This is a genomic window from Hyalangium sp. (assembly GCF_045802625.1).
GTDB lineage: Bacteria > Myxococcota > Myxococcia > Myxococcales > Myxococcaceae > Hyalangium.
Genome location: NZ_JBJMQP010000071.1, coordinates 1 through 81,321 on the forward strand (window position 1 = coordinate 1; position 81,321 = coordinate 81,321).

The window sequence follows — 81,321 nt, forward strand, 5'->3', positions numbered from 1 at the left end:
ACGCTCCCTGTCCCGCCTGTCGTGTACGCGCATCGTCATCGCGCACCGGCTGAGCACGGTGGTCGGGGCGGACCTCATCCTCACGCTGAAGGAGGGCCGGGTCGTCGAGGCCGGAACGCACGAGCAGCTCCTGGCCCGTCAGGGCGTCTACGCCCAGTTGGTAGCCGCCCAGCTTCGGTGAGCCCCACCGTTCATCGGTCAACAGAGAACCCGAGGAGCCGTGGGCTCGGCGCCCGGTTTGCCCGGCGAGCAAACCCATTTGTATAGTGCCGCCCTCACCCCCAGTGTAGTCCCCCCCCCAATGGAGGTTCTCATGAAGAAGCTGCAGCTCAAGAAGGAGACTCTCAAGGTTCTCGCCGACGAGAAGCTGGATCAGGTTCGCGGTGGAGCTGTCGTGAGCCCGGTTCCCGTTCCGGCCTGCTGTGGCTACAGCCGCACCGCCATTGACAGCTGCAACGCGTCCGCCAGCTGCCCTCCCGTAGCGGCCCAGTAGTCGTCGTCGCACCGGGAGTGCCTCTGCCGGGAGTCCTCGAGTCTCCCGGCAGTTCCTCGCGCCGCTCAAGAGGCCCGAGGCTGCACGCTCCACAGCCGCACCTGATGGTCGTAGCCCGCTGAGGCCAGCAGGCTCCCATCCGAGTTGAAGGCCACGGACTCCACACACTCCTCATGGTCTGGCAGGCAGCAGCGCTCGCGCCCCGAGGGCAGCTCCCACAGCCGCACCGTCTGGTCATACCCCGCCGTGGCGAGAAGCTCCCCCGCGGGGTGGAAGGCGAGCGAGAAGACCTCGCGGGTATGCCCCTGCAGCACCTGGAGCTCCGCGCCCGAGGCCACCTCCCACAACCGCACCGTCTTATCGGCGCTGCCCGAGCCCAGCCACCGCCCATCCGGACTGAAAGCGACCGGGAAGACCCAGTGGGCATGGCCCGTCAGCACGCGCCCGGCAGCTCCCGAGTCCCCCTCCCAGAGGCGGATGGACTTGTCGAAGCCGCCCGAGGCGAGCCAGGCCCCGTCCGGGCTGAAGGCCACGCAGCGGACCGTGCCGGCATGGCCACGCAGCACCTGGACACACTCCCCCGAGTCCACCCGCCACAGCCGCGCCGTGTGGTCCGCACTCCCTGTGGCCAGGAGCCTGCCGCTCGGGTGGAAGGCGACGGACACCACCGCCTCCGTGTGGCCTCGCAGGCCGTGGACGAGCCGGCCCGAGGGCACCTCACGGAGCTGGACCGTCCCGTCCGCGCTGGCCGAGGCCAGCAGCGCGCCCTCCGGCGAGAAGGCCACGCACACCACGGGCTCTGAATGATCAGCCCAGGTGGCCACGGGCTCACCCGAGTCCACCCGCCACAGCCGCACCGTCCGATCCTCTCCCGAGGAGGCCAACACCGAGCCTCGCGCTTGAAAGGCCACGGACAGGACGCCTTGCGTATGCCCGGACAGGACGCGCTCCGCACGCAGGGGAGCGGCCTCGGGGGAGGCTCCAGGGGAGGGCTTCATGTCACGCTCCTGGGGACTGAGGAGGCGGCCTCGCGAGCCCGCCGCGAGCGGTAATGGCGGGCCAGGAACTCGTAGAGGATCAGCTCGTCGGTGGGCTGGGCCGCTCGGAGCAGCCGGCGGAGGTGTTGCTGGACCCACGAGGGGAGCAGCTCGGCGAGCGTGCCGGTGAGGCGGCCTTGCTGCTCCAGCGCCCGAAGCTCGGCAGCGGCCGAGACGAACTGCCGCGAGCGCTGCCGCAAGCGCTCCAGGGCCGCGGAGAGCGGTGCGTCTGCCCCGGGCCCTTCGCCCAACAGCGCCTCGAGGACGGGGGCGCGCTGCCGGTACAGGCGGCTGAGCGCGGGAGCTCGGCGGTCGGCTTGCAGCGCCCGGGACAAGCGGTCACGGAGGTTCGCGACGAGCGCCTCCCTCTGCCGCACCTCCACCCCGAAGTCCGTCAGCAACAGGTCCACCCCCAGCAGGCCCGCCCACCACCGCAGCTCCAAGCCCTCCTCTCCCGGGAGCAGCTCCAGGAGATCGGCGACGGCCTCACTGTCCGCCTGGAACACCTGCTCGGCCACACGAGCCGCCTCCGCTCCCCCCAGGGCCCGCTCGTCGCGCTCATAGGGGTGCAGCGACAGCCCGGAGAGCCGGCCCGCGGCGATCTCGCGCGCCACCGCTTCCCGGAGCGCGGGCACCGTCTCGCGCAGCAGCCGCTGAGGAGCCCCGTGCAGGAACACGCGCAGGTGCCAGTCCAGCCGGCCCTCCCGCGAGAAGAACCAGCGATCCGCCGCGCCCGAGCGCAGCGCCTCCCTCACCACGGGGAGCACCCCCGTGCGCACCAGCTCATCTCCCCAGCGGGCGCCTCCGTACAGCCGCGCCTGGAGCCACTCCTCGCCCGGCAGGCTCTGGCGGAAGGCCACGGCGCGGGAGCGGGCGGCGTGCTCCCGCGCCTGCCCTTCCACGGGCACCTCCCGGACGAAGGGCACCACCACCTCGTGGCCGAAGTGCCCCTCGGGGCCCGAGACACAGAGGGACTCAGGCCCCAGGAACAGCTCTCGCACGACCACCTGCTCGCGGGCTCTCACCCGCTGGGCGAAGCTCTCCACGCTCAACGCATGGTCGAGATCCACCGGTAGCGCCAGCTCCGCGCTGCCCACCTCGGAGAGCACGATGAACCGCGGCAACCGCCGCTGGCGCCGCAGCCGCTGCACGGCCACGAACCGCTCCGCGCTCGTGCGGCCCCCGAGCGTCGCGAGCTCCTCGCGCTGGAGGCGCCAGGTGGCCGGCAGCAGCACGGCACGGCCGGAGACCAGCCGCGGCAGGAAGCGCGCGTCGGAGAAGGGCATCAGGTTCGGGAAGAGCCAGGGAAAGGAACCCTCCGCCTGGTATTCGCAGAGGAAGCGGTACACGGCCTGGCTGTCTCGCTTGAAGTTGTCCGCGTGGGCCAGCCGCGGGCACACCTCGACGCCCAGGCGGCGCGAGCGCAGGACGCACCGGCCCCCCCGTACCGAGAGCAACAGATCCTCCACGGGGAGCTGCCGCTCGGCAGGGGCCCCCGAGCGCCCGAGGAAGGGCAGCTCGTGCTCGCGCAGCCTGGAGTGGTGGACGATGTCCGAGGTGCGCAGCGGGCCCTTGGGCGCATGCACGATGTCGACGAAGAGCGCGCCGGGCCGCAGCGCCTCCTCGGCGCGCAGGTGCCGCTCCACGTGCTGGCGCAGCGAGTCGTCCAGGTGGCAGAAGCGCGTGAGCTGGCGCACGCCCGGAGGCCCCGCCGTGATGGCCAGGTGGACCTGGAACTCCCCTCGGGAGAGCGCCTCCTCCGAGGGCGCGACGAGGGTGGCCATGGCGGACCAGGCGTCCGGAAGGGGGCGGAGCGCCTGGGTGTCCCAGCCGCGCAGCTCCTCCAAGTCGAGCGAGACCTCCATGGCCCCGCTCTCCCAGGCCGCCTGCAGCTTGCGCAGGAGCAGATCCTGGGTGGCGCCCCAATACACGAGCCGGTCCGGCTTCGCGGCTCGCAGGGGGACGCCCTCGAGCCAGGGCGCCGCCGCGCTGCCGGCGGGAGGCATCCGGTCGAAGCCCACCTCGTTGAGCGCCTCCACGAGGGGCACTTCGCGGCTGCCGTAACGCGCTTCAAAGGCCTGCCGGAACTCCGTCCAGAGCTTGTCCGGCCCGGGCGTCTGGAGCCGGTGCAGCACCTCCACACCGCGGAGGATCTCGGCGATGACGGGCTCCCCCAGCGTCAGCTCCGGGGCGGGCTTGTACAGGTCCACGCTGAACAGCCCCGCGAGTCCGGGCGTGTGCGGCAGTTGCTGGGCGATGTCCCGGTAGCGCGAGGGCGGCTGGCCGAGCCCCTCCGCATCGAGCGCGGCCAGGGCCTGCTGCGCCCGCGCCAGTGGCTCGGCGAGGGCCGGCTGCCCATGCTCGCGGAGTGTGGCCACGAGCGCTTCGAGGGGCTCGGGCCCGGTCAGCGGAGGCGCCAGCGCCGGGACGAGGAGCTGCGCATCCACCAGCTCCTCGACGTAGGCGCGGGCCTCCTCGAGCGAGACCTCCTCCCCCACGAGCGCCGCCGCCAGCTCCCCGAGGCGGGCCCCCGAGGCCGCGCGCTCCAGGGTGAGGCGCAGGTAGTCCGTCTCCTCCACCGACGCCGAGCGCCAGGGCTGCTCCGGGCCAGCGGGAGCCTCGGAGTAGAAGATGCGCCCCCCGCTCCGGAAGAGGCTGGAGTTGGGGTGGTAGAGCAGCACCTGCCGAAGGGCGGGCTCGCGCGCCAGGGTGCCGGTGAGCGCGTCCAGGTAGGCCCTCCCGAGCCGGGTGTGGCGGCGGTGGCCCTCCGGCGCGCCCAGCCGCAGCCGAGTCCGTGGCCCGAGGCTCCCCGTGGAGACGCCCGCGAAGAGCCCCATTGGGGTGGCACGGCCGGCCATGCGGGCGACATAGCGCACCAGGCTCCGTTCGATGCGCTGGCCCCGAGGGCTGAGCGGCGACTGGCGCCACACCTCCAGGGACGCCTCGAGCTCGGGAGCGCCGAGGAACAACGCCTCCCGGACCTCGGGGCGCGCCACCAGCGCCCCCAGGCGCTCACGCACCAGCGCCCCATCCCTCGCCAGCGCCGCCTCGAGCCGCTCCGGCTGCTCCCACACGGCTGGGGCCTCGAGGCCCTCGCCCCAGGCCCAGAGAGTCTCCGCGGGGAGCAGCGGCGTGCGCAGCGCGAAGAATCCCGAGTGCGACCATCGCTCCTGACGGTTCCGCCGGTCCATGCCCATGGCTCCCAGAGAGAAGAGTGGGCATGGTACTCGGCGGGCGAGCGAGAGGCGACGCGGCTGGCGGAGCGGATGCTCCGAGACTCCGCCTACGCCGTGGCGCCTGCTCCCGCGTTGAGCCACTGCTCGTAGGCGCGGAAGTCGTAGTCGCGGCCGAGGAAGTCCTTCACCAGCAGCACCGCGTCCTTCGAGCCGCCCGGCTCCAGCACGGCGCGGCGGTAGGCCTGCGCGGGCTCGGGGTTGAGCAGCCCCTTGTCCTGGAACACCGTGAACAGATCCTTCGCGATGACCAGCGACCACATATAGGTGTAGTAGATGGCCGAGTACCCATCCAGGTGTCCGAAGGACAGGTGGAAGTACGTGCCCTCCACGTAGGGGAAGGGCGTGTACTTGCTCTGGAGCTCGCGCACCACGGCCAGCGGCTCCAGGCTCTTCGGATCGCGCCGGTACAGCTCCAGGCTGAGCGCCGCGTAGAACATCTGCTGGCGCACCCAGACGCCCTTGCCGAACTCGTCCGCGCGCTTCATGCGCTCGATGACGTCCGCGGGCAGCGGCTCGTTGCTCTGGTAGTGCCTGGCGAAGGTCTGCAGCGAGCCCACGTCCCGCGCCCACTCCTCCAGCATCTGCGAGGGCGCCTCGACGAAGTCCCACTCGGTGCGCACGCCGGACAGCCCCGCCCAGGGCGTGTGCCCGCCGAAGAGGTGGTGCAGCAGGTGGCCGAACTCGTGGAAGAAGGTCTCCACGTCATGGTGCTGCATGAGCGCGGGCTCGGCGCCGGGCTTGGGGAAGTTGCACATCAGCACCGCCTCGGGCAGCCGGCGCTCTTTCTTGCCGGTGGCCAGGGTGAACTGGGCCGCGTGCTTGTACTTGTCCGCGCGTGGGTGCATGTCCAGGTAGAAGCGCCCCACCGGCGTCGAGCCCTGGAGCACGTCATACGCCTCCACGTCCGGGTGCCACACGGGCGCGTCCGGCACGCGGCGGTAGCTCACGCCGAAGATGCGCGAGGTGATGTCCAGCACGCCCTGCTTCACCCGCGTGTATTCGAAGTACGGGCGCACCGCCTGCGAGTCGAAGCTGTACTGCTCGGCCTTCACGCGGTCCTCCAGGTACGCCTGGTCCCACGGATCAACGCGCGTGGCGCTCGGGGTGTCCTTGCGCTTGCGCTCCAGCAGCACCTGGTAGTCGTGGCGGCTGCGCTCGGTGGAGGCGGAGGCGATCTTCTCGATGAAGTCCGCGGCGTTGCGCTCGCTGCGGATCATCTTGTCTTCGGTGGCGTAGGCGGCCCAGTTGGCGTAGCCGAGCAGCGTGGCCAGCTCGTGGCGGCGCTCCAGGAGCCGCTTGAGGATCTCGACATTGCTGGGGAAGGCGCGCATGCGGTTGGTGCGCCAGAGCTTCTCCCGCGCCGAGGCCTCCTTCGCGTACGTCATGAAGGGGACGAGATCCGGATAGTCCGTGGTGATGCGCACCTTGCCGTCCGGACCGGGGGGGTGAGCGCGCACGTAGTCCGCGGGCAGGCCGTCGAGCGCGGAGGGCGGCAGCTCCACGGTGCGCACATCCTGGCGGATGTTGCGATCAAACTCCTGGCCAATGCGGACCAGCTCCTCCTGAAGCTCCTTCACCCGGGCGCGAGAGGCCTCGTCGCGGTCCACGCCCGCGCGCCGGAAGTCGCGCAGCAGCTTCTCCACCCACTTCCGGGTCGGCGCGTCCTCGCCGGAGACCTCCAATGAGGCGATGACGTCATACACGCCTCGGTCGAGGGAGATCTCCGTGGCGAGCTTCTCCAGCTCCTGCTCGGAGGACTCTGCGGCCTGGCGCATGGCCTCGTCCGGGTGGCTGTGGCGAGCGACGCTGGCGCGGGCGCTGGCATCCGAGAGGACGGCGGTGGCCTCGTCGTAGATCTCAAGGGCCTCCCGAGGCTTGCGAGGAGCAGGCAGGGACTTGAGGCGCTCGATGCCGGAGCGCGCGGTGGTCAGAGCGGCTTCACTGGCGCGGCGGAAGTCATCCGGCGGGCAGGTGACGAGGCGTGCGGCATCGGGAGTGGCAGGCACGGAGGTGGCTCCTGGGAGATGGTCGCGCCGAAAGCTAGTGCGAGACGCGCTCAGGAGCAGCAGGTTCCGGGCCCGGTTGGCAGCCACTGAACGCCCAGTGAGGGCCGGTTCCCACCCTGCTTCAGCCTCGTGAGCCTCACGGTTGTGGATGAAGACCCGTTGCCTTCTGGAGAAGCGCGCGGAGCAGAGGGGAAGGATTGACGAACTGGACGCCCACGCCAGGACGCATGTCCCAGACGCGTGCTTGGGCCGGGTCCACATGCCGCACCACCTCGCCCACACACTCCACGGACTGGCCCTCCAGGAGCAGGGAGAACTCGAGCCGAGTGAAGAGGCGGGGGAAGGGCTCCTCGCAACACATGAAGAGGCCGCCGCGGCTCAGATCCGTGCACTGCACCTCCACCGTGTCCGCGCCGTTGCGGCGGCGCACGCGCGCCACCCAGCCTGTCGTGGGCGCGGGCGCGGGGACCATGGGCGGGGCCCGGCGGGGCCGCAGCGCGAAAGTCTGGGCGGACACCGGCGTGCTGCGGGGCGGGGAGGGCGCAGGATCCGGTGCGCTCAGGCCCAGCGCCCGAGGAGCCATGGGCACCTTCAGGAGGGCTCGCTTGAACTCGAGCGCCGTCGCGAAGCGCTCCTCGGGCCTCCAGGCCATGGTCCGGAGCAGGACCCTGGAGAGGGCCTTGGGGACGCGTGGGTTGAGCTCGTGCGGAGGCACGGGGCTCACCCAGCGCCCCGCGAGGGCGCGCTCCGCCAGTTGTTCCCGGCGGAAGGGCAGCTGGCCCGTGAGCAGCCGGTAGCCCGTCACTCCCAGGGAGAAGAGGTCCGCCCGTCCGTCCACGGCCTTTCCCATCCACTGTTCTGGAGCCATATAGGCCGGGGTGCCCAGCACCATTCCCACCGCCGTCTGGTGGGCGTCCAGGAGCATCCCGCGGGCCTTGGCCACGCCAAAGTCCAGCACCTTCAGCTGCGGGGCCTCTCCCTCGCGCTGCACCACCAGCAGGTTGTCCGGCTTGAGATCACGGTGCACCACCCCGGCGCGGTGCGCGGCGTCCAGCGCCTCACACGCCTGGGCCAGCAGGGGGATGAGGAACGAGGGCTCCATGGGCCGTCGAAACTGGGAGAGGGAGCGGCCCTCCAGATACTCCATGACGAGGTAATGAAGCCCTCCAGGCGCCTCGCAGATGTCGAAGATGCGCACGAGGTTGGGGTGTCTGATCAGGTTGACCGTGCGCGCCTCGGCGTGGAAGCGCGCGCGCACGCTCTCGTCCCGGGACAGGTGGGGGTGCAGCACCTTCAGCGCCACGCGGGCCTGGATGACGGTCTGCTCGGCCAGGTACACCGTGCCCATGCCACCGGCGCCCAGCCGGCGCACCAGCCGGTAGTTCCCGAGCGTCTGCCCCACCATGTCCGGCGGAGGAGCGAGCTCGGGAAGAGGCCGGGCGTCGTGGTGCTCCGTGAGCGGGTCTTCCTCCAAGGGCTCCCAGAACACGTTGCTGCACAGCGCGTCCTCGTCATGTTCGGAGAGACAGAGTTCGCAGAGCATGGGCGCCAGACAGGTCCTGACGAGAGGACGCTCCAGCACCATGGCTTGTGAAAGGCCCGCCCGGCGCATCTGTCATTCACGCGAGCAGCCCGGTCACCGTCCTTCTCCTGAAGGCCTGCGGCACGTGAGCTACGGCGCCTCTGGGAGGCTGGCGCTGTTCTGAGGCCCGCGGACCGTGCGGATCACGAAGTCATCCGCGTTCCAGTCCGAGTCGATGCCATTGCCATGCATGACATCCACTCCGCCCTCCATCGTTCCAGCCGTGGACTGGAGGGCCGCCTTGCGCTCCAGGCTGCCGGCGGCACCCGCCACGGGAGCGGCGTCTCCCTCGGGAGCCAGCGCCGAGCCCCAGCCCAGGTTGTCCACCGCGGAGGAATCCACGATGCCTGGGCCCATCGCTCCCTGACCAATCCGGACGTTGCCTCCGGTGGAGGGGATGGGCTGGGCGTACTGGAGATCCGGCGCCACGCTCCCCACGTAGCCCGTGTGGGCGGGTACTGGATGTTGCAGAATTGCAGCGTCGAGGCCGCGTTCAGTCCGCACGTCTCGTTGGGTTGCCCCGGAGTGCCCGAGTCTCCTCCGAGCAGCCTCACGTTGTCGCTCGAGTCGCACCAGTACCAGGAGTGCTTGTTGGCCTGGGTGTCCGCCACCGTGGCCGACAGGTTCATGGAGCGTCCCAGGGTCTGCGGGAAGCTGCTCGACCAGGTGAAGTCCTCGATCAGCGCTCCTGACGGTGCGCGCAGGCGGAGGTGCCCCGCCGGGTTCAGCTCGAAGTTGCTCCCCAGGGCGTAGTCGACCGGAACGCCTCCATTGGCGTCGAACTCGCCGACCTGTGCGATGACGAACCATCCGCCCGGAGGGATGAGCACCGCCCCTCCCGGGTACGGCGAAGTCACGGGGAAGCTGTGGAAGTCGACTCCCTGCTCGTTCTCGAGCTGAACACCCGTGAGGTTCAGGAGCTTCTGCGTGGGGTTGTGCAGCTCGACATACGGGGTCGTGTTCGAGGACGGGTTGTGCATCAGCTCGGTGACGAGCAGCTCGCCCGGCTCGGGTGGGGAGGCGGTGCCACAGGTCGCCGCGAAGCAGACCCCGTCTGTGCCGGGACACGTCGATCTCGACTCCGTGTCCCGGCACGAGGGCAGCTCGTCCACGAGCACGCACGCGGAGGTGAAGGTGACGCGCGTGACACCATCCGCCGCGCAGGTGGGCTGCGGCACCTCGCAGCTCACTCCGGCGCAGGGATTGTAGGTCGAGAACGGCAGCGCCTGGAGGCCACTCACGTTGCCCGCCTGATCCCACACCCGGAGGGCGAAGAAGTACGAAGTGGCGATCTCGAGCCCGGTCACGGTGAAGGACTCCACGCTTCCGGGAGCGTTCGGCGTTCCAGTGGCCGCCACCGTTGCCGCGTCGAAGTCGGCCTGCCCGGTGATGGGGCGAGTCGAATAGCGAAGCTCATAGCGGGCCGCCGTGCCCAGGCTTCCGTCATCGCCTACGTCGGTCCACGCCAGGGAGATGCTGTGGGCATCCTGGCCCGTGCTCGTGAGTGCCACCACCGCCGGGGGTATGTCATCGATGACGTTGAAGCCAGCGCTGTCCGCCGGAGCGAGAGCGCCCGCGGTCGCCGTGAGCTGGAAGCCACTGCCCTCCTGATCCAGGGAGAGCTCCGAGAAGGTGGCGATCCCATCGACTGGACTGACGGACACGGCCCCGCTGAGCACAGAGGCGGGGTTGCCGCCCTTGAGCAAAATCGCCACGGGAGGACTGGAGACAGGAGCCCGGTTGCCGAACGCATCCACCAGCTCCACCCGCACGGAGGGGAGCGCGGTCCGCACCCGGCCATTCGTCGGCTGCGTGCTGAACCGAGCCTGGGCCGGAGGAGCAGCGGCGATCTGTAGACTCAGCGTGGCGCTCAGCGAAGCAACAGCCGTATCCGCCACGGTGATCTGCTGGGAGCTCGCAGCGGTCCTCAGCACCACGTCGAAGGAGTGGCGGCCCTCATCCGCCGGGGTGAAGGTGTAGTCCGCGGGCAGGGTGGCCTGCGGGTCCATCGAGGTGAAGTGCACGGTGCCCCGATAGTGGGTCGCCACGTTGCCGAGGGAGTCGCGGATCGTCACCCCGGCGTTCATCACACTCCCCGCCGTCGCCGAGGTGGGCAGTGCCAGCACGAGCACCCTCGGTGGGGCGGGAGCCACCTCGAAGGTGGGGCTGATCGCATCGGCCAGGCCGCTCGACGTGGCCTTCAGCGTGTAGCCAACCCCGGCCTGCCGCAGCACCACCCCAGGGAACCGCGCCACTCCCTGGACAGCCTGGACGGTGAGCGTGCCCTCCAGCGCGGAGACGGGCCCCGGGCCGAGCTGGAGCGAAACTTCATTCGACGCGCTGGCGACGGTGCGCCCGAGTTCGTCCTGAATGGCCACCTCGATCTCGGGCGACAGGGCCTCGCCAGCCGTCGCGGAGAGGCTCGTCGCCAGAAAGGTCAGCTTCACCGCCGGCGGCTGAGAGGAAGGAGGCGGCTTCGGTCCTCCTCCCCCACCACACCCCACGAGCAGCCCGAACCACAGCGCACTCAGCCCGAGCAGCCGGGAGAGTGAGAACGAAGGACGTAACATGAACAACTCCGGAGGGCGCACGGCGCTCCACGGCGGGAGCCCACTGCGCAAAGCCCGGACTGGTTCTACCAGACCCCAGATACCCGGAGGAGCCACCCCCGTGCCCCCATTGAGCTGGCTGGCGATCGTCCACTGGCCCGGGCGATTACCGGAGCCCAGGGGGTGCGCGCCGCTCAGCGCGCGGGTTTGTCGATGCTCGTGCTGGTGTCGCGCACGTTGGTGTTGGCCGCGGCGGACACGTCGCAGGCCCAGGCCCCGGTTGCGGCCTCGTAGCAGGAGAACGCGAGAGCGGAACGAAGAGCGAAGCGCATGCGGATTCTCCGGGTGAGGGGCGCCGGTTGGCTATAGGGAGGCGTTGGGAACTTTCTGGCCGCTCGCGTCCGTGAGTGGCTTTACCTTCAGCTCCCAATCGCTTGCATGATCACCCCCGAGCCCAGGAGCGACCAACCGCCATCGCACACCATCACCGAGCCGGTGATGTAGGACGCCGCGTCCGAGGCGAGGAAGAGCGCCAGGTTGGAGATGTCCGCCTTGGCCCCCATGCGCTGCAGCGGCAGGTGCTGGACGATCTTCTCTCTCGCGTCGTCCGAGGGCGCCAGCCGCTTCATGCCCTCGGTGTCGTCGATGGGGCCTGGGGAGATGGAGTTGATGCGGACCCCTGCCCCACCCCACTCGATGGCCAGCACGCGCGTGAGCATGTCCACGCCGGCCTTCGCCGCGCACACGTGCGCTTGCATCGCCGTGGGCAGGTAGGCCTGCGGCGCGGAGATGTTGATCACGGCGGCGCCCGGCTTGCGCAGGTGCTCGAAGCCCGCCCGGCACGCGTTGAAGGTACCCAGCACGTCAATGTCCAGCACCGCCTTGAAGCCATTGGAGGACATGCCCAGCGCGGGCGCCGGGAAGTTGCCCGCCGCGCCGCACACCAGGATGTCGATCTCTCCGTACGCCTCGCGCGCCGCCTGGAAGGCCTTCTCCACGGAGGCGTAGTCGCGCACGTCCGCGGGCACGCCCATGGCGGTGCCGTGGGCCTGAAGTCCCTTCACCGCGCCCTCGAGCTTCTCCACGTTGCGGCCGTTGATGACGACCTTGGCGCCGGCCTTCACGAAGCGCTCGGCGATGCCGAGGTTGATGCCGCTGCTGCCGCCGGTGACGAAGGCCACCTTGCCGGCGAGCAGCCCGTCCTTGAACACTCCATCAGCCATGACTCATCTCCCCTGGAAGCGCGGAGACCGCCGCTCCATGAAGGCCGAGAACGCCTCGGTCAGATCGTGAGACTGCAAGAAGGCCGAGTTCCACACGGCCACGTAGCGCAGCCCGTCCTCGATGGACTTGTCCGCGCAGTACTCCATCACCTGCTTGGCGCCCTGGACCACGAGCGGTGGGTTCTCGGCGATCTTCCGAGCCGTGGCTCGCGCCGCGGCGAGCAGCGCCTCGGGGGACTCGAACACCTCGTTGACGAGCCCCATCCGCAGCGCCCGCTCCGAGTCGAAATCACCGGCCGTGTAGGCCAGCTCGCGGGTGTGGCCCTCGCCGATGATGCGCGGCAGCCGCTGGAGCGCTCCCAGGTCCGCGACGATGCCGACCCGCGCCTCGCGGAGGCTGAACTTCGCCTCGCGCGAGCAGTACCGGAAGTCACACGCGGCGATGAGATCGATGCCGCCGCCGATGCACCAGCCCTGCACCGCCGCGAGCACGGGCTTGCGGCAGCGGGCGAGCCCCTCGGTGGCGCTCTGCATCCGCTGGATGAGCTGGAGCAGCTTCGTGCGCTCGAAGGCGGCGTTGTTGTCGCCGGTGATGAGCGGCCCGAGCGTCTCCAGCATCGCCGCGATGTCCAGGCCGTAGGTGAAGTGCGTGCCCTCGCCGCGCAGCAGGAGCACACGCACGGACTCGTCGGCGTCGAGCTCCCGGAGGACGTCCGGCATCTCGCGCCAGAAGTCAGGCCCCAGGGCGTTGCCCTTGCTGGGACCCATGAGAACGATCTCGGCGACGCCGTCCGCCTTCTCGATGCGCAGTGACTGGTAAGCCGCGGTCATGCGGTGCCCTCCCTTGCGGGCGGCACCTTACCCCAGCTCGACCACCTTCATGCCGAAGAGCTTGTCCACCGCGAGCAGCAGCTCGTCGCTCACCTGCACCTTGAGCGCTGTGCCGCCGATGAGCGCCTCGGCCTCACCGGGGAACAGCACGCTCACCGCCACCGGCGTGGCGCCCGTGTACTGCTTGGCGATCGCCGCCAGCTTCGACATCCGCTCATCGGTGACCAGATCCGCTGGCACGCGCAGCTCCAGCCGCTTCGTGCGCTTCTCGCGCACCGCCTTCAGGCTCTGGATGTCCTCGACGATGAGCTCGGCCACGGGCGCGTCCTCGTCCCGCTGGCTGATCTGCACCGTGCCCGACACCAGGATGGGGTCATCCCCCTTGAGCAGCGTCTCCCAGTGCTCGTAGCCCGGCTTGGGGCCCGCCTTGGTCCACTTGCCGTCCTTGCCCATCACCGAGCGCGTGCCGTCCTTGCCCGGGAAGCACACCAGCTCGATGGAGCCGGACAAGTCCTCCAGCGTCACCCACGCCATGCGCTTGCCCGTCTTCGTGGGCCGCTCGCGCATCGCCGCGACGATGCCGCCCACCGAGATCTTCTCGTCGCGCCGGGCGCGCTGCACCGACGTCACCGGCCGGGCGTAGCGCTTCAGCTCCTTCTCGTACTGGTGCAGCGGGTGGCCGGACACGTAGAAGCCAATGGCCTCCTTCTCGAAGGCCAGCCGCTCCTTCTCCGGCCACTCCTCCACCGGCGCGAACTCGTCCTTGAGCGCGGCGCTGGCGCCTCCCGAGGCCGGCCCCGCCAGCATCCCGAACAGCGAGCTCTGCCCAGCCGCCTTGTCCTTCTGGCTGGACGAGCCGCGGTTCATCGCCTTCTCGATGGTCTCGAAGAGCTGGCGCCGCGGGCGCTTCTCGAAGTCGAACGCGCCGGCCTTCACCAGCGCCTCCAGCACCTTGCGGTTCACGCGCCGGCTGTCCACGCGCTCGCAGAAGTCGAACAGGCCCTTGAAGGAACCCTCCTTGCGCGCCTCGACGATGGCCTCGATGGCGCCCTCGCCCACGCCCTTGATGGCGCCCAGGCCGAAGCGGATCTTCCCGTCCACCGCGCCGAAGGCCATGTCCGACTGGTTCACGTCCGGCGGCAGCACCTGGGTGCCCGACTCGCGGGCCTCGCCGATGTGCCGCACCACCTTGTCAGTGTTGTCCTTCTCGCTGGTGAGAAGGGCGGCCATGAACTCGACTTTGTAGTGCGCCTTGAGCCACGCCGTGTGGATGGTGACCAGGCCGTAGGCGGCCGAGTGGCTCTTGTTGAAGCCGTACTCGGCGAACTTCTCCATCAGATCGAAGATCTCGCCGGCCACCTTCAGATCGACGTTGTTCTTCTTGCAGCCCTCGAGGAAGCCGGCGCGCTCGGCCTGCATGACCTCGGCCTTCTTCTTGCCCATGGCGCGGCGCAGCAGGTCCGCGCGGCCCAGGGTGTAACCCCCGAGCACTTGCGAGATCTGCATCACCTGCTCCTGGTACACGATGACGCCGTAGGTGTCCTTGAGCACCGGCTCCAGCAAGGGGTGCGGGTACACCACCGGCTCGCGGCCGTGCTTGCGGTTGATGAAGACGTCCACCATGCCCGAGTCCAGCGGACCCGGCCGGTAGAGCGCGCCCGCGGCGATGACGTCCTCGAAGCACGACGGCTTGAGCTTCATCACCATTTCGGTGAAGCCGCTGGACTCCATCTGGAAGACGCCGGCCGTGTCGCCGTTGGCCATCAGCTCCCACATCTTGTCGTCGACCAGGGGGATGTCCTGCCGCTCGAGGGGCTTGTCCTTGAACTTGTCGCGATGGTTGCGGTTGATCAGATCCAACGCGTTCTGGATCACCGTGAGCGTCTTGAGCCCGAGGAAGTCGAACTTCACCAGGCCGGCGGCCTCGACCTCGTCCTTGGCGAACTGGGTGATGAGCGTCTTCTCACCGGGCGGCTGGTAGACGGGGACGAACTCCCACAGCGGCTTGTCGGCGATGACGACACCGGCGGCGTGCATGCCAGGCTGGCGGTGCAGGCCCTCCAGCGCGAGGGCGATCTCCAGCACGTCCTTGGTGGTGACGGGCTTGCCCTCGACTTCGCCGATGTTCGTGGGCTTCTCGATCATCTCCTTGAGGCGGGGCTCGGTGTCGATGGCCTCCTTGAGGGTGATGTTGAGCACCTCGGGGACCAGCTTGGCGATGCGGTCTCCCTCGCTGAAGGGCAGGCCGAACACGCGGCACACGTCTCGCAGCACGCTCTTGGCCTTCAAGCTGCCGAAGGTGATGATCTGCCCGACGTTGTTCTCGCCGTACTTGTGCGAGACGTACTTGATGACCTCGTCCCGGCGGTCCTGGCAGAAGTCGATATCGAAGTCCGGCATCGACACGCGCTCGGGGTTGAGGAAACGCTCGAAGAGCAGGTTGTACGGGATGGGATCGAGGTCCGTAATGCGCAGCGCGTACGCCACGAGCGAGCCCGCGCCCGAGCCACGTCCCGGCCCCACCGGGATGTTGGCCTTCTTGGCCCAGTTGATGAAGTCCTGAACGATGAGGAAGTAGCCGCTGAACCCCATCTTCTGGATGACGCCAATCTCCAGGGTGAGGCGGGCGCGGTAGATGTCCGGGTCGAACTTGGCGCCAGCCTTGTGCAGCTCCTTGAAGCGCTCGTGGAGCCCCTCGAAGGCCAGCTCCGCCATGTAGCTGTCCGGGGTGTGGCTGTCGGGCACCTTGAAGGTGGGCAGCATGGGCTTGCCCAGCTTGAGCTCCAGGTTGCACTGCTCGGCGATGCGCTGGGTGTTGTGGACGGCCTCGGGGATGTCCTTGAAGAACTCCAGCATCTCCTGGGGGCTGGTGACGTAGAGCTTGTCCGTGGAGTGCTTCATGCGCTTGCCGTCCGCCAGCGTCTTGCCGCTGGCGATGCACATGAGCAGCTCGTGCGCCCGCGCGTCCTCGCGCTTGATGTAGTGGGCGTCCGCGGTGGCGCACAGGGGGATGTCCAAGTCCCGGCTGAGCGTCTTGAGGTTCTCGTTGGCCTTTTCCTGCTCAGGCATGCCGTTGGACTGGACCTCGAGGAAGAAGTGGCCGGGCTCGAAGATGTTCTTGTACTCGAGCGCCGCCTTGCGGGCGTGATCCATGTCCCCGCGGAAGCAGGCGCTGGTGACTTCACCGCCCAGGCACGCGGTGAGCGCGAACAGGCCCTTGCTGTGCTCGGCCAGCAGCTTCTTGTCGATGCGCGGGTGGTAGTAGAAGCCGTCCATGTACGCGCGGGAGGCCAGGACGCGGAGGTTGGCGTAGCCCTCGGCGTTCTGGGCGACGAGGATGAGGTGGTGGGCCACCTTCTCGGTCCGGTCCTCGCGGCCCTTGGTGCCGGCGACGTAGGCCTCCATGCCGATGATGGGCTTGATGCCGGCGTCCTTCGCCTTCTTGTAGAAGTCGATGGTGGCGAACATGTTGCCGTGATCGGTCACGGCCACGCTCGACATCCCCTTCTCCTTCACCGTCTTGATGAGGTCCTTCATCCGGATGGCGCCATCCAGGAGGGAGTACAGGGTATGCAGGTGGAGATGGGTAAAGGACATGGCGGAGTAGTAAGCGAGAGACCGAGCGAACAATAGGGGCGCGAAACGCGGCCCGCCAGTGATGCCTGACAGGTAGGCTTCCAGGCCAGCAAATCGGCCTCGGGCACGTTTCATGCCACGCCCGGGTTGGAAGGGGAAGCGCTTACTTCCTGGGTTGGGCGCCGCTCTGTGAAGTTCCCTCCTCCGGTAGGTAACACCCATGCCCCCGCTTCCCCACCCTCGCTCGGCCGCTCCCGGGTGCTCGGCTGCGGGGCAGGCGCGGGCTCTGCGCTTCATACTTCTTCACGCGGGAGAAAAACCCCCTCAACGCGCCCCGGGCATCTTCTGCACCGTCGCCACGAAGGCGAAGCCCACTTTGCGGGCCCCAGGGCCCTACCGGGAGAACACGCCATGAAGAAGATCGCCATTGCCGCCTCCGCCGTCCTCGCCGTCGTCCTGCTCAGCGGCTTCCGAGGAGGCGGCTGGGGTGGGCACCGGGACCCCGAGCGCATCAAGCAGTTCATCACCTGGAAGGTGGACGACAAGCTGGAGGACCTCAACGCCACGGACGCGCAGAAGCAGACGGTGCACGCGGTGAAGGACCGGCTCTTCGAGCAGGGCAAGCAGCTGGCCGAGGAGCACCAGGCCACGCGCCAGGAGGTCCTCACCCAGCTCGAGTCGGACACCCCGGACGCGCAGAGGCTGCACTCGCTGGTGGACGCCCGCATCGACGCGGTGCGCGCCTTCGCCCACCAGGTGGTGGACGCCGCACTGGAGGTGCACCGCGCCCTCACTCCGGAGCAGCGCAAGCAGCTGGCCACCGAGTACCGCGAGAAGATGGACGTCCACTGAGTGTCGTCCGCCAACGGCTCGCCTCCTTCGGGGAAGGGCGAGCCGTGCCGCACTGAACGGCGCGGGGGAGAGAAGGTGGCCGCGAGAGGCTCCGGCACTATGTTCAGTGCGTGGAATACACGGATTACGCTCGCCGCCTGCTGTCGCATGCCCCCCTCGCGGATGTGGCCGAGTACGGCCGGGTGACGGAGGCGGGGAAGGAATACCCGCTCTTCCGGCTCACGGTGCCTGGCTCGCGCTGGCTGGTCATCACCTCGGGGTTCCATGGAGAGGAGCCCGCGGGCCCGCTGACGCTGGCGGAGAGCTTCGCGGAGATCGTCGCCTACGCGCGAGCCCGGGACGTGGGGCTGCGCGTCTATCCGTGCATCAACCCCTCGGGCTTCGAGGTGGGCACGCGCTACAACCGCAGCGGGGAGAAGCCGAACAATGACTTCCTCCGCTACGAGGTGGCGCCGGGCCAGTGGAAGGGCGAGCTGGCGCGGGGCGAGTCCTTCCTGCGCTGGGTCCTCTACGACGGCGGGCCCAAGGAGACGCGGGCGGTGCGAGCGGACATCGATCGCTTCGCGCCTCCGGCCGCGGCGCTGGACATCCACCAGGACAACTACCTGGGGATGGCCGCCACGTACGCGTACACGTTTGGGGACTCGGCGGCGTACCGGCCGCTGATGGAGGCGGCCGCCGCGCACGTGACGGTCATCCGCCAGCAGAAGGTGGACGAGTACAACCACACGGACGCGGATGGGCTCATCGTGTCCCATGATGGGAGCGTCACGGACTACTTCACGCGCAAGGGAGTGCCCTACACCGCCGCGCTGGAGACGACCACACGGACTCCGCTAGCCTCCTGCCACGCAGTGAACCTGATCTGGATCCGCGGCTTCATCGACTTGGCCGCGCGTGGAGGAACGTGATGGAGCGCCGCCTGTGCGCTCGTCCTCATACGGGCCAGTCGACTTCGACCTGATCCAGCGGCGTGAACTCGACATTGCGGACCTTCGCCCGCTCGAACGCTGTCTTCACCTCTTCCACCACGAACTTCCACCCGACGAACTCCGCCGGCATGAAGAGGTCGGAGCCATCCCACGAAGCTGGATCAAAGAGCAGCCCCTTGCGCACCGGGAAGACGCCAGCCGGGTAGATCCGAGGCACCTCGACGCTTCGAGTGTAGTCGATGTTTCCGCACCGGCCCGTGAAGGCCAGCCCGCTGTAGCCCGGAATCACCTGGCCCTGCTTGTCTCGCACGGAGACATCGTAGAGAGACCAGCCAGTGAACCCGTGCGACCGCATGAGTTGCACGACAGAATCCGCGATGATGACCGGCGTTCCCATCGTCGTACGAATCACTTCCACTGGCTTGGCGCGCCCCATTACCCAGTCGACTGTGACTGGGTGGGACGGCCGCATTTCAGCGCGCGTCACGCCAAAAACTTCGTCGGTATTCAGGTTGATGTCGCCTCTGAACGCCCTGCTGCTCCCCGGCTCCTCGAGGAGGAAGATCCTGTCGAAACCGGGGAAGTCCCTAGTAGTTGACTTGGAACCCATACTCGCCCGCCAGGTCTCTTCCATACTGAAGCGCCTGCTCAAAAGTAGGTTTGCCGTCGAAGAACTTCACCCATTTCCTGGTGTATGCGGCTGCGTTCTTGAGGTGACTGGACTGATCCCACCATGCGCCGAACCTTGGATCGTGGATGTTGATCCCCAGTTCCTGAAATCTCTTTGCGAGTTGCTGAGGGAACACGTGATGAGCGTGCGCCTCCTTGGGCATGCGGCCCGTCAGGCGCGCAAGGTTCTCCCGGAAGTTGCCCTCCGTGAAGGACTTGAAACCGCCGCGCGCCTCCTTCTCGGCACCGGTGTCCTGCCCACCCTCACCCGAAGATTTTCCCGGCGCCATGAGGACATAGATGGCACCGACGCCTGTTCCCAGCGCGACGGCCGTGGTGCCCACCGGCACCACCACATTCTCGACGGCCAGTGTTCCCTCAGCGGAGAGTGACAGCACCGACAGTCTCGCTCCCGCCGTACCGACTCTCGCCGCCGTACCGGCCGCGCTGCCGTAGAGCATGAGCAGGTGCGTGGACAACCGGGCCGCCTCGCGGATTTGCTCCTGCAACGGAAGCGCGGAGTAGCGCGCGAAGTAGTCAGGCGAGGACGCAATGAGGGCCGCCACGGCGGACGGCAGTTGCTGCAGCCCCTGAATGCTTCTCACGGGAGAGGTGAAGAACTGCGCCAGCGCCAGCCCCAGCTCGCCCAGCGCATCCTGCGCCCCATCGAGCGCCGCGTTGAGCGCATCGTGCTCCAGGCCCAGCTCTCCCAGCAGGGGCCCCGACGTGCGCAGAGAGTCGTCCACGGGATAGAAGACACCGCCCTTGTCCCGATAGAAGGCCCCTACCTCGAAGGTGCCCGCCATGAGCCGGCCCTCTCGCAGCTCGACGCGGCCCATGCGCTGGAGGGGCTTTCCCGTGAGGGCGCCAACCAGGTAGCCATCCGGCCGCATCACCACCAGGAGGTGAAAGGGACGGATGCGCTGGAGCAGCTCGGCATAAGGCACGTCCTCATCCCGAGTGAGCACCTCGCGCAACAGGAAGAAGAGGGTGCGGCGTGGGCCGAAGCTTTGGAGGGTTGTCGGCGTACGCGTCAGCGCCTTCCACAGCTCTCTTGCGTCATCGGTTTCCAGCGCCTCTCCCGCCTCGTGCCAGGAGGACTCCTCCAGGGCCACCGATTGCTGCAGGACTTGGAAATCATCCCGCTTCCCCAAGAAGCCCGAGCCACCCTCACCCTGAGCGAATTCGGGAGGGAGCGCTTCATCTCGGAACGTGGAGTGTCGCCCTGCTGCACCGCTGGTGGCGCAGCCGGTCATCCACGTCAGCGCGAGCAGCGCGAGCAGCGCGAACCAGGAGCGCATTGCCTCCTGAGGTGGAATCCTTCCGAATGGATCGTGCCGTGCCCGAATGCCGAACCCTCCTGGGTTCCGACACTACCACCAGCAGGTATCCGTCCGGGGGAAGCGGAGGAAGATCGCCGCTCTGGAGACACCCCGAGGACTCCGCTAGGGTCCCGCCACGCAGTGAACCTGATCTGGATCCGCGGCTTCATCGATCTGGCCGCGCGTGGAGGAACGTGATGGAGCGCCGCCCCCTGGGAAGCACTGGCCTGCAGGTCTCCGCGCTGGGGTTTGGAGCCGGGCCGATCGGGGATGCGGCGCTGTCCGAGGATGAAGCCGCGAAGCTGCTGCATGGGGCACTGGACGCGGGGATCAACCTGCTCGACACGGCGCCCAGCTATGGGCTGTCCGAGGAGCGGATCGGCCGGCACCTGCAGGGGCGGCGCGGGGAGTTCGTGCTGTCGACGAAGTGCGGCTACGGCGTGCCAGGGGTGGAGGACTGGACGGGGCCGTGCATCACCCAGGGCATCGAGCTGGCGCTGCGGCGGATGCGCACGGAGGTGATCGACGTGATGCACTTCCACTCGTGCTCCATAGGCGTGCTGGAGCGGCCGGGCGTGGTGGATGCGCTCACCCGAGCCGTGGAGCAGGGCAAGATCCGAGTGGCCGCGTACTCCGGGGACAACCACGCGCTGGAGCATGCGCTGAACATGGGCCGGTTCAGGTCGATACAGGTATCCGTGAACCTGTTCGACCAGCGTGCCATCGACTGGGGCGTGGCGCGGGCACGGGAGCGCGGAGTGGGAGTCATCGCCAAGCGCCCGCTGGGGAATGCGCCGTGGAGGTTCTCGGAGCGCCCGGGGGCCCAGGACGTGGCGCTCTACTGGGACCGGATGCGCCAGATGGCGTTGGATCCGCACGGCCTGGAAGGGAGCGAGTTCGCGCTGCGCTTCGCTGCCTTCGTTCCTGGCGTGGCGAGCTGCATCGTGGGCACCACGCGATTGGAGAACCTCCTGAGCAACGTGCGCGCCCTGGAGCACGGTCCCCTGGCACCGGAACTCGTCACACAAGTTCGAGACGCATTCCGGCGCAATGACCACGGATGGGATGGGCAGATCTGAGCCTGCTCACCCTGGAGCCATGCCTTCAGGATGAGAGGCTTCAGCGGTTGGCGGCCACCACGCGCGACCACATGGTCAGCAGGTTGCGAACCACCGGACCCTCCGGAATCTCCGCCACTGGCGGCACGTCCACCTGGATCCCGTGCTCCGCCAGCCGCGTGAACGGGTTGGACGCATCCCCCGTCTTGATGGGCACCGCCGGATCCGCCGGCCGGAAGCCAAACCCCAGCGCCCGCTCCTGCACTGGACGGCTCCGCAGGTACGCCAGCCACTGCCGCGCCGCGTCCCGCTGGTTCGGCGTCACCCACGAGGCCTGCAACACCGCCGCCGGGTGATCGCTCCAGAGCGTCAACGGCGGGTAGTACACCTTCAGGTTCCCCCACCGCCCCTGCGCGTTCGCGATCTGCGAGATCGCCAGGTTCTCGTACACCACCGCGATGTCGTACTTCGATGGCCCGAACCGGACCATGTCCGTCATGAACGTGCCCGTGGATGTCTCGAACTTCGTCACGCCCTTCTCCAGCTGCTTGATCCACTCCTGGTACTTCGGATCCAGCAGATCCCCCACCGTCAGGCCCGAGCGCTTGTTGTAGTACTCGAACGTCGCCAGCAGCATCGCCTGCAACCCCGAGTTCGAGCGCGTCGGATCCGTGTGCCCCAGCTTCACGAAGCCCCAGTCCGCCTTGCCTCCAATCGCCGGCCAGCCCTGATCACTCGCCACCGCCTTGTGGATCGTCTTCCAGGACACCCCCTTGCCCTCGCCCGCCTTCAACAGCACGTTCGCCCGGTCCTCCCACACCACGAACACCAGCGGCGTGATCACCAACGGCTGCGGCGCATCCTCCCCGTCCTTCGCGAACAGCGGCCCGCGCGACGGCTCCGTCGCCCAGTCCGACTCCAGCATCTTCAGCACCGCCGAGTCCGCCGGGCTCCACACCGTCGGCTTCTCCCGGCCATCCAGGATCCCCTGCGCCGAGTCCAGCGAGCCCCGGCCCACCAGGTTCACCTTGATGGAGGGGTGCTCCTGCTGGAAGCTGGCCGCCGCGGACTCCACCCACTCCTTCTTCTCCGTGCTGTAGAGGAAGGTGATCTCCGTCACCTCCGTGGGCGCGGCCGGCTTGCTCGGTCCGCCGCTGCCCTGCCCGCTGCTCCCCGTGTCTCCGGAGCCGTTGCCGCGCTGGGACAGGTAGAACACCCCGCCTACCGCCGCGAGGAAGCCGATGATGCTCAGGACCCTGGGACTCATGTGGTGACTCGTACCTCAAGGGAGGACGACCAACGCGAGCAACCCGACGACATGGGACTTGCGCATCGCTATATTCCTCCTCCTGCGGCCTCCGGGTAACGACTGTGCAACGCCCCTTCCCCGTGCCTCAAGAGGTTGACCCCATAACTCACCTGCTTCTTGCATCCCTGTCACAGCACTGTCACGAAGCAGTCCCCTTGGAGATCCAATCACCATGAGAGCACTCCGAATCCTGCTGTTGGGCCTGTGCGCCGCCCTGGCCGCCTGTGCGGCGAAGAAGCCACCTCCTCCCCAGCGCTTCACCCTGGGTGACAGCCACGTGGAGTACCGCGACTACAGCCTGGTGAAGGGCTCGCTGTGCGCCGCGGATCCGCGCAAGCTCGCGCCCGAGCTGCAGAAGATCAACGAGCTGCTGGAGCAGTTCATCGCCAGGGCGGACGAGGCGGCCAAGCCGGACGCGAACGCCGAGCAGGTGCAGGCGCTGCGCGAGGGCTCCAAGTCCCTGGGCCCCGTGGTGCAGGTGCACGGCAAGAACCTGGCGGGGCTGAGCGCGTGCGGCTTCAAGAAGCAGGCGCCCTTCCCGGAGCTCATCAAGAAGGGCGGCGAGGTGGTGACGCAGGCCAAGGCGAAGCTGGCCGAGGCCCCCACCGTCCTGGCCGACGCGGATCAGCGGCTGGCCGAGAAGAAGTGGCGCGAGGAGTCCACCACGCGCGAGGCGGCCGCCAAGCAGACGTTCTGCACGGCGAAGACGCAGGTGGGCAGCGGGGACCTGTACTTCGCGCGCCAGGAGCCCCACGGCAAGACGCAGTGGATGTTCTGCGACGGCATCATCGTGGAGCAGGCCTCGGGCGGCGAGCCCACGGTCATCATCCCCGAGTCCATCAGCAAGAAGGATCGCAAGCGCATCCAGGACAAGCGCTACCTGGAGGCGGCCAAGGGCCTCCCCGCCGAGGAGATCGACAAGCCCGGCGCGGAGAAGAAGCCCGAGTCCAAGGAGTAGCCCGGGCCCGGGCCTCCTCGTCTGCACGGGGAGGCCCAGGGCGCGGAGGACGGCTGGCACCTACTGCATATAGGTGACCACGACGTGGTTGCCGGTGACCATCAGCCGGCGCGGCGCCGAGCCGCTGCCCGCGATGGTCATGTCGAAGTTCAGCGGCGAGCGCAGGGCCCGCTTGTTCATCTCATCCTTCAGCGTGTCCTCGGCGCTGGGGTCGCGCTTGGAGACGAGCCGGGCCGAGGTGGCCTGCGCCTTGGCGTGCAGGATGTTGCCCTCCAGCGTGAGCTGCACCTCCAGGTCGGCCAACACTCCATTGGCGATGGCGTTCTGGAAGTCCTGCACCTGCTTCTTGGCGAACGACGGCACGCTGCCGGTGTAGCGCACGTTCACGCCTCGCAGGAACGCCTGGCACAGCACCCGGTTGCGGGAGATGAACCGGAAGCCCGAGAGCTTCTCGAGGACGATCTCCCCCTCCAGCTTGCTGTTGAACTCCCGCCCGGGCATCCGGTACGGCAACGTCTGGCTGGCGAGCTGCTCCAGCATCGCGGGCGTGAAATACATGGAGAACGCCGGCCCGCTCTGCCCGGGAGAGGCGAGCTCCGCCTGGTACGCGGAGGAGGCCTGGACGGTCTGATCCGCCGCCTGGATGGCCATGTTGAGGTTCCGCTGCTCCTCCTCCAGCCGCTGCACGCGCAAGCGCGGGTCCGCGGAGCAACCTCCCAGCAGCGCGGACACTCCCAGCGCCGCGAGCGCAAGCCTCGAGCTCGAACGGATGCTCACGGCGACGTCACCCGGCAGTTGCCCTGCACTACACGCCAGTTGCCCGCGGCGCGGGGCGGAGAGAAGGTGGCCGTCATCTTGTAGCTCTGGTGGGCCAGGCCCAGCTTGCCGTGGACCTCACCCGAGCGAGGCAGTCCCTTCGGCGGGGCCTTGGCGGGCATCACCCCGGCGCACCCAAGGTTCTGCAGCCCGGCCGCGTTCTCCGCCCGCGTGGCCGAGGCGAAGGCCTGCTCCACCTGCGCATTCTTCTGGCTGAGCTCCGCCTGGAGCGCGCGGTTGTGCTCCTCCAGCTCGTCCGCGCGAGCATCGGGCGAGCTGCCTCCTCGTGTCGCCGCACTTCCCGATGAGCAACCCGAGGCCAGCAGCAGCAGCGCCACGGGCAGACACCACTTCGAGGGTCCGTTCATGCCCGCGAAGCTAGCATGTGAGTCATGCCCCCATCCGCGCGACACGCTGCGCGAGGTGCGCATCTCCTCCCGTCTCGATGGCGCGCAGGTGGGTCTGCAGCGCCCCGCCCGAGCCCTGCAGGTGCGCCTCCAGGTGCGGCTTGAGTGCATTCCAGCGCCGCTGCCACCCCACCTCGGAGCCGCCTCGCAAGTCGGTGCGCTCGGAGAGCAGCAGCCCCACGCGCAGCGCGAGCTCTGGGTTGGACAGCGCCTCCGCCTCGCGGACCACCGCCGCGGGGCCTCCTGCCGCCGGAGCCCCGGCCGGAGCACGCTTCCACTGCTGCGTGGTCCGGACAAACGCCGCCACATCCAGCTCGGCCAGCAGCGCCATCGCGAGCCGGAGCGGGAGCCGCCCCTTGCCCGCGGGAGCCACCACGCGCCCCATGAGTGACTCGAACGCGGGCCCCAGCGTGGCGTGGGTGGCCGGATCGATTCCGCCCAGAGCACGCAGCGCTCGCCGGGCGCGCCGCACGAGGTGGTTCACCTGCCAGCTCCGCTTGCCCAGCCGGGCCTCCAGCGCCGAGAGCGCCTGGGCCGCCGCCGCCACCTGCTCCGCCGTCGGCTTGGCCGGACGCAGCCTCGGGGGCAGCTCGGGCTTGGGAGGAGGCTCCTTCTCCTTGCGCGGGGCGGCGGGCTCGGGAGCCGCCTCGCCACCCTCGGTCACCTCGCGGTAGCCCTCGCGCAGCTTCTCCGCGACCTTCTTGTCGTACTCGCGGCGCGCGCTCTCCTCATCCGGGAAGCCCTTCTCCTTGCGCTGCCCCGCGGTCCCAATCCGCCCGTAGGTCACGATGAAGGTGCTGCCCTGCAGCTCCGGGTTCCAGAACTTGGAGCTGGTGCCCTCGACGAACTCGAACCTGCGCATGCCATGGACCTCCGGCGTGGGAGCCCCCAGGCTACTACGGACGGCGGCCCGGGCTCAGGGCTTCGCCTGCTCCATCTCACGCAGCCCCGCCTCCCGTGTCATTCGCCCCTGGTAGCCCAGCTCCCGGCGAGCCTTCGCGTCGCTCACGGTGACCTCCTGGCCCACGAGGAGTACCTCCGCTCGGGTCACCGGCGGGCTGCCCGGAAGCGAGAGGAAGTTCCAGAGCACCTCGGACACCGAGGCCAGGCCCATCGCCAGCCCGAAGGGGATGGTCCCCCTGCCCGGCGTCACGCCCTGGGTCTTCAGCATCGCGGTGATGAAGTCGCGGAAGTCGGCCGGCTCGCCATCCGTGAGGAAGTACGCCTGGCCGCCGACGCCCTTCTCCGCCGCGAGCAGGAGCCCTTCCACGCAGTTGGCGACATGGCAGGTGGACGTCTTGTAGTGGCCGCCGTTGAACCAGCGGAACTTCCCCGACTTCACCGCCTGGATGATGTTGGGGAGCAGAGCGTTGTCGCCCTTGCCCCAGACGAAGCGGGGGCGCATGGCGATGGTGGTGAACTCGGGCGAGTTGACCGAGAGGACGAGCCGCTCCGCGGCGTTCTTCGTCGCGGGGTAATTGCCGATGGGCTTCTCCGGAAGAGGCCGCGTCTCGTCCACGTTGACCAGCGGCGAGCCGTCCACGAGCACCGCCTCGGTGCTGACATGGATCAGGCGTTTAACCCCCGCCCCCCGCGCCGCCTCCAGCACGTTCTCCGTGCCGCGCACGTTGGCCTCGAAGAAGGCCTCGCGGGGGCCCCAGCTCTTCACGTACGCCGCCGAGTGGAAGACGATCTCGCAGCCCTCCATGCCGCGCTTGAGCACCTCCACGTCCGAGAGATCTCCCGGGACCGGCTCGGCGCCCGCCAGACGCACCTCGTTCTGGGCGGCCTCGGAGCGCCCCAGGGCTCGCACCGTGTGTCCCTGCTCACGCAGGGCCGCGATGAGATGCTTGCCCACGAATCCAGAACCACCCGTGACGAATGCGCGCATGCTCTTGCTCCTGGCAGAGTGCCCACGCCTACTACCGTTCACGCGCCTCCGCCAGCATGCGGCGGGGCTCGCGCGTCAGAACATGTCTGGGGTGGGCCGAACTCCGGTCTGCCCGTCTCCATGTCGGCCTCCCGCTCGCGCCAGGCACGGGCGCCCAGGGGCAAGATACGCGGAGCCCGAATCCCGAGCACGCGCTACCGGCACGCAGGCGCTACCATCGCTCGCATGATCCGCCCCGCTACGTCCGCAGACGTCCCCGCCATCATCCACCTCATCCGAGCGCTGTCCGATTACGAGAAGCTCTCGCACCAGGTCGTCGTCGACGAGGCGCGGCTGCGCGAGCACCTGTTCGGCGCCCGGCCCTACGCCGAGGTGCTGCTCGCCGAGGAGCCGGGGCGAGTGGTGGGCTACGCGCTCTACTTCCACACCTACTCGACGTTCCTGGGCAGCCCGAGCCTGTACCTGGAGGACCTCTTCGTCCTGCCCGAGCACCGCGGGCGGGGACACGGCAAGGCGCTGCTTGCGCGGCTGGCTCGGATCGCCGTCGAGCGCGACTGCGGGCGCTTCGAGTGGATGGTGCTCGACTGGAACACGCCGGCCATCCAGTTCTACGAGTCCCTGGGGGCACTGGTGGCTCCCGAGTGGCAGTTGTGCCGGATGACAGGTGACGCGCTGCTGCGGTTCGCCGCGACCGCCACTTGAGTCCTGGAGGAAGCCTGATGATCGCCAGCGTCGATGTGGACTACCGGCCAGACGCCACCGTGGCGGCGTGCGTCGTCTTCCGGGACTGGGGCGACGAGGCCGAGGCGGCGCACTTCATCGACCGGGGGCCTCCGGCCGAGCCCTATGTCCCTGGCGAGTTCTACCGCCGGGAACTGCCCGGCCTGCTGCGCGTGCTGGCGCAGGTGCCCGACCCGCTAACGACGGTGATCATCGACGGCTACGTGTGGCTCGCGGGAGAGGATCGGCCTGGGCTGGGCGCCCACCTGTACGAAGCGCTCGAGCGGCGAGTGCCCGTCATCGGCGTGGCCAAGACGGCCTTCCACGCCAGCCGGCTCGCGGTGCCGGTGCTGCGTGGGCAGAGCCAGCGCCCCCTGCTCGTGACTGCCGTGGGAGTGGACGTCCAGGCCGCGGCGGCCTGCATCCAGCGCATGCACGGGCCGTCGCGGCTGCCCACCTTGCTCAAGCGCGTGGACCGGCTGTGCCGCGAATCCTGAGGCACCAGCCCCCTATGTTCGCCTGCTCGATGACACGTGGGGTGCGGCTCGGGGAGGCACCCTCGCGCCACCCCCAGCGAATTTCTTAAGATGATGACAGGTGGGGTGCCTGACCACCGGGGAGACGTCTCGCAACCATGACCCTGAATGAGTTCTTCGACGCGGCCTACCAGTGGGGCGAGCTGCACGCGCAGCTCATCCTCCTGCTGGCCGTGGGCATCCCCGTCGTAGGCACGCTGGCGGCCTTCATCGGCAGGGGAGGCAAGACGGACGAGGACGGACGCTTCATCGCGAGCGCGGTGATGGGGTTCTCCATGTTCGTGGTGGTGCTGGAGATCATGGCCCTCTTCGTGGGGGTCTTCGTCCGGGACGCCAGCCTCCTCGACGCCAACGCGGCGCTGGTGTTCGCGCCCATCATCTGCCTCATCGGCTCCGTGCTGGGCCTGCGCCTGGTGTTCCCCCTGGCCGAGATCGGCGTCATCCGCACACTGCTGGACATGGCCGGGTTCTTCGTCTCCTGCCTCTTCGTCATGTGGTTCATGGCGAAGTTCCATGGCTGGAGCATCATGATCTTCGGCTCGCTCTTCACCTTCATCCTGCTCGCGGTGATGGGGTTCTTCTTCATGCGCTGGCAGTACCGCAAGGCGTTTGGGCTGAACCGGCGCACACCCCACCCAGCCCGTGTCCGCTCTCATTACGACTCCGAGTAGCTCGCGCTTAATTTAAGGAGCCCCCTGGGGTGAACCTCTCCTGCCAGTCCTGTGGGGCCCAGCTCGTGGTGGCGGACACGCTGCGCACCGCGACGTGCCCGTACTGCGCGGCGCCCTCCGTGGTGGAGCGCCCGCCGACTCCCGACCGGCCACCGCCTACCTTCGCGCTCGGCTTCGTGCAGACGCCGCAGAAGGCCCGGGAGCTGGCGCGGGAGAACCTGCTCCGCCGCAGCTTCTGGGCGCCCTCCAGCGTCCGCAACGCCTCGGTCGAGGAGCTGCGGGGCATCTACGTGCCGGCCTGGCTCTACAGCGCGCTGGCCGAGTCCGACTTCAGCGCCACCATCGGCGAGGACTACACGGAGACGGAGACGTACACGACGACGGAGAACGGGAAGACGGTCACCAAGACGCGGCAGGTGACTCGGACCGAGTGGCGCCCGCTGCGAGGCCGCCACGCGGAGTACATCCCAGATGTGCTCGTCACCGCCTCCTCGGGCCTGCCCAATGACGAGCTGGAGCACATCGAGCCGTTCGATCTCCGAGCCCTGCGGCGCTACGACGACGCGCTCGTGGCCGGGTGGATCAGCGAGGAGCCCTCGCTGCCCCCGCAGCAGTGCCAGGAGCAGGCCCGTGCGGAGGTGGTGGAGCACCTGCGCCAGCGGCTCGCGTCCTTCATGCCGGGGGACTCGCATCGGGACTTGCAGTACTCGACCCGGTTCCATCAGGAGTCCCTGGTGGTGTGCCTGCTGCCCGTCTGGGTGCTGGCCCTGCGGCATGATCCGAAGTCGCCGCCGCTGCGCTTCCTGGTGAACGGGCAGACGGGGAAGGTGCACGGCCGGGTGCCGGTGTCCTGGGTGAAGGTGCTGATCGCCGTGGTGCTGGGCCTGCTGGTGCTGGGCGGCTTGTACCTCCTGCTGTCATCGCACGGGAAGGGGCTGCGATGACCTCCGTCGAGGCGCAGTGCCAACGCTGCCACAGCCGGTTGGAGGCCGAGGACCTCCGCTGCCCCGTCTGCGCGCTGCCCACGCCGAGGGTCGCCCGCACCGTGGATCGCGAGCGCGCCCGCCTGATCCGCTGCAGCCACTGTGGGGCGGCCATGGCGTACTCGGTGGAGGCGCAGGCACCCAAGTGCGCCTACTGCGCGTCGGAGATGCGCCTGGAGACGCAGGAGGATCCGATCGATCAGGCGGACCGGTTCGTCCCCTTCGAGGTGGGGCCTGATCAGGCGCACGAGGCGCTGGCGGCGTTCCTGGGCACGGGAGGCTTCTTCCGGCCCAAGGATCTGGCGAGCCGCTCGGCGCTGGACTCGATGCGGCCCCTGTGGTGGCCTGGCTGGAACCTCAACGCGACGGTCCAGGCCACCTGGACGGCCGATACCAATGTGGGGGCGCATCGGAGCAACTGGGCGCCGCACTCGGGAGAGACTCAGCTCGTCCTCGACAGCATCCTCGTCTCCGCGTCGAGAGGCCTGACGCTCAAGGAGACAGAGAAGCTCTCTTCGCATTACGAGCTCTCCAAGGCAAAGCCCGAGCCCGACGGCCCTCCCAAGGCGCAGGTGGAGCTCTTCGACGTGACGCGCTCGGGGGCGCGGCGGCAGATCCTCGCCGCGGTGGAGAACATGGCCCGCGAGCACATCGCGAAGGCGGATCTCCCGGGCAGCCGCCATCGCAACCTGCGCGTGGCGGTGGTGCTCTCGGGGCTGGACACCTCGCACTACGCGCTGCCGGCCTACGTGCTCGCGTACCGCTTCAAGAAGAAGCTGTACCGCGTGGTGGTGCACGGGCAGGACGCGCGCTGCGTCCTCGGTGAGAAGCCCCTCTCCTGGGCGAAGGTGGCGGTGACCGTGCTCCTGGTCCTGGCGGTCCTCGTGCTCGTGGCGCTGGTGCTCAGGAACTCTTGAGCAGGCACGCTCAGGGTCACCCGTGCCGCTCGTCCCGGGTGGCGATGATGTGCCGATAGGGGATGACGCGGATGAGCTCGTCCACGGTGGTCAGGCCCGCGGCGATCTTCTCCAGCGCGTCGTCGACCATGGTCTTGAAGAAGTGCTCGCGGGCGTATTTACGGATCTGCGCGTTGTGGGCCCCCGAGGCGATGAGATCCTGCAGCTCCGCATCCAGCACGAGCAGCTCGAAGAGACCGACGCGCTTGCGATAACCGGTATGGTGGCAGTAGTCGCAGCCCCGGCCCGCCATCAGCTTCACGCCATCCAGCAGGTGGCCAAGCAACGCCTTCTGTTCATCAGTGGGCTCGCGTGGCTCGGAGCACTTCTCGCAGATGCGGCGCGCGAGCCGCTGGGCCAGGACCGCGAGCAGCGCGTCCGCGATGTCCGTGTCATCCAGCTCGAGCCCTCGCAGGCGGCCGACAGCGCCCACGGCGTCCGCGGTGTGGAGCGTGCCGAGGACGATGTGGCCGGTGCGAGCGGCGTTGAGGGCGGTGCTGCCCGTCTCCAGGTCGCGAATCTCTCCCATGAGGAGCACGTTGGGATCCTGGCGCAGCAGGGCGCGCAGCAGCACGGGGTACGGCATCTGCGGGCTGACCTGCTTCTGGTTCACCTTGGGGACGAAGTACTCGATGGGGTCCTCGGCGGTGATGATCTTCCGGCGCCCATCATTGAGCTGGGCCAGGGCCGAGTAGAGCGTGGTGGTCTTCCCGCTGCCGGTGGGGCCGGTGACGAGCACGAGGCCCTCGGGGTTGTTGAGCAGTTGCAGGAGCACGTGCTGCATGTCCGCGCTCATCCCGAGCTGCCCCACCGGGACGAGGCCCGCGTGCGAGTCGAGGATGCGGATGACGACGTCCTCACCGGCGGGGCTGGGCACCACGCTGACGCGGTAGTCGATGACCTTCCGGTTGTCCTCGCCGCGGTCGATGACGGCTTGGATGCGCCCATCCTGGGGCTTGCGGTGCTCGGTGATGTCCATCTCGGCGAGGATCTTGATGCGGTTGACGACCTCCTGGACGATCTCCGGGCTCATGTCCGTGTAGATCTGGTGGAGGATGCCATCGATGCGCAGGCGCAGATCCACGTCGCCGGGGTAGCTCTCGATGTGGATGTCCGAGGCCTTTTTCTCCACGGCCGAGGAGAGAATGGTGTCAACGAGCTCCACGGCGGTGGGCTGGGCGCGCGAGGGAGGACGCGGCCGGATGACGAGATCCGCCGTGACGCGAGGTCCGGCGCCGAAGCCAGTCTCCAGCGCGGATTCAATCTCGTAGCGGTTGAGCCGCACGGGGCGGATGGGGCGCTCCAGGAGATCGCCGATCCGGGTGATGATGTGCGGATTCTCGGGGTTGAGCATGCCGACGGTGACCGTCGCGTTGGGAGCCGCGGGGTCGACCTTGCCGAGCACCACGACGAAGTGGCGGCGGCAGAACGGCTCCGGCAGCATCTGCAGGGAGTGGCGGTCGAGCGTGTACTGGGAGAGTTCGGAGAAGTTGTCGTCGGGCGCTTGCGCCATGCCCCCAGGCTATACCGGGAAACGGTCCAGCACAGCGCCCCCGAGTTCACACGGAGCGTGCGAGCGGACTCACTGATCAGAGCCTGGTTACCAGTCCGGCTGGCACGTAACGGGCCTTTCCGGCCGCTGCTGCTTGCAGAGGTAGCCTTCGATGCACGGATGAGCATCCTGCGGATTGCACGGAGCTCTGCACAACCATGCGTCGCAGATCAGTCCATCGCTACACGGAGGGTACCCATCGCCACACCGCTCGATGCACTCCAGCCACACCTTGCCTGGACGCGCCGAATCGAAGCCCACCTCGCACTCGCCGCCTCGCGGACACGAGGTCTGCTGGCACTGAGGCCCGTACACTTCCGCGCACGCCGAGGAACCTCCTTCGTACCGAACGCAGCGCTGCCCTGTAGGGCACCCGCGCCCCTCACACGTAGGCAGACATAAGGGCTCTGGCTCAGCGTCCGCGCAGAAGAAGCCCTCGGGACACGCCGCTGCGTCCCCTTTCTGGCATGGCCGAGCACACCACCTATCCTTGCCGCCACATCGCACGCAGTGCCACTGCATGCCAACCTCCTACGCTATCATCCCCCAGCGTTCTCTTCCATGAGGGGTCTCGTGCGGTTCATCGGACTGATGCTGTGCGGCTGGATGGTCGCTTGCGCATCCACGGGACCCGCTCAAGAGGGAACAGCCGCGGAAGACCTCTCGACGCTCGAAGAGGAATGCGACGAAAGAAGCGTGCTCGCGCTCTGCTCCTCGGGACAATGCGAGCTGTTCTGGTGTCGAGCCGTGGCCCCGTACCTCGCGGCAGGCCAGCCGCCGCGGAGCCCCACCGGTGGATGGAACTCCCTACCCGGTTCGATCGGCTTGCACGTGGGGACAGCGGCCCTGCGAACCCAGGCTGATACCCCTCTGTCCGGGCGCATCGTCAAGGCCAGCGGTCCTCGGTGGCTGGCCTCACCTTCCGTCGAGGGGCTCCGTGTTTTTGATGAGAGAGACGTGGTCCAACAGCTCGTCCGCCTGCAAAAGCCTGGGGATGTCGCAGCCTGGTGGTCCTCGGGGCCCAAGGTTCATCCCGACCAGTGGCTCCACTCGCTCTCCCATTGGGAAGTCGAGTATCTCCAGGCCATGACCGCGCCTACGGTCCCTGCCCCCCTGCGCATGCACCCACCCGTCGAGCCAGGCAAGTTGACTCCGCAGGAAACTCGAGAAGCGGCGCATTGGGTGGGGGAAGGAGCGGCCGCCGAGCAGAAGTACGCTCACTTCGAGAACAGGCGGAGGATTGTGGCCCACTACGTGCTCACGCACCCGGCCACCATCCGGCTGCAGGTGGGCCTCTACGGGCTGGTCAGGGACTCCAATCCCCTCCACTTCGCGCTCGAGCGGGGCTGGCAGGTGGGCCGAGGCAAGGAGATGTTCACGCAGACGGACGTGTCCCGGCTTGGTGCGGCGGCGGAGTTCTTCGCTGCGCTGGCGGTGGGCGTAGCCGTAGACAAAGCGCTGGACCTCGCCCATCCGCAGGCAACGAGCAACAGCTCCGCGCCGTACATGACGCCGGACGTAGAGAGAGCCTTCGTCGAGGCGGTCCGCCTGCGCGCCGCCCATCTGGTCGAGGTCCTCTCACTCAGGGAACGCGGCCCAGTCCTCACAGGCGTTCTCGACACGCGGACGGGGAGAACGTTCTTTGGCATCAATCAAGAACGCCCGCCTGACAATCTGTATCCACTCCTGCAGCAAAGGCTTGCTGACTACCTCAAAAAGACAGGTGGAGTCACACCTGAGCGCGCAGGGGATCCCGGCGCGCACTCCGAGATCGTCGCCTTGAACCGGGCTCTATATGAACGAGAAGCGGTGCTGGGCCGCCCAATCGAGCCTCAAGAACTCTCTGAGTTTGTGCTCCATAACCGTTCCCTCCGAGGCGCGACAAAGATCGAGGGTATTCCGCCACCTTGCCCGAACTGCAAAGCCATTCTTCCACCTGGAGTTGAAATCCTGCCATGACAGAATTGCCCCGTGTCAACTTCGAAGAGATCGATGTAGGTGAAGAGCAGTTGATGTTCTGGAAGGGCCAAGCCTTCACCGGGATCGCCGTCGAATTCTTCCCAGACGGCACTCTTCGGAGTGAAGAGTATCATCTCAACGGGCTGCGACACGGCCCCAGTCGCGAATGGTATCGCTCAGGCCAACGCAAGGAGGAGATGACCCTCTGGTACGGAGGGCTCCATGGCTACAAGCGCGAGTGGAACGAGCAGGGACGCCTCATCTCCGAAGTGCTTGGCGAGTTGGGCATCGGGATCGCGGAGAAGAGATGGGATGAGCAAGGCAGATTGATCATGGACTGGCACATCGGCCCAAAGGACAGCTTGTATGAGATACTGCTTATTAAACGGAAGAAGTGGGGCCAGTCCGCCCCGCCACTCCCCGAAGCCAACCTCCTGCCATGACAGACCTGCCCCGCGTTGACTTCGACGATCTCGATCTTGGTGACGATCAGTTGATCACCTGAAAGGGCCAGCCTTTCACAGGGATGGTCGCGCCGGATTCTTGAAGACCTCCTCCGTGTGCCACTTCACGTATTCCATTCGAACAGGCGCGTGGCCGTGAACGGGGCCGCGCAAGGATTGAAGATGGTACTGCCCGAAGGACTTCTCGGTGACCTCGTCACCATGGAGCCGACTGGAGATCAGGACACGAGAGTCGCCACTGATACCAATGACACCGAGATCCAAGCCCTTGTGGTGGAGCGGACAAAGGCAGATACCGTTTTCGATGGTCGACGGGCCGCCATGCGAGTGCCAGCGAAGGTGCGCGGCTTCGACAAGGACCGTGCTCATTCCATCCAAGATGGGAGCAAGCCCACAGACCGCGCATTTGTAACCATAGGCGTTGAGAACTTGCTCTCGGAAAACGGGATCCCGCTTTGCGCGCTGGGACACAGCCTCTGAGAGATCAAGGCCTACGGCAGTGACCAGGTCATCGTGGTACGACGCTGGGAAATGCTCATCGAGCAGCATGTGAGCAATCTGCCGAAGGAGCTCGGGCTTCATCCGCAAGAGCTCATCAATATCTTCAGGAAACCCACCTTTGGCTTTGAGCCTCATCTCAGTCATGAGAGGTCTCTTCTCGCCTTTACCTTTATCGAGCTTCTCGCCACCAGGGATCTCCCACAGTCCATCTGTCTGGAGGTGCCAGAACGGCAGTTCCGGCTGCTGGTCGCCACGAAGCGGGCGGCCATAGGTGTTCAGCAAGCCTTCTAGCTTCTTCTCCACCTCGGAGAAGGGAACCAGCCTTCGTTCGCCTCGTTGCACGCGTCCCAGCGCGAGCAGCAGCAACAGCGGCTTGTGCGGAGCACGCACGCCGTCATTCTTCGCCGTTCTGATCTTCGGAATGGCGTCGAGAAGGCGCTGCTCAAGATCGGGCCCAGGAGGAATCACGGGAGGATGGTATCCCGTCTTTTCCCGTTGGTCATGGTTGGCAGTGCCACCTCCTACTCGGGTTCGGAGGCCGAGGGACGTGATGTGGAAAGCGAGGGGGCGTAGCAGCTGCTCTTCCACTCGAAGGAATTGTCGGCGCATGGGGGCACCTCATCCGCGAGGCGCTTCCAACATCCACCGTTGATCTCGGTCTCAGGCTTGCTGCACGGGGGCAGACGCTGGCCTGGGAGAGGATTCTTCGGCATGTCGACGCGGATCCCTCTCTGTCCCGGTGCTGTTGCCTCCACCTCCACTCGTGCCGAGAGCGCGGTATCCGCGATGCGCGCGGGGCCTGCGTCTGGCGACTCCTTGTCAGGCTCTTGCCGCGCCACCTCCTCTGGCCGCCCCATGGGTTGCCAGGACGCTGCCCTCCCCAGGACGGCCAGCAGCACTCCCGCAGCCACCACAGCGAGCCCCCAGCGCCACGCTCGCGTCTGGCGCGGTGGGACGGGCTGAGCCGCGCGCCTAGCAGAAACCCGACGCTGAAGCGGCATGATGAGCTGATCGGCCTCGCGTCCCGCCTGCCTCGCCGCGCGCTCGAGCGCCTGGGCCACCTCGCCTGCACTGCCTCGTGCGGAAGGCTCGTGGGCGAGCATCTGAACGATAAGCGCCGACAGCTTCGCATCCAACGACACCCATCTCTCCGGCGGCACCAGCGGGCGCTGCACCCACCGAGGGCCTTGCTCGGTGCCCTCCACATCCACCGCGACAGGCGGATACCTGCCCGTGACAAGCCGGTAAGCCATCACGCCCAACGCGTACACGTCATCCGCCGGCCGGGCCTCATAGCGAGTCGTGAGCTGGCGCAGGTGTCTCCACTGGAAGTGCAGTGCCTCGGGACTCTGGTACTCACGTGTGCCCGGGGGCGGAAGCTGGCTCGTCAGCACGGGAGCCCCGCGAAAAATCCCCAGGCCGAAGTCCATCAACATCGCCGTGGCGTCTGATTCCCGGACCAGCACGTTGTCGCCCTTGATGTCCCGATGCACGCCGCCCACCGCGTGCGTGGCCTCCACGGCGCGGGCCACCTGAGCCAACAGCCTCAGGCCCTGGCGAGAAGTCAGGCGATGCCGCAACGCCCACTCGTACAGCGACACGCCCTCCACCCATTCCATCACGAGGTACGGAAACGGCGTCTGCTCCGGTCCCATCCACCAGCCCCGGCCCTGAAGCCGAGGCACCTGCGGGTGACGAATGCGCGAGAGCAGCTCCGCCTCGCGCTCGAAGCGGGGATCCAGGGGGTGAAGGGCCAGCTTGAGGGCGAAGCTTCCCGCTTCCTCGTGCCCCACCTCCTCGACTCGGTAGACGACGCCGTAGGCACCCCTGCTGCCGCGGTTCAACACGCGCCAGGAGCCCACCAGGGTGCCAGGAGGCAACGCCGCCGGGTCCACCACATGCGATAGTTCCATGGGCTCACTCCTGGCGTGTTCGCGGGTTCACCCTCGCAACCCGGACACCCTACCCCAGAGGTGGCGAGAGAGCACAAGACCGCCATAAGGTGGCTTCCTCACGAGGAGCGCTGCCCATGTCCCAGAATCCCAAGGAAGATGCCCTGGAAGTCCTGGCTGCTCGCCGCTGGCGCGTGGCCGCTTCCCTCACCGCCGCCACCTTGGTGGTCTACTTCGGCTTCATCCTGCTCATCGCCTTCGACAAGCCCCTCATGGGCCGCTTGATCGCCCCGGGACTGTCGCTCGGCATCCTCCTCGGGGCCCTCGTCATCGCCGTCTCATGGGGGCTTACCGGCCTCTACGTCCGATGGGCCAACGGCAAGTACGACAGCGAGATCCACCGCCTCGGGCGCTGAGGGACACCATGAACAACGCCCCTGCCACCACCGCGCTCGGCCAGCCCAACCTCACGGCCATCCTCTTCTTCCTCGCCTTCGTCAGCCTCACGCTCGCCATCACCTGGTGGGCGGCGCGCCGCACTCGCACCACCGCCGAGTTCTTCGCCGCCGGCGGCGGAGTCAGCGCCCTGCAGAACGGCTTCGCCCTCGCCGGGGACTTCATGAGCGCCGCCAGCTTCCTCGGCATCGCCGGCCTCGTCGCCCTCTCCGGCTTCGATGGCCTCATCTACTCGGTGGGCTGGCTCGTGGGCTGGCCCATCGTCACCTTCCTCGTCGCCGAGCCCCTGCGCAACCTGGGCAAGTACACCTTCGCGGATGTCGTCGCCTACCGGCTCCGGCAGACGCCCGTGCGCCTGTCCGCCGCCGTCGGCACCCTCACCGTCGTCAGCTTCTATCTGATCGCCCAGATGGTGGGCGCCGGCAACCTCATCCGCATGATGTTCGGCCTGTCCTACGAGGTGGCCGTCTGCATCGTCGGCGCGGTGATGATGCTCTACGTCCTCTTCGGAGGAATGATCGCCACCACCTGGGTGCAGATCGTCAAGGCGGTGCTGCTGCTCGGCGGGGCCACGGCCCTGGCGCTGGCCGTGCTCTGGCGCTTCCACTTCAACCCGCTGGCCCTCTTCGAGGCCGCCGCCACGCAGTATGGCCCCGAGGTCCTCGCTCCCGGCAAGCTCGTGTCCAGCCCGCTGGAGGCCATCTCTCTGGGCCTGGCGCTCATGTTCGGCACCGCCGGCCTGCCCCACATCCTCATGCGCTTCTACACCGTGCCGGACGCCAAGGCCGCTCGCGGCTCCGTCTTCTACGCCACCGGGCTCATCGGCTTCTTCTACCTGGTGACGTTCATCCTCGGCTTCGGCGCCTCCGTCCTCGTGGGCCGCCCCGCCATGGCCGCCGTCGACAAGGGCGGCAACATGGCCGCGCCCATGCTCGCCGAGGCCGTCGGTGGCACCGCCTTCCTGGGCTTCATCTCCGCGGTGGCCTTCGCCACCATCCTCGCCGTGGTGGCCGGCCTCACGCTCTCGGGCGCCGCGGCGCTCTCGCATGATCTGTGGACCAGCGTCGTCCGCAAGGGCAAGGCCCCCGAGGCCGAGCAGCTGCGCGTGGCCCGGCTGGCCAGCCTCGCGCTGGGCATCCTCGCCATCCTCTTGGGCATCGTCTTCAAGGGGCAGAACGTGGCCTTCATGGTGGGCCTGGCCTTCGCCATCGCCGCCAGCGCCAACTTCCCCGCCCTGCTGCTCTCCATGACCTGGAAGCGCTTCACCACCCGAGGTGCCGTGGCCAGCATGCTCACCGGCTGCGGCAGCGCCGTGCTCCTCATCTTCCTGTCCCCCACCGTGCAGGTGGACCTGCTCGGCCACGCCTCGGCGCCCTTCCCCTTGAAGAACCCGGGCATCATCACCCTGCCCCTCTCCATCCTCGTGGGCGTGGTGGTGTCGCTGCTCGCTCCCGAGCCCGATGCCCAGGCCCGCTACGCCGAGGTGCGGCACCGCATGCACGTGGGACAGGGCGCGCCTGCTCCGGCTCCCGTCCCCGGGCCCGAGCCCGTTCCCGCTCCGGTCCCCCCGCGTGGCACCTGAGCCCCGCCGCGCGGGAGCCTGAGCCGAGCCGCCGGGCCCGCTCAGAAAAGCACTCGGCCCGCCCCGGACTCTTTCGAGCCAGGACGGGCCGAGGAACCTCCCGGTGGGGAACGGCTATCTGCCGATGATCTCGCGCAGCTGGTCCTTCTCACCCTGGAAGCTGAAGGCCTGGTAGAGCTGGAAGCCGTTGTTCTGGTCGAGCACTCGCGGCCAGAGCGCCCGCACCGCGTTCAGCTTGTCATCCCCGAAGGAGAACTTCTGGAGGATCTTCAGCACCTGCGGCACCAGGAAGTACTGGCTGCCAGCCGCCGACTCGAGCACCTGCATCTTCCCATCGCCGAACTTCTCTCGCGAGATGGCGGCCAGCAGCTGCTGGAGCTGGGCCTCCGAGACCGGCTGCACCGCCGGCACCGGGGCCGGGGGAGGAGGCTGAGGAGAGGAACCCCGCCGCCGGAAGGAGTGCAGGTCCGGCGCGTTGGTAACGTCCGCCCGGACGCCATTCATCTCCTCCCGCACCTTGCGCAGCGCGTCACGCAGCTCCCGGACGTCACGGCCGTTGCTGTGATCGGCACGCTCCATGGCCCGGCCGAGCTGATCCTCCATCCGCGCCAGCCGCTCGATGATGGCCTCACGATCGATGACGGCCAGCGCGCCGTGCCGCCGGAAGCCTTCGGGAACCTCCCAGTCATCATAGCCCTGGCCGTTGTTGCCGTAGGCCTGCGGGGGGGCGTTGTTATAGCCGGGGCCAGTGTTGGAGTACCCAGGCACCGGCGTGGGGGCGGGCTGGGAAGGCCCCGTGGGCTGGCCCGGCGGGGGCGGGCGCTGGAGTCCCTGGGTCTGGGCCGCGGCGGCGGCCGACATCAGCATGACAACGGAGAGTACGAGAGCCCTCATGGCTGCGTCCTTGTTGGGGGGTAGCTGCCCCTACTGACGCATAAGGACGCCCAGCATTCAACTTTAGTTGACGGTGAATTCTCGCGAATACCCCGTATATGCGCGGATCAGCCCGTCCCAGCCGGACTTCCAGTCTCCGTCATGCCGGATGCGGTAGGTGCCCGGCGTCGTCGTGGAGGGGATCTTCCACTCGATCGTCACGTACGAGCACGCCAGGGTGGGCGCGCAGTTGTTGCGCTGCCACTTGTACTTCGTCTCCCAGTCCCAGTCGTACGCCACCGTCACCCAGGAGGTGCCGGACTTGCGCTGCACCTGGAGGAACGAGCCCTGGCGCCGCAGGTTGTTCTTCGGGTGGGCGCCCCAGAACCGCACCGACACCGTCTGGCCCCGCGTGTACGAGGCGCTCGCGTCCGTGTCGACGCTGCCGAAGTCCACCCACAGCGGCTTGTCGTCGAACACCACGCCGGTCTGCAGCGTCGTCTGATCATTGCGCAGATCCCTGGGCGTGGGCCCCGCGGCCACCGTGGTGCCGTTGCGCAGCGCCACCGCCAGCTTCTCCGTCTCCTGCTGCACCGCGGCCAGCTGCCACGGCCCGAAGTGCGTGGAGGCGCCCTCGTAGTCCTGCTTGGCGTACTCCTCGCGCGTGGTGAGGTAGCCCGCGTAGGCGTTGGAGAGCCCGGCGATGACCACCTGATCCACTCCCGTGGGCGCCAGCTGCGTGAGCACCGCCTGGCGCAGCCGCCGGCCCGCCATCGTCGTCATCTCGAAGGGCACCGCCACCAGCGCCAGGTTCCCCAGCGTCACCACCTGCAACGGCAGCACCTCGGGGGTCCACGGGTACGGCGTCTGGCTGCCCGTCTCCAGCACGATGGGCTTCTCGCCCTGGCAGGGCGTGGTGGTCACCGCGCAGGTGAAGGCGCTCCACAGATCATGCACGTCCGCACAGGTGGCGCCCTCCTTGCCGTAGCCCGGCCCGTCCTCGGCGCCGGCGATCATGGAGACGCCGATGGCCGCCGTACACGTGGAGTGCGAGGCCCCGTCCGTGTACTGCGGCGCCACCGGCACCGCGTCCATCTTCACGTAGGTGTGCCGGTAGTCCACCGCGCCCGTGAGCGGCTGGGTGGCGCCGTCATAGAGGGACTTCGCCAGCGTGTACTGCTTGCTGCCGGCCAGCTCCGTGCTCTCGAAGTCATTGGCGCCGCCGCCGTTGGTGCCGCCGTAGATGTTGGGCGTCACGTCGCCCTCGTTGCTCTGGGCGAACGCGGCCACGAACGTCTTCGAGGCCAGGTAGTTGGACCCCTTGGCCTTCTCGAAGAGATAGGAGGCGTAGCCCTTGTTGTCCCCGCTGATGAGCAGGTTGTCGTTGCCCATGGACGTGCCGTGCACGGCGAACCAGTTGAGGGCGCCCACCTCCGTCCCATCCGTGGCCTGCAGCCGCAGCATCGTCATCTTCTTGTCCGTGTCGTAGGCGTACTGGCCGCGCTCGGCGGAGGGATCGAGCAGGTACGCCTCCGGCGAGCGGTTGATGCTCGCGTTGAGCAGGTCCCCCGAGTTGATGCGGATGGTGCCAGCCGCCAGGTTGGTGTTCGCCCGGATGATGGCCTGGACGATGCCATCCACGATGGCCTCGAAGTTCTGCTGGTCGTAGCCGAGGATCGTCAGGTTGTAGAGCGCGTAGTGCGAGAAGCCGCCCGGCCCGCTGTGCGTGTGCGTGGCGCTCAGCACCACGTTCGCGTCCGTGTAGAGGGTGCCGTACTTGGCCTGCAGCCGCTCCACCACCTGCTGCTTCACGCCCTGGAAGATCTGCCCCAGATCCGCGCTGACGAACGCCACGCGCTTGCCGTTGCACGGCGAGGAGATGACGAAGGCCCGCGCGCGCAGCCGCTGGTGGATGCCGGCCGTCTTCTGGTCGATCATCGCGTAGCCCATCATCCCCAGCTCCGCCGCCGGGCCGGTGACGTCGTAGATGCCCGAGCCGATCTGGAAGGACGTGTTGCCCGCGCAGGGGCCCGTGAGCGCGGAGGACTCCGGCACGGCCGCGGTGGGCGCCTCCGCTTCGGGGGCCTCGAGGGAACAGGCGCTCAGCGCCAGGAGCAGCGCTCCAAGGAACAGGGAACGAGACGGTCTCTGCATGGATCAACCCTCGCCGCGAGCCCGCGGCAGTCGAAGCGTTTCCGGTCCGTCCCATGCGCAGGGGACAGACCCGAGATTGTCGTGGAGGGAGCCGTGGAAGTTGCCACTTCCGCTCCTGGTGGAGAAATCGTATCTGGCACGACTTGCGAGGATGAGGCCCGGAGACCCTTTTCGGGAGCTCGGCCGAATCCGTCCGGAACAAACGAGAGGGCAGAGCCGACTCCCGGCGTGGGTAGGATGGGCGCGGATGCCGGTGCTCGACGAGGAGGCGCTCGTTCATCAGTTCCCTGGGATCGACCGGCGGGCGCTGGGGGCCTTCTACACCCCTGCCCCGCTGGTGGAGCGCACGCTGAAGCTCGCGCTCGCGCACCTGGGAGAGGGACCGCTCACGGTGGTGGATCCGGCCTGTGGCGCGGGAGCCTTCCTCGCCGCCGCGGCGAGCCTGCGGCCCGAGGCCCGCCTGTGCGGCCTCGAGCTGCTGCCCGAGGTGGCTCGCGTGTGCCAAGCCCGTGTGCCCGGCGCGCAGGTGCACGTGGGTGATGCCCTGCGCGGAGGCTTGCAGCCACTGCTCGGCCGCATTCCTCCGGACCACCGCGAGCTGTGGGTGGGCAACCCGCCCTACAACGGGACCTCCGCCCTGCTGAAGGACCGGGCCGCCTGGTCCCGCCTCCGAGCGCTCTTGCCGCTCGCGCTGCCTTCGGGGACGAGCCTGCGGGATGACTTCGCCTTCTTCCTCCTCATCGCGGCGCATCGGCTCTCCGTGCGTCCGGGCGTGCTCGCCTTCATCACTCCGTCCAGCCTGCTCGATGCCTTCCTCTATGCCCCGCTACGCCAGGCCCTGCTGAACACGCTGAGCCTCCGGGCCGTGGTGGATCTGGGCTCGGGCGCCTTCACGGGCACCCAGGTCCGCACCTGCATCACCGTCTGGAGCTCCCTGCCCGGCCGCGCGAAGCCTCCCTCGTTCGAGCGAGATGGCAGGCGCTCCACCTTCACTCCCGAAGCTCCCGAGTGGCGGCTCGCTCCCACGCCTGTGCAGGCCGCGGCGCTCGATGCCCGGTGGCAGGCCGAGGGCGAACCGCTCACCACGCTCGTCCCGGTGAGCTTCCCCGGCCTGAAGACCCGCTTCGATGAATTGCTCGTGGATGAGGACCCGGAGCGGCTCCTCGAGCGCCTGCGCCACTTCGCTCGGACTCCCGCACGCGGGCTGTCCGCCTTCGCGCGAGCCCACGGCATCCCCGAGCCGCTCCTGCCCAAGCTCCGCGCGCTGAAGAAAGGCCCGGCCCTGCGCGTGGAGGCCGAGCGCGTGCGCCCCTTCTTCCGCTACGCCGGGGCCCGCCATCGAGGCTCTCTCCCGCCCGAGGCCCGCGCCTTCTGCTACCTGGATCGGCGGCTCATCCCTCGCGGAGATCACCGCCTGCGCGGGCTGTATGATCCACACCTCGGCGCGGTGAAGCTCCTCTTCAACGTGCGCGAGCTGCCGCTGTCGGCCGCCCTGCTCGAAGAGGAAGGCTGCGTCCACGACCACCGCCATGCCCGGTTCGCCCCGCTCCTGGTGCCCTTGCGGATCCGCGATGAGGGGCTCGCTGTGGCTCGTACCGCGCGCTCCCTCGAAGAGCTGGGGCCGCTCGTCCCGAACCTCTCCCCCCGGGGGCTCGCTTGGGCCGAGCGGCTCGGCGGCCCGCTGCACGTCTTCCGTGAGCTCGTCCGCTTCCTCAATGGCGCCGAGGTGCAGGAGCACTGGGCCCCTGTTTTTGGGGCCTCGCGCGTCGTTCCCGTGCCGCTCCCTCCTGAGTGAGCCCGGACCGCGCTCCTGTTGAGCCACGAGCAGCCGCGAACTTCTGGCGAGCAGGTGGCCCCTTCCATGGCTAGTGTGCGGCCCGCTTCGCCATACCCATTCCAGGAGGAAGCCCCTCATGAAGTCTCAAGCCCTGCTGACCGTTGTGAGCCTCGCCCTCGCCGCTCCCGCTCTCGCCCAGAAGGCCACCCCCGCGGCCGTGCGAGAGAAGACCGTCGACTCGGCGAAGAAGGACGACAAGCCGGCCACGGCTCCGGAGACCAAGCCCGGTGACACCGCCAAGGCGACCCTCAAGGATGCCAAGGGCCAGTCGCTGGGAGACGTGACGCTGGAGCAGACGCCCCATGGCGTCCTCATCAAGGGCACGCTCTCCAACCTGCCCGCGGGCACGCACGCCATCCACATCCACGAGACGGGCAAGTGCGACGCCCCCGAGTTCAAGACCGCGGGCGGCCACTTCAACCCGAACAAGAAGACCCACGGGATGATGTCCCCGGGCGGCAAGCACGAGGGAGACCTGCCCAACATCACCTCGACCCAGGATGGCAAGGCGCAGTTCGAGTTCTTCGCTACCGAGGGCCTCACCGTGCAGTCCCTGATGGACGCGGATGGCTCGGCGATCGTCGTGCACGCGCAGGGGGACGACTACAAGACGGACCCGGCCGGCAACGCGGGCGGCCGCGTCGCCTGCGGCGTGGTCTCCAAGTAGTTCTACTGGCCCTGCTTCCGTGAGGGAGAGATCAACGGGGGCGCCCTCGCCCCCTTCTTCGAGTGCTCGATCAGGCTCGAGCGCCGCTTCAGGCGCGTCTCTTCCTTCTCAGACGTAGCCGAAGCGGCGACGCGCGAACCACTCGGCTCCCAGCAGCGCCACCAGCACCACCAGGTAGTACCAGCGATCCCACAGGGGCTGATCCTTCGCTCGGCCCACCTCCACCACCGGCGGATCCAACAGCGGCACCTCCGGCATCGCACTCTCCTGCTGCAGCCGGTACGCCTTGCCGCCCGTCACCTTGGCGATCTGCTCCATCAGCTCCGGCCGCACCGAGGCGTCCGACAGCTCCGGCCCCACCGCGCGCACCGCCACCGCGTCCTCGCCCTGGCCCAGATCCGTCTCGCCCTTCTTCGCCGTGCCCATCAGCTTGTACGGCCCCGGCGCCGGAGGCGGGAACTCCAGCCGCACCACCCCGTCCGGCCCCGCCGTCCCCGTCTGCACCGCGATCGTCTTCTGCGTGGCCACCGAGAACAGCTCCACCCGCACCTGCGCATCCTGCGCCGCCTGGTAGTCCGCCGTCCGCGCCGACACCACCACGCCCACCGGCTTGCCCGGCTCCACCGAGGGCGGATCCGCCGTCACCTTCAACGTCGTCAGGTCCGGATCCCTCACCAGCCAGCGCAGCGCGTTGCTCCAGAAGCGGTCATAGGTCCGGTTCGGCGAGCCGTCCTTGTGCGAGGTGAAGGCCCAGTACCACGTGCCGTCCGTGGCCACCGTCATCGCTCGGCCCCGCCCGTAGTCCCACACCGCCACCAGCGGCGCGTTCTTCCCATCCACCAGGTGGAACGGGTGATCCACCAGCACCGTCGCTCCCGGCCGCGCCCGCGTGGAGTTGATGCCTGGAATCGCCGGCAGCTCCGCCCACGCGGACTCCGTGCTCGACACCCCGGTGCCCAGCGCCGTCACCGGGTGGCGCAGGCCGTCCGGCGTCAGGCGCGCCTTGAACGGCTCCGGGTTGGCCGGCCCCGCCGCTTCCACCGGCAGCGCCTCCATCAGCGTGGGCATCGTCGCCCGGCCCTCGCCCAGCACGCTGTCGCCGCCAATCATCACGATGGCGCCGCCGTTGAAGACGTAGCGCTCCAGGTTGCGCTCGTACTCGGTGATGGCCAGCGACGGATCCGCGTACCCGAAGTTCTGGAAGATGACGACGTCGAAGGTGCTCAGCTTCGTGTCGAAGATCTCCTCCATGGGGAACGGGATGAGCGACAGCTCGCGCTCCTGGCTCACCACGCCCGGATCATCCGACGTGGTCCGCAGGATGTAGAAGGACACCAGATCCACGTTCGCGTCCTGGCGCAGCAGGCCTCGCAGGTAGCGCTCGTCCCACGAGGGCCGCCCCACCACCAGCAGCACGCGCACGCGGTCTCGAATCACCTTCAGCGTGAAGGAGCGCGTGTTGTTGTCACTCACCGCCTCGTCCGGGAAGGTGGGCACCGTGACGGTGTAGACGAAGCGCCCCGTCTGGTCCGGCGTGAACGTGAACGCCACCGGCTGCACGTCGTCCGACGAGCCCAGGTGCACCGTCTTGCTCGCCACCGTCTTGCCCTCCTGGCTGAGCACCACGGGGATGTCCTTGCCCGAGAAGCCCCGGCCGTGGATCTCCACCTCCACCGTGAGCGAGTTGCGCACGAAGGCGAAGTCATCCACCTTCAGCCCCTCGACGGCCAGATCCCTGAGCGCCTCCTGGCCCACCAGGAAGGTGGACACCGGCACGCCCAGGTCCGTCAGCGCCGCGCGCGCCTTGCCCACCGCGCCCGCCGCCAGCTCCGTGTTGTCCGCGCCGTCACTGAAGAGCAGCACCCCGGACAGCTTCCGCGAGCCCTGCGAGCCCGCGCCCACCGCCCGCAGCGCCGAGAGGAGGTCCGTGGTGCCCGCCCGTGGAGGCTCGTTCTGGAGCGTGGCCGGAGTCACGGGCGCCAGCTCGGGATCGAACCCGTACAGCTCGACCGTGAACTTGTCCTGCAGCGCCGCCAGCGCGGGCGCGGCCTTGTCCAAGAAGCTGCCCACCAGCGCCGAGCGCGAGGGGCCTCCCGGCTCGCCCGGGAAGCTCATGGAGGCCGAGCGGTCCACCAGCACCGCCACCCGGTTCTTCATCCGCGCCACCTGCAGGTGACGGATGCCGGGCTCCAGCAGGAAGAAGAGCGCGGCGACTCCGGCCGCCACGCGCAGCACCCAGAGCAGCGCCTTGCGCGCACGCGAGGGCTCGCGCCGCACGCCCCAGGCCGCCAGGGCGATGCCCAGCACGAGCCCCACTCCCAACAGGGCCATCACCCACATGGGCAAGGGCGAGAGGCTGACCAGCTTCCAGTCGTTGAAGGGCTGTGAGTTCATCAATCGCGCTCGGCGGGGAGCAAGGCCCCGCGGTCAGCGCCGCTTGTTGAGGATGATGGGCAGGTGGACGGCGTCGTCCTTGTAATCCAGGCAGAGGGCATACATGCACAGATTGATGCCGATGCGGATGGCCAGCTCGCGCTGGGGCTCGCCGCCGGGAGAGACATCGAACTCGTAGTCGCCGGACTCGGTGCGGGCCCAGGCGCCCGCCAGGTCGTTCTGCGAGTACATCACCGCGGCGCGCTTGCCCAGCATGCAGGCCAGGAGGTTGGGCTTGTTGAGCAGCCGCCCCGGCGCCGCGTCCAGCAGGAAGAACGTCTTGAACACGACATGGGTGGAGGGGACCATCGTCAGCGGGCTCTGCGGCAGCACGCGGGAGATCTCCCGGCGGAAGCTGGCGTCGAAGCCGTCTCCGTCGCTGCCGTCGTTGGCGTCCGCCAGCACGAAGCCGCCGAAGGTGAGGTAGCGCCGCAGGTTCTCCACCTCGGCGTTGCTCAGCGGCGGGAACTCGCCCTCGCCGCCGAAGTAGAGGAACGGGTACTCGAAGATCTCCGAGCTCTCGAGCAGGCACGGCCGGGCCTCGGGCAGCACCTCCACCGAGGTGCGGCGCTGCAGCTCCCAGGCGATGCGGCGCAGGCCGTTGAGGCGCGCGTCCCACCGCCCGCCATGCTTCACCACGGCGGGGATGAAGCGGCTCTTCTCACCGAAGGCGGAGGCGCGCCCCGGCAGCAGCGGCAGCAACGCGGCCGTGCCGAGCAGGAGGTTTCGACGGGTGAAGGGCCGGGCGCTCATATAGGGGGCTCTATATACCGTCGACGCCTCGTTGCATTCCCCGCTATAGAGGCCCCCCATGGCGAAAGGCGGACAAACGCCCAGAGATCCGGCTTCCCAGGAGATGCTCGCGGCCTGGAGGCAGATGGAGTCGGGAGACGTGGCGGGCGCCCGCCGTGAGGCCCACCGCATCCTCGCCGCCAACCCCGCTCCGGACGACCGGGCCCAGGCCGAGGAGCTGCTGCGCCGCACGCAGACTCCACCCGCCGTCTATGGTTTTGCCGCGCTGGTGCTGGCCATTCTCCTGCTGCTCGTCGCGCTGGCGCTCTCGCGCTATTAAGGTGATGCCGTGGAAGCTTTCATCCAGGCGCTCAAGGCGTATCAGGAGTACAACCCCCAGGGCTGGGTGGCCCTCTACCGGCTGCTGCCCATGTGGGCGGGAATCGTGTGCTGTGCGCTCGGGCTACTGCTGCTGTTCTTCGGCGGCGGGCGTGTCTTCCGGTTCGTCGCCGGTCCGCTGGGCGCCGTCATCGGCCTGGCGTGGACCTCCGTCATCGCCAGCAAGCTGGGGCTGACCGCGCTGGATCCGCGCCTGCCCTCCCTGGTGGCGGCGGTGCTGGCGGTGGTGGGCTTCCTCTTCCCTCCGGCCATCGCGTTCCTGGGCGTGGGCATTCCCCTCGGGCTGATCGCCGGGCAGATAGCCGGGCCCCAGGACTTCCTGCTCGGCTTCGCCCCGACCGTGCTCATCAGCGGGCTGGTGGGCGCCATTGCCCACCGCATCGTGGGCGCCATCGTGTCCTCGGCGGTGGGGGCCTGGGTGCTCGTCATTGGCGCCCTGGCGGCGCTGTACCAGTTCGTCGGCCTGGTGGCGACGGTGGCCAACCAGCCCTGGGGCGTCATTATCGCGGCGGGCCTGTTCGCCCTGGCCGGCAGCGTGTACCAGCTCGCCGTGCGCCCCTCGCCCGAGGAGGCGGACAAGATCCGCGCCGAGAAGGAGCGGCTGAAGCTGCGCAAGGCCGAGCAGAAGGCGCTCGAGAAACGCTGGGGCGTCAAGTAGTCCGGCGGACAGGCTTCCAGGCGCCAGCCGCTATGCTTTACCTGACTTGCCGCGGCGCGTAGAGTCCGCGCCCTTTCCCACCTCCAGGGAACACCGACACCCATGGGTCAGGCCAAGCGCAAGGAGAAAGCGAAGGCGAAGAGCCAGGAGCGCGCTCGGGAGAAGCGCGTGGAGGTGGCGCCCGCGCAGCCCTCCGAGAAGGCCCCCCAGAAGGCTCCGGAGAAGGCCCCCGAGAGCGCCAGCCCCGCCCCCCCGCAGGAAGCCCCCGCGCCCAAGTTCACCCCCTGGGCCAAGCCCGAGGGCCTGTCCCGGCGAGGCTGGGCGCTGCTCGTGCTCACCCTCGTCGTGCTGCAGTTCCCGCTCCTCCACTACGCGCTTCTCCGCGGCGAGCCCGCCGTCACCGCGAAGGTGCCCTACGAGCAGAACTTCTCGGATCCCGCGGTGGTGGAGCGAGACTTCTCCTCCGTCGGAGGCTACTGGCGCGTGGTCAACGGCCAGCTGCTCGCCCCGCAGGTGAAGAACAACCCGCTGTGGCTCAACGCGCGGCTGCCGGACGACGTGCTCGTCGAGTTCGATGTGCGCTCGGAGTTCCCCGAGGGCGACGTCCGCCTGGAGCTGTTCGGCGACGGCACGGATCCGGGCTCCGGGTACATCCTGGTGCATGGCGGGTGGAACAACACGCTGTCGGTCCTCGCGAGAGAGGATCTCAACGCCCCCTCCTTGAGATCGCTCCAGCAGAAGGCGCAGCTGGAGGCCGAGAAGAAGGGGCTGCCCACCACGGATCTGGTGAAGACCGGGGTGTACTCCCAAGACACCAAGGTGCGCGTGGAGGCCAGCGGCCTCCCGGTGCAGGCCGGCCGCACCTACCACTGGCGCGTCGAGCGGCGCGGCACGCTGCTGCGCTGGAGCATCGATGGCCAGCCCTTCCTCGAGCTCACGGATCCGTTCCCGCTCAAGGGCCGCGGGCATGATCGGCTTGGCCTCTCGGGCTTCGAGTCGGAGATCTACTTCGACAACCTGCGCGTGCTGCCGCTGGATGGCTCGGTCCCCATCACCGAGGCCGCGCCGCCGCCGCCGCCCGTGCCGGCCGGCCCCTTCGCGGACACCTTTGATCGCGACACGCTGGGCGCTGACTGGGACGTGACCAACCCGGCGGCCGTGACGCTGGAGAACGGGGCGCTGACGGTGCAGTTGGCGCACAACCGGCCGGTGTGGCTCAAGCGGCCCATCCCCACCAACGCCACCATCGAGTTCGACACCTGGACGGACGATCCCCAGGGCGACATCAAAGTCGAGGCGTGGGGCGACGGGCGCTCCTTCTACGCGGGCGATCTGCGGATGCAGTACACGGCCAGCGGCTACGTCTTCATCTTCGGCGGCTGGCGGAACACCGAGTCCGTCATCGCCCGGCAGACCGAGCACACCCCGGACCGGGCCGTGAGGGACGGCAAGGCCGTGGAGCCGGGCAAGCACTACCACTTCACCATCACCCGCCGCGGCGCCACGCTCGAGTGGAGCGTCGACGGCCAGCCCTTCCTCTCCATGCGGGATGCGTCCCCGCTCGAGGGCCCACGCAATCAGTACTTCGGGTTCTCGGGCTGGGAGACGAAGGTGCACTTCGACAATTTGAAGATCCAGCCGCTGTAGCCATCGGCTGAAGAAATCAGGGGAACAGACACGTGCGCAGAGTAGGAATCTTCGGCTGGGGTGTGGTGGCCCCCCGTTCCAAGGACATCGAAACCTTCGAGCGCAATCTGGCGGCCGGGGACAGCTGGCTGTCCCCCTTCAACGGCTTCGGGCCGGACAACTTCCTGGTGGGGCAGCCGGACTTCGACTTCGCCGAGTACAAGCCGTGGGTGGATGCCCGCTTCCCCTCCAGCCGCTTCGCCCAGCTGGAGAAGAAGATGGGCAAGCCCACGCAGTACGCCATCGCCGCGTTCACCCAGGCGCTGCGGCAGAACCCCGGGCTCGAGCAGGAGCTGCAGGCGCTGGGCACCCGCGCCCATGTGTACGTGGGCACCGGCCTGGGCGACCTGCCGACGATCCATGACATCACCCTGGAGTTGTACCGGGCGCAGCGGCGGTGGGATCGGTTCTGGGCGGAGCCCTCGCGCAACTCGGCGCTGCGGCAGTGGCACGAGACGCGCGAGCCTCGGCCGGGCATGCCTCCCGCGCCGGAGACGGTGGAAGAGCTGGAGCGCGATCAGGCCGAGGAGGCCTGGTGGCACTACTGGGCCGGGCAGTCGCCGGAGCTGCGCGAGTACCTGAGCGAGCTGCGGGAGATTGAAGGGCTGGGCGTGGAGGGCGCGGTGGAGTCCGCCAAGCTCGCCGTCATCAAGGAGAAGCGCACCCGCAACGCGAAGCTGCAGAAGAAGTGGAGCGCGCCCGAGCCGCCGTGGAACTCGGTGTCCTCCAACGTGCTGTGGAACATCCACAACTCGCCGGCCTCGCAGATCTCGATGATGGGGAAGATCACCGGCATGACGTTCGCGCCGGTGGCGGCGTGCTCCTCGTTCGGCTACGGGCTGAAGCTGGCGATGGACGCCATCCAGCGCGGCGACGCGAAGGCCGTGGTGATGGGGATGACGGATCCGCCGCCGCACCCGCTCGTGGTGGGTGGGTTCTACAACGCTCGCGTGCTGGCGGCGGATGGCAGCGTGTCCAAGCCCCTCACGGAGCTGCGCGGCACGCACGTGGCGGGCGGCTCGGTGCTGTGGATCCTGGGAGACCTGGAGCACTTCACCGCCAAGGGCTTCAAGCCGCTGGGCATGGAGCCGGTGGCGGTGGGCGTCACCGCGGACGCTGACCACATCATCACCCCCTCGAAGGAGGGCCCGACGGCGGCCATCCATGCGGCGCTGAGCGCGGCGCACTGCGCGCCGGCCGAGGTGGGGAGCTGGGATCTGCACGCGACGGCGACTCCGGGAGACTTCCTGGAGGTGGAGACGCTGCGCGGCCTGCTGCCGGAGTCGGTGCTGGTGACGGCGCGCAAGGGGACGTTCGGCCACGGCATGTCGGCGGGCGGAGGCTGGGAGCTGACGGCGCAGTACCTGGGCTATGCCCGGGGCCACATCTTCCCCACGCCGCTGCAGAGCACGGAGCTGAACCGGGAGATCGGCAAGGTGCACAGCCGCTTCGTCTACAACCAGGAGACGCCAGCGCCCTCGGGCGTGGCGGGCAAGCTCTCCATGGGCGTGGGCGGCATCAACGCCTGCGTCATCTCGCGCCCCTGGCGCTGAGGCTCAGCGCTCACTTCGGGAACTTCGCCGCCGCGTCCTTCTCCAGGGCCGCGGCGGCCTCCGGATCGATCGCCTTGAGCAGCTCCCACTCCATGCCCGAATCCCGGTCGGCGTGCTTCCACACCTCGTTCTGGATCATGAGCTGCCGGTGCGCGCTATCGATCATGGCGGACTGGGCGCCGGTGAAGGAGCTCGACGCGGGGTTCACCAGCACCTGCCGCGAGGACACATCGACGCGCAGCACCTGCAGCGTCGAGCCCTTGCCCTTCTCCTCCTTCCCCTCGACGAGCATCCGCGTGTACGAGGACGCCAGGCCGCTGCCCTTGTCCGTCTCCTTCCAGTCCGTCTGCAGGACGTAGCCCTCGGGCGACTTCTCCTCTTCGAAGTAGTAGCCCTGGTCGTCAATCACCGCCTTCACCCGGGGCCAGATCTCCGAGAGCGGCTGCTTGTAGACGTGCTCCACGGCCCGGTCCTTCAGGTAGTTCTCCTTCTGATGGGACGCGCAGCCCGTCATCAAGCAGAGCACCGCGGCCACCCACACCGGCAATCGCACCCAACGCATCATCCCTGCCTCCGCTGGCCCCGCCCTTCCGGGGCCTCGAGTGTCACCCCTTCGGCACGGCCACCAGATCAAAGTCCGGAATCCGCTCGCGCATGTACTCGCGCATCCGGTTGATGAGCGCCGCCTCGATCTGCCGGGCCCGCTCGCGGCTCACCCCGTACTTGTCGCCAATGTCCTGCAGCGTGAGCGGCTCGTCCGCGGTCAGCCGGTTCTCGAAGATGAAGCGCTCCTTGCCCTCGAGCGTCTTGGCGAACTCGGCCAGGTTCTCGCGGAACAGCTCCTTGAGCTCCTCGTTGCCCAGCCGCTCCTCCGCCCCCGCCGCCGTCGAGTGCAGGTAGCGCTCGGCGCGCGTGTTCTTCGGATCGTCCCCCAGCGGCGCGTCGATGGACAGCTCGTCGTGCCCCAGCCGCTGATCCATCTCCACCACGTCCTGCTCGGTGACGTTGAGCCGCTCGGCCAGCAGCTTGGGGCTGGGCTCGAAGCCCTGGGCGATCAGCCTGTCCTGCTCCTGGCGCAGCTTGAAGAAGAGCTTCCGCTGGGCCTCCGTCGTCCCCAGCTTCACCATCTTCCAGTTGTCCATGATGTAGCGGAGGATGTACGCCCGGATCCACCACGCGGCGTACGAGCTCAGCTTCACCCCACGGTCCGGATCGTACTTCTTCACCGCCTGCATCAGCCCGATGTTGCCCTCCTGGATCAGATCCAGCAGGGCCAGCGGGTTGCGGTGGTACTCGTGGGCCAGCTTCACCACGAGCCTCAGGTTCGAGGCCACCAGCCGGTAGGCCGCCTGCACATCCCCCGTCGCCTGGTACTTCTTGGCCAGCTCGTGCTCCTCCTCGCGGGTGAGCAGCGGGTGGCGCGTCACCTCGGCCATGTAGGCCTGGAGGGGATCCTTGCGCGTGAGCCCCACCTCTCCGGCCGGAGCCAGGGCGATGGTCCGGACGGCGGGCGCGTGCCCCTCTTCGATCTCGGCGTCTACCTCGGCCAGCTCCTCGGGCTCGGGCTCCAGGGCCTCCGGCTCCACGGTGGCCTCGGACTCGAGCTCGGGGGTCTCCGCCTCGGACGAGGGGGCTACCGGCCGCTTCGTACGGGGCCGGGAGGCCGGGCTTTTGGTTCTCTTCCTCCCATTCGCCATGGGGTCTCCATACAGCAAAGTGCGGCTCTTGTTGCCAGAGGGTAATGCAGGGGCTATGCCCCTGCTTGATGAGCGACATTCCTCAAGAACCGAATCCCGCTTCGAGCCCCCCTGAGTCAGAGACGCCAAGCCGTCCCGCGGAGTACGTCGCGGACATCAGCTTCGAGGACATGAACCTCTCGGAGCCAATTCGCCGGGCCATCGCCGAGCGCGGCTACACCAACCCCACCCCCGTCCAGGCCAAGGCGTTCCAGCCCGCCATGGAGGGGAGGGATCTGATCGTCCGGAGCAAGACCGGCACCGGCAAGACGGCCGCCTTCGGCCTCCCCCTGCTGGAGAAGATCCCCGCGGACGACAAGCGGGTGCGCGCCCTCATCCTCTGCCCCACGCGCGAGCTGGCGCTCCAGGTGGCCGACGAGCTGCGCGAGCTGGGCAAGCACAAGGGCGTCAAGGTGGCGGCCATCTACGGCGGCGCCTCCATGAAGCAGCAGGAGGACGCGCTCGAGGAGGGCACCCCCATCATCGTCGGGACGCCGGGGCGCGTGTTCGACCACATCAACCGCGGCAACCTCAAGCTCGAGGGCTGCGACCACGTGGTGCTGGACGAGGCCGACGAGATGCTCAACCAGGGCTTCTACGAGGAAGTCACCCGCATCCTCGACCGGCTCCCGAAGAACCGGCAGGTGCTGCTGTTCAGCGCCACGGTGCCCACGGACATCCAGAACCTCATCGCCCGGTACACGACGAACGCGGAGACGCTGCTGCTGTCCGGCGACGTGTTCACGGTGGAGCACATCCACCACATCCGCTACGACGTGTCGGACGCCTTCCCCAAGCCGCGCAACCTCATCTACATCCTGGAGAAGGAAGAGCCGCAGAACGCCATCATCTTCTGCAACACGCGGGATGACACCTCGCTGGTGACGGCGGTGCTCAACCGCAACGGCTTCGACGCGGACCTGCTCAACGGGGACCTGCCGCAGAAGGAGCGCGAGCGGGTGATGGGCAAGGTGAAGCGCGGCGAGGTGGCCTTCATGGTGGCCACGGACATCGCCGCGCGCGGCATCGACATCTCCGGGCTGGAGTACGTGATCAACTACTCGCTGCCCGAGGACCCGGCCGTGTACCTGCACCGGGTGGGCCGCACCGGCCGCATCGGCAACAAGGGCACCGCCATCAACCTCTTCTCCGGCCGCGAGCTGGCCACCTACACCGTGCTGGAGAAGAAGTACGGCATCAAGTTCGAGAAGCGCGAGATGCCCGCACCCGAAGAGGCGATGCACCTGTGGACCGAGCGCCACCTGCGGGAGATCCGCGACGGGGCCGGGGGCACGGTGTTCGAGGGCTTCCTGCCGCTGGCCACCCAGCTCAAGCAGCGCCCGGACGCGGATGACCTGATCGCCTTCCTGCTCAAGTACTTCTTCAGCCACCTGCGCATGGAGAAGGCCCAGGCCGCGCAGGAGACCGAGAGGCCGGCACCGGAGCGCAAGCCCGAGGGCCGCCGCGAGGGGCGTGAAGGCCGCGAAGGCCGCGAGGGGCGTGAAGGCCGCGAGGGCCGCAAGGAGCGGGGTGAGCGGGGCGAGCGCCGGGAGCGTGACCGCGACCGCGACAAGGAGCGCCCGCCGCGCACCGAGCACGGCGAGCGTCAGCCCCGTCCGCCCCGCCGGGACGAGCCCCGCCGAGGCGCTCCTCCTCCCGCCATGGAGGCGGGCGCGGGCGAGGCCAAGCTGTGGGTGAACCTGGGGACGGCGGATGGGCTCGGGCCGGGCAGCGTGGCCACCGCGCTGGAGGATGCCGGCGCGCCCGTGGGCAAGGTGCTGCGCGCCGAGCTGCGCCCCACCTTCGGCTACGTCTTCGTGGCCGAGGAGGACGTGGCGCCCTTCGAGGCCCTCAACGGCAAGCAGCACGGCACCAAGACGATCCGGGTGGAGAAGAGCAAGCCGCGCAGCGAGCGCACCGAGGACAGGCCTCGTCCCCCGCCCTCGCCCGATGCGGGCCCCGGTGAGGTGAAGCTCTGGACCAACCTGGGCATGGATGACGGGCTGGACGAGGCGAAGTTCATCGCGGCCCTGGAGGCCCTGGGGGCTCCCCAGAGCAAGGTGATCAAGGCCCTGCTGCGCCCCACCTACGGCTACGCCTATGTCGCCGAGGCGGACGCTCCGGCCTTCGAGGCCCTGCTCGGCAAGCCCTTCGGCGAGAAGCCCCTGCGGATCGAGCGCCACCGGCCCCGAGGCGCCCGCGAGGACCGTCGCCGCGAGCGCCGCGAGGAGCCGCCCGAGGTGCCGGGGCAGACTCGCATGTGGGTGGGCCTGGGCAAGTCCGAGGGGCTCGATGAGGCGGGCGTCACCGCCGCGCTCGAGGGCCTCGGCGCACCCGCGGGCAAGGTGGCCCGGGTCGAGCTGCGGCCCACGTACGCCTATATCTTCGTCGCTGACGAGGATGTCGCCGCCTTCGAGACCCTCAACGGCAAGCAGCACGGCGAGAAGGCCCTGAAGATCGAGAAGGCCAAGCGCCGGTAGCCCTCCGAGGCCATGACGGATGCGTGGGCAGTGAGGACGGGGCCGCGAGAGCCCTCGCCCCGTCTCTCTCCCCTACGGAGAGGCGCTCTTGGCCCGGCGGGCCCGGTGGTAGTGGGCCACGCACAGGCCTCGGGCCAGCACGGGCCGGCCGCAGCCGGGCTCGGCGCAGCGGGCCGGGTCCAGCGCCTTGTCCTCCCGGCGCCCCGCGCCCTCGGCGAACATCAGCTCCGCCACCGACAGGAGCCGGTCCACGTCCTCGCGCGAGAGCTGGCGCTCGCGGATGAAGTGCACCAGCCGATCCGCGCCGGTGTCGTCGTCCTCCTCCAGCCGGAACAGCTCGGAGGGCGGCAGGCCGAGCGCCGCGGCCACCTGGAGCAGCGTCTCGTAGCTGGGGCTGCGCTCCCCGCGCTCCAGCAGCGAGGCGAAGCTCACGGAGATTCCGCAGCGGGCGGCGAAGTCCTCCTGAGTCAACCCTCGGCGCTCGCGCAGCGCCCGGATGCGGCGCGCGAGCCCCTGCAGGTGTCCGCTGGTGTCTGGGGCGTGCGGCGGGCCGGGGCGCATTCCGTTTCCTATGGTAGCTCACCCCATCTGGTAAGGTCTCGCGCATGAATGCCGTCGAGGAGACCAACTACTACTTCCGCAAGGCCGCCCGCATCATGGACGTCGGCACGCCCATCGAGACGCTGCTGGCCACGCCCCTGCGCGAAGTGAAGGTGCAGGTCTCCATCGAGATGGACTCCGGGGAGATCCGCACCTTCACCGGCTACCGCATCCAGCACGACAACAGCCGCGGGCCCATGAAGGGCGGCCTGCGCTTCCACCCCAAGCTGGACCAGAGCGAGTGCGCGGCCCTGGCCTCGCTGATGACGTGGAAGACGGCGGTGGCCAACCTGCCCTACGGCGGCGCCAAGGGCGGCATTACGTGCGATCCCACCCAGCTCAGCCTCAAGGAGCTGGAGCGCCTCACCCGCAAGTACGTGGATCAGGTGCAGGACGTGATTGGCCCCACGCGGGACATCCTCGCTCCGGACGTCAACACCAACCCCCAGGTGATGGCGTGGATCATGGATCAGTACTCGCGCTACCACGGGCACTCGCCGGCGGTGGTGACGGGCAAGCCGCTGGATCTCTACGGCTCCAAGGGCCGCGAGGCCGCCACCGGCCGCGGGCTGCTCTACGTCTGCCGGGAGATCCTCCGGGACGTGCACCTGCCCATGAAGGGCACGCGCTTCGCTATCCAGGGCTTTGGCAACGTGGGCAGCCACATCGCCCGGCTGCTCTGGGAGGACGGGGCGGTGGTGGTGGCGGTGTCGGACGTGCTCGGCGGCGTGCGCAACCCGCAGGGGCTGGACATCCCCAACCTCTTCGAGCACGTGCAGCGCACCGGCACCGTGACGGGCTACACCGGCGGCCAGGCCTGCTCCAACGAGGACGTGCTGGCGGCGGACTGCGAGGTGCTCATCCCCGCGGCGCTTGGGCACGTGATTACGAAGGAGAACTCCAACGCCGTGCGGGCGCGGCTCGTCATCGAGGGCGCCAACGGCCCGACGACTCCGGAGGCGGATGAGCTGCTGGAGAAGCGCGGCACCCTGGTGGTGCCGGACATCCTGGCCAGCGTGGGCGGCGTCACCGTCAGCTACTTCGAGTGGGTGCAGAACCTCCAGCACATGTCGTGGGAGGAGGACCGCGTCAACGCGGAGCTGGAGCGCACCATCAAGGAGTCCTACGAGCGGGTGACGCAGCTGGCGCGCTCGCGCAAGGTGCCGCTGCGCACGGCGGCCTTCATCCTCGCCATCGGCCGGGTGGGCAAGGCCACGGTGATGCGCGGCATCTGAGCCAGCGCCACCAATGGCACGCCACTGGAGGCGCGATAGGAGTTTTTCGAATTCCATGCGGAGAACGCCCCCAAGCAGCGCAGCCGTAAGCTCCGGTCATGCACTCGTCCTGGTCATGGGGCTGTGCCTCTGGGGCAGTTGTGTTCATCCCGGAACACCGATGAGTTCCACCTGCAGCGAGGTGCCCACCGTGGAGGAATGCCAAGCAGCCGCCCAGGTGATCACGAGTGACTGCCTCAAAAAATGCGTGGAGATGCAGTGCGCGGGCATCAAGATCAACTGCAGCAGCCCGGAGATACAAAAGAACTGCAAAGACAAGAGCAGCGAAGGCATCGTCGCGATGGGTTATGTCGCACGGTTCGACGACGTCCCCGTTTCATGCGCCAGCCCATGGAAAGAGATCAATTGGTGCGAGGTGCCCTCTTCGAGGGAGTGCCGCGCCAAAGCCATGGTTCACGAGTTGGCGCATTCATGCGGCTGGCACCATAACCAGGGATTCGGCGTGCCCGGTGACGACGGGAATTTGCCGTGCAACTGAGCCCGCGTCTTCTCATATCCACGCTGCTTCTGATGCTCGTGGGATGCAGAGGCTTGCCTTTCTTTTCCCCCGCCTCAACGGACTCAAGCAGCACAAAAGAGGCCACGCGGACTGTCGATGGCGCTTTCTCGCGAGCCAAGTTGGAGATGCAGGACATCTCATTTGACGGGGAGGACCTTCATGGCCGTCTCCTGATCAGCCCTGTCGGGACTGAACTCCGCATTGACAGGCGCCTCATTGAGAGCGGCGACCTGACGGTAGACTCCGTTGTGAAGTGCGATACAGGTGAAGCCCTCCCCTACGTCATCATGGATGTGTACGCGCGTGCCCCCCGTGAAGAGGACATCCTGATCCTGAAGCCCGGTTTCTGGTACGGGAAGGAGATACGCATCTTTCTCTTCGCCGAGCACGCCACCCATCAACCAAACCCGCAGTGCTTCGAAGCGGAGATTGAGTACCACGCTCTCGACGTCAAGAACGTCGCGCGGGTGCACATCCGGGCTGAGCGCAGCCCGCCACCCTCTCCAGATGCGGGCGTCCCCATTGAGAAGCCCCAGGAGGGTGCCTCGAAACCAAGGATTGAGTGAGGCCCCGAGGTTCGCCGCATCCGCTCCCCTCCTTGCACCTCTAACAGCAAGCCCACACTCCCTGCCCCTTTCGCGCCCGCCCCGCATCCGCTATGGGGCCGCGACATGGTGAAACTCCAGGACATCCTCGCCGCGCGAGAGCGCATCCGCGGCGCCATCCGTCCCACCCCCTGCCCCGCCTCGGACTACTTCACCGAGCGCACCGGCTGCGCCGCCGTGTGGTTCAAGATGGAGAACCTCCAGCACACGGGGGCCTTCAAGGAGCGCGGCGCGCTCAACAAGCTGCTCACGCTGACGGACGAGGAGAAGGCGCGCGGCGTCATCGCCGCCTCGGCGGGCAACCACGCGCAGGGGCTCGCCTACCACGCGCGCAAGCTGGGCGTGAAGGCCACCATCGTCATGCCCGAGCGCACCCCGCTGATCAAAGTCTCGCGCACCCGCGATGACTACGGCGCCCACGTCGTCCTCAAGGGCGCCAACTTCGACGAGGCCTACGCCGAGGCCGTCAACATCCAGAAGGCGCAGAACCTGGTCTTCGTCCACCCCTTCGATGACGCGCAGGTCATCGCCGGGCAGGGCACCATCGGGCTGGAGCTGCTCGAGCAGACGCCCTTCATGGACATGGTGGTGGTGCCCATCGGCGGCGGAGGGCTGATCTCCGGCATCGCCTGCGCGCTCAAGGAGACCAACCCGCGCATCCAGGTGGTGGGCGTGCAGACGGAGGTGCTCTGCAGCATGAAGGAGTCCCTGAAGGCGCAACATGTGGTGGAGCTGCCCCCGGGAGCCACCATCGCGGATGGCATCGCGGTGCGGCGGCCCGGCGAGCTCACCTACTCCATGGTGCACAAGTACGTGGATGACGTCGTCACCGTGGACGAGGAGGAGATCGCCAACGCCATCCTCGTCATGCTGGAGCAGGAGAAGAGCGTGGTGGAGGGCGCCGGCGCGGTGGGCATCGCCGCGTTGATCAACAACCACATCCCCCAGGCCAACGACAAGAAGACCGTGGTGCTGCTGGGCGGCGGCAACATCGACATGAACGTCATCAGCCGCATCATCGAGCGGGGCCTGGTGAAGGCTGGCCGCCTGGTGCGCCTGGAGGTGCGGCTGCCGGACCGGCCCGGCATGCTCGCGGGGCTCACGTCGCAGATCGCCGAGCAGCGCGCCAACATCGTGGAGATCCACCACAACCGCGCCTTCTCCAAGGCCGGCCTGGGCGAGGTCATGGTCGAGGTGACGCTGGAGACCACCGGCCGCCCGCACATCCAGGAGATCATCGGCGCCCTGAGCCGCCAGGGCTGGCAGGTGGCGGAGGAGACGTAGCCGGGGGCTCTTCAACGCCACCTGGGGGCTCGGCCATACTGGGCCCCCATGAATTCCCTCCTCCTCGCGCTCCTCCTCACCGCCGCGCCTCCGGCGCAGAAAGCCCAGCAGCTCGCCAAGGCCAAGGCGTGGGAGGAGCTGTACCTCGCCTACTCCGCCGCGGACCCCAAGGGCTATCCGGACCCCGAGCGCAAGGCCATCGCCGAGCCCCTCCTCAAGGGCTGCGAGGCGCTGGTGGCCAGTGACGCGGTGATGGCGTACTCGCTCGGCGAGCGCTCCGCGGCCTTCCAGGAGTCCGCCGGCAACCTGCGCTGCCTGGCCCGCGCGGCGCTCGCCACGGATCAACGCGGCGCCGCCGAGGAGGCCCTGCGCAAGGGCCTGGCCAACTACCCCAAGGAGGGCGCCTTCGGCCTGGAGCTGGGCAAGCTGCTGCTGGGGGACAAGGATGGCGTGGGCGCCGCCGAGGCGCTCGGCAAGGTGCCGCCCCGCTCTCCCCAGGCCGCCGAGGCCAGGAAGCTGCTCCAGAAGGCCAAGAGCCTCTCCGCCGAGGACAACCAGGCCCGCGCGCAGGCCGAGACCATCGAGCGGCGCATGAACGGCGAGGACTCCCCCTCCGGCGGGAAGAGCAGGCCCGCCGTCGCCCATGACGAGGGAGACACCCGCGCCACCAGCCTCTCCTACGAGTCCGGCGTGAGCGCCGACGGCATGCGCACCCGCGCCAACAAGCGCTTCGTGATGAAGTACTTCAACAACAACCGCGACTTCGGCCAGCGCGCCGAGTACGAGGGCAAGGTCGTCGCCACGCTCGAGGAGGCCTACGAGTTCACCCGCGGCATCCTCGGCGAGGCGCGCGAGTCCCCCGTGGACGTCATCCTCTACACCCGCGAGGAGTTCCGCACCCACCAGGGCGCCTCCATGGCGCGCACCGTGGCCGGCCTGTACTCGGACGGGGCCATGCGCATCAACGATGCCGCCGAGCTGACCCAGCAGACCAAGGCCACCCTGGTGCACGAGTACGTCCACTCCGCGGTGGACGACTTCTGCGGCGGCCGGAACCAGCTCCCCACCTGGCTCAACGAGGGCCTGGCCGAGTATGTGGAGTGGCGCTACCTGGGCGGAGACGGCCCGCCCGTCACCATGGCCAACGAGCTGCGCGCCGCCGCCCGAGGCGGCAGGCTCCCCAGCCTCAGCGGCATGGCCCAGGGCATGCTCATCCAGACCGCCGATCCCGCCCTGGCCTACGCCACCTCCGCCGTCGCCGTCCGCGAGCTGATGCACCAGGGAGGGGCCCCCCGCCTGCTCGCCCTCATCCGCGAGGTGGGACAGGGTGTCCCCTTCGAGGGGGCGCTCCAGTCCAACTACGGCATGGATGTGGCCAAGCTGGAGGAAGAGGTCAAAGCGACCCTCTCCCACAGGTAGCGGGCGATCGAGCCATTCTGGTCCGTTTACCGGCTGCCGAGACTCTCCTACACTCTCGCCTCCAAATTTGCGCTTCAGGCGTTATGGCGGGAACCTCGCCCCGCCTACGCCTTACCCCCCCGTAGCAAGGTGGACGGATGTCCGACACGCGCGCGGCGATGAGAGAGTTTCGCTTCCTCGACGAGAAGCGAAAGATGGGGAGCCTGTCCCCAGTAGAGGAGGCTCGCTGGAACGAGCTGCGTGGACTCCTGGGAGTCCAGGACGCGCCCGTCCAGGAGACGCCTGCGGCCGAGGCCTATCCTCAGCAGGAGCAACCCCAGGGCTATTACGGCGCGGATGGGCAGTGGTACGCCTACCCCGCCGGCTATCCGCAGCAGCCCCAGCCTCAGGGCTACTACGGCGCGGATGGGCAGTGGTACGCCGCTCCCGCCCCGGGCTATCCGCAGCAGCCTCAGGGCTATTACGGCCAGGACGGCCAGTGGTACGCCTACCCCGCTGGCTATCCGCAGCAGGGCGATGATCCGAATCAGGCGTATGCCCAGGGCGGATACGATCCGAACCAAGCCTACGGCGCTTATCCGCAGCAAGGCTACGATCCGAATCAGGCGCAGGGGTACGATCCCAACCAGGCCTACGGCGCCTATCCGCAGCAGGGCTACGATCCGAATCAGGCGCAGGGGTACGACGCGAGCCAGGGCTACGCCAACCCCAACCCCGACTATTCCGCCCAGGGGTACGCGGCCCAGGGCTACGCCACCCAGGGCCAGCAGCCGTACCCAGCGGACCCCAACCCGGGCGACGCCGGTGGCTACGCGCAGCCGTACTACCCGGAGCAGCAGGCTCCGGCGGAGGCCTGGCCCACCGCGGCAGAGAACTCCTATGAGCAGCCCGCTCCCATTCCCGCTCCCGAGCCCGAGGCCGCTCCGCAGGCCGCGGAAGAGGACGACTTCGGCTCGCTGAGTGGCTCCTCGTCCTGGAGCACGCCCGAGTCCACCCCCGCGCCAGCTCCGGCTCCTTTCCAGGCCGAGCCCGCGCAGGACGCCCTGCCGCAAGCCGAGGCGGATGATGTCCTCGAGGTGTCCGCCGACGAGGTGACGGATGTGGAGAGCGCGGACGTGGACAGCGCGCAGGCTCCCACAGCGCAGCCCGCGCCGGCCTTTGCCCCGGAGAGCCTCCAGACCCACACCGAGCCCGTGGCCGCCGCCTACGAGACCCAGCCGCTCTCCGACAGCGAGGTGGCCGGGGCCTCGGCAGATGACTCCGCGGAGCCCATCGAGCTCGGCGCGGACGATGTCTCGCTGATCGATGCGGAACCCGAGCCCGAGCCTGAGCCCGTGGCTCCCGTGGCCGCGCAGCCGGCTCCCGAGGAGGCCGCTCCTCAGCCCGCCTCTTCCGAGGTCGTGCTGGAGACGTCCTTCGCCGAGATCGCCACCGAGGAGGCCGCTCCTCAGCCCGAGCTTCAGGCCGAGCCTGAGCCTCAGCCCCAACCGGAACCCCAGCCGGAGCCCCAGCCACTCATCGCCGAGCCCGTCGAGGAGCTGTCCCTGGACGACGTGCAGCCGGAGCCTCCGGCCGCTCCGTCGTTCCCGGCTCCTGAGCCCGCGGCTCTCGCGAGCGAGCCTGTGCTCCATGCGGAGCCCTCCCCGTTCGACAATGACGGCTGGAGCGCCGCACCGCTCTCCACGGACACCGCGGCACCGGAGCCCGTGAGCTCCGCGCCCCCGCCGACGTTCGAAGCCGAGCCTCTCCCCGCCGAGGCCGTCTCCCAGGCCGAGCCGGAGATCTCCCTCACCTCCGAGGACATGATCGAGGCGGCTCCCGCCCCCGCGGCGCCCGAGCCCACCCCGTCCGTCGAGGCCGCGAGCCCCGACTCCACTCCCGTCCTCGAAGCAGCGCCCATCGAGACGCCCCCCGCCCAACCGGAGGCCCTCGCCAGCGCCGAGCAGCCCACGCTCGAGGTCTCCGAGTTCGAGATGGAGATCAGCGCCGAGGTGGCTCCGCCTCCCGCTCCTGCTCCCGAGCCCGTCTCGGCCGCTCCCGCCGAGGCGCCCGTCTCGCAGGAGGCCCCTACCTTCGACGTGGCCGAGCTCGGCGCCGAGGTCGAGCCCGAGCCCGCGACACCGGCCCTGGAGGCCCACCTCGCGCATCCCTCGCTGGAGCTGCGCCCGGTGCAGGTCGCGCCGGATCTCCAGGCGGACACCATCGAGCTCACCGAGGACGCCGTCGAGTCCGCGGAGCCCACCGCTCCGGCCAGCGACACGATGCCGGCCTGGGAACCTGGGACCTCTGACTCGCAGGAGCCCGCGGTCCAGTCCGCCACCGCCTCTGCTGTCGAAGACGTCGATCTCTCCGGCAACCCGGAGGAGGCCGTTCCTCTCGCGACCAATGCGGACTTCGTGCCGGGACTGACCGCGAGCTCCGCGTGGGAGTCGGACCGCTCCATCGAGCTCTCCGCCGAGCCCGCACAAGAGGCCAGCAGCGACGTCATCGAACTCACCGAGGCCTCCGTCGAGATGCAGCCGGCGGAGTCCTCCGCCGTGGCCGCGGACAGCTGGAGCACCGGAGAGGCCTCGCAAGCGGCTCCGGAGCCCATGGCCGCGCGTGACACCTCGCCGGACTGGGCCAGCTCCGAAGCCCCCATCGAGACGAGCCCCAGCAGCCTGGAGGCCTCCAGCAGCGAGGCCGCGGTGGCCTCTGAGTGGACCGCCTCCTCCACGAGCGCCCAGCCCGAGTGGCTGGAGACCTCGCGGACGGCTGCCCCCACCCCGGAGACCAACTCCGAGTGGGAAACTCCGCCCGCACCGGAGAACCCCTGGGCCGAGCCTGCTGCCCCCGCGTCGCCCTCCGAGTGGAGCGCCACGCCCGAGCCGAGCACGACGCCCGAGTGGAACGCGTCAGCGCAGGAGGATCAGCCGGTCCTCGAGGCCACACCCGAGGAGCCAGCTCAGCCCTGGACCGCGCAGCCCGAGCCCACGGCCCAGACCGAGTGGTCCGCCGCTCCCTCCGAGGGGACGAGCTGGCAGCCCGAGCCTCCCCCGGCCCCCACGCCTGGCTGGGAAGCGACGCCCGTGGAGGTGGACGCGGAGCCCGAGCAGGGGTGGTCCGCCCAACCCACCACCGAGCCTCCCCCGCCGCCGCAGCAGCCCGAGCGCGCCGAGTGGGCAGAGCCCGAGCCCGAGTGGGTCAAGGATCCGCCCCAGCGTGATCAGTTCGGCGCGACCACGGAGATCTCCAAGCTCTCCGCCGAGCAAGAGAACGAGTACGCTCCTCGCGAGCAGTGGCCCGCGGGCCCCAGCCCCTTCGATGCGCCGATGGACGACTTGGGGGCCGCCAACCACCCGGTGCAGCAGTATCCGGCGGACCTCGCGGCCTTCGGCGCGCCGATGCAGAACCTCTCCGAGCCCGAGCCGGACCTCGGCGGCAGCCCGCCTCCGCCTCCCGTAGCGCAAGCCGCCTCCGAGCCGAGCATCGACGTCACCTTCGACGACGCGCCTCCGCCGCCGCCCGCGATGGAAGCCGCCTCCGAGCCAAGCATCGACGTCACCTTCGACGACGCGCCTCCGCCGCCGCCCGCCGCGGCCAGCGAGGAACTGCCCGTCATGGAGGTGGCCGAAGTCGCCGAAATCGCCGAAGTCGCCGAAGTCGCCGAGGTGGCTGAAGTCACCGACGTGGCCGAAGTCGCCGAAGAGGCCGAGATCGAATTCACGGAGGAGGCTGCCCCTCCGCCCCCCGCGATCCCGGTGCCGCCTTTCAGGCCCGCGGCCGCGGTGGCCATGCCGCCCCCGCCTGCCCACGCGCGGGCGCCCATCGCCGTGCCGATGCCTCCTCCCGCGCCCGCCGCGGCGCGCATGGCTCCGGCCCCCGCGACCCACGCCAGGGCGATGGTGCCTCCTCCGCCTCCTCCGGCAGCCCGTGCGGCGTCGCTCCCGAGCATCCCGGTGGCGCCCTCCATGGCCGTCCCTCTGCCCACGCCGGGAGTGGCCCGCCCCTCCGCCGCGAGCATGCAGGCCATGAGCGCCGCGGTCCCGCTGCCCCCGGCCGCGCCGCCGGTGCGCCCGCCTCCGTCCGCGCCTGCGCGTGCGTCCGTCGCGGCCATGGCTCCCGTGGCCATGCCGCCCCCGCCTCCCCGCGCCGCGGTTCAGGCCGACGCCGCGGTCGCCATCGAGGAGGCCCCGCTCTTTGATCCGCGGGGCGTTCCGCTGGCGCCCGCCGACACGGGCCCGCGCTCCTGCTTCGTGGAGGGCGAGCACCGCGTCATCATCCACACCGTGGAAGGCCAGGTGAAGCGAGGCATCATCCGCGACGTGGATCTGCTGGATGAAGTCATCGCGCTGGAGCAGCAGACCGGCTTCACCCCGGAGCGCATCCCCGGCAAGCGGGTGAAGGCCATCTTCTTCATGCTCCCCGCCGGCGCGCGCCAGCCGCAGGCCGATGGCCAGAAGATCCGCGTCACCTTCAACGACGGGCGGCAGGTGGCGGGCTTCTCGCGGGACTTCAAGGAAGGCGGCCAGGGCTTCTTCCTCATCCCGGCCGACAGCCGCACCAACACCGCGCGGATCTTCGTCTACCGCACCAGCGTCCAGGCCGTGGCCGAGGGCTGAGCGCCCTCCCCGTCCGTTGCCCGCACGAAAAAAGAGGGGCCTCGGTGAACGAGGCCCCTCGGGTGCTCTGATTCAGTAAGCGGACCGGGACTACTTGGCGTCCTTGGCGGTGGTGTTGGCCGGAGTGGCGGCCTTCTTCACGGCCTCGAGGTCGAGCGTCACCTTCACATCATCGCCCACCGCCACGCCGCCCGTCTCCAGGGCCGCGTTATAGGTCAGCCCGAAGTCCTTGCGGTGGAGGGTGGTGGTCGCCGTGGCGCCAATGCGGATCTTGCCCTGCGGATCCTTGGCCTCCTTGGAGGGACCCTCGACGTCCAGGACGACTTCCTTGGTGACGCCGTGCATGGTCAGGTCGCCCGTGACCTTGAGCTGGCCCTCGCCCGCCTTCTCCACCTTCTTCGACTTGAAGGTGATGGTCGGGAACTTCTCCACGTCGAAGAAGTCCTTGCTCTTCAGGTGCGTGTCACGCGCCGCCACGCCCGTGTCGATGGTGGTCGTGTCGATGGTCACCGCCACGGTGGACTTGGTGATGTCCTTGTCGTCCAGGTCCAGCGTGCCGGTCATCTTGCTGAACGAGCCACGCACGTTCGACACCATCATGTGCTTCACAGCGAACCCCGCGTTGCTGTGGGGCGCGTCAATCTCGTACGAGGCCGCCATCGCGAGCGACGGCACGGACAGGGCGGCAATGGCCAGGGCGGACTTCATCAGCGTCTTCATGACTTCCTCCAAAACTGCGGTTCAATGGCGCGGCGCGGGGGGACTCGCCCAGCCGCGGGGGACCCCAGATGCCCGAGTCCCTCCCGTCTGTCGAGTCCCCTTCCCGCCACCCTCGCTTGTTTAGCAACACCCGTACCAAGCGCCCAGACACTCCAAGTGCTTGAAATCGCGGGGAGGGCACTCCTTTGAGTGGCGCGGGGCTCTCAAATTGATAGTCATGTCCCTCGTTCTGGAAGGAGCGGCGCCATGGCGGGCACGTTGGAGCTGGATCTGCGGGAGTTGCTGAGCTTCGAGCCGGGAGGTGGGCTCATCCACTTCGCCGGGCAGCGGGCGCTGCTGATGGACGCGGTGGCGCTGGGGCTGCTGCGCAAGGAGCTGATCACCACGCTGGGGATGACGGCGGCCCGAGGCATCCTCACGCGGCTGGGCTTCGCCCAGGGCTGGCGCATGGCCGAGGCGATGAAGACGGCCTTCCCCTGGCCTGACGAGCAGGCCTGGCGCCGAGCGGGCGGCAAGCTGCATACCCTCCAGGGGCAGGTGCTCTTCGAGCCCGTGGAGCACCGGCCCGAGGAGGGCCCGCCGCCGTTCGCCGAGGCGCTGTGGCGCGAGTCCTACGAGGCCGAGCAGCACCTGCTGCACCTGGGGCGGGCGGATCAGCCGGTGTGCTGGAGCCTCACGGGGCTGGCCAGCGGGTACATGAGCTACTGCCACGGCAAGTCCATCTACTGCCTGGAGACGCGCTGCGTGGGGAAGGGAGACGCGGTGTGCCAGATCGTCGGCAAGCCGGCCGAGGAGTGGGGACCGGACTGCGTGCAGGAGCTGCGCTTCTTCGAGACACAGTGCATGGAGGGCGCGCTGGCGCAGGTGACGGAGGCGCTCAAGCAGGCCGAGCAGAAGCTGCGGCAGAAGCGGCGCACGCTGGCGCGGGTGACGGGGGACACGGAGGATCCGTCCGGCATGGTGACGCGCACCCAGGAGATGAAGCGGGTGCTGGGGCTGGCCCGCCGCGCGGCGAAGGTGGACTCCACCGTGCTCATTACGGGAGAGAGCGGCGTAGGCAAGGAGCGCATCGCCCGCCTCATCCACGACGAGTCCGGCCGGGCGCCCAAGGCCTTCGTGGCCGTCAACTGCGCGGCCGTCACCGAGAGCCTCCTGGAGAGCGAGCTGTTCGGCCACGCCAAGGGCGCCTTCACCGGCGCCACGCATGATCGGCCGGGCCTGTTCGAGGCGGCCAGCGGCGGCACCCTCTTCCTGGACGAGGTGGGCGAGGTGCCCCCCGCCATGCAGGCCAAGCTGCTGCGCGCGCTGCAGGAGAAAGAGGTCCGGCGCGTGGGGGAGAACCAGAGCCGCAAGGTGGACGTGCGGGTGGTGGCGGCCACCAACCGCCACCTGCTGGAGGAGGTGAACGCCGGGCGCTTCCGGCAGGATCTCTACTACCGGCTGCGGGTGATCGAGCTGAAGGTGCCTCCGCTTCGCGAGCGCCGGGAGGACATCCTCCCGCTGGCGCGCCTGCTGCTGATCGAGGCCACCGAGCGGCTCGGGCGCCGGGTGCTGTCCTTCTCTCCGGACGCGGCGGATCAGCTGCTGCGCTACGCGTGGCCGGGCAACGTGCGCGAGCTGGGCAACGCCATCGAGCGCGCGGTGGCGCTGTGCGAGGGCTCGCGCGTGGAGCGGGAGGATCTGCCCGAGGAGGTCCGCGCGGCGCCGCCCAGCTTCCTGCCGGGCAGCTCGCCGCGGACGCTGGAGGACATGGAGCGCGAGTACATCCTCGCGGTGCTGGCGAGCAACGGCGGCAACCGCTCACGCACCGCCGAGCAGCTCGACATCGGCCTGGCCACGCTCTACCGCAAGCTCAAGCACTACGGGCACCCCGAGGCGCCCAACTGAGCCCGAGCGGCCTCGGCCCCACGGCCCGGCACCTCAGTTGAGGAACCGATCGTTCGGGCGCTCCTCGGAGACGACGTGCAGGTTGCGCGAGCGGTTGCGCAGCTGCCGCTGCAGCCGCCAGTGCTGGAAGTGCAGCCACAGCCCGCGCGGGCTCCGGCCCTTCACGTAGCCGAAGATCAGCAGCAACCCGAGCACGTCCGGCAGCTGCTGCAGCAGCCCCGCGAACGGGCCACCGTTGGCGGTGAGCACCCACAGCGCCACGAAGCCCGCGCCGATTCCCGCGAACGCATTGCCCGACAGGGGGATGCCCCAGAAGTTGGTCTGCCCCCGTCCAATGGTGAGCCCGTACGCCACCCAGAGGATGCTCGCCATCACCGAGCCGCCCGTATGGGGGAACATGCCCACCACCGGGAACACCAGCGCCAGCAGCGAGGTGAGGAACCCCGCCAGCGCCGTGGTCCCCACCGTCACCAGCAGCAGCCGCCTCGGGCCCCACACCCCCTCCAGCCAGCCCCCGCTGGACCAGATGATGATCGCGCTGAAGAGGATGCCGGTGGCGCCCGCCTCGATGAAGCCGTAGGTGAACGGCTGCCAGAGCAAGCCGCCCAGGGTGCCGGGCAGCAGCAGCAGCAGCACGCCCAGCCCGTTGCGCGTCAGCAGGAACAGCACGGAGACGGCCACCATCCCGAGCGCGAGCTTGGCCGCCATGGACTCCAACCCCGGAATCCCAAGCCCTCCACCGCCCCTTCTGCGCATCGGTCGCATCCCTGCTCCTTCACGCTCGAACGCCGAGCCGTCCAAAGGTGGTGGAAGCCGGGCCACTTCGCAACCACTTCGTCATCCAGTGGTCGCTCCAAATGAAGAAGGGCGCCCCTCCCCTACCTCGGGAGAGCGCCCTTCGAATGTCGGCTGCCCGTCAGGCGGGCGAGCCGCTCAGCTCCTGAACTTGTAGAAGAGCGTGATGGTGAGGCAGTGGAACTCCTTGTCGGAGGACTGGGTCACCACCTTGTCCACCACCTCCACGTTGGGGTTCTCCTTGAGCCACTTGGTGATGTTCTCACCCATGTTCTCGCGATCTCGCGCGAGCGTGGTCGAGAACACCTTGACGCCCGTGAAGCTGATAAGACCCATTCCGACCCTCGTCTAAAACCAGAGATTCCGCACGTTTACCCCGACTCTACCCCTGCGGCAAGAAACGGGGCGGATTTTCCGGCTTCAGCGAGCCGCGGCCGCCTTGCGCTGCTGGCAGGCCATCTCGTCCTTGCACGAGGGGCCGATGCCGTCCGGGTGAGGCCCCAGGGGCGCCTTGTCGCTCTCCTCCACCCCACACAGCACACACTTGCGCTTGCGGTTGCGGCGCTCCGCCCGGCGCTGCTCGGCGATCTGCTTGGCCCGCTCGCGGGCCGTCTTCGCATCCACCTCGTTGCTCATCTCACGTCCCGATTGGAAGTCTGTTGCTCAGAGCGCCTCGACCAGCACCGCGATGCCCTGGCCGCCGCCGATGCACGCCGAACCGATACCATAGCGAGCCCCCCGGCGCTTCAGTTCGTAGATCAGGCTCATGGTGATCCGCGCCCCCGAGGCGCCGAGCGGGTGGCCCACGGCGATCGCTCCGCCGTTGACGTTCGTCCGCTCGCGTGGCAGCCCCAGCTCCTTCTCCACCGCCAGGTACTGGGGCGCGAAGGCCTCGTTCACCTCGAACAGCTCCACGTCGCCCAGCTTGCACTCGGCGCGCTCGAGCAGCCGGCGGATGGCCGGCGCGGGGCCAATGCCCATCACCTTTGGATCGCACCCGGAGATGCCCCAGTTGATCAGCCGCGCCAGGGGCTTCAGGCCCTGCTTGTCCACGAAGGAGCGGGTGGCCATCACCATGGAGCCGGCGCCGTCGCAGATGCCGCTGGCGGCGCCCGCGTGCACCACGCCGTCCTTCTTGAAGGACTTGGGCAGCTTGCGCAGGCCCTCCACGGTGGTGTCCGGGCGGTTGTGCTCGTCCTTGGCGACCACCGTGTCGCCCTTCTTCCCCTTCACGGTGACGGGGGAGAGCTCCTCCTGGAGCCGGCCAGCCTCCTGCGCGGCGGCGAAGCGCTTCTGCGTGAGCACCGAGTACTCGTCCACCACCTCCTGGGAGAGCTGGTAGTCCACCGCGAGCTGCTCGGCCGTGAGCGCCATGCCCAGGCCGGTGTAGCTGTCCGTGAGGGCGCTCCACAGCATGTCCTCCAGGCCGCCCTTGCCCAGCGGGATGCCCCAGCGCGCGCCGCGGATGACGTGAGGCGCCTGGCTCATGGACTCGGTGCCGCCGGCCAGCACGCACGAGGCCTGATCGGTGAGCATCATCTCCGCGGCGGTGACGAAGGCCTGGAAGCCCGAGCCGCACAGCCGGTTGACGCCCAGCGCCGGCACCGGCACCGGCACGCCCGTGCGCAGCCCCACGTGGCGCGGCAGGTAGATGGCGTCCGCGCTCGTCTGCACGACGTTGCCGTACACCACGTGCTGGATCTGCTCGGGAGACACCTTCGCCTGGGCGAGCGCCGCCTTCGCTGACTCGACGGCCAGGTCCGTGGCGCTCACGTCCTTCAGGCTGCCTCCATAGGTGCCGAACGGGGTGCGCTTACCGGACAGGAAATAGATCTCTTCGTTCTTCGAAACGCTCTTCATGGCGAATGCGGCTCCGGGGCCAAGGACCTTGGCTCCTTAACGTGACCTCGCGGCGCCTTCAACGGGCACGCCCGCCCAGGAAAGCGCTGGCGACGATGGCCAGGGCGGCGACTGTCCACAACAACCCAGGCAGGTTCTGCCGGCGGAGCTCCTTCTGCCCGAGCCCCCGGTACCAGGAACGCCCGGCCTCCACTCGGCCTTCCCAGGTGAAGTCCCCTGTGGGAGTCACACCCTCCAGGCGCTTGAGGTGGGCGCGGAAGAGGCGCTCGGGCGGCACATCCTCCAGCCCGCCGGAGCGGTAGCGGCCAGGAATGTCGAGCGCCGGGCGCTTATAGCCCGCGGTGATGACGAAGCCCTCGGGCGCCAGGGGTGTGAGGAAGTAGAGGCGCGGGGTGCCGTTGGGGCCCAAATGGAGCGTGGCGAAGACGCGCTCGCCCGGGTGCGCGTAGTCGTAAGAGAAGCTGGCGCGCCGGAACAGTGGCTTCTCCTCGTGGCTGCCGAGCGGGAGGAAGCCCAGGGCCTGGAGCTGTCCGGCGGTGGGCTCCAGCTCCGAGGGCAGGTCCATCCGGTCGCCGGGCGCGTCGGGCTCCACGCGGACACGGGCGGGGAAGAGGTAGAGGAGAGCGCGCCAGTAGTTGAGCACCAGGAGCGTCACCGCGAGCCCCAGGCCCACGAGCGCGGTCCCCAGCTGGACGAAGACGTTCATGGGCGCGCTCCGCGGATCGAGGCCATCCCTGCACCGTAGCGATGGGACGGGCCCCCGTCCACGGTGCACTGGCTCCCGGGAGCGGCGCTACGCTGTGGGCCGCAGCCCCTGCTTGTTCATCAGCTCCCCGCGCAGGGCGTTCACGCGGAACAGCCAGAGGTTGGCGCGCGCGGTGCGGAAGGCCCGCTCGGCCGCATCCAGCGCTCGCGAGGCCTCCAGAGAATCTCTCCCGAGCCACAGCTCGGCCAGGGCCACGTTCACCAGCCCCACCTGCAGCACGTTGCGGCACTCGGCCGCCAGCGCCAGCGCGCGGGCCAGGTGGCCCTGGGCCTCGTCCATGGGCACCAGCGGCGCCAGCGCCCGGCGGGCGAGGATCTCATCGAAGGGGTTCTCCAGCTCCGGAGCCAGCGCCCGGGCCAGCGCGGCCTCCGCGGCCTCGCGAGCGGCGGCATGGTGCCCCTGGGAGCGCTCGAAGCGGGACTGGTAGACGCGCACCAGCGTCTCCATGCGGAACTCCTCCGAGCGCGCCAGCTCCAGGGCCCGGGGCAGGGACTGGCGCGCGGCGTCCACGTCATGGGCGAGCACGTCCCGGCAGGCCGTGTACGCCTGGACATAGAGCTGCAGCCAGCGATCGCCGGGCAGCACCTGGGCCAGCGTCTGCCCGCGGGCCAGCACGGCGTCCAGCTGATCCAGCTCGCCGCGCTCCAGGTAGTACGGAGGCGTGTAGATGGCGAGGTTGCGCTCGGGCAGGCGCGGGTTGCCCAGCCGGCGGATCAGCTCCTGCTTCTCCACGAGCACCGGCGCCAGCGCGGCGGCGTCCCCGGTGAAGGAGGCGCGGACGATCTGGGTGAACAGGTGGTAGATGCGGATGTCGGTGAAGCCGTAGCGCTCCGCCACCTCGAACCCGTCGTGCGTGGCGTCCGTGTCGAGCGGCTCGCCGCGCAGGGCGCGCACCATGTTCAGGAAGTAGCACCCCATGCCCAGCGCCCACGCCAGCCGGGGCGAGGGGCGCTCCACGGCGTCGCGGAAGGCGCGCAGCCGCTCCACCTGCTCGCGCTGGGCCTTGAGCACCCCGGCGAACTTGCCCGTGTGCGAGCTGAGCGCCGCCCGGGCAATGAGCGCTCCGGCCCGGTAGGGCGAGTCCACCGGGTGCTCGCGCTCCACGCACTCCAGCAGCGCCTGGAAGTCCTCGGTGCGGCCCATGATGGCCATGGCGATGCTCTGGAGGATCTGCAGCTCGGCCTTCTTCCAGAAGACCTCCACGGGCGCCATGCCCGTGGCGATGGGGATCTCCCGGAACACGTGGCGCAGCAGCTCGGCGTGCTCGGGCTGGGGAGCGATGCGCGCCGCATCGAGCTGCTCGAGCGCCTCCTGGCGGCCCGCCTCTAAATCCACCGTGTCCGTCCAGTACCGGAAGAGCTTCTCCGCGTAGACGAGCGTGGTGGGCGGATCGCTCGTGTAGCCCACCTCGATGAGCGTGGCCCAGGTGCGGATGATGTGCCCGACGCGCTCGGGGGTGCGCGGCTCCTGCTCCAGCAGCTCCGCCGCTTCCTTCAGGAAGTGCGTGGCGTCCAGCAGCGCCTTGGCCCCGATGGCGGCCTGGCCCGCGCGCATCAGCGGCTCGATGGCGCGATCCGGATGGGTGGAGCGGGCGAAGTGGTAGCCCACCATGCGGTCCACGTGCGGGTTGTCGTGCCGGAACGACTGGAGCACCTCGGCCACGCGCCCGTGGTAGGCCTTGCGCATCAGCTCCGAGGTGCTGTCGTAGATGGCCTGGTGGACGGTGTCGTGGGTGAAGACGTAGCGGCCCTCCATCACCTGGAGGAACTGCCGGGCCACCAGATCATCCAGCGCCTGGAACAGATCCACCTCGAGCATGCCGGCCAGGGCGCGCACCATGGGCAGCTCCAGGCTGCGCCCCGCGGGAGCCAGCCGCCGCAGCAGCGACACCCGATCCGGCGGCGCCGCGGCCAGCCGCTCCAGCACGGCCTGCTCGATGGTGGCCGGCAGCTTGTGCGTGGAGAGATCTCCCGCGGCCATCCACCGGCCGCCCAGGCGCCGCAGCGCGCCCATCTCCACCAGCGCGCGCAGACACTCGGTGGCGAAGAAGGCATTGCCGCCGGTGATGGCGTGCAGCCGCGTCACGAAGGCCGGAGGCACCTGCAGGCCCGGCAGCGCCAGCTGCACCAGCGTCTCCACGTGCCGGGCGGACAGCGGCGCCAGCTCCAGGTGCTGGGTGAGCCCCTCGTCCACCGTCTGGAAGGCGAGGCTCAACCGGCTCAGCGCATCCGAGCGGTACGAGCCCACCACCATGCCGCGGGTGTTGTGCAGCGCGCGGATGATGACGTTGAGCACCTCGAGCGTGGCCGAGTCCGCCCACTGGAGATCTTCAAAGCACAGGACGAAGGTGTGGCTGCGCGCCAGGGCCTGGAGCCACTCCGTGAGGGCGCCGAAGATGGCGATCTGCTCCGCGCCCGCATCCTTGAAGGCGGGCACCGGCCCCGCGGCGAGCGAGGGGACCAGCCGGTTGAGCAGCGGCCCCAGGCGCTCGGCCAGCTCCGGGGGCGTCAGCGGCACCAGGCTGCGCAGCGCCTGGGTGAGCGGTGCCAGCGGCGCCAGCCCCTCGGCGCGGCACTGGCCCATGCCGAAGGCCAGCTCCGCCAGCTTGGCCTGCAGCTCGAACTCCTGGAGCAGCCGGGACTTGCCCACGCCGGCGGGGGCGCCAATGAGCACCGCGTGGGACTGGCCCCAGTCCGCCTCCGCCAGCGAGTTCATCAGCTGCTCCAGCTCCAGCTCGCGGCCCACCACCTCGGGCACGTGCAGGTAGCTGGCGCGCGCCGACAGGGGCTCCTCGGGCAGCGGCTCGCCGCTGGCGCGGCACAGGGCCTCCAGCAGCTCGCCCGCGTTCTGGAACCTGTCCCGGGGATCCTTGGCCAGCAGCAGGAGGATGATCTCCTCCAGCGCCGGATCCACCGGGCAGAGCGTGGAGGGCTTGGGCGGGGGCCGGGTGAGGTGATCCGACAGCAGCGCGGCGGGGCTCTGGCGCTTGAAGGGCAGCCGGCGCGTGGCGAGGAAGTAGGCCATCACCCCCAGCGAGTACAAGTCCGCGCGGCCATCGATGTTGGCGCCGCGCTGCCACTCGGGGGCCATGTACTCCAGGGTGCCCTTGAGCTTGCCGGGGCTCGGCGTGCCCAGCTGGTGCATCACCCCGAAGTCCATCAGCTTGATGGTGCCATCCTCCATGATGCGCACGTTGCTGGCCTTGATGTCGCAGTGGACATAGAGGCGCGCGTGGATGAAGGCCAGCACCTGGGCCATCTGGATCAGCGTGCGGTAGAGGGTGCGCGTGTCGAGCAGCTGCTCGCGGGCGACGGTGCTCAAGTCCTGGCCGCCCACCACCTCCATGGTGATGAAGCGGTTGCCGGCCTCGGTCATCCCACAGTCGAACACCTTGAGGGTGCCGGGGTGCTGGAGCTTCGTCATGGCGAAGAACTCGTGCCGGAACATCAGCACCAGCTCTTCCACCTTGGAGGGGCTCAGGCCCTCGGGGACCTGCATCTCCTTGAGCGCCACCGGGCGCAGTTCCTGGAGGTCCTCCGCCAGCCAGATGCGCCCCATGCCGCCCTCACCGAGCACTCGCTCGATCCGGTAGCGCCCCCTCACCAGGGTGGCGGGCTCCAGGGAGCGGCGGTCGGCCGCCCGGAGGTGGGGCTGGGAGGGGGAAGACCCGGACGACTCGTCCGTCAGCGCGCTCGAGGGCCGACTACGCTCGTCGAGGACTGAAGTCTTGTCTTCGTCGCTCAAGGGGAGCCGTGGCGTAGGGCTGGTCACGAGGAGTCAGGCGGGGGAGAAGTATCAGCTTTTCAGTGTATCCGACACATTCTGCTCAAGCGGGCTTTGCGGATCCAGTCCTACCTGACGTGTAGGGTCCCAACCGAGGAGGAGGGAGCCCTTCTTCCTGAGCGCCTCCAGGCCCTAGCTTCCTTGAGTCCGGAGGGTGTGCGCAAGCCACCGAGCCACCCTGCTGGGTCAGCCTCCGGAATATCGCGGGCCCGCGCCGAAGACGAGCCCCTCCTCCTACACCTGGAGGGGTATTGGCCTTCGCGGAGACAGGCGTCGCTGGGGATAAGAAACACCGAGCGCCTCCAAGTTCTTGAGACCTCGGGTGACGCTCGATCGGCCAGCAAGCGAACCGGCAAGGACTGCGCGGGTTCGTGGAGCGCGACAGGAAAGAGGCAGCGGATACCGGCAGCCCAGCCCCGTCAATCACGCCCCACAGAGCGCACACACCAGGACCGCCGCTGCTCTCATCTCCCCACCGCGACCTTGACCCCCCAACCGACGAAGCCCGCGACAAGGATCGTCACTGGCTCGGGGAGCTTCTTCACCTTCACGATGACGAGCAGCGTTCCGAGGAAGATTAGGACCGTGGGCACGTCCACGATTGCCCGACGGCCCAGCACAAACGCCGCGCCCGCAATCGCTCCGGTCGCAGCGGCGGTGACGCCCTCCACGAACGCCCGGATTGATCGATTCCCTGCGAAACGCCGGTAGTACGGCGCCGGAATGATTACGAACAGGTAGCACGGCAGGAACACGCCGAGCGCGGCGACCACCGCGCCAAGCGGCCCCGCCACGAGGTAGCCGATGAACGCGACTGTGATCACCACGGGGCCCGGGGTAATCATCGCGACCGCGACAGCATCTAGGAACTGCTGATCCGTGAGCCAGTGGAACTGGCCGACCACGCCGCCGCGCAGGAAGGGCACAATCGCCAGCCCGCTGCCGAAGACGAACGCGCCAGCTTCCGCGAAGTAGACGGCAATCTTGAAGAGCGTCGGAGTATCCGCCGCTCCCTGGAGTCCGGTCACGAGCCACGGCGCGAGCATCGAGAGAGTTGCGGGAGGGCGTTTGAGGCGAGGAGGCGCTTTCACCAGTAGGGCAATGACGCCGCTCGCAAGAAAAACCCAGACGATTTCTGATTCCGTCCAAGCGGTCACCAGCGCGCTCACCCCGAACAGCACCCACAACAGAGCGTCCCTCGCGAGCGTCATCCGCACCAGTTTGACCGCGCTGCGGGCAATGATCGCGATGACTGCGGCGCCGATTCCGTAGAAGAGCCCCTGCATCCACGGCAGTCCGCCAAAGCGCACGTACAGAAACGAGAGGGCCAGCACCATCACGAACGATGGAAGAATGAACGCCAGCGAAACAAGCGAGGCGCCCAGAACTCCAGCGCGCACCCAGCCCAGGTAGATCGCTAGCTGCGCAGCAAGCGGCCCAGGCGCAAGCTGCGCGAGCGCCAGCCCCTCTAAGTAGTCGTGTTTCGAGATCCACCGTCGGCGCTCGACGAGATCCCGCTGCATGTAGCCCGCAAGGGCGATGGGCCCGCCGAAACCCAATGATCCGAGGCGCAGGAAATACAGCAGGAGTTCCCCCAGCGTGAACGGGGTGAGCGTTCCTTGTTCGCTGGATGGTTCCTCCCTCGCGGTCCTATCGCCGGAACCCGGAGTGTCTGTCTGGGCGGTGCTCATCCTCGAAGCATAGCCGCCGCCTTCTGGGCGCGCTCCAAGCGGGCGTTCACTTCATCCCAGCGGAGGTTTTGGAAGAAGGCGTCGATGTATTTCGCCGCCGCCGCGCCGTAGTCCATCTGATAGGCGTGCTCGTACATGTCCATCACGAGAAGCGGCTGGCCGAAGGCGAGAGCTTGGGTGTGGTTGCCGCTCCAGTAGGTGTGCGGCTCCCCGGTGTGGAAGTTGTAAGCGAGGATGACCCAGCCGCTTCCCCCGCCAAGGCTCGCCCCAGTGGCGCGGAAGTGCTCTTCCCACCGGCCAAAGTCCCCGTAGGTGCTTGCCAAGAGCTTCTGAATGGGGCCGCTCGCCTTGCCGTCCCCGCCGAGGTTGGCGAAGTACGCCTCGTGCAAGATCATCGAGTTGGTGAAGGTAAGTTCCCGCTCCTTGAGCCCACCCACCAGGAAGCCGGGCGCGTCCTTGGTCAAGCGCCCCAGTTCCTCCTCCACCTTGTTCAAGTTCTTCACCGCGCCGCCGTAGTTGTTCTCGTGATGGCTGCGGAGGAGCTTCTCCGACAGACCCTTGAGCTTCGCCGGATTGAACGGCAGCGGCGTAATGGGGTGCTTGCCTGCGAAGGCCCCGCCGCTCGTTGGGGGCGTGGCTGCCTGCTTCTCTTCCTGCTGCTCGGCCATGGCACTTCCTCCCGCTGTGACGGCGAGAGTTGCGCCGCTCACGGTGAGCCCCGCAACCACTTCACGCCTCGTCAGTCTCATGTCCTGCCCTCCCAGGGGTTTATGGGAGTCGGACGCTACCCGCCTCCGTGCTGGTGGGCCTATGCCGCGCGTGCCGTGGGCCGGGCCTAACTGTCAGTGTTGTGACAACGGCGTGAAATTGTCCCGGTGCTCGTGTCATTCATCAGCGCTACAACCGCGATGTGAGCACACGTTTTCATGAGGGCCCGCGCTGGACGAACCCGATCCTTGTGGGCACGGCCTGTGGCATCGGGGCCGCGTTGCTGTTCGGCCTGAGTCCGCCGCTTGTAAAGCTGCTGCTCCCCACGAGTCCCCCGGTCATGCTCGCCGGGGTGCTCTACTTGGGTGCAGGACTCGGCTTGCTGGTTCTTCGCCTCGCTTCGCGGTGGAGCCGGATCGGGCACTCCCGGCGCGAGGCACAGTTACGCCGCAGCGATCTTGTCCCCCTCCTGGGGGTCATTGTTGCAGGTGGCATGGTGGGGCCCGTGTTGATGCTCGTGGGACTCGGGCGCGTGTCCGGATCCATGGGCTCCCTGCTGCTCAACCTGGAAGCTCCCTTCACAATCGCTCTGGCCGTGGTCTTCTTCCGCGAGCACCTGGGAAGACGGGAGGCCCTAGCGGCTCTCGTCATCGTCGCTGCTGCGGCCCTGCTGAGTTTCCAAGGGGGGGAGGTTCACGCGGACGGGCTGGGGGTGCTCGCACTGGCTGGGGCGTGCTTGGCCTGGGGCTTGGACAACAACCTCACGCAGCGGCTTTCCCTGCGCGATCCGGTGGCACTCGTCCAAGTGAAGGCACTAGGGGCTGGTGCCTGCAACGTGGCTCTTGCTCTCGTGCTGGGCTCAAAGATGCCGGGCGGGCGGCACCTGTTGATTGCCGGGGCGGTGGGGCTGGCCTGTTATGGCGTGAGCATCCTTCTAGACGTGTACGCGCTGCGGTTGCTCGGCGCAGCCCGGGAGGCGGCGCTGTTTGCCTCCGCTCCGTTCGTCGGCGCACTCTCATCGGTGATCATCTTGGGGGACCGGCTAAGCGTTCGCGAGGTGGGAGCGCTGTTGATGATGGCACTAGGCGTCGTCCTTCTTGTCAGGGCACGTCACGCCCACCGCCACACTCACGACCCCCTAGAGCACGACCACCTGCACGCCCACGACGAGCACCACCAGCACGCCCACGCGCCCGGGATGGACTCTGCCGAACCTCACAGCCATCCACACCGCCACGCTTCGTTCACGCACGATCATCCGCATGTCTCCGACCTGCACCACAGACACCGGCACTGGGACTCTTGAACGCGCCCAGGACAGCGGGCCCGCAGCCCCTGCCTTCACTTCCGAGCGCCTCGGCAACTTCTGCCTGAGTCAGCCCCGCCCGTGCGCGTGCCAGCCTCGCCCCCTGGCCAATGGTGGCAGGCAACCGGCTCTCGCGGCTCTGGATGTGCCGAGGAAGAGGGGGGCGCTTGCGGCGTCGTGCCGTGGGGCTCCGGGAGCGTGCAGCGGCGGGAGTTTTTGAGTCCTGCGCCGTGGGGCCTCCTACGTCCTTGTACATGCGCATCACCAGGCCAAGCGCGGACAGGTCCGAGCGTGCATCCATCGGCTCGCCCAGAAGGGCCTCGGGCGATCCATAGTAGGCATCCCCCTGCGGGCGGGGCAGCGAGGTGGCCACCCGGCCCGGCAGCAGCGAGCGGGAGAGCGCAAAATCCGTGAGCCTCACCGAGCCGTCCCATCGCAGGTAGATGCGTGCGGGGTTCACGTCGCGGTGGATGATGCCGAGCGAGTGGCCTCGCTCGTCCGTGCGCGTGTGCGCGTGGTGGAGAGCACTCGCGGCCTCGGCGCCCACGTAGAGCGCCAACCCCGCGGACAGGCAGCCCCCGCGCATCATCGCGGCGGTGACGTCCGAGAGGACGTAGAGAACGCCCTGGGACTCGGCCCGCCCGAGCACGCGGGCGATGTTGGGATGATCCAGGTAGACAGCGAGCCGCGCCTCCTCCTCAAGCCGGGCACGGATCCTGGCGAGCGCTGGGAGTTCGACCGCAACGGTACGCGCGTCCCCCAGTAGCCTCTAATAGGTGGGGCCACGGCGCACTACCCAGCCACTCCTCCTCCCCCCTGAAGCAGCCCTCCAGCTTGTTCCCCTGCTCACGTTGAAGGGAGTACCCATGCTGTGGCGCATCCTGTGGCGGTTCAATCCGCTGCTGCTGGCGGTGATGGTCAGCTGTGCGGGAGTCCCTCGTGTCCGCGTGGAGACGGAGCGGGGCAAGGGGGTCATCCAGATTCCCCGTACCGTGGAGGCGCAGCCCGTCGAGCTGGAGGAAGAAGAGTACCAGCAGGCCATGAGGAAGCTGGCGCGCCAGGTCCGGCTCACGGGCACCCCACGCCAGACGGCGGAGCGGACGTTTCAGATAGACCCGATGAGCGGCAACTACCTGTACCTGCTGAGGGACAAGAAGCTGGTGCCCACCGGGCCGGGCGACTGGGACGGCACGTTGACCCAGGCCGACGTGGAGTTGGCCGAGCGCTACCGGCTCTGGTGCCAGCGAGCGCAAGGCACCTCCGGGGATTGTCTCG

The 81,321-nt window shown here is 68.7% G+C and carries 66 protein-coding genes and 1 pseudogene; 31 read left to right on the forward strand and 36 right to left on the reverse strand.

Features of this window, described 5'->3' with window-relative positions; genetic code table 11:
• Both ACJ8AT_RS14170 and ACJ8AT_RS14175 read left to right on the forward strand, forming a co-directional pair.
• A partial coding sequence (locus ACJ8AT_RS14170) for a hypothetical protein (RefSeq protein WP_407738247.1) occupies positions 1-181 on the forward strand: 181 nt, incomplete at its 5' end.
• 132 nt (positions 182-313) lie between these two features.
• Positions 314-493, forward strand: a complete 180-nt coding sequence (locus ACJ8AT_RS14175; RefSeq protein ID WP_407738248.1) for a class I lanthipeptide — start codon at positions 314-316, stop codon at positions 491-493.
• A gap of 65 nt (positions 494-558) precedes the next feature.
• Here the strand turns inward: ACJ8AT_RS14175 and ACJ8AT_RS14180 are convergent, their stop codons facing one another.
• The 9 genes from ACJ8AT_RS14180 to dnaE all read right to left on the reverse strand — a co-directional run bounded on the left by ACJ8AT_RS14180 (position 559) and on the right by dnaE (position 16,554).
• On the reverse strand, positions 559-1,491 hold the full coding sequence (locus ACJ8AT_RS14180) for a WD40 repeat domain-containing protein (protein ID WP_407738249.1): 933 nt from the start codon (positions 1,489-1,491) through the stop codon (positions 559-561).
• Positions 1,488-4,721 carry a lantibiotic dehydratase gene (locus ACJ8AT_RS14185; RefSeq protein ID WP_407738250.1) on the reverse strand — a complete coding sequence of 1,078 codons (3,234 nt, stop codon included), beginning with the start codon at positions 4,719-4,721 and terminating at the stop codon, positions 1,488-1,490. Before ACJ8AT_RS14185 ends, ACJ8AT_RS14180 begins: the two co-directional genes overlap by 4 nt.
• Before the next feature lie 92 nt (positions 4,722-4,813).
• A complete protein-coding gene (locus ACJ8AT_RS14190; RefSeq protein ID WP_407738251.1) occupies positions 4,814-6,772 on the reverse strand; it encodes a M3 family metallopeptidase in 1,959 nt (652 codons plus the stop codon).
• Positions 6,773-6,908: 136 nt separating this feature from the next.
• Positions 6,909-8,315 carry a protein kinase domain-containing protein gene (locus ACJ8AT_RS14195; protein WP_407738252.1) on the reverse strand — a complete coding sequence of 469 codons (1,407 nt, stop codon included), beginning with the start codon at positions 8,313-8,315 and terminating at the stop codon, positions 6,909-6,911.
• Between the two features lie 182 nt (positions 8,316-8,497).
• Positions 8,498-10,924, reverse strand: a complete 2,427-nt coding sequence (locus ACJ8AT_RS14200; RefSeq protein WP_407738253.1) for a lamin tail domain-containing protein — start codon at positions 10,922-10,924, stop codon at positions 8,498-8,500.
• Between the two features lie 173 nt (positions 10,925-11,097).
• Entirely contained in the window at positions 11,098-11,235 is a 138-nt protein-coding gene (locus tag ACJ8AT_RS14205) for a hypothetical protein (RefSeq protein ID WP_407738254.1), read from the reverse strand.
• 87 nt (positions 11,236-11,322) lie between these two features.
• Positions 11,323-12,126: an SDR family oxidoreductase gene (locus ACJ8AT_RS14210; RefSeq protein WP_407738255.1), complete on the reverse strand. Its 804-nt coding sequence runs from the start codon at positions 12,124-12,126 to the stop codon at positions 11,323-11,325.
• 3 nt (positions 12,127-12,129) lie between these two features.
• A complete protein-coding gene (locus ACJ8AT_RS14215) occupies positions 12,130-12,957 on the reverse strand; it encodes a crotonase/enoyl-CoA hydratase family protein (protein ID WP_407738256.1) in 828 nt (275 codons plus the stop codon).
• 27 nt (positions 12,958-12,984) lie between these two features.
• Positions 12,985-16,554 (reverse strand): DNA polymerase III subunit alpha, encoded by a 3,570-nt coding sequence (gene dnaE / locus ACJ8AT_RS14220; protein ID WP_407738257.1) that lies wholly within the window; start codon positions 16,552-16,554, stop codon positions 12,985-12,987.
• A gap of 390 nt (positions 16,555-16,944) precedes the next feature.
• Here dnaE and ACJ8AT_RS14225 point away from each other — a divergent pair, with 390 nt between their 5' ends.
• Positions 16,945-17,385 (forward strand): Spy/CpxP family protein refolding chaperone, encoded by a 441-nt coding sequence (locus ACJ8AT_RS14225; RefSeq protein ID WP_407738258.1) that lies wholly within the window; start codon positions 16,945-16,947, stop codon positions 17,383-17,385.
• Between the two features lie 110 nt (positions 17,386-17,495).
• Positions 17,496-18,296: a M14 family zinc carboxypeptidase gene (locus ACJ8AT_RS14230; RefSeq protein WP_407738259.1), complete on the forward strand. Its 801-nt coding sequence runs from the start codon at positions 17,496-17,498 to the stop codon at positions 18,294-18,296.
• A gap of 25 nt (positions 18,297-18,321) precedes the next feature.
• Here ACJ8AT_RS14230 and ACJ8AT_RS14235 read toward each other — a convergent pair whose 3' ends face one another.
• A complete protein-coding gene (locus tag ACJ8AT_RS14235) occupies positions 18,322-18,627 on the reverse strand; it encodes a hypothetical protein (RefSeq protein ID WP_407738260.1) in 306 nt (101 codons plus the stop codon).
• A gap of 277 nt (positions 18,628-18,904) precedes the next feature.
• Positions 18,905-20,287, reverse strand: a complete 1,383-nt coding sequence (locus ACJ8AT_RS14240) for a hypothetical protein (protein ID WP_407738261.1) — start codon at positions 20,285-20,287, stop codon at positions 18,905-18,907.
• A gap of 218 nt (positions 20,288-20,505) precedes the next feature.
• Between ACJ8AT_RS14240 and ACJ8AT_RS14245 the strand changes: the two genes are divergently transcribed.
• Entirely contained in the window at positions 20,506-21,387 is an 882-nt protein-coding gene (locus tag ACJ8AT_RS14245; protein WP_407738262.1) for an aldo/keto reductase, read from the forward strand.
• Between the two features lie 40 nt (positions 21,388-21,427).
• Here the strand turns inward: ACJ8AT_RS14245 and ACJ8AT_RS14250 are convergent, their stop codons facing one another.
• On the reverse strand, positions 21,428-22,633 hold the full coding sequence (locus ACJ8AT_RS14250) for a substrate-binding domain-containing protein (RefSeq protein WP_407738263.1): 1,206 nt from the start codon (positions 22,631-22,633) through the stop codon (positions 21,428-21,430).
• A gap of 214 nt (positions 22,634-22,847) precedes the next feature.
• Here ACJ8AT_RS14250 and ACJ8AT_RS14255 point away from each other — a divergent pair, with 214 nt between their 5' ends.
• The gene (locus tag ACJ8AT_RS14255) at positions 22,848-23,633 is read left to right on the forward strand and encodes a hypothetical protein (RefSeq protein ID WP_407738264.1); all 786 of its coding nucleotides are present in this window, start codon (positions 22,848-22,850) and stop codon (positions 23,631-23,633) included.
• A gap of 60 nt (positions 23,634-23,693) precedes the next feature.
• Here the strand turns inward: ACJ8AT_RS14255 and ACJ8AT_RS14260 are convergent, their stop codons facing one another.
• From ACJ8AT_RS14260 to ACJ8AT_RS14275, 4 genes are read right to left on the reverse strand one after another with little or no spacing between them, the layout of a single operon-like run.
• Positions 23,694-24,410 carry a hypothetical protein gene (locus tag ACJ8AT_RS14260; RefSeq protein ID WP_407738265.1) on the reverse strand — a complete coding sequence of 239 codons (717 nt, stop codon included), beginning with the start codon at positions 24,408-24,410 and terminating at the stop codon, positions 23,694-23,696.
• On the reverse strand, positions 24,407-24,817 hold the full coding sequence (locus ACJ8AT_RS14265) for a hypothetical protein (protein WP_407738266.1): 411 nt from the start codon (positions 24,815-24,817) through the stop codon (positions 24,407-24,409). The genes ACJ8AT_RS14260 and ACJ8AT_RS14265 overlap by 4 nt, the downstream gene beginning before the upstream one ends.
• A 22-nt stretch (positions 24,818-24,839) precedes the next feature.
• Complete coding sequence (locus ACJ8AT_RS14270; RefSeq protein WP_407738267.1) at positions 24,840-25,718, reverse strand: WGR domain-containing protein; 879 nt, start codon at positions 25,716-25,718, stop codon at positions 24,840-24,842.
• 54 nt (positions 25,719-25,772) lie between these two features.
• A complete protein-coding gene (locus ACJ8AT_RS14275) occupies positions 25,773-26,747 on the reverse strand; it encodes an NAD-dependent epimerase/dehydratase family protein (RefSeq protein ID WP_407738268.1) in 975 nt (324 codons plus the stop codon).
• Between the two features lie 225 nt (positions 26,748-26,972).
• Here ACJ8AT_RS14275 and ACJ8AT_RS14280 point away from each other — a divergent pair, with 225 nt between their 5' ends.
• The 5 genes from ACJ8AT_RS14280 to ACJ8AT_RS14300 all read left to right on the forward strand — a co-directional run bounded on the left by ACJ8AT_RS14280 (position 26,973) and on the right by ACJ8AT_RS14300 (position 30,574).
• Positions 26,973-27,449, forward strand: a complete 477-nt coding sequence (locus ACJ8AT_RS14280) for an N-acetyltransferase family protein (RefSeq protein WP_407738269.1) — start codon at positions 26,973-26,975, stop codon at positions 27,447-27,449.
• Between the two features lie 17 nt (positions 27,450-27,466).
• Entirely contained in the window at positions 27,467-27,964 is a 498-nt protein-coding gene (locus ACJ8AT_RS14285) for an endonuclease V (protein ID WP_407738270.1), read from the forward strand.
• Positions 27,965-28,101: 137 nt separating this feature from the next.
• On the forward strand, positions 28,102-28,674 hold the full coding sequence (locus tag ACJ8AT_RS14290; RefSeq protein WP_407738271.1) for a hypothetical protein: 573 nt from the start codon (positions 28,102-28,104) through the stop codon (positions 28,672-28,674).
• Between the two features lie 29 nt (positions 28,675-28,703).
• The gene (locus tag ACJ8AT_RS14295; protein ID WP_407738272.1) at positions 28,704-29,618 is read left to right on the forward strand and encodes a hypothetical protein; all 915 of its coding nucleotides are present in this window, start codon (positions 28,704-28,706) and stop codon (positions 29,616-29,618) included.
• On the forward strand, positions 29,615-30,574 hold the full coding sequence (locus tag ACJ8AT_RS14300) for a zinc ribbon domain-containing protein (protein WP_407738273.1): 960 nt from the start codon (positions 29,615-29,617) through the stop codon (positions 30,572-30,574). Before ACJ8AT_RS14295 ends, ACJ8AT_RS14300 begins: the two co-directional genes overlap by 4 nt.
• Before the next feature lie 16 nt (positions 30,575-30,590).
• On the opposite strand, the gene ACJ8AT_RS14305 is transcribed toward ACJ8AT_RS14300, so the two are convergent.
• Positions 30,591-32,126 (reverse strand): GspE/PulE family protein, encoded by a 1,536-nt coding sequence (locus tag ACJ8AT_RS14305; protein ID WP_407738274.1) that lies wholly within the window; start codon positions 32,124-32,126, stop codon positions 30,591-30,593.
• Between the two features lie 612 nt (positions 32,127-32,738).
• Between ACJ8AT_RS14305 and ACJ8AT_RS14310 the strand changes: the two genes are divergently transcribed.
• Positions 32,739-34,124, forward strand: a complete 1,386-nt coding sequence (locus ACJ8AT_RS14310; RefSeq protein ID WP_407738275.1) for a YwqJ-related putative deaminase — start codon at positions 32,739-32,741, stop codon at positions 34,122-34,124.
• Positions 34,121-34,567, forward strand: a complete 447-nt coding sequence (locus ACJ8AT_RS14315; protein ID WP_407738276.1) for a toxin-antitoxin system YwqK family antitoxin — start codon at positions 34,121-34,123, stop codon at positions 34,565-34,567. The genes ACJ8AT_RS14310 and ACJ8AT_RS14315 overlap by 4 nt, the downstream gene beginning before the upstream one ends.
• A 75-nt stretch (positions 34,568-34,642) precedes the next feature.
• Here the strand turns inward: ACJ8AT_RS14315 and ACJ8AT_RS14320 are convergent, their stop codons facing one another.
• Both ACJ8AT_RS14320 and ACJ8AT_RS14325 read right to left on the reverse strand, forming a co-directional pair.
• Positions 34,643-35,557 carry a phosphorothioated DNA-binding restriction endonuclease gene (locus tag ACJ8AT_RS14320; RefSeq protein WP_407738277.1) on the reverse strand — a complete coding sequence of 305 codons (915 nt, stop codon included), beginning with the start codon at positions 35,555-35,557 and terminating at the stop codon, positions 34,643-34,645.
• A gap of 53 nt (positions 35,558-35,610) precedes the next feature.
• Positions 35,611-37,002: a serine/threonine protein kinase gene (locus ACJ8AT_RS14325; RefSeq protein WP_407738278.1), complete on the reverse strand. Its 1,392-nt coding sequence runs from the start codon at positions 37,000-37,002 to the stop codon at positions 35,611-35,613.
• A 116-nt stretch (positions 37,003-37,118) separates the two neighbouring features.
• Here ACJ8AT_RS14325 and ACJ8AT_RS14330 point away from each other — a divergent pair, with 116 nt between their 5' ends.
• Together ACJ8AT_RS14330 and ACJ8AT_RS14335 are read left to right on the forward strand one after the other, a co-directional pair.
• Positions 37,119-37,397 carry a DUF485 domain-containing protein gene (locus ACJ8AT_RS14330; protein WP_407738279.1) on the forward strand — a complete coding sequence of 93 codons (279 nt, stop codon included), beginning with the start codon at positions 37,119-37,121 and terminating at the stop codon, positions 37,395-37,397.
• Between the two features lie 8 nt (positions 37,398-37,405).
• Entirely contained in the window at positions 37,406-39,019 is a 1,614-nt protein-coding gene (locus ACJ8AT_RS14335; protein WP_407738280.1) for a sodium:solute symporter family transporter, read from the forward strand.
• Between the two features lie 114 nt (positions 39,020-39,133).
• Here ACJ8AT_RS14335 and ACJ8AT_RS14340 read toward each other — a convergent pair whose 3' ends face one another.
• Together ACJ8AT_RS14340 and ACJ8AT_RS14345 are read right to left on the reverse strand one after the other, a co-directional pair.
• Positions 39,134-39,913 (reverse strand): DUF4476 domain-containing protein, encoded by a 780-nt coding sequence (locus ACJ8AT_RS14340; RefSeq protein ID WP_407738281.1) that lies wholly within the window; start codon positions 39,911-39,913, stop codon positions 39,134-39,136.
• A gap of 63 nt (positions 39,914-39,976) precedes the next feature.
• A complete protein-coding gene (locus tag ACJ8AT_RS14345; protein ID WP_407738282.1) occupies positions 39,977-42,046 on the reverse strand; it encodes a neutral/alkaline ceramidase in 2,070 nt (689 codons plus the stop codon).
• Positions 42,047-42,293: 247 nt separating this feature from the next.
• On the opposite strand from ACJ8AT_RS14345, the gene ACJ8AT_RS14350 reads away from it, so the two are divergent.
• Together ACJ8AT_RS14350 and ACJ8AT_RS14355 are read left to right on the forward strand one after the other, a co-directional pair.
• A complete protein-coding gene (locus ACJ8AT_RS14350) occupies positions 42,294-43,841 on the forward strand; it encodes an N-6 DNA methylase (RefSeq protein WP_407738283.1) in 1,548 nt (515 codons plus the stop codon).
• A 118-nt stretch (positions 43,842-43,959) separates the two neighbouring features.
• Positions 43,960-44,550 carry a superoxide dismutase family protein gene (locus tag ACJ8AT_RS14355; protein WP_407738284.1) on the forward strand — a complete coding sequence of 197 codons (591 nt, stop codon included), beginning with the start codon at positions 43,960-43,962 and terminating at the stop codon, positions 44,548-44,550.
• A 108-nt stretch (positions 44,551-44,658) separates the two neighbouring features.
• On the opposite strand, the gene ACJ8AT_RS14360 is transcribed toward ACJ8AT_RS14355, so the two are convergent.
• Positions 44,659-46,944 (reverse strand): glutamine amidotransferase, encoded by a 2,286-nt coding sequence (locus tag ACJ8AT_RS14360; RefSeq protein WP_407738285.1) that lies wholly within the window; start codon positions 46,942-46,944, stop codon positions 44,659-44,661.
• Positions 46,945-46,977: 33 nt separating this feature from the next.
• A complete protein-coding gene (locus ACJ8AT_RS14365; protein ID WP_407738286.1) occupies positions 46,978-47,736 on the reverse strand; it encodes a DUF4159 domain-containing protein in 759 nt (252 codons plus the stop codon).
• 58 nt (positions 47,737-47,794) lie between these two features.
• Here ACJ8AT_RS14365 and ACJ8AT_RS14370 point away from each other — a divergent pair, with 58 nt between their 5' ends.
• From ACJ8AT_RS14370 to ACJ8AT_RS14385, 4 genes are all read left to right on the forward strand, one after another.
• Positions 47,795-48,055: a molecular chaperone DnaJ gene (locus tag ACJ8AT_RS14370; RefSeq protein ID WP_407738287.1), complete on the forward strand. Its 261-nt coding sequence runs from the start codon at positions 47,795-47,797 to the stop codon at positions 48,053-48,055.
• Between the two features lie 9 nt (positions 48,056-48,064).
• Complete coding sequence (locus ACJ8AT_RS14375; RefSeq protein ID WP_407738288.1) at positions 48,065-48,772, forward strand: hypothetical protein; 708 nt, start codon at positions 48,065-48,067, stop codon at positions 48,770-48,772.
• A 102-nt stretch (positions 48,773-48,874) separates the two neighbouring features.
• The gene (locus ACJ8AT_RS14380) at positions 48,875-50,419 is read left to right on the forward strand and encodes a hypothetical protein (protein WP_407738289.1); all 1,545 of its coding nucleotides are present in this window, start codon (positions 48,875-48,877) and stop codon (positions 50,417-50,419) included.
• A 32-nt stretch (positions 50,420-50,451) separates the two neighbouring features.
• The gene (locus ACJ8AT_RS14385) at positions 50,452-52,011 is read left to right on the forward strand and encodes a beta-ketoacyl synthase N-terminal-like domain-containing protein (RefSeq protein ID WP_407738290.1); all 1,560 of its coding nucleotides are present in this window, start codon (positions 50,452-50,454) and stop codon (positions 52,009-52,011) included.
• Positions 52,012-52,021: 10 nt separating this feature from the next.
• Here ACJ8AT_RS14385 and ACJ8AT_RS14390 read toward each other — a convergent pair whose 3' ends face one another.
• Entirely contained in the window at positions 52,022-52,576 is a 555-nt protein-coding gene (locus ACJ8AT_RS14390) for a hypothetical protein (protein ID WP_407738291.1), read from the reverse strand.
• Positions 52,577-52,616: 40 nt separating this feature from the next.
• Positions 52,617-53,708 carry an RNA polymerase sigma factor RpoD/SigA gene (locus tag ACJ8AT_RS14395; protein WP_407738292.1) on the reverse strand — a complete coding sequence of 364 codons (1,092 nt, stop codon included), beginning with the start codon at positions 53,706-53,708 and terminating at the stop codon, positions 52,617-52,619.
• A 68-nt stretch (positions 53,709-53,776) separates the two neighbouring features.
• Here ACJ8AT_RS14395 and ACJ8AT_RS14400 point away from each other — a divergent pair, with 68 nt between their 5' ends.
• A complete protein-coding gene (locus tag ACJ8AT_RS14400; RefSeq protein ID WP_407738293.1) occupies positions 53,777-56,227 on the forward strand; it encodes a DEAD/DEAH box helicase in 2,451 nt (816 codons plus the stop codon).
• A gap of 72 nt (positions 56,228-56,299) precedes the next feature.
• Here ACJ8AT_RS14400 and ACJ8AT_RS14405 read toward each other — a convergent pair whose 3' ends face one another.
• Positions 56,300-56,788 carry a helix-turn-helix domain-containing protein gene (locus ACJ8AT_RS14405; protein ID WP_407738294.1) on the reverse strand — a complete coding sequence of 163 codons (489 nt, stop codon included), beginning with the start codon at positions 56,786-56,788 and terminating at the stop codon, positions 56,300-56,302.
• A gap of 44 nt (positions 56,789-56,832) precedes the next feature.
• On the opposite strand from ACJ8AT_RS14405, the gene ACJ8AT_RS14410 reads away from it, so the two are divergent.
• The 6 genes from ACJ8AT_RS14410 to ACJ8AT_RS14435 all read left to right on the forward strand — a co-directional run bounded on the left by ACJ8AT_RS14410 (position 56,833) and on the right by ACJ8AT_RS14435 (position 66,530).
• Positions 56,833-58,062 (forward strand): Glu/Leu/Phe/Val family dehydrogenase, encoded by a 1,230-nt coding sequence (locus ACJ8AT_RS14410; RefSeq protein ID WP_407738295.1) that lies wholly within the window; start codon positions 56,833-56,835, stop codon positions 58,060-58,062.
• Positions 58,063-58,222: 160 nt separating this feature from the next.
• Entirely contained in the window at positions 58,223-58,600 is a 378-nt protein-coding gene (locus ACJ8AT_RS14415; RefSeq protein ID WP_407738296.1) for a hypothetical protein, read from the forward strand.
• Between the two features lie 140 nt (positions 58,601-58,740).
• Complete coding sequence (locus ACJ8AT_RS14420) at positions 58,741-59,187, forward strand: hypothetical protein (RefSeq protein ID WP_407738297.1); 447 nt, start codon at positions 58,741-58,743, stop codon at positions 59,185-59,187.
• Positions 59,188-59,292: 105 nt separating this feature from the next.
• Positions 59,293-60,510, forward strand: coding sequence for a threonine ammonia-lyase (locus ACJ8AT_RS14425; RefSeq protein ID WP_407738298.1), 1,218 nt, complete (start codon positions 59,293-59,295; stop codon positions 60,508-60,510).
• A 48-nt stretch (positions 60,511-60,558) separates the two neighbouring features.
• On the forward strand, positions 60,559-61,929 hold the full coding sequence (locus ACJ8AT_RS14430) for a peptidase MA family metallohydrolase (RefSeq protein ID WP_407738299.1): 1,371 nt from the start codon (positions 60,559-60,561) through the stop codon (positions 61,927-61,929).
• Between the two features lie 137 nt (positions 61,930-62,066).
• The gene (locus tag ACJ8AT_RS14435; RefSeq protein WP_407738300.1) at positions 62,067-66,530 is read left to right on the forward strand and encodes a DUF6982 domain-containing protein; all 4,464 of its coding nucleotides are present in this window, start codon (positions 62,067-62,069) and stop codon (positions 66,528-66,530) included.
• A gap of 90 nt (positions 66,531-66,620) precedes the next feature.
• Here ACJ8AT_RS14435 and ACJ8AT_RS14440 read toward each other — a convergent pair whose 3' ends face one another.
• Positions 66,621-67,250 (reverse strand): YceI family protein, encoded by a 630-nt coding sequence (locus tag ACJ8AT_RS14440; RefSeq protein ID WP_407738301.1) that lies wholly within the window; start codon positions 67,248-67,250, stop codon positions 66,621-66,623.
• A gap of 246 nt (positions 67,251-67,496) precedes the next feature.
• Here ACJ8AT_RS14440 and ACJ8AT_RS14445 point away from each other — a divergent pair, with 246 nt between their 5' ends.
• Positions 67,497-69,137, forward strand: coding sequence for a sigma 54-interacting transcriptional regulator (locus tag ACJ8AT_RS14445; protein ID WP_407738302.1), 1,641 nt, complete (start codon positions 67,497-67,499; stop codon positions 69,135-69,137).
• A gap of 33 nt (positions 69,138-69,170) precedes the next feature.
• Here the strand turns inward: ACJ8AT_RS14445 and ACJ8AT_RS14450 are convergent, their stop codons facing one another.
• The 8 genes from ACJ8AT_RS14450 to ACJ8AT_RS14485 form a co-directional block, all read right to left on the reverse strand.
• Positions 69,171-69,845, reverse strand: a complete 675-nt coding sequence (locus tag ACJ8AT_RS14450; RefSeq protein ID WP_407738303.1) for a DUF1751 domain-containing protein — start codon at positions 69,843-69,845, stop codon at positions 69,171-69,173.
• A 225-nt stretch (positions 69,846-70,070) separates the two neighbouring features.
• Positions 70,071-70,268, reverse strand: coding sequence for a hypothetical protein (locus ACJ8AT_RS14455; RefSeq protein ID WP_407738304.1), 198 nt, complete (start codon positions 70,266-70,268; stop codon positions 70,071-70,073).
• Positions 70,269-70,352: 84 nt separating this feature from the next.
• Positions 70,353-70,568, reverse strand: a complete 216-nt coding sequence (locus ACJ8AT_RS14460) for a hypothetical protein (protein WP_407738305.1) — start codon at positions 70,566-70,568, stop codon at positions 70,353-70,355.
• Positions 70,569-70,595: 27 nt separating this feature from the next.
• Entirely contained in the window at positions 70,596-71,792 is a 1,197-nt protein-coding gene (locus ACJ8AT_RS14465; protein ID WP_407738306.1) for an acetyl-CoA C-acetyltransferase, read from the reverse strand.
• Between the two features lie 58 nt (positions 71,793-71,850).
• Complete coding sequence (locus tag ACJ8AT_RS14470; protein WP_407738307.1) at positions 71,851-72,498, reverse strand: hypothetical protein; 648 nt, start codon at positions 72,496-72,498, stop codon at positions 71,851-71,853.
• Between the two features lie 87 nt (positions 72,499-72,585).
• Positions 72,586-76,302, reverse strand: coding sequence for an ATP-binding protein (locus ACJ8AT_RS14475; RefSeq protein WP_407738308.1), 3,717 nt, complete (start codon positions 76,300-76,302; stop codon positions 72,586-72,588).
• Between the two features lie 503 nt (positions 76,303-76,805).
• Entirely contained in the window at positions 76,806-78,032 is a 1,227-nt protein-coding gene (locus ACJ8AT_RS14480) for a chromate transporter (RefSeq protein WP_407738309.1), read from the reverse strand.
• Positions 78,029-78,700: a superoxide dismutase gene (locus ACJ8AT_RS14485; RefSeq protein WP_407738310.1), complete on the reverse strand. Its 672-nt coding sequence runs from the start codon at positions 78,698-78,700 to the stop codon at positions 78,029-78,031. Before ACJ8AT_RS14485 ends, ACJ8AT_RS14480 begins: the two co-directional genes overlap by 4 nt.
• A 290-nt stretch (positions 78,701-78,990) precedes the next feature.
• Here ACJ8AT_RS14485 and ACJ8AT_RS14490 point away from each other — a divergent pair, with 290 nt between their 5' ends.
• A complete protein-coding gene (locus ACJ8AT_RS14490; protein ID WP_407738311.1) occupies positions 78,991-80,046 on the forward strand; it encodes an EamA family transporter in 1,056 nt (351 codons plus the stop codon).
• Here ACJ8AT_RS14490 and ACJ8AT_RS14495 read toward each other — a convergent pair.
• On the reverse strand, positions 79,985-80,809 hold the full coding sequence (locus ACJ8AT_RS14495; RefSeq protein WP_407738312.1) for a protein kinase domain-containing protein: 825 nt from the start codon (positions 80,807-80,809) through the stop codon (positions 79,985-79,987). The two genes, ACJ8AT_RS14490 and ACJ8AT_RS14495, sit on opposite strands and share 62 nt — an antisense overlap.
• 103 nt (positions 80,810-80,912) lie before the next feature.
• On the opposite strand from ACJ8AT_RS14495, the pseudogene ACJ8AT_RS14500 reads away from it, so the two are divergent.
• Positions 80,913-81,321 (forward strand): annotated as a pseudogene (locus ACJ8AT_RS14500) (hypothetical protein); the annotation flags it as partial.

What these genes read in the sequence shown, in the direction of transcription:
- ACJ8AT_RS14205 (WP_407738254.1), bottom strand. Translation starts at nt 11,235, where the DNA reads ATGCGCTTCGCTCTTCGTTCCGCTCTCGCGTTCTCCTGCTACGAGGCC.
- ACJ8AT_RS14175 (WP_407738248.1), top strand. Translation starts at nt 314, where the DNA reads ATGAAGAAGCTGCAGCTCAAGAAGGAGACTCTCAAGGTTCTCGCCGAC.
- ACJ8AT_RS14315 (WP_407738276.1), top strand. Translation starts at nt 34,121, where the DNA reads ATGACAGAATTGCCCCGTGTCAACTTCGAAGAGATCGATGTAGGTGAA.
- ACJ8AT_RS14290 (WP_407738271.1), top strand. Translation starts at nt 28,102, where the DNA reads ATGACCCTGAATGAGTTCTTCGACGCGGCCTACCAGTGGGGCGAGCTG.
- ACJ8AT_RS14440 (WP_407738301.1), bottom strand. Translation starts at nt 67,250, where the DNA reads ATGAAGACGCTGATGAAGTCCGCCCTGGCCATTGCCGCCCTGTCCGTG.
- ACJ8AT_RS14280 (WP_407738269.1), top strand. Translation starts at nt 26,973, where the DNA reads ATGATCCGCCCCGCTACGTCCGCAGACGTCCCCGCCATCATCCACCTC.
- ACJ8AT_RS14390 (WP_407738291.1), bottom strand. Translation starts at nt 52,576, where the DNA reads ATGATGCGTTGGGTGCGATTGCCGGTGTGGGTGGCCGCGGTGCTCTGC.
- ACJ8AT_RS14345 (WP_407738282.1), bottom strand. Translation starts at nt 42,046, where the DNA reads ATGCAGAGACCGTCTCGTTCCCTGTTCCTTGGAGCGCTGCTCCTGGCG.
- ACJ8AT_RS14305 (WP_407738274.1), bottom strand. Translation starts at nt 32,126, where the DNA reads ATGGCGCAAGCGCCCGACGACAACTTCTCCGAACTCTCCCAGTACACG.
- ACJ8AT_RS14465 (WP_407738306.1), bottom strand. Translation starts at nt 71,792, where the DNA reads ATGAAGAGCGTTTCGAAGAACGAAGAGATCTATTTCCTGTCCGGTAAG.
- ACJ8AT_RS14425 (WP_407738298.1), top strand. Translation starts at nt 59,293, where the DNA reads ATGGTGAAACTCCAGGACATCCTCGCCGCGCGAGAGCGCATCCGCGGC.
- ACJ8AT_RS14285 (WP_407738270.1), top strand. Translation starts at nt 27,467, where the DNA reads ATGATCGCCAGCGTCGATGTGGACTACCGGCCAGACGCCACCGTGGCG.
- ACJ8AT_RS14480 (WP_407738309.1), bottom strand. Translation starts at nt 78,032, where the DNA reads ATGAGCACCGCCCAGACAGACACTCCGGGTTCCGGCGATAGGACCGCG.
- ACJ8AT_RS14330 (WP_407738279.1), top strand. Translation starts at nt 37,119, where the DNA reads ATGTCCCAGAATCCCAAGGAAGATGCCCTGGAAGTCCTGGCTGCTCGC.
- ACJ8AT_RS14445 (WP_407738302.1), top strand. Translation starts at nt 67,497, where the DNA reads ATGGCGGGCACGTTGGAGCTGGATCTGCGGGAGTTGCTGAGCTTCGAG.
- ACJ8AT_RS14455 (WP_407738304.1), bottom strand. Translation starts at nt 70,268, where the DNA reads ATGGGTCTTATCAGCTTCACGGGCGTCAAGGTGTTCTCGACCACGCTC.
- ACJ8AT_RS14200 (WP_407738253.1), bottom strand. Translation starts at nt 10,924, where the DNA reads ATGTTACGTCCTTCGTTCTCACTCTCCCGGCTGCTCGGGCTGAGTGCG.
- dnaE (WP_407738257.1), bottom strand. Translation starts at nt 16,554, where the DNA reads ATGTCCTTTACCCATCTCCACCTGCATACCCTGTACTCCCTCCTGGAT.
- ACJ8AT_RS14470 (WP_407738307.1), bottom strand. Translation starts at nt 72,498, where the DNA reads ATGAACGTCTTCGTCCAGCTGGGGACCGCGCTCGTGGGCCTGGGGCTC.
- ACJ8AT_RS14245 (WP_407738262.1), top strand. Translation starts at nt 20,506, where the DNA reads ATGGAGCGCCGCCCCCTGGGAAGCACTGGCCTGCAGGTCTCCGCGCTG.
- ACJ8AT_RS14335 (WP_407738280.1), top strand. Translation starts at nt 37,406, where the DNA reads ATGAACAACGCCCCTGCCACCACCGCGCTCGGCCAGCCCAACCTCACG.
- ACJ8AT_RS14265 (WP_407738266.1), bottom strand. Translation starts at nt 24,817, where the DNA reads ATGAACGGACCCTCGAAGTGGTGTCTGCCCGTGGCGCTGCTGCTGCTG.
- ACJ8AT_RS14430 (WP_407738299.1), top strand. Translation starts at nt 60,559, where the DNA reads ATGAATTCCCTCCTCCTCGCGCTCCTCCTCACCGCCGCGCCTCCGGCG.
- ACJ8AT_RS14185 (WP_407738250.1), bottom strand. Translation starts at nt 4,721, where the DNA reads ATGGACCGGCGGAACCGTCAGGAGCGATGGTCGCACTCGGGATTCTTC.
- ACJ8AT_RS14250 (WP_407738263.1), bottom strand. Translation starts at nt 22,633, where the DNA reads ATGAGTCCCAGGGTCCTGAGCATCATCGGCTTCCTCGCGGCGGTAGGC.
- ACJ8AT_RS14365 (WP_407738286.1), bottom strand. Translation starts at nt 47,736, where the DNA reads ATGAGCGCCCGGCCCTTCACCCGTCGAAACCTCCTGCTCGGCACGGCC.
- ACJ8AT_RS14240 (WP_407738261.1), bottom strand. Translation starts at nt 20,287, where the DNA reads ATGCGCTCCTGGTTCGCGCTGCTCGCGCTGCTCGCGCTGACGTGGATG.
- ACJ8AT_RS14195 (WP_407738252.1), bottom strand. Translation starts at nt 8,315, where the DNA reads ATGCTCTGCGAACTCTGTCTCTCCGAACATGACGAGGACGCGCTGTGC.
- ACJ8AT_RS14340 (WP_407738281.1), bottom strand. Translation starts at nt 39,913, where the DNA reads ATGAGGGCTCTCGTACTCTCCGTTGTCATGCTGATGTCGGCCGCCGCC.
- ACJ8AT_RS14255 (WP_407738264.1), top strand. Translation starts at nt 22,848, where the DNA reads ATGAGAGCACTCCGAATCCTGCTGTTGGGCCTGTGCGCCGCCCTGGCC.
- ACJ8AT_RS14460 (WP_407738305.1), bottom strand. Translation starts at nt 70,568, where the DNA reads ATGAGCAACGAGGTGGATGCGAAGACGGCCCGCGAGCGGGCCAAGCAG.
- ACJ8AT_RS14225 (WP_407738258.1), top strand. Translation starts at nt 16,945, where the DNA reads ATGAAGAAGATCGCCATTGCCGCCTCCGCCGTCCTCGCCGTCGTCCTG.
- ACJ8AT_RS14360 (WP_407738285.1), bottom strand. Translation starts at nt 46,944, where the DNA reads ATGAACTCACAGCCCTTCAACGACTGGAAGCTGGTCAGCCTCTCGCCC.
- ACJ8AT_RS14380 (WP_407738289.1), top strand. Translation starts at nt 48,875, where the DNA reads ATGGGTCAGGCCAAGCGCAAGGAGAAAGCGAAGGCGAAGAGCCAGGAG.
- ACJ8AT_RS14450 (WP_407738303.1), bottom strand. Translation starts at nt 69,845, where the DNA reads ATGGCGGCCAAGCTCGCGCTCGGGATGGTGGCCGTCTCCGTGCTGTTC.
- ACJ8AT_RS14325 (WP_407738278.1), bottom strand. Translation starts at nt 37,002, where the DNA reads ATGGAACTATCGCATGTGGTGGACCCGGCGGCGTTGCCTCCTGGCACC.
- ACJ8AT_RS14435 (WP_407738300.1), top strand. Translation starts at nt 62,067, where the DNA reads ATGTCCGACACGCGCGCGGCGATGAGAGAGTTTCGCTTCCTCGACGAG.
- ACJ8AT_RS14400 (WP_407738293.1), top strand. Translation starts at nt 53,777, where the DNA reads ATGAGCGACATTCCTCAAGAACCGAATCCCGCTTCGAGCCCCCCTGAG.
- ACJ8AT_RS14485 (WP_407738310.1), bottom strand. Translation starts at nt 78,700, where the DNA reads ATGGCCGAGCAGCAGGAAGAGAAGCAGGCAGCCACGCCCCCAACGAGC.
- ACJ8AT_RS14300 (WP_407738273.1), top strand. Translation starts at nt 29,615, where the DNA reads ATGACCTCCGTCGAGGCGCAGTGCCAACGCTGCCACAGCCGGTTGGAG.
- ACJ8AT_RS14405 (WP_407738294.1), bottom strand. Translation starts at nt 56,788, where the DNA reads ATGCGCCCCGGCCCGCCGCACGCCCCAGACACCAGCGGACACCTGCAG.
- ACJ8AT_RS14415 (WP_407738296.1), top strand. Translation starts at nt 58,223, where the DNA reads ATGAGTTCCACCTGCAGCGAGGTGCCCACCGTGGAGGAATGCCAAGCA.
- ACJ8AT_RS14180 (WP_407738249.1), bottom strand. Translation starts at nt 1,491, where the DNA reads ATGAAGCCCTCCCCTGGAGCCTCCCCCGAGGCCGCTCCCCTGCGTGCG.
- ACJ8AT_RS14270 (WP_407738267.1), bottom strand. Translation starts at nt 25,718, where the DNA reads ATGCGCAGGTTCGAGTTCGTCGAGGGCACCAGCTCCAAGTTCTGGAAC.
- ACJ8AT_RS14275 (WP_407738268.1), bottom strand. Translation starts at nt 26,747, where the DNA reads ATGCGCGCATTCGTCACGGGTGGTTCTGGATTCGTGGGCAAGCATCTC.
- ACJ8AT_RS14410 (WP_407738295.1), top strand. Translation starts at nt 56,833, where the DNA reads ATGAATGCCGTCGAGGAGACCAACTACTACTTCCGCAAGGCCGCCCGC.
- ACJ8AT_RS14395 (WP_407738292.1), bottom strand. Translation starts at nt 53,708, where the DNA reads ATGGCGAATGGGAGGAAGAGAACCAAAAGCCCGGCCTCCCGGCCCCGT.
- ACJ8AT_RS14210 (WP_407738255.1), bottom strand. Translation starts at nt 12,126, where the DNA reads ATGGCTGATGGAGTGTTCAAGGACGGGCTGCTCGCCGGCAAGGTGGCC.
- ACJ8AT_RS14370 (WP_407738287.1), top strand. Translation starts at nt 47,795, where the DNA reads ATGGCGAAAGGCGGACAAACGCCCAGAGATCCGGCTTCCCAGGAGATG.
- ACJ8AT_RS14350 (WP_407738283.1), top strand. Translation starts at nt 42,294, where the DNA reads ATGCCGGTGCTCGACGAGGAGGCGCTCGTTCATCAGTTCCCTGGGATC.
- ACJ8AT_RS14215 (WP_407738256.1), bottom strand. Translation starts at nt 12,957, where the DNA reads ATGACCGCGGCTTACCAGTCACTGCGCATCGAGAAGGCGGACGGCGTC.
- ACJ8AT_RS14355 (WP_407738284.1), top strand. Translation starts at nt 43,960, where the DNA reads ATGAAGTCTCAAGCCCTGCTGACCGTTGTGAGCCTCGCCCTCGCCGCT.